Below are 103231 nucleotides of genomic sequence, written 5' to 3' on the forward strand. Positions count from 1 at the left end.
GACCCCGGAGGACTTCGACATGAAGTTCCTGCCGGTGCCCGTGCTCGCCGACAGCAAGCTGCCCTTCACCGCCATCCGGGCCGGCGCCAACGAGGCCTTCATCGTCCCGGAGAAGGCCGCCAACAAGGCCGGCGGACTGGAGTTCCTGCGCTCCATGCTCTCCCGCGAGTGGTCGACGATCTTCGCCCAGCAGGCCAACTCCCTCACCGTCGTCAAGGACGGCGTCGACCCCGGCGTCAAGCTCCGCCCGGGCACCCAGTCGGCCGTCGCCGCGGTCAAGGCCGCCGGGGAGAACACCTTCAACTACCTCTACCCCGAGTGGTACAGCGAGATGGACTCCGAGATCCAGAACGCGTCCAATGAGCTGATGGCCCAGCGGATCCAGCCAAAGGAGTGGATCAAGCGGGCCCAGGCTGCGGTAGACAAGGCTGCCAAGGACCCCAACGCGAAGAACAACCACCGCAGCTGACCCCACGTCTCACCGGCAGCGTCATCAGGGACGGACACCATGAGCCAAGTAGCCCGGCGCAGGGGAAGGACCACCGGCTTCGTCGCCGGCTTCCTCGTCCTGCCGCTCGCGCTGTACCTGACCTTCGTCATCTGGCCGTACGTTCAGACGTTCGGCTACTCGTTCACCAACTGGTCGGGGCAGTCGCCGACGTTCGACTTCGTCGGCCTGGAGAACTACTCCGCCCTGATGGGGGACGAGGTCTTCCGCGGCGCCCTCTGGCACAACCTGCTGCTCCTGGTGTTCGTCCCCGTGATCACCATCCTGCTGGCCCTCTTCTTCGCCTTCATGGTGAACGCCGGAGGGCGCAGCGGGGCCGGCGGGGTGCGGGGGGTGCGCGGATCGGCCTTCTACAAGGTCGTCTACTTCTTCCCGCAGGTCCTCTCCCTCGCCATCCTCGCGGTGCTCTTCGGAGCGGTCTACCGCAGCGACGAGGGCGGCCTGCTGAACGGGTTCCTCGCCTGGGCCGGCCTCGTCGACCCGGCCCGCCCCGTCGAATGGCTCAACGACCCGGACCTCGTCCTGTGGTGCCTGCTGCTGGTGGTGGTCTGGCACGGGGTCGGCTTCTACCTGGTCCTCTTCTCGGCGGCCATGCAGTCCGTGCCGAAGGACATCTACGAGGCCGCGCTGCTCGACGGCGCGGGGCGCGCCCAGACCTTCTTCCGGGTCACGCTGCCGCTGCTGTGGGACTCTGTGCAGACCTCCGCGGTCTACCTGGGCATCGCCGCGATGGACATGTTCGTCCTGGTGTCGACCATGACCTCGGGCCAGTTCGGCGGCGGACCCGACCACCACAGCGAGGTCATGGCCACGGTGCTGATGCGCAACTTCCTGTACTTCGGCAAGAGCGGATACGCCTGCGCCATGGGTGTGGTCATGCTCGTCCTGACCATGATCCTCTCCATCGTCACGCTGCGCGCCACCCGCCGCGAGCGCATCGAGTTCTGAGAGGAGCCCACGATGACCGCAGAGTCCACAGTGATCAAGGCGCCCGGCGAGCCCCCGGCCGAGCGGCCCGGCGCCGGCGGCGGCTCCCGGGGCGGCGCCGACCGCCGCTCCGACGGGATGGCGCTCAACGTCTTCTCCCACGGCTTCCTCGCCGTCTGGGCGCTACTGATCGTCCTGCCGCTGGTCTGGCTGGCGCTCGGTTCGTTCAAGACCGACACCCAGATCGGCGCCTCGGCCCTCAGCTGGCCCTCGAACTGGCACCTCGACGCCTTCGGCCGCGCCTGGGACAAGGGCATCGGCGGCTACTTCGGCCACACCCTGATCGTGATGGCCTTCTCGGTCCCGCTGACCATGCTGCTCGGCTCCATGGCCGCGTACGTCCTGGCCCGCTACCCCTTCCGGGGCAACCGGATCATCTACTACTTCTTCGTCAGCGGGGCGATGTTCCCCGTCTTCCTGGCGCTCGTACCGCTGTTCTTCATGGTCAAGCGCCTGGACATGCTCAACACGTACCAGGGGCTGATCCTGGTCTACGTCGCCTACTCGATGCCGTTCACCGTCTTCTTCATGCACTCCTTCTTCCGCACCCTCCCGACGGCGGTGCACGAGGCGGCGGTGATCGACGGGGCCTCCGACACCCGGATCTTCTTCCAGGTGATGCTGCCGATGGCCAAGCCGGGCCTGATCAGCGTGGGGATATTCAATGTCCTGGGCCAGTGGAATCAGTACATCCTGCCCTCGGTGCTGATGCAGCCCCAGAGCGGTTCGGACCCCGAGCGCTACATGCTCACCCAGGGCCTGATCCAGCTCCAGTACCAGATGGGCTACGAGACGGACCTTCCGGTGCTGTTCGCCGGCGTGACCATCGCGATGATCCCGATGCTGGTGGTCTACCTGTCCTTCCAGCGCCAGATCCAGGCGGGCCTCACCTCGGCGACGCTGAAGTAGCCTTCCGCAGCTGGTACAGCCTGCCGGAGCCCGGGCTGCCGATCTCCTGGTGGATCCGGGGCTGCCGCTCGGTGCCGCTGACGCCCCATTCCGCCCGGGAACACCCCGGGACGTCCACGCGGACCCGCTGGGACCGGGCGTCCCGGCCGGGTTCGTACGACCAGGTGCCGGTGCCCGAGCACCGCTGCGACGGACCGCTGGGGTGGTCGCCGGGGCGGTGCACGCCGATGCCGGAGGCCGTGACCCGGCCGTCCGGGGTGAAGGTCAGGGTGCCGACCGTATGGTCGGCCCAGGTGCCGGGCAGGGTCCGCGGGCCGATCGCCGGCGGCTCGTACGCGGGCAGCAGGCCGGTGGCGAGGCCGAGGGCGCCGAAGAGGCCCGTCCCCGCCACCAGCGCCCCGCCCCACAGCGCCACCCGCCGTGCCGGCCCCGCATCCCGGGGCCGCGCGGCCAGCGCGCCCGCCGACAGCGAGGCCGTGGCCGCGGCCCAGAAGAGCAGCGTGGGCCGGGTCTGCGCGTCGTTGTACGAGGCGAAGACCCAGACGGGCGGCGCCAGCAGGGCGGCCACCAGCGGCGGCACGCCGCACCACGCCGCCCGCTCGCCGAGCCGGCGGCCGAGGAGGTCGGACAGCGCGACCGCCGGCAGCACGAAGAGCAGGGTCAGCAGGAACCCGATGACGCCGGTGAGGCCCGCGAGGGAGAAGAGGCCCGCCGCGATCCAGCCGTAGTCGGGCGGCACGTCCGGCGGCGGCTGCGTTTGGACGTACAGCAGTACGACCACGGCGGCGAGCGCGACCTCCAGGTAGCCCACCAGGACCGAGACGGCCACGACCCGCCCGTACGACCGCTTCTGACGCATGCCCGCCCCCCGGTGACCGTCCTGGATCCATAGTGCCAGCCGGGCTGAACGTGTTCAATTCATTGGGCGGGTGCCGCCGCCCAGTTGACCGCCGAGACCGAGGGGTCGAGCGAGAGGTTGCCGACGGCCTCCTTCCGGGTTTGCTAGGGCCTGTCGTCAAACTGCCGTCGTCGCCCGGAGGGCGGCCCCGCGGCGTCTGGTGCGTGCTCTCGGCGTGCCGGGCGGCAGCCCTCGTACTGGACGTACTCGGGCTTCCGCCCGGTGCGGCGAGAGCGCGTGCAAGGCGTCGCGGGGCAGACGGAAGTTTGACGACAGGCCCTAGAGCCAGGTGCCGAAGCGGCGGACGTACCAGGTCTTCACGAGTTGGGTCAGCGTGCAGTACGCGAGCAGGACGCCGATCAGCCACGGGAAGTAGGCCGCCGGGAGGGCCGTGAAGCCCAGTGAGGGGGCCAGCGGCGAGAAGGGCAGCCAGAGTCCGGTCAGCACCGCGAGGACGGTCATCACCATCACCGGCCATGAGGCGCGGGACTGGACGAAGGGGATCTTGCGGGTGCGGATCATGTGGACGACCAGGGTCTGCGAGAGCAGGCCCTCGACGAACCAGCCGGACTGGAAGAGCGACTGCTCGGCCGCGGTGTTCGCGGCGAAGACGTGCCACATGATCACGAACATCGCGATGTCGAAGACCGAGCTGATGGGACCGATGGAGATCATGAAGCGGAAGATGCCCTTGGCGTCCCAGTTGCGGGGCTTGCGCAGGTACTCCTCGTCCATCCGGTCCCAGGGCGTGGCCAGCTGGGCGATGTCGTAGACCAGGTTCTGCACCAGCAGCATGATCGCGAGCATCGGCTGGAAGGGGATGAACGCGCTCGCCACCAGTACCGAGAAGACGTTGCCGAAGTTCGACGACGCGGTCATCTTGATGTACTTGATCGTGTTGCCGAAGGTGGTCCGGCCCTGGACGACGCCCTGCTCCAGGACGGTCAGGTCCTTCTCCAGCAGGATGATGTCCGCCGACTCCTTGGCGATGTCGACGGCGGTGTCGACCGAGATGCCGACGTCGGCGTCGCGCAGGGCGGCCGCGTCGTTGATCCCGTCGCCGAGGAAGCCGACGGTGTGCCCCTCGGCCTGCAGGGCCCTTACGATCCGGGCCTTCTGGACCGGGTTGGCCTTGGCGAAGACCGTCGTACGGGCGGCCATCTCGCGCAGCGCGGCGTCGTCGAGGGCGTCCACCTCGGAGCCCGCGACCACGTGGCCCACCTCGATGCCGACGTCGGCGCAGACGCGGGCCGCGACGAGCTCGTTGTCGCCGGTGACCACCTTCACGGCGATGCCCTTGTCCGCGAGGCCGCGCAGGGCGGCGGCCGCGGAGGCCTTCGGCGGGTCGAGGAAGGCGAGGAAGCCGACGAGGGTCAGTCCGTCCTCGTCCGCGACGGTGTAGGTGTCGCGCGGCTCGGCCACGGTGCGGGTGGCCACCGCGAGGACCCGCAGGCCCTGCTCGTTGTTCTCCTCGGCGACACGGGTGGCGCGCCGGCGCAGCTCTTCGGTCAGCTCGACCTTCTCGCCGCGGTCGGTCATGTGCGTGCAGAGGTCCAGGACCTCCTCGACGGCGCCCTTGGTGATGACGATGTGTTCGGGCCGCCCCGCGGCGCCGCCCGTCATGCCGTTGCGGTTGAGGACCACGGACATCCGGCGCCGGGCGAAGTCGAAGGGGATCTCGTCGACCATCGAGAACCGTGCGTCGACGACAACCTCCTCGGCCTCGTTGACGCGGTCGATGACCGCCTGGTCCATCAGGTTCTTCAGGCCGGTCTGGAAGTGGGCGTTGAGGTAGCCGTACTCCAGGACCTCGTCGTCTTCGGCGCCGTGGACGTCCAGGTAGCGGTCCAGGACGATGCGGTCCTCGGTGAGGGTGCCGGTCTTGTCCGTGCAGAGCACGTCCATCGCGCCCAGGTTCTGGATCGCGTTCAGTCGCTTGACGACGACCTTGCGCTTCGACATGGCGACCGCGCCGCGCGCCAGGTTGGCCGAGACGACCATGGGCAGCATCTCGGGCGTCAGGCCCACCGCGACGGCTACACCGAAGAGGAAGGCTTCGTTCCAGTCGCCCTTGGTGAAGCCGTTGATCATGAAGACGACCGGGACCATCACCAGCATGAAGCGGATCAGCAGCAGGCTGACCTTGCGCACGCCGGTGTCGAAGTTGGTCTGCGGGCGCTCGCCGACGAGGGAGCCGGCCATGGAGCCGAAGTAGGTGTCGGCGCCGGTGGCGACGACCACGCCGGTGGCGGTGCCCGAGGTCACCGAGGTGCCCATCAGGCAGAGGTTGCCGGCCTCGACGGGGTCGGTGGTCTCCCGCTGGCCGAGGTCCTCGGCGGCGGAGCCTCCCGCGGAGCGCGGGGGAGCGTCGGCCTTGGCGACCGGCAACGACTCGCCCGACAGGGCCGCCTGGCTGACCATCAGGTCCTTGGAGGCGATCAGCCGCAGGTCGGCCGGGATCAGGTCGCCGGCGGCGAGCTTGACGAGGTCGCCCGGGACCACCCGGTCCATGGGCACCTCGGACGTGGTGGGCCCGGAGCCCGTGCCGGCCCGGCGCTGCACCGCGCACGTGGTGGTGACGAGCCTCTTGAGGGCGTCGGCGGCACGGCCCGAGCGGTACTCCTGCCAGAACCGCAGCAGCCCGCTGACCGCCACCATCGCGGAGAGGATGAGGACGCCGGGATCCGCCGGGTCCTGCCAGAACATGACGGCGGCGAGGAAGACCAGGACGCCGATGAAGGGATTCCAGAAGGCCTTCGCGAGCTGCGTGAACCACAGCGGGGCGCGCTCCTGGGCGACGGTGTTGGGCCCGTGCCGCTCCAGCCGCAGCGCCGCCTCGGCGTGGGTGAGGCCGTTGCGCGAGGTGTCGACGTCCTGGAGGACCCGGACGGCCGGGCGGGCGCTGACCGCGGCGAGGCGCTCGCCCGCGCGGCGGGTCGCGACCTCCAGCTCGGCGGCCTTGCGCTCGCGGCGTCCGCGGCCCGGCGGTGCGAGCTTCGTGGGGGTGCGAGGGGTGAGCATGGTCATGACGAATACCTCCCTCCACGGTGTCCGGGCAGCGCGGAGCCGACTGGTCACGTGGAGTGATCGATGTGCGGCGCGGGGTGGCGTGGGCCGCCACCGGGTGCGCCGTGGACATGGATGACGTATGCCTGACAGGGGGAGTCAGGGCATGCCGAAGGAAGGGGAAAGGAGGGTTCCGCAGCGGAGCCGGCCCGTGCGCGGCACGTGGCGGCGCGGGACCGCCGCCGTGGGCGTGCGCGGAACGTCAGCCGGACGGCGGGGCGAATGGCCCGGTCGGCCGGCCGGTCAGCCGGTGAAGGCGCGGCGAGGACTTCGATCGGGACTCATCCCGAACACCTCCTCGCGTAGCGCTGTCATGGCACGGCGCGCGGTCCGGCCGGGAAGGCCGCAGAGGACCGGCGCCTCAGCGACCGTAGCACGATCTCGATGGCCCTTGTTCATACTTTCGGGCTATGTGTCCGGTTCGCTCCGTCTCAGGCTCTTGACGGCGGAGGGGGCAAAGGCTCGACTTAAGGTTCACAAGTTGGAGAGACGCCGGGGTCTCGGGCACGCAGCCGCGACCACCGGCCGGGGGGCGACGGATGGCCGTCGCTAATGGGCAGGAGTGGATGAGTCGTGCAGACTCCCGGATCGCAGTCCTCACTGCATCGCGCGAACCTGGAGAGGGTCGTGCGGGCCGTGCGCCTCGCCGGTTCGCTGACCCAGGCGGAGATCGCCCGCACCACCGGACTGTCGGCGGCCACGGTCTCCAACATCGTCCGTGAACTGAAGGAGAGCGGGACCGTCGAGGTCACCGACACCTCGGCCGGCGGCCGCCGGGCCCGCAGCGTCTCGCTCAGCGGGGACGCGGGCATCGTGATCGGCGTGGACTTCGGCCACACCCACCTGAGGGTGGCCGTGGGCAACCTGGCGCACCAGGTGCTGGCCGAGGAGGCCGAGCCGCTGGACGTGGACGCCTCCTGGGTGGACGGCTTCGACCGGGCGGAGTCCCTGGTCGGACGGCTGGTCCAGGGCATCGGCGTGGCGCGGGACAAGGTCATCGGCGTCGGCCTGGGCGTCCCGGGCCCCATCGACGTCGAGTCCGGAACCCTCGGTTCGACCGCGATCCTGCCGGGCTGGGCCGGGATCAACCCGCGCCAGGAGCTCTCGCAGCGCCTGGGCGTACCGGTGTACGTGGACAACGACGCCAATCTCGGCGCGCTCGGCGAACTGGTCTGGGGCAGCGGCCGCGGGGTCCGCGACCTGGCGTACATCAAGGTCGCGAGCGGTGTGGGCGCGGGCCTGGTGATCAACGGTCAGATCTACCGCGGGCCAGGCGGAACCGCCGGGGAGATCGGGCACATCACCCTGGACGAATCGGGCCCCGTCTGCCGCTGCGGCAACCGCGGCTGCCTGGAGACCTTCGCCGCCGCGCGCTACGTGCTGCCGCTGCTCCAGGGCACGCACGGCCCGGAACTGACGATGGAGAAGGTGGTCGAGCTGGCCCGGGGCGGGGACCCGGGCTGCCGCCGGGTCATCACCGACGTGGGGCGGCACGTCGGCAGCGGCGTGGCCAGCCTCTGCAACCTCCTGAACCCGAGCCGGATCGTGCTGGGCGGCTCGCTGGCGGAGGCCGGCGAGCTGGTGCTGGCGCCGATCCGCGAGTCCGTGGGCCGGTACGCGATCCCCAGCGCGGCCCGGCAGTTGTCGGTTCTCACGGGATCGCTGGGCGGCCGGGCGGAAGTGCTGGGCGCACTGGCCCTCGTACTGAGCGAGATGGGCGATTCGACGCTTTTGGCGGAAAATGGCATTGGGGTGCGAGCCCCCGCCGTCATGTCTTCATCTAGATAACGGATGGCACCGTTGTCATCTCGTTAAGGATTCACTCCTTGACGACAAACTTGCGGCCGGGGTTGACTCACATCCACCTCGGCCGCAGCGTTGCGGCCTCGTCAGGGAGGTTCAACGAATGAACACGCGTATGCGTAGAGCCGCCGTTGCCGTCGCCGCCGGCGCCATGGCCGTTTCGCTGGCCGCTTGTGGCAGTGCCAAGGAAGCGGACGGCGAGAAGAAGCCTTCCGGTGCCGCCGCCGGTGACGCCATCAAGGTCGGTCTGCTCCTGCCCGAGAACCAGACCGCGCGCTACGAGAAGTTCGACAAGCCGCTGATCGAGAAGAAGATCGCCGATCTCACCGGCGGCAAGGCCGAGGTGGTCTACGCCAACGCCAAGCAGGACGCGACCACGCAGAACTCCCAGGTCGACACGATGATCACCAACAAGGTGAACGTCCTGATCATCGACGCGGTCGACGCCAAGGCCATCGCCGGCTCGGTCAAGAAGGCCAAGGACGCCGGCATCCCGGTCGTCGCCTACGACCGCCTGGCCGAGGGCCCGATCGACGCCTACACCTCCTTCGACAACGAAGAGGTCGGCAAGGTCCAGGGCAAGGCCCTGCTGGAGGCCCTGGGCGACAAGGCCAAGGACGGCCAGATCGTCATGATGAACGGCTCCGTCACCGACCCGAACGCCGCGCTGTTCAAGAAGGGCGCCCATTCCGTCCTCGACGGCAAGGTGACCATCGGCAAGGAGTACGACACCAAGGAGTGGAAGCCGGAGAACGCCAACACCAACATGGCGGGCGCGCTGACCGCGCTCGGCAAGGACAAGGTGATCGGCGTCTACTCCGCCAACGACGGCATGGCCGGCGGCATCATCACCGCCCTCAAGGCCGCCGGCCTGTCCCCCCTGCCCCCGGTGACCGGTCAGGACGCCGAACTGGCGGGCGTGCAGCGGATCGTGGCGGGCGAGCAGTTCATGAGCGTCTACAAGCCGTACGCCCCCGAGGCCGCGGCCGCCGCCGAGATGGCCGTCGCCCTCGCCAAGGGCGAGAAGATCGACGGGATCATCAACAACAAGGTCGACAGCCCGACCTCCAAGGGCGTTCCGTCCGTGCTGATCCCGGTCGTGTCGCTCACCAAGAGCAACATCAAGGACACCGTCGTCAAGGACGGCGTCTACACGGTCGAAGAGATCTGCACCGACAAGTTCGCGGCCGCCTGCGCCGCCATCGGCCTCAAGTAAGGCCCCCGGGCCCCTGAGGCCCCTGCCGCCGCCCCCGCGCGCGGCGGCCCACGAGCCCTGCCCGGCGCCCCGCCCCTCATACCCCGCCAACCGCGGGGCGCCGGGCAGAAACGATTCGGCAACGCGCCGGCCTCCCGCCGGCCCCCCTTTCGCCCGTCGAATGCCCCCCATCCGCCCCGCTCCTGCTCTTTTGCACGACATCCCCGCCGGTCAGGCGGCGAAGGAGATGGTTCATGTGTCCGCTGCGCCCGTGCTGGCGTTGCGAGGGGTCTCGAAGCGGTTCGGCGCCGTCCAGGCCCTGACCGACGTAGAACTCGAGATCCACTCCGGTGAGGTGGTCGCCCTGGTCGGCGACAACGGCGCCGGCAAGTCCACGCTGGTCAAGACGATCGCGGGCGTGCACCCCATCGATGACGGAGTCATCGAGTGGGAGGGCCGTCCGGTCTCCATCGGCAAGCCCCACGACGCCCAGAACCTCGGTATCGCGACCGTCTACCAGGACCTCGCGCTCTGCGACAACATCGACGTCGTCGGCAACCTCTTCCTCGGACGCGAACTCAAGCGCTTCGGCGTCCTCGACGAGGTGGAGATGGAGCGCCGCGCCCGCGAACTCCTCACCACCCTGTCCATCCGCATCCCCAGCGTCCGGATCCCCATCGCCTCGCTCTCGGGCGGCCAGCGCCAGACCGTGGCGATCGCCCGTTCGATGCTGGGCGAGCCGAAGCTCGTCATCCTCGACGAGCCCACCGCCGCCCTCGGCGTCGAGCAGACCGCACAGGTGCTCGACCTCGTGGAGCGGCTGCGGGAGCGCGGCCACGCCGTCATCCTCATCAGCCACAACATGGCCGACGTGAAGGCCGTCGCCGACAAGGTGGCGGTGCTGAGGCTGGGCCGCAACAACGGTGTCTTCAAGGTCGCCGACACCTCGCAGGAAGAGATCATCTCCGCCATCACCGGGGCCACGGACAACGCCGTGACCCGCCGGGCGGCCCGCACCGGGGAGGCCCGCAAGTGAGCACCGAACACCACACCCATGCGGAAGAGGTGGCCCGGCTCGCCAACCCCGCCGCCCCGGCGGACGCCATTCCGGTGGTGGACCCGCGCCTGCTCGTGCGCGAGCAGGGCCTGTCCGGCTACCTGAGCGAGTTCGGCCGCAAGATGAAGGCCGGCGACCTGGGCTCGATCCCGGTCGTCCTCGGCCTGATCATCATCTGGAGCATCTTCCAGGGGCTGAACTCGAACTTCCTCTCCCCGGAGAACCTCTCCAACATCGCGATCACCATGGTCGCCACCGGCATGATGGCCGTCGGCATCATCTTCGTCCTGCTGCTCGGCGAGATCGACCTCTCGGTCGGCTCGGTCAGCGGCGTCTCGGGCGCGATCGTCGCGGTCCTCGCCGTCACCCACGGCGTCAACGAATGGGTCGCGATCCTCGCCGCCGTCGGCGGCGGCGCCCTGATCGGCGCGATCCACGGCTTCTTCTTCGCCAAGATCGGCGCCCCGGCCTTCGCCGTCACCCTGTCCGGGCTGCTGTTCTGGTCCGGTGCGATGCTCCAGATCCTGGGCAGCAACGGCACCATCAACCTCGACTCCGAGGGCGTGGTCGGCCGGCTCACCACGTATTACTTCTCCGACGTGGCCGCCGGCTACGGGCTCGCGGCGGTCGCCACGGCGGCGTACTTCCTCGCCACCTTCTTCGACAACCGCCGCCGGGAGGCCGCCGGGGTCCCCTCGCGGCCGCTGAGCGAGATCCTGCTGCGCACCGGGCTGCTGGCGGTCTTCACCTTCGGCCCCGCCGCCGTGTTCAACCAGTACAAGGGCCTGCCGCTCGCGGTGGTGCTCTTCGTGGTGGTCCTCGTCGGCACGGACTTCCTGCTGCGCCGCACCACTTTCGGCCGCAACGTCTTCGCCCTCGGCGGCAGCGTCGAGGCCTCCCGCCGCGCGGGCATCAACGTCGCCGGGATCCGCATCGCGGTCTTCGCGATCGCGGGCACCTTCGCGGCCGTCGGCGGCCTCTTCTGGGCCTCCAAGATCGCGGCGGCCAACCAGAGCGCCGGTGCCGGCGACCTCCTGATGAACGTGATCGCGGCGGCCGTCATCGGCGGCACCAGCCTCTTCGGCGGCCGCGGCCGGACCTGGAACGCCCTCCTCGGTGTGATGGTCATCACCAGCATCCAGTACGGTCTGGCCCTGGAGGGGATCGCGACTCCGATCCAGTACATGATCACCGGTGCCGTACTGCTGGCCACCGTGGTCATCGACTCGGTGACCCGCAAGACCCAGAAGTCGGCCGGCCGCGCCTGACCGCGCGACCTGGGCCGATCCCGGGCGGTAGGACCCGTCGCGGTGCCCGGTGCCACCATGGGTGGCACCGGGCACCTGTGCGTGCGCGCACGCGTGCGAACGTACGTGTATACGCCCGTTTGGGATGTGTGACGCAGTGACGAGGTGTACAGGTATGACAAAGGTGTGACCCGCCAGGTACCGCCCGATGACCGCCCTCGCGAGCGGAACATTAGACTCGACAGACCAGCAAGCAACTGCAAGGAGGCACGGGTGCTGCTGACCCGCATCAAGGGACCGCGCGATCTGGACCGGCTCAGCCAGGAGGAGCTCAACCAGCTCGCCGCAGAGATCAGGTCCTTCCTCGTCGACGCCGTCTCCAAGACCGGCGGGCACCTCGGCCCCAACCTCGGCGTGGTCGAACTGACGATCGCCCTGCACCGGGTCTTCGAATCGCCCAAGGACAAGGTCCTTTTCGACACCGGCCACCAGGCCTACGTCCACAAGCTGCTCACGGGCCGCCAGGACTTCGCGAACCTGCGTGCCAAGGGAGGCCTGTCCGGCTACCCCTCGCGCGCCGAGTCCGACCACGACGTGATCGAGAACTCCCACGCCTCCACGGTGCTGGGCTGGGCCGACGGCCTCGCCAAGGCCAACGAGGTGCTCGGCCGCGAGGACCACCACGTCGCCGCCGTCATCGGCGACGGAGCCCTCACCGGCGGCATGGCCTGGGAGGCGCTGAACAACATCGCCGCCGCCAAGGACCGCCCGCTCGTCATCGTCGTCAACGACAACGAGCGCTCGTACGGCCCCACCATCGGCGGCCTCGCGAACCACCTGGCCACCCTGCGCACCACGGACGGCTACGAGCGCTTCCTGGCCCGCGGCAAGGAGATCCTGGAGCGCACCCCCGTCGTGGGGAAGCCGCTCTTCGAGACCCTGCACGGCGCCAAGAAGGGCCTCAAGGACTTCATCGCCCCGCAGGGCATGTTCGAGGACCTGGGCCTGAAGTACATCGGCCCCATCGACGGCCACGACATCGAGGCCCTGGAGTCCGCCCTCCAGCGCGCCAAGCGCTTCAGCGGACCGGTCATCGTCCACTGCCTCACCCAGAAGGGCCGCGGCTACACCCCGGCCCTGGAGCACGAGGCGGACCGCTTCCACGCGGTCGGCGTGATCCACCCGGACACCGGCCTGCCGGTCAAGACCGCCGCGGCCAGCTGGACCTCCGTCTTCGCCGACGAGATGGTCAAGCTCGGCCACGAGCGCGAGGACATCGTCGGCATCACCGCCGCCATGCTCCACCCGGTCGGCCTCCACAAGTTCGCCGAGGCCTTCCCGGACCGGATCTACGACGTCGGCATCGCCGAACAGCACGGCGCCACCTCGGCGGCGGGCCTCGCGACCGGCGGCGTCCACCCCGTCTTCGCGGTCTACGCCACCTTCCTCAACCGCGCCTTCGACCAGGTCCTCATGGACGTGGCCCTGCACAAGTGCGGTGTCACCTTCGTCCTGGACCGCGCGGGCGTCACCGGTGACGACGGCGCCTCCCACAACGGCATGTGGGACATGTCCATCCTCCAGGTCGTCCCCGGCCTGCGACTGGCCGCCCCGCGCGACGCCGAGCAGCTGCGCGCGCAGCTCCGCGAGGCCGTCGAGGTCAAGGACGCCCCGACCGTCGTGCGCTACTCCAAGGGCGTCGTCGGCCCGGCCGTCCCGGCCGTCGGCCGGATCGGCGGCATGGACGTCCTGCGCGAGCCGGCCCCCGAGGTCACCCGTCCGGACGTACTCCTCGTCTCCGTCGGCGCGCTCGCCCCGATGTGCCTGGAGATCGCCGGCCTCCTCGACAAGCAGGGCATCTCCTCGACCGTGGTCGACCCCCGCTGGGTCAAGCCCGTGGACGAGGCCCTGGCCCCGCTCGCCGACCGGCACCGGGTCGTCGTCACCGTCGAGGACAACGGCCGCACCGGCGGCGTGGGCGCCGCCGTGTCCCAGGCCCTGCGCGACGCGGGCGTCGACGTGCCGCTGCGCGACTTCGGCATCCCGCAGCGCTTCCTCGACCACGCGCTGCGCAAGGAGATCCTGGCCGAGATCGGCCTGACCGCCCCGGACATCGCCCGCCAGGTCACCGGCCTGGTCGCCAAGCTGGACGGGCGCTTCGAGAGCGAGACCGCCGCCGCCGTCGACTAGGACTTGTCCTAGCCGGAACGGACCGGATCGCGCGGTTGCACGTCACGGGCCGGGAGATCACCCTTGAAGGGTGGGCCTCCCGGCCCGTTCGCGTACTTCTTGGGAGGTGCGTCGGTGAGCACGGATCTGAACAGCCCCTTCCGCACCAAGACGGTGGAACAGTCCATCCGCGACACGGAGGAGCCGGAGCACGCGCTCCGCAAATCGCTCTCCGCCTGGGACCTGACCGTCTTCGGTGTCGGCGTCATCATCGGTACCGGTATCTTCGTCCTCACGGGCATCGCCGCCCGCAACACCGCCGGCCCGGCCACCGCCCTCTCCTTCGTGGTGTCGGGCGTCGTCTGTGCCCTCGCGGCCCTCTGCTACGCCGAGTTCGCGTCCACCGTCCCGGTGGCGGGGTCGGCGTACACCTTCGCCTACGCCTCGATCGGCGAACTCCCGGCCTGGATCATCGGCTGGGACCTGGTGCTCGAATTCGCGCTCGGCACCGCCGTCGTGGCGGTCGGCTGGTCCGGGTACGTCCGCCACCTCATGCAGACCAACCTCGGCTGGGACATGCCCGTCGCGCTGTCCGGGCCGGACGCGGGCGGAACCTTCGACCTGATGGCCTTCCTGCTGGTCCTCGCCCTGACCGCGGTCCTCGTCGTCGGCACGAAGCTGTCGGCGCGGATCACCGCGATCGTCGTCGCCATCAAGGTCACCGTGGTGCTGCTGGTCATCATCGCGGGCCTGTTCTTCATCAAGGCCGACAACTACTCGCCGTTCATCCCGCCGGCCGAACCGCAGGAGGGCGGAAGCGGCTGGACGGCACCACTGGTACAGCTGCTGTTCGGGTACGAGCCCACCAACTTCGGCGTCATGGGCATCTTCACCGCGGCCTCCCTCGTCTTCTTCGCCTTCATCGGCTTCGACGTCGTGGCCACCGCCGCCGAGGAGACCAAGAACCCCCAGCGGGACATGCCACGCGGCATCCTCGGCTCGCTGCTCATCTGCACGCTCCTGTACGTCGCCGTGACCGTCGTGGTCACCGGCATGCAGTACTACGCGGAGATGTCGCCGACAGCACCGCTCGCCGAAGCCTTCAAGTCCGTGAACCAGCCGTTCTTCTCCGGCGCCATCAGCCTCGGTGCGGCCGTCGGCCTGATCACGGTGAGCATGATCCTGCTGCTGGGCCAGACCCGCGTGTTCTTCGCGATGAGCCGTGACGGACTGCTGCCGCGCGTCTTCTCCGTCACCCACCCCAAGTACCGCACCCCCTACCGGGCCACCCTGCTCCTCGGCGCGGTCATCGCGGTCATCGCGGGGTTCACCAGCCTGGCGAAGCTCGCGGAACTGGTCAACATCGGCACCCTGTTCGCCTTCGTCATCGTCGCACTCGGCGTCATCATCCTGCGCAAGACCCGACCCGACCTGCACCGGGCCTTCCGCACCCCGATGGTGCCGCTGGTCCCGATCCTGTCGATGGCGGCCTCGCTCTGGCTGATGCTCAACCTGCCGGCCGAGACCTGGCTGCGGTTCGGGATCTGGATGGCGGTCGGCGTCGTCGTCTACTTCCTGTACGGCAAGCGCAAGAGCCGCCTCGCCCAGGTCGGGCAGGACGCGGAGTACTAGGGGGCGTTGTAGGAGTCAGCCGGGGCGACCGGCGATCACGCGGACGGGGAAGGGGACGGGGACGGCCCGGGCGCCGGGGACTTGGCGCCCGGGCCGCCCTTCGCGGGGGAGTCCTTCGCCGAGGCGGGCACCTTCCGGTCGGTGCGCAGGGCCTCCCACAGCAGGGAGGCCCGCTCCTGCGCGACGACGACCCGGTTCGGGTCGGCCTTGTCGTAGGCGACCGGCAGCATGATGGTCTCCATCGTGGACGGATCCACGTCCTTCAGGCTCTGCGCGAAGTCGGACAGCGCCGTCAGCGAGGCCAGCTCGGAGTCGGTGGTCAGTGACTTGGTCGCGGCGTCGGCGAGCTTGTAGAGCCGCGCCGGGTTGCCCAGCGCGTCCTGCTTCTTGATCTCCGCCAGCATCGCCAGCATGAACTGCTGCTGGAGGCCTATGCGTCCGAGGTCGCTGCCGTCGCCGTAGCCGTAGCGGGTGCGTACGAACTTCAGCGAGTCGGTGCCGTTCAGCCGGTGCGTCCCGGCGTCCAGCTTGAGGCCGCCCTTGGTGCCTGCCATCGGCTGGTCGAGGGTGACGGTGACCCCGCCGAGGGCGTCCACCAGCCCCTTGAAGCCGGCGAAGTCCACCTCGACGAAGTGGTCGACGCGGATCCCGGACAGCTGCTCCACCGTCTTGACCACGCAGGCCGGACCGGCCAGGGAGTAGACCGAGTTGAACATGACCCGGTCGGCCCCGGGGACCGTTCCGCCGTCCTCGTCCTTGCACTCGGGCCGGGTGATCAGGGTGTCGCGGGGGATGCTCACCGCCGTCGCCCTGGCCCGGCCCTCGGGTATGTGCACCAGCATCGCCGTGTCGGAGCGGGCCCCGCCGACGTCGCCGTGGTCGAGCTCGCCGTTGGCCCCGGCACGGGAGTCGGAGCCGAGTACCAGGACGTTCCGCGCGTTCGCCACGACCTTCGGCGGCCGGTTGTCCGTCCCGATCGCCCGGTCCAGGTCGACGCTGTCGATGTTCCCGTTGAGGTGGCTGAACACCCACCAGCCCGACCCCGCCGCGCCCAGCACCACCACGGCCGCCGTCCAGGCGAGCGCCCGCCGGATCCGGCTCGCGCGGGAACGGGGCGGCTTCGCGGTGGCGGTGGACTCCGAAGTCATGCCCGGGGACCGGTCCTTCCGTACGGGGAGGGAGATCCGGTGGGGATCTCGCGGGGATCTCGCGGGCTACAACATAGACGCAGGACCCCGCCCGGGGACCCCGGGGTATCCTCATTTTGTTCGAATGGTGAAACGGAAGGGTTGCTGCGGTTCATGGCGACGCGAGCCGGACGCGGTCCGAACAGATCCCGACGCCACGCCCCCGGACCGGAACCCGCCCCCGCCCGCGACTGGAACACCGTGGCCCTGGGCCCCCTGACGGGCCGTTGGCTCCTCACCGGCAAGGACGGACGCCTCACGGCCTACGCGCGGGCCGAGGGCGGCCTGCTCCGCTGGACCGAACGCGCCCCCGGCGGCCCGGAGTGGAGCGGCCCCGACCTCTTCCCCGCCGAAGGGCTCGCCGACCTCACGGTGGGCCAGGGCCCTGACGGGTACGCCCACTTCGCGGGCCGGCGCCGCACCCGGACCGGGGACACCGAGACCGTCACCTACCACCACGCGGTGCAGTACCAGAGCGGCCGCCCGATCGGCGCCTGGGAGTCCCTCGGCACCCTCTACCAGCGGCCCGAGATGTCACACCGCGGCGGCCCGCCGACCCTGGCGGTGGACGCCCAGGGCTCGCCCCACGTCTTCGTCCGCAACGCCGGGCGCGGCATCCACGTCAGGCGCCAGGACGGCAAGGGCGGCTGGCAGGCCTGGGAGGACCTCCGGGGCAGCAAGGCCTACGAGGGCACCGGCGCCGACTCTGCGGCCGACGGCCGGATCTGGCTGGCCGCACCCGGTGAGAAGGGGCTCTCCCGCTGGGCGCAGACGTCCCCCGGCGGCCCCATGGCGCGGGCGGAGGACGTCCCGTACCTCGCCCAGGACGGCTCGGTGCGCACGCTGGAGACGGCTCCGGGCCGCGTCACCCACTTCTGGCACGCGGCCGACGGCAGCGGGGTGTTCGCCTGCCGCGAGGGGGCCGGGGTGCTGGCGCTCGGCGGCGGTCCCGCGGTCGGCGCGGTGGCCGCCGCCCGCGCGCTGGTCGACGGCCACGACTGCACGGTCCTGGCCTACCGGGCCGTGAACGGGCGTACCGCGCTCGCGGCCTACCCGACGGAGAACGAGGCCGCCGGGCTGTGGTGGACGGAGATCGGGGAGGAGTGCCTGGACTCCCCGGCGCTCGCCGTCGACGCCCGGGGCCTGGTCGTCATCGCCTGCGTCAGCGCCCGGGGCGAGCTGCTGGTGAGCCGGCAGAAGGGCAACTCCGGCCTGTCACTGAGCCGCTGGCAGCGCTGCTGACCGGTCGGGGCCGCGGCGCCCCTGCGGCGGGATCCTGGGCAGGTTGTGCCGGTCCACCGCCAGCGCCGAGATCCGGTGCAGGAAGTCCACCGACCGGCCGGCGGTGTCCGGGGTGATCCAGGCGTCGTCGATCTCGCACAGCTCCACCCGCACCCCGGAGCCGCCGAGCACGATGGGCAGGGTGTAGGCGATGGTGGACGCGAAGGTCAGCACGGACTGGCCGATGGGCTCGGTCAGCGCGGTCAGTTCGAGCGGCAGCTCGGGGTGGACGATCTCCATGCCGGTGAGCCCGGCGATCCGCTCCAGTTTGGGCCCGCTCTCCCTGCGGTGCGCCAGGTAGCGGCCGGCCGCGCGGTGGCGGGCGATCCAGCCGACCGCGTCGACGTACCGGTCCTCGTCGACCACCCCGGTCTCCACCAGGGAACTGCCCGCCAGATCGGCCCCGGACCGCACCCGGACCGGGCCGAAGGTGGCCCGGCTCCAGGCGTAGTCGTTGGGCCGCACCTCGGTGCCGGGCGGCGCGGCCACCGGCATGCAGGTGAAGAAGGTGGCGCGCTCCAGGTCCTCGCGGGCCAGCCAGCGGTTGACCGGTCCGCCCTTGGCGGCGGGCTTGAGCTCGCCCTGGTGCCAGCGGGTCAGCTGCTGCCCGTACGTCAGCAGGCTGACCAGCTCGGTCGTGGCGGTGCCGTCGTCGACGACGACCACCTCGCGGGCCTTGGAACGGGGCAGCAGCAGCTGGATCGTACGGGAGAACAGGTCGCCGATCACCAGGCGCCGGGCGGCGGCGACCGCGCGGCCGAGCCGGACCAGCTCCCCGGCCCGCCCGAGGTAGCCCGCGCGGACCTCGTAGCGCCGCCACACCACCTTGGACTGGGAGGCGAACCGGCACAGCCGCCGGACCTGGGCCCGCGAGCGCGGGTCCACCGGCTGGAGGACGGCGACGGTGAGGGACGCTGCCTCGCCCGGGTGGACGTACGCCCACTCCAGGACGTTCAGTAGTTGAGCCGGGCTCTCCACCAGGGCGAGGGTGTCGCTCATGCCGGGGCCGTCACGCCCTCGGCGGGGACGGTTCCCTGGACGCGGCGGAGCTTCTTCATGGGGCCGAGTTCGGAGGGGTAGACGCGCTTGACGCCGTCGCCGAGGGCGGTCTCGATGGTGCGGATGTCGCGGACGAGACGGGCGAGGCCCCCCGGCTCGACGGAGGCGGCCTGGTCGGAGCCCCACATGGCGCGGTCGAGGGTGATGTGCCGCTCCACGGCGCACGCCCCGAGGGCGACGGCCGCCACGGTGGTCTGCAGGCCCGTCTCGTGACCGGAGTAGCCGATCGGGACGTTGGGGTACTCCTCCTGGAGGGTGTTGACGACCCGCAGGTTGAGCTCCTCGGCCTTCGCCGGGTAGGTCGAAGTGGCGTGCAGCAGCACGACGTTCGCGCTGCCCAGCACCTCCACGGCGTGCCGGATCTGCTGCGGGGTGGACATGCCGGTGGACAGGATGACCGTCTTGCCCGTGGCGCGCAGCGCGAGGAGGAGCTCGTCGTCCGTCAGGGAGGCGGAGGCCACCTTGTGGGCCGGCACGTCGAACTTCTCCAGGAAGGTGACGGCCTCGGTGTCCCACGGGGACGCGAACCAGTCGATGCCGCGCAGCGCGCAGTGCTCGCCGATGGCCCGGTACTCGTCCTCGCCGAACTCGACGCGGTGGCGGTAGTCGATGTACGTCATCCGGCCCCAGGGGGTGTCCCGCTCGATGTCCCACTGGTCGCGCGGGGTGCATATCTCGGGCGTGCGCTTCTGGAACTTCACCGCGTCACAGCCCGCGTCGGCGGCCGCGTCGATCAGCGCGAGGGCGTTGGCGAGCTCACCGTTGTGGTTGATCCCGATCTCGCCGATCACATAGGTGGGCCGGCCCGGGCCGACCTCCTTGTTCCCGATCCGGCGGATCCGGTTGCTGTGCACCACTGTTCAGAGTTCCTTTCCGAGGTACTGCGAGGGGTCCGGCGACGAAGGGGCCGCCGGGGTCTGGGGGAGGTCGAGGAGGGGGGCCAGGGCCCGGGCCCGGGCGAGGTCGCCGGGCTCGTCGATCTCGATGGCCCGCTCGGGAGCGGTGGGGACGAGCTGGGTCCGGCCGAAGAAGCGGTGGCCGTGCCGGCGGAAGCCGTCGGCGCGCATGGCGTAGACGGCCCCCGACTCCAGGTACTCGGGGGTGCGGTCCTGGCGGCGCGGGCGTACGGAGCTGTCGTGGTTGACCCCGTGCGCCCGGTGGCCCGGTCCGGTGGCGCCGGCGGGCCCGGTGCCCCACAGGAAGCCGTGGAAGGGCACGGCGGTGAAGGCGGAGTCGGCGCCGTCGCGGACCACGGCCAGCACGGTCTCCTCGACCTCCTCCGGGGTCGTGAAGGGGCTGGTGCACTGGACGAAGACGAGGACGTCCACGGCCTCCCCGTGCCGCTCCTCCAGCACGTCCAGCGCGTGCAGCAGCGCCGACTCGCTGGAGGCCGTGTCGGAACCCAGCTCCGCGGGACGGTCGACGATCCCGGCACCGGCCGCGCGGGCGGCCCGGGCGATCCCCGGGTCGTCGGTGGAGACCACGACCCGGGTCACGTGGGCCGCGTTCCGGCAGGCGAGCACCGCGCGGGCGACGAGCGGGACCCCGCCGACCTCGGCGGTGTTCTTCCCGGGGATGCCCTTGGAGCCGCCCCGGGCGGGTATGACGGCGGTGACGTTCACGAGGCTTCCCCCTGGGGTGTCATGACGGAGGGGGCGTTCACACGCCGCCCCACTGCTGGATCTTCGGGGCCACGCGCTGGACCCCGAACTGGTAGGCGACCTTCAGCACGCGGCGGGAGGTGCGCCGCATGGGGCCGCTCGGCCGGCGTGCGGCGGCGGCCGCGCCGGGGGAGCCGTCCGGGTTCAGTCCCCGGCGGCGCAGCAGCGCACCCACGTATTCGGGTGCGCTGTCGGCCGTGTAATAGGGCGATATCGGTGGCAGCGGAACGCCGCGCAGTTCCTCGATGCGGCGGCGCAGTTCCCCGTACGGATCCACCGCGCGGATTCCCTGGTCGGCCGTCCAGGATTCGTCCGCGAGCGGGGCGGCGCCCTCGTCTATTGCGGTCCAGTCGGTGACGCAGCCGGAACCGGTGAAGTAGTGGTTTCCGTGGATCTCCCGGACACCGAGATCGCTGAGTATCGCCGTCGGCATTCCCCGGTGCATCGATTCGAGTGCCGCCGTGGAACTGACCGTCACCAGAAGGTCGGTACGGTCGAGGGTGTCCGACATGTTGCCGTAGACGAAATGCAGATTGGGCGGCAGCGGCTCTTCCAGCTGTTCCGCCAGGACCTGGTAGTGGAACGCCTCCACATGGGTGGTCGCCTCACCGGGCTTGCTGCGGAGTTTGACGAGTACGTCGCGTCCCGGGCGCAGTCGCGCGTGGGATATCGCGCGGCGCAGCATGTAAAGCCGGCCATTGCGGTCGGCGGGCACCGAGGGCTGCACGGCGAAGCACACGGTATAGGGGTGGGTGGCGTACGTCCGGTTCGGGTCGTAAGGTCTTTGGTCGAGAAAGGGGAGCGCCGTCTGGACGATGCAGGAGACGGGAATTCCGAGGGGCTCGTACACCTCGGTGAACCGGCGCCGGTCGAAAGGACTGTTGGCGAGGACGATGTCGGCGCCGGCCCGCAGCAGGAGCCCGTCGGCCATCTTCTCGTAGACGACACCCACGTAACCGGTCATCAGGACCGGCCGTCTGGGGGCACCGGCGAAGCGGCGGGCGAGGGCGTGCAGGGCCGCGTGGGTGGCGCCGCCGACCGTGCCCAGGATGATCAGGTCCGCTCCGTCGAGTTCCGGTGCCGCCGCGAAACCGGCGAGCGTGGCCTCGGTGATCGAGGCCGGGGTGATGCCGACCTCCGCCAGCTGGCGCGCCGTCGGGGTGCTGCGTCCGCGCAGCATGTGGGCGTGCACCTCGCTGCCCGGTGCCAGGCCCACCGCCAGCCCCGCACCCCATTTCCAGCGGGTGTCGGAGTCTGCGAGCACGTGGATGCGCACGAGTGTGATTCCCGGGTCGGTCGGCGTGCCCAACTGCCGTCGGCGTACCCGCGGCCGGGCGCGGGCAGGGGCGGGATTGCCGCCGGGCCCGATAGACCCTACATGCTCACCTGAGCCTTACGTGTCACGAAAAGGCTTCGACGGCCCAGGGAGTTGTACGTCACACCCGGGGGTTCGGGGAGCCTCTCCGTGCGCTCCTATCATGATGTCCGGTCCGTCCGCACGGCTTCGGCGGATGTGTGTGGACAATGGGGAGAAGGTGAGTGCTTCCGGTGGTGACCCTTTCGGTAATCGTCGCGATGTGTGACGTCCGGGAGTTCTGTCGGACGGCGCTCAAGTCCTTGGCGCTCAACGCCCGGGAGGATTTCGAGTTCATCGTCGTGGACGACTGTTCCGTTGACGGGACGTCAGAGATCCTGCGCGAGATGGTCCCCGGCATCCCCGGCGCCGTACTGATCCGGAACGAGCGCAATCTGGGGATATCGGCCACCCGCAATACGGGCCTCGCCGCCGCCCGTGGACGCTTCTTCACCTTTCTCGACGGCGACGACTGGTACGCCCCCGGATATCTCGCGCAACTGGTCGGCTGGATGAGTCAGTCCGGCGTCGATTTCCTGCGCACCGGCCACGTCCGCGTCTACGGCAGGAAACGCAAGATCGTCATGGCGCCGCTCGCACCGAGGGCCCTGCCGCTGAACCCCGCCGACTACATCGGCCCCGTCGACGCCTCCACCTTCATGGACTACCCGCAGTCCTGGGCCGGCATCTACGACCGCGAGCGCCTCCGGGAAGCCGACGCCCTGTTCTTCGACGAGAGCCTGCGCACCGCCGAGGACCGGCCCTGGTTCTACAAGCTGCACCTGAGGATGCGTTCCTTCGGAGTGGTCGACCTCCACGGCGTCTTCTACCGCCGTGACGTCTCCACTTCGCTCACCAAGGTTCCGGACGAACGCCAGCTCGACTTCCTTCCCGCCTTCCGGATGATTTTCGACGAGCTCGCCCACCACCCGCGCGGATATGAACTGTCGTTCAAGGCGATGCGGACCCTGTGCGCGCTCATCGTCATTCACCTGGGCCGCGACGAGCAGTACGAGGAACTCACCCGGGACCTGCTGCGCGAACGCGCCGCGCGGCTCCTCTTCGACCTTCCCCAGGACATCCTGGAGGGAACCCTGGCAGGAATGGACTCCGCACGCGTGACCAAGCTCCGGGAACTCATGTCCCCGTACCAGGACGCCGCGGCCCGATGACCCGGATATTCGCCGCCTCCACCCTCTACGGCGCCATGACGGTGGCCGCCGCCATCGACGCCGGCCAGCTCGGCCAGGACGACCGCGAGCGCGTCCTGCTCGTCTGCAACAACGTCGACATCCCGGAAGTCGCCACCCCGCTGCACCGCATGCCCGGCGCCGCCGCCGTCCTCGCGCGCTTCCACCGGGTCGTCTACTGGAACGACCTCATCTACCCCTTCCACCCGGCGCTGTGGGCCCCCCGCGACGAGGACGCCCCCCTGTGGCGGACCGTCATGGGGGAGAAGATGGGCATCCGGCCCGGCCCCCTGGAACTCGTCGTCGAGTCGATCCAGGTCAAGCCCGCCCAGACGCTCTGCAAGATCTTCTCGGACGCCACCCTCGCCGTGTACGCCGACGGGGTCATGAGCTACGGCCCCACCCGCAACGACCTGCCCCGCCCCCTCCACGGCCGGATCGACCAGGTCCTCTACCTCGACCTCATCCCCACCCTGCTGCCCATGCTCCTCACCGAGTACGGGATCCCCTCACAGCCCGTGGACACCGGAGCGGTCCTGAAGCTCATGGCGGAGCTCACCGAGGAGTGCCGCCCCGTCCTCGACCGGGCGATCCCGGCCGGCGCGGCCGGGCACGGCCCGCAGACGGCCCTCCTCCTCGGCCAGTACCTCTCCCCGCTCGGCATCCTCACCGAAGAGGAGGAAGAGGACCTGCACCGGCGCATGTTCGAGCACGCGGTGCGGCTCGGCCACACCTCGGTCGTCTTCAAACCGCACCCCAGTGCCCCCTCCGCCCTCTCCGACGCCCTCGCCGAGGCGGCCGGCGAGGCGGGCGTCCCCTTCCTCGTGCTGGACGTCTCGGTCCTCGCCGAGACCGTCTTCGAGTACCTGCGCCCCGGCCGGGTGATCGGCTGCTTCTCCACCGGCCTGTTCACCGCCCGGGCCCTGTACGGGATCCCCGTCGCCCAGGTCGGCGCGCTGGAGGTGGTCCGCCGCATGCGGCCGTACGCCAACAGCAACCGGATCCCCGCCACCCTCACCCACGCCCTGGTCCCCGACCTGGAGGAGCCGACGGCCGCCCCCGCCGACCGGATCCTGGACGCCGAGCACATCCGGACCGAGGTCACCCCCTACGTCCAGGCCGTCGGCTACTGCATGCAGCCCAAGCGGTTCGGCTTCCTGCGCCCGGTGGCCGAGGCGTACATCGCCGCGGCCGTCGACCAGTGGGAGGGCCGGCCCGAGCTGGCCATGCACTTCAACGAGCGCACCCGCACCCGGCTGGAACTGCCCGGCCCGCGCACCTGGAAGTGGCGGCGGGGCCTCGGCTGGACCCTGCGCAGCACCGGGGAGCGCGTCGACCCGGACGAGGTGCCCTTCACCGACATCTCGATGAGCGGCTTCGCCTCCCTCGTCGAGGCCAAGGACGACCGGGGCGTCCTGGAGGTCGGAGCGCGGCTGCTCGCCGAACAGGAGAACCTCGACCTGCTCCTCGGCATGGCCCAGGCCCACATCCGCCGCAAGGAGACCGACCAGGCCAGGCGGCGGATCGAGCGGGCGGCCGAGATCTCCGCCGACAGCGGGCGCGCCATGGTGTGGCTGCGCATCGCGGAGACCGCCGCCAAGCTGGGCAAGCGCGGTGACGACCTGCGCATCCGGGCGGGCCGGCGGGCACTCGGCATCAACCCGGCTTCGCCGGCCGCCCAGCGGCTGGTCAAGGCCGGCCGGCTCGGCCGCAGGTAGGCGTACGCGGCCGCATGCGGGCGTACGCGAAACGGCCCGTCCGCACCAGGTGCGGACGGGCCGTTTCGCGTACTGCGCCGGGGGTTACGCCGGGACGCTCGCCACGCCCGGGGCGAGGAACTTCTTGCCGTTCACCCGCTCCGAGACGCCCTCACGGTCCAGGTACGGGGTGATGCCGCCCAGGTGGAAGGGCCAGCCCGCACCGGTGATGAGGCAGAGGTCGATGTCCTGGGCCTCGGCCACGACACCCTCCTCCAGCATCAGGCCGATCTCCTGCGCCACCGCGTCCAGGACGCGGTCGCGGACCTGCTCCTCCGTCAGGACGGAGTCGCCCTGCACCAGGAGGGCGGCGACCTCCGGGTCCAGCTCCGGCTTGAAGCCGTTCTCGGCGGAGTAGACGTAGAAGCCGCGCTTGCCCGCCTCGACCACGCGCTTGAGGTTCGGGGAGACGGTGAAGCGCTCCGGGAAGGAACGGTTCAGGGTCTCGGAGACGTGCAGACCGATCGCCGGGCCCACGAGCTCCAGCAGGACCAGCGGGGACATCGGCAGGCCGAGCGGCTCGATGGCCTTCTCCGCCGTGGCCACCGGGGTGCCCTCGTCGATGACGTTCTGGATCTCGCCCATGAAGCGGGTCAGGATGCGGTTCACGACGAACGCCGGGGCGTCCTTCGTCAGGACCGCGGTCTTCTTCAGCTTCTTGGCGACACCGAAGGCCGTGGCCAGCGAGGCGTCGTCGGTCTTCTCGCCGCGGACGATCTCCAGCAGCGGGAGGATCGCGACCGGGTTGAAGAAGTGGAAGCCGACCACGCGCTCCGGGTGCCGGAGCTTGGAGGCCATCTCCGAGACCGACAGCGAGGAGGTGTTGGTGGCGAGGATCGCGTGCGCCGGGGCGACCGCCTCGACCTCCGCGAACACCTTCTGCTTGACGGACATCTCCTCGAACACGGCCTCGATGATGAAGTCCGCGTCCGCGAAGCCCTCGGCCTTGTCCAGGACACCGGTCACCAGGGCGCTCAGGCGGTTGGCCTTGTCCTGGTTGATGCGGCCCTTGCCGAGCAGCTTCTGGATCTCGGCGTGGACGTAGCCCACGCCCTTGTCCACGCGCTCCTGGTCGATGTCGGTGAGGACCACCGGCACCTCCAGGCGGCGCAGGAACAGCAGCGCCAGCTGCGAGGCCATCAGGCCCGCGCCGACGACGCCGACCTTGGTGACCGGACGAGCCAGGGACTTGTCCGGGGCGCCGGCCGGGCGCTTGCCGCGCTTCTGGACCAGGTTGAAGGCGTAGATGCCCGAGCGCAGCTCGCCGCCCATGATCAGGTCCGCGAGGGCCTGGTCCTCGGCGTCGAAGCCGGCCTGGAGGTCGCCGTCCTTGGCCGCGGCGATGATGTCCAGCGCGCGGTAGGCGGCCGGAGCGGCGCCGTGCACCTTGGAGTCCGCGATGGAGCGGCCCTTGGCGACGGCCGCGTCCCAGGCCTCGCCGCGGTCGACCTCGGCGCGTACGACCTCGGTCTCGCCCTTCAGGACCTTCGCGGTCCAGATCAGGGACTGCTCCAGGAAGTCGGCGCCCTCGAAGATCGCGTCGGCGATGCCGAGCTCGAAGACCTGCTTGCCCTTGAGCTGGCGGTTCTGGTTCAGCGAGTTCTCGATGATGACCGAGACCGCGCGCTCCGCGCCGATCAGGTTCGGGAGGATGGCGCAGCCGCCCCAGCCCGGAACCAGGCCGAGGAAGACCTCGGGCAGCGAGAAGGCCGGGATGGCCTTCGAGACGGTGCGGTACGAGCAGTGCAGGCCGACCTCGACACCGCCGCCCATCGCCGCGCCGTTGTAGTACGCGAAGGTGGGGACGGCCAGGCCCGAGAGCCGCTTGAAGACGTCGTGGCCGCCCTTGCCGATGGCGAGCGCCTCGTCGTGCTGCTTCAGCAGCTCGACGCCCTTGAGGTCGGCGCCGACCGCGAAGATGAACGGCTTGCCGGTGATGCCCGCGCCGACGATGGTGCCGGCGGCGGCCTCCTGCTCGACCTGGTCGATCGCCGCGTTCAGGTTGGCGAGGGACTGCGGGCCGAAGGTGGTCGGCTTGGTGTGGTCGAAGCCGTTGTCCAGCGTGACGAGCGCGAAGCGCCCGGCGCCGAACGGCAGGTCCAGGTGGCGGACGTGCGCGGACGTGACGACCTCGTCCGGGAACAGCTCGGCCGCGCCCTTCAGGAGCTCAGCGGTGGTGCTCACTTGGAGTCTCCCTCGGCGTTGAAGTGCGGGTTCTCCCAGATGACCGTGGCGCCCATGCCGAAGCCGACGCACATGGTGGTCAGGCCGTAGCGGACGTGCGGCTGCTCCTCGAACTGGCGGGCCAGCTGCGTCATCAGGCGGACGCCGGAGGAGGCCAGCGGGTGGCCGAAGGCGATGGCGCCGCCGTACTGGTTCACGCGGGCGTCGTCGTCGGCGATGCCGTAGTGCTCCAGGAAGGCGAGGACCTGGACCGCGAAGGCCTCGTTGATCTCGAACAGGCCTATGTCCTCGATGGACAGGCCGGCCTGGGCGAGGGCCTTCTCGGTGGCCGGGATCGGGCCGTAGCCCATGACCTCCGGCTCGACGCCCGCGAAGGAGTACGAGACGAGGCGCATCTTGACCGGGAGGTTGTTCTCCCGGGCGAAGTCCTCGGACGCGATGATCGCGGCGGTGGCGCCGTCGTTGAGACCGGCGGCGTTGCCCGCGGTGACCCGGCCGTGCGTACGGAACGGGGTCTTCAGGCCGGCCAGGTTCTCCAGCGTGGTGCCCGGGCGCATCGGCTCGTCGGTGGTGACCAGGCCCCAGCCCGTCTCGCCCGCGGCCTCGTTGGTGTTGCGCACCGAGATCGGGACCAGGTCCTGCTGGATCTTGCCGTCGGCGTACGCCTTGGCGGCCTTCTCCTGCGAGCGCACCGCGTACTGGTCGGCGCGGAGCTTGGTGATCGTCGGGTACCGGTCGTGCAGGTTCTCGGCGGTCATGCCCATGAACAGGGCGGACTCGTCGACCAGCTTCTCGGAGACGAAGCGCGGGTTCGGGTCGACGCCCTCGCCCATGGGGTGGCGGCCCATGTGCTCGACACCGCCGGCGAGGGCGACGTCGTACGCACCGAAGGCCACACCGCCCGCGACGGCGGTCACGGCGGTCAGCGCGCCGGCGCACATGCGGTCGATGGAGTAGCCCGGGACGGACTGCGGCAGGCCCGCGAGGATGCCCGCCGTGCGGCCCAGCGTCAGGCCCTGGTCGCCGATCTGCGTGGTCGCGGCGATGGCGACCTCGTCGATCTTCTTGGGGTCCAGGTCCGGGTTGCGGCGCAGCAGCTCCCGGATCGCCTTCACGACGAGGTCGTCGGCGCGGGTCTCGTGGTAGATGCCCTTCGGGCCCGCCTTGCCGAACGGGGTGCGGACGCCGTCGACGAAGACGACGTCCCTGACGGTACGAGGCACGTTGGCTCTCCTCCAGGTACGGGATGGCGCTGCTGCGCGGGGGCGGCCCGGCCGTATGGCTGAGCGCCCGCTCACCCGGCCCATGCTACTTGCGGGTAACCAATGTGCACACCCCCTCCCCGAGGAGCGGCGAAGGTCACACTCCGGCAGGGCCCGATCGGAGGGACGGGACGCCCCGAAGGGGTCGGCTCGCCGCTCGTGCGGCGGGGCGCCGAAGCCGCCCGCCCGTCGCGTACCGATCCTGGCCGGGGCCCGGCGTCCCGGCCGGGCCGCGCCGACCGGAAGGGCCCCGCCATGGCCGTCATCACCACCGACCACGCCGTACCCCACGTCTCCGAGCTCCCCGTCACCAAGGGCGAGACCATCACCCTGTTCGTGCGCGAGCGCGACGGAACGAAACACGAGGCCGACCGCAAGGCGGTGCTGATCCTGCACGGCCGGGCAGGGCCGGGAGCCGATTTCGGCACCGGCAAGTACAACTGGATGCAGTTCCTCGCCGACGCGGACTACGACGTCTTCGCGATGGACCTCCAGGGCCACGGACGCTCGTACCGGCCCCCGGTGATGGACGACCCCTGCAACGCCAACCCCAAGCACCAGGACATCACTCCCGCGCCGTGAACGCGCGCAGGCCCCCGGCACGGGAGCCGGGGGCCTGTACGCGGTGCGCGCGGCGGCTCAGGCGGTCGCGGCCAGTGCCGTGGCCAGGGCCGGGGTCACCTGCTCGATCTGCCAGGGGCGGGCGCCGTAGCCGGCCAGGGCCTGCGCCACCGTGTCCCCGTCGAGCCGCTTGGGGGGCTCCCAGCACAGCCGGCGCACGGTGTCCGGGGTGATCAGGTTCTCCTGCGGCAGGTTCAGCCGCTCGGCCAGCGCCGAGACGGCCGTACGGGCCGCCGACAGGCGGGCCGCTGCGGCCGGGTCCTTGTCCGCCCAGGAACGCGGCGGGGGCGGGCCGGACGGGGACGCCCCAGGCTGCGGCAGTTCGTTCTCGGGCAGGGCCCTGGCCCGCTCCACGGCGGCCATCCACTGGTCCAGCTGACGGCGGCCCATCCGCTGCCCGTACCCGGGCAGGGCCGACAGGGCGTGCACGTTCGCCGGGAGGGCGAGGGCCGCCTCCACGATCGCCGCGTCCCCCAGCACCTTGCCGGGAGAGACGTCCCTGCGCTGCGCGATGCGGTCGCGGGACTCCCACAGCTCCCGGACGACCGCCATCTGGCGGCGGCGGCGCACCTTGTGCATGCCGGAGGTGCGGCGCCACGGGTCCTTGCGGGGCGGGGCGGGCGGGGCCGAGGCGATGGCGTCGAACTCCTGGCGGGCCCACTCCAGCTTGCCCTGCCGGTCCAGTTCCTTCTCCAGCGCGTCCCGCAGGTCCACCAGCAGCTCCACGTCGAGCGCGGCGTAGCGCAGCCAGGGCTCGGGCAGCGGGCGGGTGGACCAGTCGACGGCGGAGTGCCCCTTCTCCAGGGCGTAGCCGAGCACGCTCTCGACCATGGCGCCGAGTCCGACCCGGGGGAAGCCCGCCAGGCGGCCGGCCAGTTCGGTGTCGAAGAGCGAGGTGGGCACCATGCCTATTTCACGCAGGCAGGGCAGGTCCTGGGTGGCGGCGTGCAGGATCCACTCGGTCCCGGAGAGGGCCTCGCCCAGCGAGGACAGGTCCGGGCAGCCCACCGGGTCGATCAGCGCGGAGCCCGCGCCCTGGCGGCGCAGCTGCACCAGGTAGGCGCGCTGGCCGTAGCGGTAGCCGGAGGCGCGTTCGGCGTCGACGGCGACGGGCCCGGTGCCGGCGGCGAAGGCCGCGACGACCCGGGCGAGGGCCTCGGCGTCGGCGACGACCGGGGGAATGCCCTCACGGGGTTCGAGCAAGGGAATCGGCGTCGGCTGCCCATCGGACGGAACCTCGGCGTCCGGGGGGCCGCCCCCGGTGGTGGTGCGCAGGTGTGCTGCGGTCTCTTGGGCGTCGGTCACCGGTCAAGGGTATCCGTGTATGTGACGCGCCCGTCGCCGGAACGTTCCGTCGACGGGCGCGAGGGGGAGAGCGGCGGCCGGTCCCCGGGGTCTCCCGGCGGTTCGCCCGGGAGCCTCGGGGCGGGATCAGTGGATGATCCCCGTCCGCAGCGCGACGGCGACCATCCCGGCCCGGTCGCCGGTGCCCAGCTTGCGGGCGATCCGGGCGAGGTGGGACTTGACGGTCAGGGCGGACAGGCCCATCGAGACGCCGATGGCCTTGTTGGACTGGCCCTCCGCGACGAGGCGCAGGACCTCGACCTCGCGGCCGGAGAGCTCTCGGTAGCCGCCCGGGTGGCTCGGGGCACCCGGGGGGCGGCGGTGCATACGGGCGGCGGCAGCGCCGATGGGGGCGGCGCCGGGCCGGGTGGGGAGCCCGATGTTGGTCCGCGTACCCGTGACGACGTAGCCCTTCACCCCGCCCGCGAGGGCGTTGCGCACGGCACCGATGTCATCGGCGGCGGACAGGGCCAGGCCGTTCGGCCAGCCCGCGGCGCGGGTCTCGGAGAGCAGGGTGAGGCCGGAGCCGTCGGGCAGGTGTACGTCGGCCACGCAGATGTCGCGCGGGCTGCCGACGCGGGGGCGGGCCTCCGCGATGGACGACGCCTCGATCACGTCACGGACTCCGAGGGCCCACAGATGGCGGGTCACCGTGGAACGGACGCGCGGGTCGGCCACGACGACCATGGCCGTCGGCTTGTTCGGGCGGTAGGCGACCAGGCTTGCGGGCTGCTCGAGAAGAACGGACACCTAGGCCTCCTGGGGGAGTGGCGGGACGGCCGGCTCGGGGAAGGAAGCCGGTTCGCACCGTGCGGATGGTCACTGACTCCTTCGGCACGTCACCCACCCGGCTTTAGGGAATGATCACGATTTGGTGAGTAACAATTCGGGCAATTCGGACGCACGATCGATCAAGGGATGATCAGAAGGCCGCCCGGCGCGCGCCGTTCTGACGCACCGTTACGACATCGGCCGGTCGTTTCCGGTGCGCGGGCGGGGCCGGACGGCCCCCTCGCGGCACGCGGCTACGGGTGGTGCGGACCGCGCCGCTGTGGCAGGGACACCACGCCCGTGGCACTGTCCGTCGGCCCCACCGGCGGCAGCCCCGCGATCTGGCACAGGAGCTCGCACCAGGCGGCCAGGTGCGCCGTGGTGTCGGGCACCCCGCCCACGCCCTCGCGGGGCGTCCACGAGGCCCTGATCTCGATCTGCGTGGCCGGACGCCGCTCCGCGAGCCCCCCGAAGTAGTGCGAGCCCGCCATGGTCACGGTGCCGCTCGCCTCCCCGTACGCCAGCCCGCGCGCCTCCAGCGCCCCGGTCAGCCACGACCAGCACACCTCCGGCAGCAGCGGGTCCGCCGCCATCTCCGGCTCCAGCTCCGCCCGCACGAGCGTCACCAGCCGGAAGGTGCCCTGCCAGGCGTCGTGCCCGGCCGGGTCGTGGAGCAGGATCAGCCGGCCGTCGGCCAGGTCGTCCTCCCCCTCCACGACCGCCGCCTCCAGCGCGTAGGCGTAGGGTGCCAGGCGCTGGGGCGGCTTCGTCGGCTCGATCTCGATCCCGGGCCGCAGCCGCGCCTTGCGCAGTCCGTCGACCGCCCGCCGGAACGGGAGCGGGACGGAACTCTCCTTCGCGCTGTCCGTACCCTCGGCGCCATCTGAAAATCGTCCCTGAGCCGCAGCCATGCCGGGAAGACTAGGCGGAACGAGCGCCCGTACGGCGCAGGGACACCCGTGCCGGGGCGGGCACTTCTTCATACGTGCGAAGATTTGGGTCGTGAGCGCCAACGACCGCCCCAAGGGCCTGCCGAGCCAGACGTACGATTCCGCCTTCCTGAAGGCGTGCCGGCGGGAGCCGGTACCGCACACCCCCGTGTGGTTCATGAGGCAGGCCGGCCGCTCACTCCCCGAGTACCGCAAGGTGCGCGAGGGCACCGCCATGCTGGAGTCCTGCATGCGCCCCGACCTGGTCACCGAGATCACCATGCAGCCCGTGCGGCGCCACAATGTCGACGCGGCGATCTTCTTCTCCGACATCGTGGTCCCGCTGAAGGCCATCGGCGTCGACCTCGACATCAAGCCGGGCGTCGGCCCCGTCGTCGCCCAGCCGATCCGCCGCCGCGAGGACCTCGCACAGCTGCGCGACCTCACCCCCGAGGACGTCCCGTACGTCACCGAGGCGATCGGCATGCTCACGGGTGAACTCGGCGGCACGCCGTTGATCGGCTTCGCCGGCGCGCCTTTCACCCTCGCGAGCTACCTCGTCGAGGGCGGCCCCTCCAAGAACCACGAGCACACCAAGGCCCTGATGTACGGGGACCCGGAGCTGTGGGCCGAGCTGCTCGACCGGCTCGCCGAGATCACCTCCGCCTTCCTGAAGGTCCAGATCGAGGCCGGCGCCTCCGCCGTCCAGCTCTTCGACTCCTGGGTCGGCGCCCTGGCCCCGGCGGACTACCGCCGCTCGGTCATGCCGGCCTCCGCGAAGGTCCTGGAGTCCGTCGCCTCGTACGGCGTCCCGCGCATCCACTTCGGCGTGGGCACGGGCGAGCTGCTCGGCCTGATGGGCGAGGCCGGCGCGGACGTCATGGGCGTCGACTACCGGGTCTCGCTGGACGAGGCCGTCCGCCGCGTCGGCCCCGGCAAGGCGCTCCAGGGCAACCTGGACCCGGCGGTCCTCTTCTCCACCCCGGAGGCCGTGGAGGCCAAGACGGACGAGGTCCTGGCCGCCGCGGCCGGCCTGGAGGGCCACGTCTTCAACCTCGGCCACGGAGTCCTGCCGACCACCGACCCGGACGCGCTGACCCGCCTGGTGGACTACGTCCACACCAAGACGCAGCGCTAGCCGTACGGGGTGGGGCGGGGGGGGCGGTGCCTGGGGCGCCGCTCCGCCCCGCCCTTTCTCCGTTCCCGGGGCTGCGCCCCGGACCCCCTGGGGGCTCCGCCCCCAGACCCCCGCGCCTCAAACGCTGGCGGGGCTGGAATTCGCTGCGCGGATCCAGCCCGCGCGGCGTTTGAGCGCAGGGCTACACCCCGGCCGAGCGGACAGCGGTGACGGCCTTGCGCGCAGCGACCAGCACCGGGTCCCACACGGGGGAGAACGGCGGGGCGTAGCCCAGGTCCAGGGAGACCACCTGCTCCACCGTCATCCCCGCCGTCAGGGCGACCGCCGCGATGTCCACCCGCTTCGCCGAGCCCGCCCCTCCGACGATCTGCACGCCGAGGAGGCGGCCCGTGCGGCGCTCGGCCAGCATCTTGACCGTCATCTCCTGGGCGTCCGGGTAGTAGCCCGCCGTGTTCGTCGAGCGGATGGTGGCCGTCACGAAGCGCAGGCCCGCCTCCCGGGCGTCCTTCTCGCGCAGCCCCGTACGGGCGATCTCCAGGTCGCAGACCTTGCTGACCGCCGTCCCGACGACACCCGGGAAGGTGGCGTAGCCGCCGCCGGCGTTCGAGCCGATCACCTGGCCGTGCTTGTTGGCGTGCGTGCCCAGGGGGATGTGCCGCGGCCGGCCCGCCACCAGGTCCAGGACCTCCACGCAGTCGCCGCCCGCCCAGATGTCCTCGTGGCCCCGGACCCGCATCGACAGGTCCGTCAGCAGGCCCCCCGACCCGCCCAGCGGCAGCCCCGCCGCGCGGGCCAGGGCCGTGCGGGGCTCCACGCCGATGCCGAGGACGACCACGTCCGCCGGGTACTCCCGGCCGTCCGCCGTCACCACCCCGCGCGCCTGGCCCTCCTCGTCCGTGAGGACCTCCACCACCTCGGCGCCGGCGACCGTCACGATGCCCATCGCGTTCATCGCGCCGTGCACCAGGCCGCCCATGTCCGGGTCCAGGGTGGCCATGGGCTGCGGGCCCCGGTGCAGCACGGTGACCTCGTACCCCCGGTTCACCAGGGCCTCGGCCATCTCCACGCCGATGTAGCCCGCGCCGACCACGACCGCCCGGCGGCCCTCCGTACGCTCCAGCGTGCCCATCAGACGCTGCCCGTCGTCCAGGGACTGGATCCCGTGCACCCCGTGCGCGCCGATCCCCGGCAGCTTCGGCCGGACCGGGCGGGCGCCGGTCGCCAGGACCAGCTTGTCGTAGCCCGTCCAGGACTCGGCGCCGGTCTCCAGGTCCCGGGAGCGGACCCGGCGGCCGGACACGTCCAGCTCCACCACCTCGGTCCGGGTGCGCAGGTCGATGCCCCGGGCGCGGTGCTCCTGCGGGGTGCGGGCGATCAGCTCGTCCCGCTCGCCGACCAGCCCGCCGATCCAGTACGGGATCCCGCACGCGGAGTACGAGGTGAAGTGGCCGCGCTCGAAGGCGACGATCTCCAGCTCGGCCGGGCCCTTCAGCCGCCGCGCCTGTGACGCGGCGGACATCCCCGCCGCGTCACCGCCGACCACCACCAGTCGCTCCACCGCCATCGTGCCCCGCCTCCGTGCCGCGCCTCCGCCTACGGGGACACGCTACGGGCGGACCCGCCCTCAGTCCTGGAGATCCGCTCCAGCCCCCGCCGCCGGAGCGCCGGCCGGGGCGGCCTGGCGCGGGACCGGGGTCCGGCCCGGGACCGTCTTCGGCTTCGCCGGCCGCAGCCGTCGGTACGCCTTGAAGCCGAGGAACAGCAGGAGGGCGGCGATCGCGAACGGCGCCACCGCCGCGGCCGCCAGGGCCAGGTAGCGCACCAGCGTGACGAACACGTCCCAGCCGCCGGCCAGCGCGTCGCCCAGGCCCGGCTCCGGGTCCTTCTTCCGTTCCTCCGCGGCGGGGGCGGGCTCCGAGACGGACACCGTGATCGTGCCCATCGCCGTCCGGTCCTTCAGCGCGTTCTGCTGCGCCAGCAGCGACTCCAGGTCGGACTGGCGCCGGCTCAGCTCGCCCTCCAGCATCACCACGTCGCTCAGCGCCGACGCCTTCTCCATCATCTCCCGCACCCGCGCCACGCTCGCCCGCTGCGACGTGACCCGGCTGTCGACGTCGGCGACCTTCTCGGTCACGTCCTGAGCCTCGACCTTCCGGTTCAGCAGTTTCCCGCTGCCCTCCAGCGCCCCGATCACCGCGTCGAAGCGCTCGCCGGGCACCCTCAGGGTCAGCGTCGAGGCCATCCGGCCGTCCCGGCCGCGCTCGGTGGACTCGTTGCCGACGTACCCGCCCGCCCCCTCGGCCGCCGTACGCGCCGCGGCCAGCGCCTTCTGCGGCTCGGCCGTCTCGATGCCCAGCGTCCCCGTACGGATGACGTGGGGACGCACCGGCACCGGCACCGGCGCCTGCGTCCCGGCCTTGGAGTCCTGCGCCGCCGCCGGGGGCGCGGCCGCACCGGCCCCGGGCTTGCCCTGGGCGGCCGCCCCCTCCCGGGGGCCCGCGACCGCCGCGCGGTCCGAGGAGGCCTTCCCGTCGCCGTCGGCCCCGCAGCCGGTGAGCACGAGGGCCCCCGCGAGCGAGAGGCCGGCCAGCGCAGCGGCGGCGCGGTGTCTGTGGAGCGTGTGCATCGTCAGTACCCCCCGGGGGATCGGCTGGTGTCCCCGTTTCGACGCCCGGCGGTCCCCGGCGGGTTTCGCACCCCAGGTCCCGAGGTGGTCCCGATGCGGTCACGTTCAGGCTGCGGCCGTGCCTCACCGACCGGTCTGAGACCATGTGTTCATGCACGAAGCGGACACACGTACGGACCGGCCGGGCCCCCCGCGGCACGCCGTCGTCATCGGCGGCGGCATCTCCGGCCTCGCGGCCGCCCACCGGCTGCTCGCCGACGGTCTCCGCGTCACCCTCCTGGAGGCCGGCCCGCGCCTCGGCGGCAAGCTGTACGCCGGAGAGCTCGCGGGCAACCCCGTCGACCTCGGTGCCGAATCCGTGCTCGCCCGCCGCCCCGAGGCCCTGGAACTCGCCCGGGCCGTCGGCCTCGGCGACGCCCTCCAGCCGCCGGCGACCGCCACCGCCCGCCTGTGGACCCGCGGCGCCCTGCGCGACATGCCCAAGGGGCACGTGATGGGCGTCCCCGGCGACACCGCCCCGCTCGCCGCCTCCGGCGTCCTGTCCGCGGAGGGCCTCGCCCGCATCGCCGCCGACACCGGGCTCCCGCCCACCGAGGTCGGCGAGGACGTCGCCGTCGGCGCGTACGTCGCCGCCCGCATGGGCCGCGAGGTCGTCGACCGGCTCGTCGAACCGCTGCTCGGCGGGGTCTACGCCGGCGACGCCTACCGCATCTCGATGCGCGCCGCGGTCCCCGCCCTCTACCAGGCCGTCCGCACCCATCCCACGCTCACCGAGAGCGTCCGCTCCCTCCAGAGCGGCGCCGCCGCCCGCGCGGCCGCCGAGCGGACCACCGTCACCGGCGCGGCCGCCACCGGCGCCTTCTTCGCCGGGATCGCCGGCGGCATCGGCCGGCTCCCGCTCGCCGTCGCCGACGCCTGCCGGGCCGCCGGGGCGCGGATCCTGACCGGCACCCCGGTGCGCGCGGTCGGCCGTACGCCGCAGGGCTGGCGGGTCACCACCGACGGCGAGGCCATCGACGCCGACGCCGTGGTCCTCGCCACCCCGGCCGGACCCGCCGCCGACCTGCTCTCCGGCCTCGCACCGGCGGCCGCCGCGGGGCTCCGCGAGGTCGAGTACGCCTCCATGGCCCTGGTCACCATGGCCTTCCGGCGCTCCGACCTGCCCGCCGCCGTCGCCGACGGGAGCGCCAGCGGGTTCCTCGTACCGCCCGTGGACGGCCGCACGATCAAGGCGTCCACCTTCTCCAGCAACAAGTGGGCCTGGGCCGGCGCCGACCCCGAGCTCTTCCTGCTGCGCACCTCCATCGGCCGCCACGGCGACGAGGGCGACCTCAAGCGGGAGGACTCCGAGCTGGTCGACGTCTCCCTCGGGGACCTCGGCGAAGCCGTCGGGCTGGCCGCCCGCCCGGTGGCCGCCACCGTCACCCGCTGGGACGGCGGACTGCCCCAGTACCCGGTCGGACACCTCGCCCGGGTCGAGCGGATCCGGGCCGCCGTGGCCTCCCTGCCGGGCCTCGCGGTCTGCGGGGCCCTCTACGACGGGGTCGGCATCCCGGCCTGCGTGGCGAGCGCCGGGAAGGCGGCCGACGCGGTGACCGCCGCTTTGGCCACCCCTGGGACAGACCACTGATCAGCACACGGGACAATGGACACATGACTGCACCAGAGAAGATTCCCAACGCGGGGAAGAAGGCGAAGGACCTCAACGAGGTCATCCGCTACACCCTGTGGTCCGTCTTCAAGCTGAAGGACGTCCTGCCCGAGGACCGGACCGGCTTCGCCGACGAGGTCCAGGAGCTGTTCGACCAGCTGGCCGCCAAGGACATCACGGTCCGCGGCACCTACGACGTCTCCGGGCTGCGCGCCGACGCGGACATCATGATCTGGTGGCACGCCGAGACCTCGGACGAGCTGCAGACCGCCTACAACCTGTTCCGCCGCACCAAGCTGGGCCGCGCCCTGGAGCCGGTGTGGTCGAACATGGCCCTGCACCGCCCGGCCGAGTTCAACAAGTCGCACATCCCGGCCTTCCTGGCCGACGAGGTCGCCCGCGACTACGTCAGCGTCTACCCCTTCGTGCGCAGCTACGACTGGTACCTGCTGCCCGACGAGGACCGCCGCCGCATGCTCGCCGACCACGGCAAGATGGCCCGCGGCTACCCCGACGTGCGCGCCAACACCGTCGCCTCCTTCTCGCTGGGCGACTACGAGTGGCTGCTGGCCTTCGAGGCCGACGAGCTCTACCGCATCGTCGACCTCATGCGCCACCTGCGTGCCTCCGAGGCCCGGATGCACGTCCGCGAGGAGGTGCCCTTCTACACCGGGCGCCGCAAGTCCGTCGCCGATCTGGTGGCCGGGCTCGCCTGAGACCTCCCCTGGGGGGAAGGACCGGAGGAACACCCGTGACACAAGGGTGACCTCCGGGGATCGGGAGGCCCTGCCCCCGAAACGACGCAGCCGGAGATCCCGCCCGGAAGTTCAGACGGCCGGAGGCAGCAGCGCCCTGGGGGCGCCCGCTGCCCGGTCGTCCAGCGACACCGGTGCGGGCTCCGGATGCGGCGCGCACGTGACGCGCCACCCCGGGGTGGCGCCCGTCAGCAGATACCGCTCCACGTGCCGGTCCACGCACGCGTTGCGTCCGCCGGCCACCCCGTGGGCGCCCGCCCGCCGTTCCGTGACCAGCGCGGCCCCGGGGCCGAGCCGCCCCTGGAGTTCCAGCGCGCCCCGGTGGGGCGTCGCCCCGTCCCGCTCCGCCGCGACGATCAGCGTCCCGGGCAGCCGGCCGGACCCCGCCCCCACGTCGACGGGACGCTGCCGCTCCGCCGCCGGCCAGGAGGCGCAGGGCAGGTTCAGGAAGGCGTTGGCCCAGGTCTCGAAGGGGGCCCGGCGGGCCAGTTCGGTGTTGTCGCGGTCCCAGGTCTCCCAGTCGCCGGGCCAGGGGGCGTCGTTGCACAGCACCGCCGTGTAGACGGCCGTCGCGTTGGCCGCCTCATGAGCCGTCCGGGGATCGCGGGCCGCCTGCCGGACGAGCGGGCCCGGGTCTCCGCGCAGGAACGCGGCGAGGGCCGCTGCCCGGTCCGGCCACACGTCGTCGTAGTACGCGGTCTGGAGGTACGCCGCGTGCAGCTCGCCCGTCCCGACCACCCCGCCCGCCGGGGTGCGGGCCACGGCCGCCCGGACCTTCTCGTAGCTCTCCCGCACCGCCCGCGCGGTGGTGCCGAGTCCGTACGCGGAGTGGTGGCGGGCCGCCCAGGCGCGGAAGTCGGCCCAGCGGCGCTCGAAGCCCGGAGCCTGGGCGAGGTTGTTCCGGTACCAGATGCCGGCCGGGTCCGGATCGACCGCGGAGTCGAACACCATGCGGCGCACGCGCTCCGGGTGGCGGGTGGCGTAGACGGCACCGAGGTAGGTGCCGTACGAGGCCCCCATGAAGGTCAGCCGCCGCTCGCCGAGGGCGGCCCGGAGCACGTCCAGGTCACGGGCGTTGTTCAGGGTCGTGAAGTAGCCGAGCGCCGGGCCCGCGTGCCGGGCGCAGCCCCGCGCGTACGCCCGGGCGGCGTCCAGCCGCTCCCGCTTGTACGCGGCGGAGGGCTCGGCCGGGACCTGGGTCGGCCCGTGCGGCCGCTCGGCCGGGTCCTGGCAGGTCAGCGGGGAGGAGCGGCCGACTCCGCGCGGGGCGTAGCCGACGAGGTCGTAGGCGGCGGCGACACGGGCCCACGCCGGGCGGTCGGCGAGCAGCGGGAAGAACATCCCGGAGGCGCCCGGTCCGCCCGGGTTGTGCACCAGTGCGCCCTGCCGGGCGGCGCCGCCGCGCCCGGTGGCGGGGACCCGGCTGACGGTGAGGGAGAGCTGCGGGCCGTCGGGGCGGGCGTAGTCGAGCGGGACCCGCAGGGTGGCGCACCGCACCGGGTCCGGGAGTTCCTCGACGGCGGGACAGGGCCGGAACTCCAGCCGCCCGGCCCCGGCGGGCGGCCGGGCGACGGGCCGGGTCCCCTGCGCCGGTGCCCCGCCCGCCCCGGGGGGCCCGGCCGCCGGCCGCAGCGCGGCGGCAGCGGCGGCCCGCCGGGCGACGAGCTCGGCCCCGGCGTCCTCGGCGGCGACCCGCCCGCCGCCGTCACCCGGGGCGGCCGTGCCCGCCCGGGCCGGTGCGGGGGCGCACAGGACGAGGGAGAGCGCCGCGGCGGCGATCCCCTGCCGTGCGAGCGTCGTCGTCTGGCTCCTCCGCATGGCGGCCCCTTCATCTCATCGCCTGGTCTGATGAGATGTCAGGAGGGGGTGGCGGTACGCGCGAACCGCCGCGACACCCCGCTCCGTACGCCCTCTTGCCGTAGGGATCACGGCGTGTCGCGCCCCAGCGCCGCCCGCAAGTCCGGGTCGTGCACCGCGCGCAGGCCCCGGACGGCCACCGCCGCCAGGGGGTCGGAGGCCGCGCGGTCCCGGTCCAGGGCCAGGAGCAGCCGCCGGCCGTCGGGGGAGGCCCAGGGGGAGTGGCCGGGGCCGCCCGCCGCGGCGAACGCCAGACAGCACACGGCCAGCAGCATCGGCAGCGCGAACCAGTACAGCACCCTCGACACGCCCGCCCCGTCCTCCGCGACGGCCAGCGAAGCCCCCGCCATGGCCACGACCAGCACGGCCGCCCACCGCACCGACCGGACCCCGTCCGCCACCGCGTCCCGCACCCCGTCCGGCAGCGAGAGGCCCGCCTCGTCCAGCCGGTCCGCGAGGGCCCGTACGGCCGCGTGCGCGGCGGCGGCCCGCCGTACGGCCGACACCGGTGACTGCCCGTCGGGGCCGAACGCGCCCAGCACGGCCCGCTCGTGGGCGTCGCGGGCGACCGGGTCGAGCACGGTGGCCCAGCCGGTGCGGGCCAGCAGCAGCCGGTGGCGGCGCTCCATCGAGAGCAGGGTCAGTACGGCGACCCGCTCCGGGCCGCCGGCCAGGTACGCGGCCTCGTACAGGCTCAGCACCGGCTGCCGCCCGGCGGCGTCGGGGCGGGGCGCCGGTTCGGCGGCCTCGGAGGCGGCCCGCAGCAGACGTGCGGCCGAGGTCAGCACCCCGGCCCAGGCCAGCAGCAGGAACAAGATCCAGAACATGGGCGATTTCTACAGCCGCCGGAGCGGCTTTCAGGCGCCCGGTGCCCAAGCGTGAGCAGCTCGTGATGCGGTGGTGATGGTCGGTCAGGAACTGCTGGAGCAGCTGGAACCGGAGGAACTGCTGCTGCAACTCGAACCACCGGACCAGCTCCAACCGGAGCTGCCGGAGCAGCTCGAACCGGAACCACCCGAGCAACCCGAACCGGAACCGCCGGAACAGCTGCTTCCGGAGGATCCGCAGCCACCGGACCCCGAGGACCCGCCCCCACCGTCGCCGGCCGCGCACCACAGCACCGGGAGCAGCTCCGCCGACGTCACCCCGAGCGTGTCCGACGAGCCGCCCCCGCGCTGCCGGGACTGCGCCGCCGCCAGCCGCGTGTCGCGCGCCGCCGGCACCAGCTGCTCGCGCAGGCGGGGGTCCCGCAGCCCGCGCAGCCCGAACAGCGCCACCTGCGCCCGCGGCGCCGGATCGCCCGCGTACCGCTGCCGGAAGACGGCCAGCGCCCGCTTGCCCGCCGGGGTGATCCGGAGCCTGGCCCCCCGCGCGCACAGCACGCCCGCCACGAAGCCGCCCAGCAGCGCCGGAAGCACCTTGAGGACGAACGGCACCTGGGGCTCCGGGTACAGCGACCAGAACACGGAGGTGACGACCAGCGACACGGGCACCAGCGCCACGCACACCACCGCCTGCGCCAGCGCGCAGCGCCGCACCGCGAGCCCCGTCCCCGGGTCCCGCAGCAGCCCGCGCGCCGCCAGCGCGTCCCCGGTCTCCTGCACCGCCGGATCGCGCATCGCGGCGTACCGCAGCTGGTAGAGCCACCCGGAGGGCGCCTGCGCGAGCGCCGCCAGCACGGCCCGCTCGACGGGGTCCGCGCCCCGCGCCCCCGGCCGGGCCTGCACGACGCCCGGGCCGCCCGCCAGCAGCCGGCCGTCCCCGAGCAGCGCGACGAGCGCGCTGTCGACCAGCGTGCCCGGACCGCCCGCCAGGAAGGCGGCCTCGGACAGGCCGTGCACGGCGGGCGGGCCCGCGGGCACCGGCGGGCGGGAGCGGCGCAGGGCGCGCAGCAGCAGGACGGTGGAGAGGGCGACGGCCGCCCAGACGGCCACGGCCGCCGCGTTCACCGGACCCTCCCCATCAGCGCGCGGGCCCAGCGCACGACGCGGCCCGGCGGCCGCACCCCCGCCCGCTCCCGCCACCAGGCGGTGAGCCGGCGCCGCGCGGCCGGGTCGGCGGGCAGGTCCCGGACGAGCAGGTGCTCGGCGAAGTCCAGCGCGTCCCGCCGGTATCCGGCCGTCATCGGGCGGTTGCGGGCGTAGTCGAGGAAGGCCGTGCGGTACGCGGCCGGCCCGCCCAGGATCCCGGGCAGCTCCGGCGCGACCTTCGCGACCACCGACGCCCGCTTGGCGGTCAGCGCCCGCGCCTGCACGCGCACGCGCCGCCGGTCGAAGCCCTCCGGTACGGGGGTCCCCGCGACCAGCGCCGACAGCAGGGCCGCCTGCCCGAGCCCCAGCCGGGTCCGGGTGGCCTCGCCGGCCGGGCCCGCGGCGTCCTCCCGGAGGGCGACGGCCTCCCGTACGGCCCCGGGGGGCCCGCCGGCGTCCACGACCGCGCGGATCCGGCCCAGTTCGGCCGCCAGCTCCGCCTCGGGCGGGAAGTCGTCGTCCCGCTCCAGCAGGACGCCGGGCGGTGCGACCCGCTCGCGCAGCCGGGCCAGTACGTCGAGCACCGCCGGCGGCACCGGGTGGGCGTGGGTGTCGTGCCAGACGCCGTCGCGCTCCACGCCCCCGGCGACGTGCACGTAGGCGAGGGCCTCCAGCGGGATCCCGTCGAGCACGGCGGCGGGGTCCTCGCCGCGGTTGACGCGGTTGGTGTGCAGGTTGGCCACGTCGACGAGCAGCCGTACGCCGGTCCGCTCGACGAGCTCGGTCAGGAACTGCCCCTCCGTGAACTCCTCGCCGGGCCACGACACCAGCGCGGCGATGTTCTCCAGGGCCAGCGGCACGGGCAGCGCGTCCTGCGCGATCCGGACGTTCTCGCACAGCACGTCCAGCGCGTCCCGGGTCCGGGGCACGGGCAGCAGGTGCCCGGCCTCCAGGAGCGGCGAGGAGGTCCGTACGAAGGCGATGTGCTCGGTGACCAGCGGCGCCCCCAGCGCCACCGCCCGCTCCCCGAGCGCGGCCAGCTTCGCCGGGTCGGGCCGGTCGGCCCCGCCCAGCCCCAGCGAGACCCCGTGCGGCACGACGCGGACCCCCCGCTCGCGCAGCCGCACGAGGGACTCGGGCAGGTGGCCGGGGCAGACGTTCTCCGCGACCACCTCCACCCAGTCCAGCCGGTCGAGCCGTTCGACCGCGTCCGCGATCTCCGGCCGCCAGCCGATGCCCACCCCCAGGTGTTCCATGGGCTTCATGTCCCCCTCGCCCCCTTCACGGACCGTGTGCCGGATTGATGGCCCCGGCACGGCCGGGCCAACCACCAGGAGGGGACGTTCAGAGCAACATTTGAGGTTCCGGCCCACCGCGCAGGCGCTTCGGCGGCCCGCAGGCGCCCCGCCGCGCAGGCCCGTCGGCCCGAGCCGGCCGGATCACCGCCGGGACCGCCGGTTCAGAGCCGGGCGCGCAGCGCCGGGTGGTCCGCGACCACCGTGCAGGAGCCCGGGGCGATCTCCGTGAAGCCGGCGTCCCGCACCACCGGCAGCCCGCTCCCGCTCAGTTCCGCCCACCGCTCGCGCGGGGCGGTGCGTACCGCCAGCCGGAAGCCGGAGGCCTGCCACAGGGCCCGCTCGGCCGCGGTCAGTTCCCACCAGGCCAGCTGCGCCGCGTGCCCGGCCTGGGCCATCGCCTTGCCCGCCGACATGTCCAGGTCCGGGTTGAGCCACAGCAGCGGGATCCCCGGCTCGACCGGACCCACCGGCTCCGGGTCGTCGAGGTCGGTGCCCGACACCTGGAGCTTGGCCAGCTCCTTGGGCCATCCGTCCAGCGGCACCGGCGGGAAGACCCGCACCTCGGACGCGGCGCCGTGCACCGTCACGCCCGGCAGGGAGGCGGCCTTGCGCCACTCCGCCCCGCGCGCCCGCCGGACCACCTTGCGGATCCGGGCGTCCTGCCAGTCACGCACCGCCCGCGCCCACTCGCCCTCGCCGTGGGCGCGTTCGTCCGTGAGCAGCACCAGTACCGCGCGGGCCGCCGTCTCCAGCGCGTCGGTCCGCGCCGGCGGGTCGGCCTTCTCGATCCGCACCACCAGCGGGAGGACGAACTGCGGGGCCTCGTCGCGCAGGGCGTGCTCCCGCCGGAAGGGGCTGTCCGCGCCGACCGCGGGTACGTCTGAGGTCTCGTTCACGTGCTGGCTGCTCATCCTGCCAAGCATGCCAGCCTCCGTCTTGAGGAGGATGTCCCGGGTGGGCGGCGCGGGTGAGGATCGGGTCCATGAAGAGCGGCCTTGTTCCTGCAGCCGTCGTGTCCCCGCAGATCGTGTCGCAATCGCACGGCATCCGGAACGTGGATCTGTCCCGCTGCCCGGCCTCAAGGTCGTGCACCCCGTCTCGACCCAGCACTTCACGTCTATGCCACTCATGATGCCCCGCCGCCTCCTGGAAATCCCGGAAGCTGCGGGGCCCTGTACGCCGCGATCAGGCCGCGACGCCGAGTTCGGTGCGGGTGCGGTGGAGGAACTCGCGGACGGCCGGCTCGCGCCGCCAGGGGGCGAGGGCGGTGTTGAACTCGCGGACGTAGTCCTTGGCCCGGGAGGACTCGACGCGGGCGAGGATGTCAACCGACCGATTGCCCAGGTCAAGCCCCTCGTCGAGGTCTCGGGCCTGGAGGTGAGCCGTCCCGACAATCGCGAGTCGCATGCCGACCGATCGGGTGAAGACCCCGGAGGGCATGGCGGCGGCCTGCTGGTTCCAGGCGAGGGCTGCCTTGGGGTTCTTCAGGTCGCGGAAGACCTCGGCGGCGTCGGCTGAGAGGCGCGCATGGTGGTAGAAGTCGATCCAGGTGGGCTCTGAGCCGCTGGAGGCGTCGGCCTGGCTGAGGAGGTCCTCGGAGGCCTTTAGGGCTCGTGAGGCGGCCTTGGCGTCCCTCTCGCGGGCGTGGGCTCGGGCCTCGATCAGCTTCGTGAACGCGAGGACGCGGGGTGCGGCCTGGTGCTTGGCCCGCTCGAAGGCGCCCTGTGTCATGTCGACGGCCTCGGAGCCGAAGCCCCGTAGCAGGGACTGCATGGCCATCGTGGTCAGGACGTAGCAGCCGAGCTCGACGTCGCCGCCCGCGCGGGCCAGGCGGAGGGCCTGGATGAAGTGCCGCTGGGCGACGTCGTGCTGTCCGACGTCGAACGCCGTCCACCCGGCGAGCCGCGACAGCCCGGAGGTGGCGGAGAACAGCTCGCGGCCCACCTCGTCAGTGAACGAGCCGCGTAGCAGCGGTGCGGCCCGCTCCTGTAGGCAGACGGTGACCGAGCTCGCCTTCCAGTTCCCGCCGCCGTACTTGGAGTCCCAGCGGCGGGCCTCGTCGGCCGCGTCGCGGAGTTCTTCAAGGTCGGCGCGCCCGACCTTCTTGCCGCCGGCCATGTCGGCGGCCTCGTCGGCGGGGGTGACGAGCCAGCGGGTCACGGGCATGGTGAACGCGGAGACGGCGAAGCCGGATCCGGTTAAGAAGTCGCGGCGGTTCACGAAGCTCCAGAACGAGGTGGCCACTCGGACCGCGTCTACGCGGTCGCGGGGGAAATCCAACCCCACATCGGCGTCCGGTGTCTCCGCCTCGCCCATACCGATCTCGCCAAGGCCCACGGGCCTGCCGAGCCGTTCGCCGATGGCCTGCGCGAGGAGGGGCGGGATGGGCCACTTCGGGATCATGCCTCGCAGGCACCAGTTCGCGATGGAGGTGTGCGAGTAATCCGTCTCCAGCCCCATGTGCTGTGCGAGTTGGTTGACCCGCAGGGCCAGCGACTTGTGGCTCGCGCCGCAGGTCTCGATGAGCCGGGCCAGGTCCGCATTCGGCGGACGCTTCCGACGGCTGGTCGACGCCACCCGAGTCTCCTCTTCCACCAGGCCGGCATTCCGGTCGTGCGCGTTCTGCTGGGCGCGGGAAGCGGGAGGGCTCCCCACGTGAGGCACTGAGGGTATTGCCCTGCGGACCCTGGGTGAACCTGTTTCGCGAGTTGTGAGCCCCCCTGCGAGCCCTCCCAGCCACATGGCCCCGGCGGGTGTGATGAGGGCACTGGCCGCCGCCGGGACGCGAGGAAGGAGCTCCCGGCGGCGACCGCGCCAGGCACCACGACTTCACGCTCGGGGGTGAACCAGGATGTGCGGAATCGCAGGACTGGCCGGAGGAGACGCTCTCCGGCACGAGAAGACCATCGCCGCGATGGGCGGCCTGCAGCAGTACCGGGGTCCGGACGGCACCATGCACGCCGCCGCCCGCGACGGGCGGGCGGTGCTGGCCATGAATACCCTGCTGATCGTCGACCCGCAGGCCGTGCCCGGTCCCTACGTGGACCGGGAGACCGGGCTGCTGCTGGCGTTCAACGGGGAGATCTACAACTGGCGGCAGCAGGCGGCCGCCTGGGGCATCGCCATCGGCGAGCGGGAGTCGGACGCCCACTTCCTGCTGCGGGCCTGGGCCAAGATCGGCCCCTCCTGCCTGGACGGCCTGGACGGCATGTTCGCGATCTCGGTCTACGACCCCCGCACGGCGAAGCTGTTCCTGGCCCGCGACCGGCTCGGGGAGAAGCCGCTGTACTGGCGGCTGGACGGCGGCCGGGTCGCGTTCGCCTCTGAGGTCACCACCCTGACCGCGTACGGGCCGGCGCCCCTGGTCCTGCGGCCGGAGGTGACCGCGATCGAGACCCCGGTCGGGGTGGACACCCCGTTCCAGGGGATCCAGCTGCTGGCACCGGCCACGCTGCTGACGTTCGACGTCACCACGGCCTCGATCGACCAGATGATCTGGTGGCACCTGGAGGACCGGGCCCCCTTCACCGGCACCTACACGGAGGCCCTGACCAGGTACTCCACGACCCTCGCTGAGCAGATCCCGCTCAGGTCCCCGGCATGCGACTTCGCCCTCCTGCTGTCCGGCGGCTTGGACTCGGCGGTGCTGGCCTACCTGATGCGGCCCCCGGTCTGCGTCACCGTCCGCTACCCCGGACAGGACCGCCTCGACGAGTCGTCGACGGCCGCGGTGATCGCCCGGGACATCGGGGCCGAGCTGGTCGTCGTCGAACCCGACCAGCTCGACTTCACGGACGCCCTGCCGCACATGATGCGGGCCCTGGACTACCCGATGGGCAACGCGTCCACGTTCTCCGAGCACATGGCCTACGGGAGGATCGCCGAACTCGGCCTCAGGGTGGTGATCGGCGGCCTCGGCCCGGACGAGTTCCTGATGGGCTACGTCCGCCAGGCCTTCGTGCTGTTCGGGGCCGAAGCCGTCCTCGATGCCGGGATGGACGCCTACAAGCCGCTGGCCGCCAAGCTCATGCACACCGCCAGCGAGCCCCTCGACCCGGCGGAGGCGGTCACCCGGCTGATCCTGCGCGGCCCGGACCCCGACGGCCGGATCCGTGAGCTCGTGGCCGACGCGATGGCCCGCGCGGGCGGCGACCTGGCCCGCAGCCTGACCCTGGCCGACCTGGCGACGGCCTGGCGGCCGCTGGTGATGACCAGCGACAAGCTCGCCTCCGCACACGCGCTGGAACGGCGCTCGCCCTACCTGGCCAGGGACCTGGTCGAGTTCTCCTACCGGCTGCCCGCCGACTACAAGGTCGCCGACCCTGCCCAGGGGAAGCGGATCCTGCGGGACGCCGCGAAGGGCCTCGGCCTGCCGAAGGAGGTCTGGGCCGCCCGCGACAAGCTCGGCTTCGCCTCCCCGGTGCCGTCCTGGCTCAACGGGAACCTCGCGGCCTGGGCCGACGCCCAGATCGGCATGGCCCTGACCGAGGCCCCGACCGCGTTCCGCCCCCTCCTCGAGGGGGGTCTGAAGCCCGGCGGCCGCTTCGACCGCACCCGCATGCAGGCCCTCATGGCAGCCGCCTGGTTTTCGGACCAGACGGTGAGGGCTGCCGCATGATCGTCAACTCGCTTACTACGGTGGCGGGATGGACACCGAGAACCCTGCCGCAGACGCGCCGGCCGCCGCCCGAGGTGCCGTCGCGATCATCACGAACCGCCGGAGCGAACTCCTCCTGCACCTCCGCGACGACCTGCCCGCCATCACCTGGCCCGCCCACTGGAGCCTCCTCGGGGGCGGCTGCGACCTCGGCGAGCATCCGGCGGCCGCGATCGTCCGCGAACTCGACGAGGAGGCAGGCCTCACCACCTCCGGCCTGACCGAACTGTTCGAGATCACCGACCACCGCGGCTCTGGGCAGATCATCACCTTCTTCGCCGGGGTCTGGGACGGCGACGAAACCCGCCTCCCCCTCGGCGAGGGAGTCAAGCTCCAGTTCTTCGCACCCGAGCACCTCGACATCCTCACGATCCCGCCGTTCATCCGGGACGGGATCAACCGCTACCTGGCCGCCAGGCCCTCCTGACCGCCCTCGTCCTCCCCGGCGTCGGCTCGGGTGGGGCCGCCCACGGCGGCCCCACCCGAAGGGACGACCCCGACCATGAAGATGACCGTCATCGGATGCGGCTACCTCGGCGCCACCCACGCCGCCTGCATGGCTGAGCTCGGCCACGAGGTGCTGGGCATGGACTCCGACATCGACAAGGTCAACACCCTCAACTCCGGGAAGGCCCCGTTCTTCGAACGCGACCTCGACGACCTCCTCGCCAAGCACACCGCGTCCGGCCGGCTCCGCTTCACCGCCTCCTACCAGGAGGCCGCCGACTTCGCCGACCTGCACTTCATCGGCGTCGGGACCCCGAACCAGCCCGGCACCGACGCCTACGACCTGACCCACCTCTTTGACGCCGTCACCCGGCTCGGCGCGTGCATCACCGTCCCGGCCGTGGTCGCCGTCAAGTGCACCGTCCCCGTCGGCACCGCACCCCGCGTCGCCGAACTCCTCCACGGCGTCTCGGAGGCCGGGGACCTCGTCGAGGTCGCCTGGAACCCCGAGTTCCTCCGCGAGTCGTCCGCGATCGAGGACACCCTGCGGCCCGATCGGCTTGTCCTGGGTTTCAGCACCGGGCACTCCTGGGCGGAGGCCGTCCTCCGGGAAGCGTTCGCGAAGATCATCGACTCGGGTACCCCGACGATCGTCACCGACTGGGCCACCGCCGAGCTCGCCAAGGGCGCCGCGAACTCCTACCTCGCCACGAAGATCTCCTTCATCAACGCGATGGCCGAGGTCTGCGAGAAGTCCGGCGCCAACGTCGCCGAGCTCGCCGACATCCTCGGCCACGACCACCGCATCGGCCGGCACAGCATGCGGCCCGGCCTCGGCTTCGGCGGCGGCTGCCTGCCCAAGGACCTCGGCGGGTTCATCACCCGCGCCGACGAACTCGAAGCCGGCGACGCGGTCGGCATGCTCCGCGAGGCCGCCGCCGTCAACGGCCGCCGCCGCCAGCGCGTCATCGACCTGGTCCACGAGGAACTCGGCACCGACCTACGGGGCACGCGGATCACCGTCTGGGGTGCCGCGTTCAAGCCGGAGACCGACGACATCCGCGACTCGCCCGCCCTCGCCGTCGCCCAGGCCCTCCACGACCGCGGCGCCACCGTGACCATCACCGACCCCAAGGCCCTCGACAACGCCCGCAAGGTCCACCCCGAGCTCGACTATGCCGAGGACCCGATCACCGCCATCGACGACACGGACCTGCTGCTGCACCTCACCGAGTGGCACCAGTTCACCGTCATCGACCCGAAGCGGCTCGCCGGCCGCGCCAAGACGCCGAAGGTCATCGACGCACGCGGAACCCTCAACCGCGACCAGTGGCGCGAAGCCGGCTGGATCACCCGCACCCTCGGCCGCCCGTGATCAGTCCAGGCCCGGAGTACCAGGCTGACCGTCGGCCACCCACAAGAACGCCGCCGGCGGCACCGTCTCGAACGGTGCCGCCGGCGGCGTTTCCCATGTCCGAGCAGCGGGAGCGTGAGCTGCACGGGCTGGCCGTTCATGTGCGGACAAGCGTGATCTTGCAGGTGGCGAAAATCGTGAGTCGAAGAAACCCCTCGCCGCAAGTCACATAGACATGAGCCACTCAGCCGACGAGCGCCGTCGCACCGATCAGGCCGCCGGGCCGACCACGGGGAGGACGGATTGAAGCCCAATCTGCCCCTGCCCAGCCACACGGACAGCGGCTTCAACACCGCGTTCGGACTGTTCTACCAGGACACCCGGGCACTGGTCCGCAGCATCGCACTCCCCATCGCCGGCACTGGCGCCGACGTCGACAACCTGACCCACGAGGCGTACGGCACCCTTCTGGCCGCCCTCCGGACGGGCAAGCCGATCGACAACCCGAAGGCGTACGTCTGCCGCATCGTGGCGAACCTCGCCTTGGACCACTACAAGGCCGCGAAAAACGGCGCCACCTCGGTGGAGACCCTGCCGGAGATCGCCTTCTGGGCATCCACCGCCAAGATCGTCGGCCCGGAGGTGGCCTTCGAACACGAGGAACTCCGCAAGGCGATCGACTCTGAACTCGACGAGCGGCTCCGCAACACCCTGCTCCTCCGAGAGGTCGCTGGGCTCAGTGTCGGGGAGGTCGCGCAGATCCTCGGTATCAAGCGCGCGAGCGTCGCCACGAACGTGCTCCGCGCCAAGCGTCAGCTCCGCAAGGTCTTCGAAGACAAGACGGAGATCCACACGGCCATCAGCCGGAACCTGGAGGGAGGGAACGCATGAACTCGAACCACAACCACCACAACCCCAAGCCGGCCGCGGGCGTTTCAGCCCGCCTGAAGTCGCTCCGTTCCGTCACCACCGAGCACTTCGACAACGAGCCCTACGACCTGGCCCACGATCTGGCAATGATCGAAGCGGTGGCCGAGAAGAAGATCCTCGAAATGGAGGGCAGTCCAGACCGCACCGAAGACTCTGCCGCTGAGGTCCGCCAGCCGACCGGCATCCGCATCCACATGCCGTCGATCGCCCTCCTTGGCGTTCTCACCGCGCTCCTCGTAGGTGTCTTCGCCTTGATCGTCAGCACAGCGAGCGACGCCTCGGCGGACGGAGTCTCCGTCTGGCTCGCCATGCTGCCGGTCGTTGGGATGTTCGTCGGTCGGTTTGTCGCGTACATCGCAAGGCTCCTGGCCTCCCTCGCAGATGCCGGGGGCACGCGGACCCTGCGGACTCTCATCCACATCGTCATGGAACAGCGGACAGGCTCCAGGAGGAACGACCATGTGTGACGCGAGCCAGGCATGCACCGCTTCGCAGCCCCAGGAACCGAGGCGTCTGTCCCTTCCCATACCGAACCTCCCGCCGGCGCTCCACGACAAGATCGGGACCATCGGTGCAGGAGGAATCGCGGGATACATCGCGAGTGGCGCCACGACCGGGCAGACGACCTGGGCGCTGGTCACCCTTGGGGTCGCCATGCTGGCAACCGAGTCCATCCAGCAGTTCCGGCGGCGAACCTAACCGCCTGACACTGATACGTGTCGGCCGCGCCTTCGAGCCCTCGCTCCGCGTAGAGCGGTCCGGCCGGCCGGTACTCAGCGAATGCGCCGAGCGCCGCCCGCAGGCCTTCCCGTCCTCGAACGGCAAATCATCGTCGATGAGGACCGGCATGCTGTCACAGATCAGCGGTTCCCGGGAGGCGTCCCAGCTCTCGCACCCGTCACGAGCGAAGCAGGTCAGCAACATGCCGTCACACAGGAACAGCAACACGAGTAAGTAGACTGTTTAGAACGACAGTTGCATTCATCCCTGACCGCCTGAAGAGACAAGGCTGGAGTGCAGTGAAAAGTGACCTCTTCGCGTCGGAGAACCTGGCGCAGCCGTCCACCGCACCCGGTATGACCCTGCAGAACGCCAAGTCCGTCAAGTACGCCGTCAACGGGGAGATGTTCGCCCGCCAGGGGTCCATGGTCGCCTTCCGCGGCAACCTCCAGTTCGAGCACAAGGGCCAGGGGGGCATCGGCGGCCTGCTCAAGCGGGCGGTCACCGGCGAGGGGCTCGCGCTGATGTCCGTACGCGGCCAGGGCGAGGCGTGGTTCGCGCACCAGGCCGGCAACTGCTTCGTCATCGACTTCGAGCCCGGCGACGCGCTCACGATCAACGGGCGCAACGTGTTGTGCTTCGACCCCACGCTGTCCTACGAGATCAGGGCGGTGAAGGGCGCCGGCATGACCGGCGGCGGCCTCTTCAACAGCCTCTTCACCGGCACCGGCAAGCTCGCCGTGGTCTGCGACGGCACTCCGATCATCATCCCGGTGACCGCGCAGGCGCCGGTGTACGTGGACACGGACGCGGTCGTCGGCTGGAGCGCGGCGCTGGAGACCGGGCTGCACCGCTCCCAGTCCTTCGGCTCCATGATCCGCGGCGGCTCCGGTGAAGTCGTCCAGCTGAAGCTGAGCGGCGAGGGCTTCGTCATCGTCCGGCCCAGCGAGCTCACCGAGACGGCGGCCACGCACTGAGGCTCACCGGCGTGGGCCGCCGCTACGGCCGGCGGCGGCCCTGGGTGCTGCGCGGCGTCACGGCGGAACTGCCGGCCGGGGCCCTGGTCCGCGTCGAAGGCGGCAACGGCGGCGGCAAGTCCACCCTGCTGCGCCTCGTCGCCGGCATCGACACGCCGACCGAGGGCCGGATCGAGGGCCGCCCGCCCCGTACCGCCTACGTACCCGAACGCTTCCCCGCGGCCCTGCCCCTGACGGCGGGCGCCTACCTGACCCACCTGGGCCGGGTGCACGGTCTGACGGGGGCGGAGGCGGCCCGCCGGGCGGCGGAGGGGCTGGAGAGGTTCGGCGCCGCCGCCCACGCCCGCACCCCGATGGCCGAACTGTCCAAGGGCACCAGCCAGAAGGTCGCCGTCGCCCAGGCCCTGCTCGCCGGGCCGGGGCTGCTCGTCCTCGACGAGGCCTGGACGGGCCTGGACGCGCCCGCCCGGGCGGAACTGGACCGCGCCGTCGCCGAACGGACCGCCGCCGGGGGCACGGTGGTCTTCGTCGACCACGACCCGGCCCGGCTGGCCGGCCGGCCCGACGCCCACTACCGGGTGCGCGGCGGCACCCTGGAATCCGCGGCCCCGGGCGGCGGGCTGCGCACGGCCGCCGTACGGATCCACGCCGTCGGCCCGCCCGGCGCCGCCCCGCCGCCGGGCCTGGCCGCCGCCGCGCCCGTACCCGCCCCGGGCGGCGGGGTCCTGCTGACCGTGGACGCCGCCCGCTCGGACGCGGTGCTGCGCGAGCTGCTGACCGCGCTCCCGCCCTGGCACATCCGCGCCGTGGAGGCCCTCCCGTGACCGTGACCGCCCTGCTGCGCTACCAGGGCGCCCTGCTGCTGCGCTCCCAGCGCTGGATCGCCCCGCTCGTCGTGTACGCGGCGTTCGTCGCGGTCGGCATCCGCGCCGGCGACCCGGCGCTCGACGCCCTCGGCTACGCGGCGGCGGGCCTGGTGCCGCTGGCCGCCTGGCTGGTCCGGATCTGCGTGACGGCCGAGCCCCCGGCCGCCCGGGCGGTCTCCGCCGCCGCGGCCGGCCCGGTACGGGTCCATGCGGCGGCCCTGCTGACCGCCCTGGCCGGGACCCTGCTCGGCGGGGCGGCGGGCGGGGCCTACGCCCTGCTGGCCGGCGAACTCGGGCACCGGGCCCCGGCCGGGACCGCGCTCGCCGGAGCGGTGGCGGTGGCGGTCTGCGCCCTCACGGGGGCCGCCGTGGGCGCGGTGTGCAGCCGGCCGGTGGTGCGGGGGCGCGGGCTCGCCGTCCTCGCGGGGGGCGTGGGCTCGCTGCTGGCCTGGGTCGTGGCGTACTCGCCGGCCCGCGGTGCGGTGTCCGCCCTGGTCGGGGCCGCCCGCTCGGGCACCGTTCCGCTCCCGCTCGGGGCGCTGGCGGGGGCGCTGCTGCTGGCCGGCGCGGCGGGGGCGGCGGCCTGCCTGGTCAGCGCGCGGCGGGGCTGACCGGGGCGGCCGCCGGCTGAAGGGGGAACGTTACTTCCCCATCAGCTCCGACACCTTCACGAAGCGGAACCCCCGCTTTCGCAGTTCCGGGACGATCTTCTGGATCGCCTGCTCCGTCACCGGGGCCGCGCTGCGCGTGCAGTGCATGACCACCACCGAGCCGGGCTTCACCCCGGCCAGCACCTGTTCCGCCACCGCGTCGGGGTCCTTCGCGAAGGCGTCCCCGCTGACCACGTCCCACTGCACCGCGGTGACCTTGGCGGGGGACAGGGCCCGCAGCGCCTGGTCGTCGTAGCAGCCGCCGGGGAAGCGGAAGTACGGGACGGTGTTGACCGCTCCGGCTGCCCTGAACGCCGCGAAGGCGCGATCCACGTCGGCCCGCGCGGCCTCGCCGTCCAGCGCGGGGAGCCCGTAGCAGGGGGATGTGAAGGCGTGGTGGCTGTAGGAGTGGTTGGCGATCTCGAAGGCGGGGTCCGTGCCGATGGACTTGGCCTGGTCGGGGTACTCCTCGGCCCAGCGGCCCGTCATGAAGACCGTCGAGGGCACCTTCAGCCGGCGCAGGGTGTCGATCAGCCCCGGATTGTCGAAGCGTTCGCCCGAGGCGGCGCGCGGCCCCTGATCGGAGGTCATGTCGGCGTCGAAGGTCAGCGCCACGGTCTTCTCGGTGCGCTGCCGGGCCCGTTCGAAGACGGGCGTCAGGCCGTTCGGGCCCGGGGCCAGGGTCGGGACCTTGGCGGGCGCGCCGGCCAGCGGGGAGGCGGGGGTGGACGAGGAGGGGGAGGCCTGGGCGGACGCGGTGGCCGGGGCGGAGGCGGCGGGGGCGGCCAGCCGGCCCTGTCCGGAGCCCTGCGCCGGACCGGAGGGGCCGCCCCCGCATCCCGTGAGGGCGGCGCAGAGGGCACCGAGTACGGCCGTGGCCGCTACGTTGCGTGCGGAAATGGTCACGTAAGCAAACTATATGACTATGTGGCAAGCAGACGATTGCGGCACTCCTGCACGTCGAAGTCACCCGGCGGGTACACCGGACCGATCTCCTCCAGGTGCTCCAGCAGCAGTGACCCGACCGCCCAGTTCCGGTACCACTTCCGGTCCGCGGGGACCACGTACCAGGGCGCCGCCTCCGTCGAGCAGCGCTCCAGGACCAGCTCGTACGCCTCCCGGTACGCCGGCCACATCAGCCGGTCGTCGATGTCCCCGGGGCTGAACTTCCAGTGCTTGTCGGGGTTGTCGAGCCGCGCCAGGAGCCGCCTGCGCTGCTCCTCGTAGCCGAGGTGCAGGAAGACCTTGACCACGGTCACGCCGTCGTCGGCGAGGGACTTCTCGAAGGCGTTGATCTGCGCGTAGCGCCGGGACAGCCGGTCGGCCGGCACCAGCTCCCGCACCCGGGCGACGAGGACGTCCTCGTAGTGCGAACGGTCGAAGATCCCGATCTCGCCCGGCTGGGGGAGGGCCCTCTCGATCCGCCAGAGGAAGGAGTGGCCGCGCTCCTCGCGCGTGGGGGCCTTGAAGGCCCTGACGCGGCAGCCGGCGGGGTTGAGCTGGCCGATGACGTGCTTGACCGTGCCGCCCTTGCCGCTGGTGTCCATGCCCTGGAGGACCAGCAGCAGCCGGCGCCGGTCCCCGGCGGTGCTCGCCGCGTAGAGCCGTTCCTGGAGGGAGGCCAGGGGTGCGGCCATCCGGGTGATGGCCTCGGTCCCCGCGGCCTTGCCGGCGGGGCCGCCCGGGGTGGCGGAGGTGTCCAGGGCGGCGAGGTCGACCCGCTCCCCGGGCGCCACCCGCAGCAGCGGGGCGAGGGGCCGCCGGGCGCCCGTGCCCGCGGACACGCCCGGGCCCCCGCGGATCCCGCCGCCGTCGCTCCCCGTGCCGTACGTCCGCTTCTTCGCCACCGTACGATCCTGCGGCACACCGAACGGCCGCGCGAGACGGCGGCGCGAGACGGCCGCGTGAGACGGCCGCGCGCGACGGCCGGGTGAGACGGCCGGGTCCCGGCCGGCGGGCCGGCGGCGGGTCACCGCCAGGGGCCGGTCACCGCGAACGTGGTACCCGGCGCGTAGGCGTTGACGTACATCGTCCGCCCGTCGGGGGAGAAGGTGACCCCCGCGAACTCCCCCCGCTCCGGCGCCCCCGGCACGCCGGTGTCCTCCGCGTTGCGGGCCACCGGGTAGACCTCCCCGTCGCGGGTCACCCCGAAGACGTACTGGTCGCCGCCGCCGTCCTCGCACACCATCAGCCCCCCGTCGGGAGCCAGGCAGATGTTGTCGGGGGAGTCCCCGGGCAGGGCTGTGTCCGCCGAGGGCCCGAAGAGCACCTCCAGCCGGAGCCGGCCGCGCAGCGGGTCGTGGAACCAGACCTGGCCGTGGTGGTCGGCGGCGGCCCCCTCGCGGCCGCGGGCGAAGCTGGAGACGAAGTACACCCCGGCGCCGCCCCAGTAGCAGCCCTCCAGCTTCTGCGCGTGGGTGATCCCGCGCGGGCCGAAGTCCTGGAACCGGACCGGCGTCCCCGCCGCCGACGGGTCCGGTACGGGCACCCACTCCACCGGGAACTCCGCCCCCGGCTCGTCCACCGCCGCCAGGTCCGCCACCCCGGGCACCCGCATCGCCTCCAGCACCCCGCCCGCCCGCAGGGAGCCGCGGCCGCCGAGCGGCAGCGCCGGCAGGAAGCGGTAGAACAGCCCGAAGGGCCGTACGAACGCGTCCTCCGTCTCGTAGACCACCCCCCGGTACGGGTCCACGGCGACGGCCTCGTGCGCGAAGCGGCCCAGCGCGGTCAGCGGGACGGCGCCCAGCCCGCGCGGATCGGCGGGGTCCACCTCGAAGACGTACCCGTGGTCCCGGGCGTACCCGGACTCCCCGGCACGCTCCTCGGTCTCCTCGCAGCTCAGCCAGGTGTTCCAAGGGGTGCGCCCGCCCGCGCAGTTGACGGCGGTCCCGGCCAGCCCGACCCGCTCACCCCGCACCGCGCCCGCCCGGTCCAGCTCCAGCACCGTGCAGCCGCCCAGCGCCCCGGGGTCGTACGTGAGCCCGTCCACGGCGGGGACCCGCAGCGCGGCAGTGGCGCGGTTCTCGTGGTTGCGGACCAGGCGCAGCCGGCCCCCGCCCGCGCCGAAGGCGGCCATGCCGTCGCAGTTCCCCGGGACCGTGCCCTCGCCCGAGCGCAGCGGGTCCCCGGCGCGCGAGAGCACCCGGTACGAGAAGCCGCCGGGCAGGTCCAGCAGCCCGGCCGGGTCGGGCAGCAGCGGCCCGTACCCCCGGGCGGAGGCCCGGGCGCGGTCCGGGGCGAAGAGCGCCCCGAGGGCCCCGCTGAAGGCGATCGTGCCCGCCGCGAGCAGGCTGCGTCGGGTGACGGACATCGGCAACTCCCCGGTGCGCGGCTGGAGATGTGACCGGCCCGTGGTACCACGGCGCGCCGCACCGGGGGCCGCGACGCGTGCGCCGGGCGCGGCCCGTCACTCGCCGGGCCCCGTCAACCCAGCCCGGCCCCGTCACTCCGCCGGGCCCTGTCACCCTGCCCGGCCCTGTCACCCCGCCGGGCCCCGTCACCCCGCCCGGCCCCGGCGGTGTGCGCGGGCCCCGGAGGGGTGACGGGCGGCGCCCGGCGGTGGTGCGGGGATCAGGCGAGCTTGGCGCTCAGGGTGATCGTCGTACCCGTCAGGGCCTGGCTGACGGGGCAGTTCTTCTTGGCGTCCTCGGCGGCGGCGACGAAGGCGTCGTTGTCGAGGCCCGGGACCTCGCCCTCCACGGTCAGGTGGATGCCGGTGATGCCCTCACCCGGCTGGAAGGTGACGTCGGCCTTGGTCTCCAGACGGGTGGGCGGGGTGCCCGCGCCCGCGAGGCCGTGCGAAAGGGCCATCGAGAAGCAGCTGGAGTGGGCGGCGGCGATCAGCTCCTCGGGGCTGGTCTTGCCGTTCGCGGCCTCGGCACGGGAGGGCCAGGAGACGTCGAAGGTGCCCTTGCCGGAGGAGTCGAGGGTCACCTGACCCTTGCCCTCCAGCAGGTTGCCTTCCCAGACGGTGTGCGCGTGACGCGTGGTGGCCATGGTGGTATCCCTTCGCGGAAGTGGAAACGGCCGGGCCGCGAGGAGCGCCCGGCCGTGCCAAACCTACTGGGAGACCAGGGGTTTCGCGTCGCGCGCGAGGGCGGTGAGCCGCGATATGGCTCGGAAGTACTTCTTCCGATAACCGCCGTTGAGCATCTCTTCACTGAAGAGCCGGTCGAAGGGCACCCCGGAGGCCAGCACCGGGACCTCGCGGTCGTACAGCCGGTCGGCCAGCACCACCAGGCGCAGCGCCGTCGACTGGTCCGGCACCGGGACGACGTCGGTCAGGCAGACCGCCGCTATCCCGTCGGTCAGCGCTCCGTAGCGGCTCGGGTGGACCTTCGCCAGGTGCTCCAGCAGGCCGGGGAAGTCGTCGAGGCTCGCGCCGGGGGTCGCGTACGCGGCCTTCGCGACCTGCTCGTCGGAGAAGGGCGCCGGGGCCTCGGGCAGGCCGCGGTGGCGGTAGTCCTGGCCGTCGATGCGCAGCGGCCGGAAATGGGCGGACAGCCCCTGGATCTCGCGCAGGAAGTCGGCGGCGGCGAAGCGGCCCTCGCCGAGCTTGCCGGGCAGCGTGTTGGAGGTGGCGGCCAGCGCCACGCCCTGCTCCACGAGCCGGCTGAGCAGCGAGGACACCAGCACGGTGTCGCCCGGGTCGTCCAGCTCGAACTCGTCGATGCACAGCAGCCGGTGTCCGCCCAGGGTCTGCACGGTCTGCTGGAAGCCGAGCGCGCCGACCAGGTTGGTGAGCTCGACGAACGTGCCGAACGCCTTGAGCGCGGGCTCGGCCGGGGTGGCGTGCCAGAGGGAGGCCAGCAGGTGCGTCTTGCCGACGCCGTAGCCGCCGTCGAGGTACACGCCGCGCGGGCCGGGAGCCGGCGCGGGGGCCTTCTTCCGGAACCACTTGCGCTTGCCGGCTCCGCTGGCGTGGGCGCCGCCGAGGCCGGCGGCGAAGCCGCTCAGCACGGTGACGGCCTCGGCCTGGCTCGGCTGGGCCGGGTCCGGGTCGTAGGTGTCGAAGCGCACCGAATCGAAGCGGGGCGGCGGCACCATCTCGGCCACCAGCCGTTCGGCGGGCACGCGCGGCTCGCGGGCGCACAGGGCGAGTGGGCCCGCGCCGGCTATAGGTGGCTGCCCGGAGGCAGGACCGGAGATGGAGAGTGATGTTGACACAGCTCTTAACTCTACGGGGCGTGTCACACTGCACCGATGCGACGCCTGTTCCCTGTGACCGATCAGACACCCGCCCCGTCCGGGGCCACGGCCGACCGCGAGTGGTCGCTGGACGAGCTGGCGGAGGCGTACGCCTACCCCGAGCCGGCCCCCGGGGCGCACTGGCTGCGGGCGAACATGGTCTCCACCCTGGACGGGGCCGCGCAGCACGACGGGCGCTCGCAGCCCATCTCGGGCGAGACCGACATGCGGATCTTCGGCACCCTGCGGGCCCTGGCGGACGTGGTGGTCGTGGGGGCGGAAACGGTTCGCCAGGAGGGTTACCGCCCGGCCCGGGCCCGGGAGGCCTTCGCGGCCCGCCGAAAGGCCGCCGGACAGGGCCCCGCGGCCGTCATCGCGGTGGTCACCGCGAGCCTGGACCTGGACTTCTCCCTGCCCCTGTTCACCGCCCCCCTGGTGCCCACCCTGGTGGTCACCGGCGCCGGCGCCCCCTCGGACCGGGTGGCCGCGGCCGTCGCGGCCGGGGCCGAGGTCGTGGTGGCGGGGGAGGGGGCCGCCGTGGACCCGGAGCGGGTGGTGCGCGAGCTGGCCGCGCGCGGGCTGCGCCGTCAGCTGACCGAGGGCGGGCCCCGGCTGCTGGGCCAGTTCGTGGCCGCCGACGTGCTCGACGAGCTGTGCCTGACGATCTCCCCGACGCTCACGGCGGGCGGCGCCCAGCGGATCTCCGGAGGGCCCTCCGTCACGGTTCCGCACCGGCTCGCCCCCGCCTGCGTACTGGAAGAGGCCGGGTTCCTGTTCACCCGTTACCGTCGGATCTGACAAGGAGCGGAATTTCTCGTTCCGCTTAGCTTCCGACGGGCACATACCTGGGCACACATACTCGCGAGGCCCCGCGCGACGGCGGGGCAGGATGGTTTCCGCAGGGGCCGGCCGACCGGCCTCGGCCCATGAAGGAGAGGGCGTCCGTGTTCACGAGCGTATTGATGATCGAGCAGCCGCTGACCACGGTGGACGTGGACTTCGTCACCAGCCTGCACGGAGACGACACGGTCTCCTTCTTCGTCCTCATGCAACCCAGGGGCGACCAGGACCGACTGCTCCGCGCCATCGACGACGTGGCGCTCGGTGAGCTCCCCGAGGCCCTCCGCGAGGCCGACGTACCCGAGGGCAAGGCCGCCCTGGGCCCCGCCGCACAAGCACTCGAACACTCACTCGCGGCCCTGCGGGCCAAGGGCGCCAAGGCCGTCGGCCAGATCGTCGAGGACCACCCGCTCGACAAACTCAAGGCCGTCGTCGACGAGACCCGCGCCGACGAGGTGATCGTCCTGACCGCCCCCCACCTGGTCGAGGAGTTCTTCCACCGGGACTGGGCCTCCCGCGCCCGGCACAAAGTGGAGGTTCCGGTGCTCAAGCTCTTCGCCCACAACGAATAGGCTGGGGCGGACACACCCCGGCGGGCACCCCCCGCACTCGATCCTGGAGCGACCTGAATGAAGCCCGGCCTGCCGACCGCGATGGAACGGCCCCACTTCATCGGCATCGGCGGCGCCGGCATGTCCGGCATCGCGAAGATCCTCGCCCAGCGCGGTGCGCAGGTGGCCGGCAGCGACTCCCGTGACTCCGAGACCGCCGAGGCGCTGCGCGCCCACGGCGCCACGGTCCACATCGGGCACGCCGCCGGACACCTCGCCACCGACGCCACCTGCGTCGTCGTCTCCAGCGCGATCCGCGCCGACAACCCCGAGCTGGCCCGCGCCGCCGAGCTCGGCATCCCGGTCGTGCACCGCTCGGACGCCCTCGCCTCCGTCATGGACGGCCTGCGCCCGATCGCGGTCGCCGGCACCCACGGCAAGACCACCACCACCTCGATGCTGGCCGTCGCGCTCGGCGCCCTGGGACTGGACCCCTCGTACGCCATCGGCGGCGACCTGGACGCCCCCGGCTCCAACGCCCACCACGGCGAGGGCGACGTCTTCGTGGCCGAGGCGGACGAGAGCGACCGCAGCTTCCACAAGTACACCCCTCAGGTCGCGATCATCCTCAACGCGGAGCTCGACCACCACGCGAACTACGCGTCGATGGAGGAGATCTACGAGTCCTTCGAGACCTTCGTCGGCAAGGTCGTCCCCGGTGGCATCCTCGTCGTCGCCCACGGCCAGGAAGGCGCCGCCGAGATCGCCCGCCGCGTCAGCGGCAACCCCGACCTGATCGTCAAGACGTACGGCGAGGACGAGACCGCCGACGTCTGGATCCGCAAGGTCACCCCCCGCGGCCTGACCAGCGAGGTCTCGGTCGTGATCGACGGCCGCGAGATCGTCTTCACCGTCTCCGTGCCCGGCCGCCACTACGCCCACAACGCCGTCGCCGCCCTCACCGCCGGCGTCGCCCTCGGCATCCCGGCCGACGACCTCGCCGCCGCGCTCGGCAAGTACACCGGCGTCAAGCGCCGCCTCCAGCTCAAGGGCGAGGCCGCCGGAGTCCAGGTCATCGACTCCTACGCGCACCACCCCACCGAGATGACCGCCGACCTGGAGGCCATCCGCGGCGCCGCCGGGGACTCCCGCATCCTGGTCGTCTTCCAGCCCCACCTCTTCTCCCGCACCCAGGAACTGGGCAAGGAGATGGGCCAGGCCCTCGCCCTGGCCGACGCCTCCGTCGTCCTCGACATCTACCCGGCCCGCGAGGACCCGATCCCCGGCGTCACCAGCGAGCTGATCATCTCCGCCGCCCGCACCGCCGGCGCCGACGTCGCCGCCGAGCACGACAAGGACGCCGTCGCCGAGGTCATCGCGGGAATGGCCAAGCCCGGTGATCTCGTTCTCACCATGGGCGCGGGCGACGTCACGGATCTGGGACCCAAGATCCTCGCCCGCCTGTCGAACTGACTGAGGGAGCGGGAGCGTCATGGCGTACGAGGTCCAGAAGACGGACGAGCAGTGGCAGGCGGAGCTGACGCCGTCGGAGTACCAGGTGCTCCGCCTCGCCGGCACCGAGCCCGCCTTCCGCGGCGAGTACACCGACACCAAGACGGAGGGCGTCTACTCCTGCCGCGGCTGCGGCGCCGAGCTCTTCCGCTCCTCGGAGAAGTTCGACTCGCACTGCGGCTGGCCGTCCTTCTACGACCCGAAGGACACCGACGCGGTGGAGCTGCGCGCCGACACCTCGCACGGCATGGTCCGCACCGAGGTCCTCTGCGCGACGTGCGGCTCCCACCTCGGACACGTCTTCGAGGGCGAGGGCTACCCGACCCCTACCGACCAGCGCTACTGCATCAATTCGATTGCTTTGCGGCTGACCCCGGACAAGGGCTGACGCAGAACGCGTCGAGCAGGGCGATTGGCCGGGCCCGGACTCCAGCGGGGTCCGGGCCCAGCGGCTCTACTAGCGCAGATGTTCTGATATTCGGCAATGGGTCAACCGCAGTACGGTGCTCGCTGTGCACCTTCGGTACAGCTTCCGCTTGTACCCGAACGGCCCGCAGCGCACTGAGCTGGCAAGGGCGTTCGGGTGTGCGCGCGTGGTCTACAACGATGCTCTCAGGGCCCGTGAGGCCGCACGCGCCGCCGCTGAGGTATTCTCGACGACCGGAGACCTGCCGAAGCTTCTGATCACCGAGGCGAAGAGGACGCCGGAGCGGGCCTGGCTCGGCCAGGTGTCGGCCGCAGTGCTGCAACAGTCCCTGCGGGACCTGGATGCCGCGTACCGCGGTTTCTTCGACGGCCTCAGGGGCAAGCGCCCGCGCATGGGGGCACCCCGGTTCAAGTCCCGCAAGGACAGTCGGCAGGCCGTCCGCTTCACAGCCAATGCCCGCTGGTCCATCACGCCGGGCGGTGACCTGCGGCTGCCGAAGATCGGCAATGTGCGTGTGAAGTGGTCTCGCACCCTGCCGTGCACTCCGTCCACGGTGACCGTGGTCAAGGATGCGGCCGGGCGGTACTTTGCCTCGTTCGTCGTTGAGACCGAGCCGTCCGAGGCGCTACCGCGGGTCACGCCGGAGGTCGGCATCGACCTTGGACTCGGGCACTTCGCCGTTCTCTCCGACGGCACGAAGATCGACGCCCCGCGCTTCCTGCGCCGCGCCGAGAAGAAGCTCAAGCGCGCGCAGCGCTCGCTGTCCCGCAAGGTCAAGGGCAGCGCGAACAGGGAGAAGGCCCGATTGACGGTGGCCCGTGCGCATGCGCGGGTGGCCGACGCACGGCGGGGTTTCCACCACCAGCTTTCGACGAAGATCATCCGTGAGAATCAAGCGGTTGCCGTCGAGGGCCTGGCGGTCAAAGCTCTTGCCCGCACATGTCTGGCCAAGTCCGTCCACGACGCCGGATGGGCGCAGTTCGTAGCCATGCTGGAGTACAAAGCCGCCCGGTACGGGCGCACCTTTGTGCGGATCGGGCGGTTCGAGCCGACCTCCCAGGTCTGCTCCGTTCTGCGGGATCAAGGACGGCCCCAAGCCCTTGCACGTCCGCGTGTGGGATTGCGGGACCTGCGGGGCCGTCCTCGACCGGGACATCAACGCGGCGGTCAACGTCGCCAAGGCCGCCGGACTGGCGGTGACAGCCTGTCGAGCGCAGGTAAGACCGGGACGTGATCCGGCGCAGCGCGTTGAAGCAGGAACCCGCCGACACGGTCAGCCGACCGTGGTAGGAATCCCCTCCTTCCAGGAGGTGGGGAGCGGAAGTCAATGCATCAACAGCATCTCCCTACGGCTCACCCCCGCACAGGAAGGCTGAGGTAGTCCTCCAGGGTCCGCCTCGGGGTCCAGCCCTGCGCGCGGGCCCTGCACAGGTCCAGTACCACCGGGTGTGCCAGCTGGTCCACCGCGTAGCGGCTCAGGGCCGGCTCCGATCCGGTGAGGCGGGCCAGGGATTCCGCCGCGCGGGCCGCCGCCCCCGCCGCCGGGAGGGGGAGGTGGCGGATCCGCGCCCGGACACCGTGGGCGCGCAGGACCGCGGTGACCGCCGCGTCCCGGCCGTACGGGGCCGCGTCCGCGATGTTGTACGCCCCCGGGGTCCAGCCGGCGGCCGCCAGGCAGGCGTCGGCCAGGTTCTCCACCGCCGTCAGGCTCAGCTCCACGTCCGGACCCGGCAGGAGCAGCGTGCCCGCGCGGACCCGGGACAGCAGGCGCGGCAGGAGCTGGGTGTCGCCCGGCCCGTACACCGCCCTCGGGCGGAGCACCACCGCACCCGCCGCCAGCGCCAGGGCCTCGCCCGCCGCCTTCGTACGGCCGTACGCGTTGAGGTGGTGGGCGCGCGGGTGGTCCTCCGTGACGCGGGCCCGGCCGACGCGCGGGTCGTACACGCTCGCGCTGCTCACCCACACCACCGGCCGGCCGGCGGCGGCCCGCATCAGCCGCGCGGTGCCGTCCACGTTGACGGCGCCCATCGCCGCCTCCGCCCGCGAACCCGGCGCCGGATCACCCACCGCCGCCGCGCAGTGCACCACCGCGTCCACGCCCGACAGGTCCGGCCCGGCGGCCGCCGCGTCCCAGTACCGGTGCTCGCCCAGCGGGCCCGGCCGACGGCCCAGGCAGACCACCGAGAAGCCCGACGCGGCCGCCGCGCGGGCCACGTGCCCGCCGCAGAACCCGCTCGCGCCCGTGATCCCGATCCTCACGAGCCCGCCCTCACCGTCAGCACGCGCCACCCCGGCAGGGCCGCACGCCGGTCCACCCGCGAGCGCGTCACCACCGGCCGGTGCGGAGCCAGCGCCTCCAGTACGTCGGCCAGCAGGACCGTCGCCAGCCGTGCCCCCGGGCACACGTGCGGCCCCGCCCCGAACACCAGCCGCGCCGCACGCCCCTGTGCCGGGTCCCGCCCGTCCGGGTCACGCCGGTGCGCCCCGGCCGCGTGCCGGGCCACCAGCAGCAGCCGGTCCCCGCCCCGCACCGGGCAGCCCCCGACCGTCCCCGCCCCCGCCGCGACCCGGGGCAGCACCGGCGAGGCCGCCGTGACCCGCAGCAGCTCCTCCGCCAGCCGGGGCCGCAGCCCCCCGTCCGCGGCCTGCTCCCACAGTCCCGCGTCCGCGCACCAGGCGACCGCCCGGGGCACCGCCGCCACGGTGGTGTTCACCGCGGCCACCGCCACCATCGCGTCCAGGGCGTCACCGTCACCCAGCAGCCCCCGCAGGCGCTCCGCCGCCCGGGTCGCCGCCGCCCCCGCCCCCGGCCTCGGCGGGCCCGGCAGATGGCTGCGCACCGACGCCGACGCGGCCTCCGCGGCCGCCTCCGCCAGAGCCAGCGGCTCGGCCGCGCAGCCGAGGAGGGCCCCCGCCACCGACCCGGCCAGCTCCCGCGCCAGGGCCACCACGTCCACCTCCGCATCCCGGCCCAGCGGCGCGAGCCCCCGCACCAGCAGCGGCCGCCACAGCGCGCGCAGCTCCTCCACCCCGGCCGCGCCCAGCCCCTCCGCCAGCGAACGCCGGCCGTCCCGGTGCCCGCCGCCCTCCTGGTCGAACAGCACCCCGCCGGCCCCGCGCAGCGCCTCCCGCGCGGCCCCGCCCGTGGTGCCCGCCGCCGTCCGGTCCAGCGGGATCCGGGTCAGCGCCTCCCGGTAGGCCCCGGCGTCGTGCACCAGCACCGTGCCCCCGATCCGGCGCGCGGCCCGCCCCCGCGTGGCGGCGAGCAGCCCGAACAGCAGCGGGTGGCTGCGCAGGTAGACCCGGCGGTCGCGCCGGCGTGCCCGTGCCTGGGCGGTGGTGGTCATCGGACGTGGACCTCTTTCGTGTCGGTGGGCCGGTAGCGCCGGTCCCAGTACCAGAGCAGGGTGCGCCGCGCACCCCAGGAGCGCAGCCGCCGCAGGCTGCTCTCCACCACCAGGTGCTCGGCGCGGACGATCCGCGCGCTGTGCTCCCGGGCCCGGTTGAGGAGCGTCACGTCCTCCGAGCCCTCCTCCAGCCGCTCGCGCGGCGCCCCGCCGCAGCGCAGGTACAGCTCGGCGGTGATGCCGAGGTTGTGGCCGTGGCACAGCACGTACGGGGCGAGGTAGCGGGGATCCCGGTGCGCGGCCCGCCACCGCCCGTACAGCGCGGACAGCCGGACCAGCGCGGGCAGCAGCCGGGCCTCGGCGAACGTCGGGCGTTCGTCCCGGCGCGGCACGCTCCGCCCGCACAGCACCTCGGCGCCCCGGCCGAACTCCGCCCGGGCGACGGCCGTCCAGTTCCGGGCGGGCAGGCAGTCCGCGTCCGTACGCAGCAGCAGGCGCGCCCCGGCGCCCGCGGCGTGCCGGAAGCCGGTGTCGGCGGCGGTGCCCGCCCCGGGCTCGGGCTCGTGGACCAGCTCGACGGGGAAGGGCGCCGAGCGGGCGAACTCCCGTACGACCCGGGCCGTCCCGTCGGTGGAGGCGTTGTCGACCACCACCAGCCGGAACCGGGTGTCCTGCTGAGCGGCCAGCGCCGCCAGGGTGCCGCCGATCGACCCCGCCTCGTTGTACGCGGGGACGACCACCCACAGGCTCACCCCCGGCCCCCCGTCGTCCCCGGCCCCGTCGTCCCCGACCTCGGAGCACCCGCCCCCGCAGCCGTCACCAGCCGGGCCGCCGCCAGCGCCGACACCGCCGCCCGGTCCGGCTTCCGCGAGCGCCCCGACAACGGGATCCGGGCGAACACCAGCGCGTCCGGCCGGGCCGTGCCCATCCGCCGCAGCGGCGCCGAGAGCGCGGCCCGCAGCACCGGCTCGGGGACACCCGGCTGCGGCTGGACCACCGCCACCAGGCGCTCGTCCCCGTCGCCCGCCGGAACCCCGACCAGCACCCCCAGCTCCACCCCCGGCACGTGCAGGCCCGGCTCGTACAGGCCGGGGTAGATGTTCTCCGCCCTGCGCAGCACCATGTCCTTGCAGCGGCCCTCCAGCACGATCCGGCCGGCCCCGTCCAGGCTCGCCCGGTCCCCGGTCGCCACCCAGGGATCGGGCGCCTCGCCCAGGTAGCGGTCCCGGGCCGCGGGCCCGGTCAGCAGCAGCTGGCCGGCCGCGTCCACGGCGGTCCGCACCCCGGGCAGCGGGCTCCCCACCAGGTCTCCCGGCCCCTCGAAGGCGGCCTTCTCCCGGGACTCCACGGCGGCGGCCGGGAACAGCTCGGTCAGCGCGTACACCCCCCACGCCTGGTCTGCGCCCGCCTCCCGGACCCGGCCCAGCAGCCCGGCGCTCGCCGGAGCCGAACCCGTCCAGACCCGGCCCCCGAACCGGGCCCCCGCGCCGAGCGCGTCCCGCAGCTGCGGCGGCGTCAGGTACGTGTCCCGGGGCCGCAGCCGGTCCAGTTGCCGGGCCAGCGTCGCCGGGGACCGGGCCGGCAGCGCGACCGGCGCCCCGTGCGTCAGCGAGGGCACCAGCACGAAGAAGGTCCCGCCCAGCACGGGTTCCCCGCCGCCGGGCCCACCGCCGGCTCCGGCCCCTGCCCCGCCGCCACCGCGCCCTGCCCCGCCGCCACCGCGCCCGGCCCCGCCGCCGAACAGCTCCGACACCGTCTCCATCCCCGCGGCCAGCCCCGCCCGGGTGTGCACCACGGCCCGGGGCCGCGAGGTGGTCCCGGAGGTGAACACGATCACCGCGTCACCGTCACCGTCGTACCCGGCGGGCACCCCCGCCCGGGACGCCCCCCGCTCCAGCGCGGGCGCGCACCCCGGCAGCCGGGGCCCCACCGTGGCCACCGGTCCCAGCGAGGCCAGCTCCGGCAGCTCCAGCGCCGCCCGCCGGGCCAGTGGCCGCGCCCAGCCCGCCACCGCCTGCGCGGCGCCGTCCGCCAGCACCAGTGCGGGCCGCGCCAGCGCGAGCCGGGCCCGCAGCACCTCCGCGCCGGCCCCCGGGTCCAGCACGGCGCCGCGCAGCCCGAGCCGCCACAGCGCGAGCAGCACCGCCAGCGCCCGCGGCCCGGGCCGCACGGCCACTCCGACGGTGTCCCCGGCGCGCAGTCCGCGCGCGTGCAGCGCGGCGGCGTACGCGTCGGCCAGCCCGGCGAGCTCACCCCGGGTGGCGCGCACCCGCGTCCCGCCCGAGCGGGTCGCGGAGAGCACGGCGGGCCGCTCGGGCCGGGCCCGCAGCGCGTGTTCGAGTCGGTCCAGCATCAGCGGGGGTCGTCCGTTCCGTGCGTGCCGCTGCCCTGGTCGAGGTACCAGCGGGCGGTTCCGGCGAGGCCGTACGCGCGCAGCCGGCGCGTGGAGTTCTCCACGACCATGCCCCGGCAGCGGGAGATCCGGTCGGTGTGGCGGCGTACCGCGTTCAGGAACAGCCGGTCCGTCGGCGAGGGGCGCCGCGGCATCCCGCCCACGGCCAGGTACAGCTCGGCGGTGATCGCCATGTTGTTCCCCGCGTGCATCCGGTACGGCGCCCGGAAGCCGTGCCGGCGGGCGTGCTCGGGGCGCAGCCGCCCGAACAGCGCGGCCAGCGCGACCAGTCCCGAGAAACCGGCCCGGCCCAGCGGCCCGTGCTCGTCGCGCCGGGCCGTGACCCGGCCGCACACCAGCCCGGGCCGGTCCAGCAGCGCGGCCCGGGCCGCACCCGCCCAGCCGGGCCGGGGCAGGCAGTCCGCGTCCGTCCGGGCCAGCAGGGTCGCGCCGCGCGCGATCGCGTACCGGAACCCGGTGTCCACCGCCGAGCCGACGCCCTTCTCCGGTTCCTCGATCACCTCCACCGGGAACGGCGCGCCCGCCGCGAACTCCCGCGCGATCGCCCCCGTCCCGTCCGCCGAGGCGTTGTCCACCACCAGCAGCGTGAAGTCCCGGTCCCGCTGGGCGGCCAGCGCACGCAGCGTCCCCGCGAGCCGCGCCTCCTCCTCGTGCGCGGGCACCACCACCCACATCCGCGCGCCGCTCACGACTTCTCCCAGACCATCGTCATGATGCTGATCCCGCCGCCCAGCCCGACGAACAGCACCCGCTCCCCGGACCGGAGTTCCGGGAACACCCGCTCCAGCTGCACCCCGATGCTCGCGCTCGCGATGTTCCCCAGCTCGGGCACCGTCACCACCAGCTTCCCGGCCGGCACCCCCGTCAGCTCCGCGAACCGCTCCAGGTACGGCACCGTCACCTGGTGCACCAGCACCTTCGCGAAACCGCCCCAGTCCATGCCCGTCCGGTGCAGGGTCCGGTCGATGACCGCCGTCCCCACCTTCTCGAACACCCCGCGCAGCTCGTGCCCGTCCCCCTGGAAATACGTGTACGAATCCCCGCGCGGGTACCGCGAACCGCCGCCCGGGATCCCCCCGACCTCCCAGTGCTCCGAATGCGTCTCACTGTCCACGTCCAGGATCCCGCCGTGCCCCACCTCCTCCAGCAGGACGGCCGCGCCCGCGTCGCCGAACGTGTAGCCGGCGAAACCGCTGCGGAACTCCGCGAAATCGGCGGGGTCCTTGCGCACCGCCCGGCTCGGGGTCTCCCCGGTGACCACGAGCGCCCGCCGGGCCCGCCCGGCGAGCAGCATGCTCCGGGCCAGGTCGATGCCGTTGACGAAGCTGTTGCAGGCGTTCGTCACGTCCACGGCGTGCGCCCTGGAGCCCAGTTCGGCCTGCACGATGTGCGCGGTCGCCGGCTCGACCACGTCCCGCGAGGCGGAGGCGAAGACCAGCAGGTCCACGTCCAGCGGGCTCAGCCCGGCGGAGTCCAGTGCCCGGCGGGCCGCGCCCGCCGCGAGCGTCGACGCGTACACCCTAGGCCCCGCGACCCGCCGCGAGACGATCCCGGTGGCCGAGGTCAGGAGCCGCGCGGGCAGCGCCAGACCACTGCGCCGGGACACCTCCCGCTGGAGGTCGTCGGAGGACAGCACGTCCTCGGGCAGGAGGCTGCCGACGGCGGTGATGCCGACGCGCGGCCGCGGAACACAAGACTGTATGGGCATGCCCCCACGATGACGGCCCGGAGCCGCCCGGGCCTGAGTACGGATGCTCAGTTCCCTTGTGGGGGTGCTGAGTAGGCCACCGTCCGGCCACCCGGAGACGGCGGCGTCCCGGGCGCCGGTGCGGGCCGCCGGGCACCGGGCGCGGACCCCGGCCCCGCGGGCGTTCGGGGACGAGTCGCCGCCCGGCGCGCCGGTCCCGACGCCGGCCCCGGCGTTCGAGGCCGTGTTGTGCGGCATCGGGCGGGAGGAGGACGACGCGGCCGCCCGGCCCGGCCGCGGGCAGCGGCGGCCTCGCGCTCGCCCAGCAGATCAGCGCCCTGCTCGCGGGCTGAGCCCCTGGACGGCGGTGCGCAGCCGGGCGAGGGGGGACGGGCGCCCCCAGGCACGGAACTCCCGCGCCAGGTCCCCGTCCCGCCGGGCCAGCTCCCGGCCCGCGGCGGCCAGGTGGGCGGCCGGCAGCTCCCGCAGCAGCGGGCGCAGCATCCCTTCGAGGAGCTCGGTACGGGTCTCCCGCCACAGGGGGCCCGCCTGCGGCTGCGCCGACCAGGCGGCGTAGCAGCCGGCGAGGTAGCGCGCGTCGTGGCGCAGCAGTTCCGTCACGGGGGCGGAGCGGGCCGCCTGCCGGTACGCGGCCAGCAGGGCGGGGTCCTCGCTGCCGGCCAGGGCGCGCAGCCCCGCCTCCCCGGGCCCGTCCGGCGCGAGCAGCCGCCCGGCCACCGCCGCGTACGCGGCCTCCCGCGCGCCCGGTTCCGGTTCCGGGGCCGCGGCCGCCAGATCCAGGGCCCGCCGGACGGCGTCGGCCGGGTCGCCGCCCGCGCGCAGGTCGCGGACCAGCTCCCACAGCAGCAGCGCCGGACGCGTCCGTTCCGGCAGCTCCGGCCCGAAGTGCCGCAGCAGCTCCGGCGCGAGGTCCGCCGCCGCCCCGTCCCCGGCGGGGGCCCGTACGGCGGCCTGCGTGAGCGGCTCCCAGGTGCCGGCGTCCCGGTGCACGGCGGCCCCGGTCGTCGCCAGCAGCAGCCCGGCCTCGTCCGCCTCCGGCGGCAGCCCGTCCCAGACCAGCAGCATCCCGGTGCGCAGCACCAGCGGTTCGGCGTACAGGGAGACCCCGGACTCGCGCAGCAGGGCGTCCAGCGCGACGACCCGGTCCGGGTGGCTGCGGACGGCCTCCGCGGCGCGGGCGCACATCCGCAGGTGCGGCAGCGCCTCCGCCGCCCCCAGCCGCAGCCCGGACCGTTCGAACAGCCGGGCCCCGGCGGCGGGGTCGCCCGCCGCGAGCGCGTCCAGCCGGTCGAGTACGAGGGCCCGCAGCACCGGCAGCCGCTCCAGCGACTCCCGCTCCTGCGGCCCGTACGCCCGGTCCGGGTCGGCGAACAGCGCGAACGCCAGCCGCCGGGCCACCTCAGGCAGCGGCTCCCCGCCGGACGGCTCGGCCGCGGGCACGGGGTGGCGCACGGCTTCCGGCGTGTGGCGTACGGGCTCCGGCGTGGGCCGTACGGGCTCCGGCGCGGTGGCCCTTCCGGCGGGGGCTTCCCATGCGGCAGCCGCCTCCCGGGCCGCCTCCTCCAGCGGTATCCCGGCGGCCAGCGCCAGCGAGGCCAGCGGGCCCGCCGCGTAGGGCGGCGCGGACAGCCGGCGCACCCGCGCGAACAGCTCGGGCCGCTCCGCCAGCCACACCGCCGAGGCCGTCCGCGCCCACAGGTCCCCGCACTCGCCCGGCACGGCGGCGCCCGGGGCCCCGTACGCCCGCCAGTGCCCCGGCTCCGCCGGCTCCTCCCCGGGCAGCACCCCCACCAGCCGGTGCGGGGCCAGCAGCGGCCGCCGGGCGTACGTGGTGAAGGTCAGCCCCTGTCCCCGCTCGCGCGGCAGTACCCCGCACGCCAGCATCACCCAGCGGGCGACGGCCGCGCTGTCCTCCTCCACCAGCAGGACGCGCGGGGCGTCCGGCTCCTCCACGGCCCGCCGCACATCGGCGAAGAACCCGGCGAGCCACGGCCCCCGGGCGGCGACGAAGGCGGCCAGCGCCGCCCGGTCGTGCCGCCCGGGCACGGGTATCCGCTCCAGGGGCGGGGGCGGCCCGCCCGCCGGGGTCCGCTCCTCCCACTGCGCGGAGCCCCAGGCGGTGACGGGCAGCGCCCCGGCTGCCTGTCCGTCCCCGCCGGGCCCGGGCAGGTGCACGGCGTGCGCGTGGAAGCCGGCCCCCGCGGCGGCCCCGGAGCCGTAGCCCGTGTCGAAGTCGAAGCCGGCGCCGGTGTGCACGGCACGGGCCAGCAGGCGGCTCCCGTCGGCGAGCAGGCTCAGCGACAGCGCCTCGGGGAACCCGGCCGACGGGGCCCGAAGCGGCGGCTCGTACCGCAGGAGCGGCTCCGCCTCGCGCAGCAGCTCCCCGCTCACCCCCGGGGTGACGGAGGTGAAGCCGGAGCCCTCGGGGCCGCCCGCGTAGTGCAGCTGGGGGAGGTTCACGCCCGGCCCCCCGCCCGGCCGGCCCCCGGCCTCGACGACGCACCGACCCGTACTGACGTGCCGTCAGGGTCTGTCGTGCGGGGCGTGGTTGCCCGTACCGTACCGGCAGCGGAGCGCACGGTGCGCCCCCTCACGTCCCCCGCCATCCGTTCTGCGCCCCCCGTTGCAGTGTGTGGAGGCCATTCCAGCAGATAACGGGGCCGTCCGGGAGTTCCGTCCGCAAGGCACCCCCGCGGGCTTCCGTTCGCCCGCTGTACGGCCCGACGTCAGACGGGGATCTCCGGCCGGTACCCCGGGACCGCTGTTCTTGGGGCGCCCCTCGATCCCCCCTCACCCCCCTAGAGGTCGTCACCCATGGCTGAACTCAACCGCCGCAGGTTCCTGCAGATCGCCGGCGGCACGGCCGCCGTCGCGATGCTCAACGAGAGCATCGCGCGGGCCGCCGCCATCTCGGCGCAGGGCACCACCGGCACGATCCAGGACGTCGAGCACATCGTCGTCCTGATGCAGGAGAATCGTTCCTTCGACCACTACTTCGGTGCGATGAAGGGTGTCCGGGGCTTCGGTGACCCGCGGCCGGTCATCCAGGACAACGGCAAGTCGGTCTTCCACCAGTCGAACGGCACGAAGGACATCCTGCCCTTCCACCCGCAGGTGGAGGACCTCGGGATGCAGTTCCTGACGGGCCTGAACCACGACTGGGCCGGCGGCCAGCAGGCCTACAACAAGGGCAAGTACGACAAGTGGGTCCCGGCCAAGACGGCCACGACCATGTCGTACATGACGCGGAACGACATCCCGTTCCACTACGCGCTCGCCGACGCCTTCACGGTGTGCGACGCGTACCACTGCTCCTTCATCGGCGCCACCGACCCCAACCGCTACTACATGTGGACGGGGTACACCGGCAACGACGGCACGGGCGGCGGCCCGGTCCTCGGCAACCAGGAGCTCGGCTACGGCTGGAAGACCTACCCGGAGCGCCTGGAGGCGGCCGGGATCTCCTGGAAGGTCTACCAGGACATCGGCGACGGCCTGGACGCGGCCGGTCACTGGGGCTGGATCAACGACGCCTTCCGCGGCAACTACGGCGACAACTCGCTGCTGTACTTCAACGCCTACCGCAACGCCCAGCCCGGCAGCCCCCTGTACGAGAAGGCCCGTACGGGCACGAACGTCAAGGCGGGCGAGGGCTACTTCGACCGGCTGCGCGCGGACGTGGTGAACGGCACCCTGCCGCAGGTCTCCTGGATCGCCGCCCCCGAGGCCTTCAGCGAGCACTCCAACTGGCCGACCAACTTCGGCGCCTGGTACATCTCCCAGGTCCTGGACGCGCTGACCGCGAACCCGGCCGTGTGGGCGAAGACCGCCCTGTTCATCACGTACGACGAGAACGACGGCTTCTTCGACCACGTCGTCCCGCCGTACCCGCCGGCCTCCTCCGCCTGGGGGCTGTCGACGGCGAGCGTCACCGGCGACCTGTACACCGGGGGCGTCTCCGGGTACGCGGCCGGACCGTACGGGCTGGGCCCGCGCGTCCCGATGATCGTGGTCTCCCCGTGGAGCAAGGGCGGCTACGTCTGCTCCGAGACCTTCGACCACACCTCGGTGATCCGCTTCATGGAGAAGCGCTTCGGGGTGCAGGAGCCCAACATCTCGCCGTGGCGCCGTGCCGTGTGCGGCGACCTGACCTCGGCCTTCGACTTCACCCAGGCCGACGCCGCGCCCGCCGCGCTGCCCTCCACGGCCGGATACGTCCCGCCGGACAAGAACCGCCACCCCTCCTACACCCCGGCCGTGCCGGCGACGGGCACCCTGCCCCGCCAGGAGGCCGGCTCCAAGCCCGCCCGCGCGCTGGGCTACAGCCCGTACGTCGACGGCGCCCGCACCGTCTCCACGGGCAAGTTCACGCTGACCTTCTCCTCCGGTCCGAAGCTCGGCGCCCACTTCCACAGCACCTCGGGCAACCGGACGGACGGCCCCTGGCCCTACACGGTCGAGGCGGGCAAGACCCTCTCGGACACCTGGAGCACCAGCGGCTCCACCGGCAACAGGATCGACCTCACGGTATGGGGCCCCAACGGCTTCCTGCGCACCTGGAAGGGCCCGGCGAAGAAGGCCGGCCCCGAGGTCACGGCCCGTCACGCGGACGCCACCGGCAACCTGGCCCTGACCATGGTCAACGGCGGCACCGCCGCGGTGAACCTCACGGTGACCAACGCCTACGGCGGCGCCGCCCAGACCTTCAGGGTCAACCCGGGCGCCACGGTCTCCCACACCGTCGACCTGCGCGCCTCGGGCCGCTGGTACGACGTCTCCGTGGTCTCGGACGCCGACACCACCTTCCTGCGCCGCTTCGCGGGGCACGTGGAGACGGGCGCGCCGAGCGTCTCCGACCCGGCGATCAAGACCGTCTGAGTGGCGTTCCCGTACGGGTGAAACAGCTCGTTCCCGCGCCCGCGAAGTCAATGCCTGCGTTGACTTCGCGGGCGCGGGAGTACGAATGAGCGGTGTCGGTGGGGAGGAGGCCAAGCGGCAGGTGCGCGAGCGCCGGGCGGCCGCGGGCCTGCCCGTGCGGTCCCCGGCCGAGAAGCGGGCCGCCATGGACCGGCTCATGGCCGGGGTGCGCGCCTGCCGGCCGGCGGAGATCCGTCAGGAGCAGGCCCTGACCCAGAGGGACGTCGCGGAGACCATGGGTGTCCCGGCTCCCCGGGTGTCCGCCATCGAGAACGGCGAGACCGGCCGGACGGAGGGGGCGACCCTGCGCTCCTGCGTGGAGGCGCTCGGCGGCCGTCTGCGGGTGGTGGCCGACTTCGGGGACACGGAGTACACCGTGGCCTGACGTGGCCGGTGATGGCGGTGTGATCGTACGCGGGCTGGGCAGAACGTACGGCGTCGCTTTCCGCCACCCCCGTCACCGAGGGAGAACGCATGGCCATCGCCCATCGCCGGACCGGCACCGGACCCGTCCGCGTCATCGTGCTGCACGACTGGTTCGGGACCTCCGCCAACTGGGGCTCCGTGCTCGACTACCTGGACCCGCAGGGGTTCTCGTACGCCTTCCTCGACTACCGCGGCTACGGCGACCGCCGGGACGTCCCCGGCCGCTACAGCCTCCCCGAGATCGCCGACGACGTCCTCGCGCTCGCCGACGAGCTCGGCTGGGACACCTTCTCCCTGCTCGGCCACTCCATGGGCGGCAAGGCCGCCCAGCAGGTGCTGGCCCGCGCACCCGAGCGCGTCGAGAAGCTGATCGGGCTCACCCCCGTCCCCGCCGGGCCGTACGCGATGGACGAGGCGACCCACGCCCTCTTCCACGGCGCCGCCGAGGACCCCGGCAAGCGGCGGACCATCCTCGACCTGGTCACCGGCCACCGGGCGAGTCGCCACTGGCTGGAGCGCATGGTCGGCCACTCCCTCGACGTGTCCCGCCCCGAGGCCTTCGCCGGCTACCTCGCCGACTGGCAGCCCCGCGACCTGTTCCCCGCGATCAAGGGCAGCACCGTGCCGGTGCTCGTCCTGGTGGGCGAGTACGACCTGGCCCTGACGGCCGAGGTGATGCGGGCCACCTGGCAGGCCGCGTACCCGAACTGCAGAATCGTCACGATCCCCGGCGCCGGCCACTACCCGCCCCACGAGACCCCGGTGGCCTTCGCCACGGAGGTGGAGGCCTTCCTGCGCGGCTGACCCGGACCGGCCCGGACCCGGAAAAGCCCGTAGGGGGTACGAGGCGAACCTCGTACCCCCTACGGGACCGACAGGGTGAGTGACGGGACTTGAACCCGCGGCCACCTGGACCACAACCAGGTGCTCTACCAGCTGAGCTACACCCACCGCGAAGGGCGGCGGACCGCCCGTTCGTTGTGCATGCACAGCATAGCCGATCCGCGGGGTGCTCCCGCGACGGGTTATCCGGCGGCCCGGGCCCCGGCCGGACGCGCCCCCTCCGCGCGCCGCGCCGCGCGGGCGACCGCCGCCGCGGCGAGCGCCCGGATCACCGGATGCGGCCGCGAGCCGTCCCCCGCCAGCTCCGGCTGGAAGAGCGTGGCCAGGAAGAACGGGTGCCCCGGCAGCTCCGCCATCCGCACCGCGCCGTCCTCGTCGTGCCCCGACAGCCGCAGCCCGTGCGCGGCGAGCACCGGGAGGTGCCGGGGCACGGGACCGTAGTGGCAGTGGTAGCGCTCGGTCGACCGCTCCGCCCCGAGCGCCGCCTCGGCCAGCGATCCCGGTTCGGCCCGTACGACCGCCTCGTGCCCGGCCAGCGAACAGGCCAGCGGGGCGATCAGGGGATCCGGCGCCCCGGGATCGTTCTCGGCGTGCGCGGCCCCCGCCAGCCCGCAGACCCCGCGCGCGTACTCCAGCAGGGCGTGCTGGAAGCCGCCGCAGGTCCCGAGGAAGGGGATGCCCTCCTCCCGGGCCACCCGGACCGCGGCCAGCGCCCCCGCCTCACTGGCGTACGGGCTGCCCGGCACCACCCACACGGCGTCGAACCCGGCCAGGGTCCCCGCCGCGGCCTCCGCCTCCGCCCCGGCGGTCGGGATCCAGCAGGCGTCCAGCACCAGCCCCTCGCGCGCGGCCAGCGCGTCGAGCAGGAGCGGGATCCGGGTGTGGGACTCCACGTGCGGGGAGCGGTCGCCGACGAGGGCGATCCGGGCGACGGTCATCGGTGCGGCGGACGCGGCGTGAGGCGCCTGTGCGGTGGTCATGCGGATCATCCTGCGACCCGGTCCCGCTTCAGCGCCAACGATTGTTCCCGGACGGTCGATAAGCAGCGCTGATGGGCGGCGATGGCATGCTGCGGCCATGGACCCCCATCTGCTGCGCACCTTCACCGCCGTCGCCCGCTTCGGCTCCTTCTCCGCCGCCGCACGCGAACTCGGCTACACCCAGTCCGCCGTCTCCCAGCACGTCGCCGCCCTGGAGGCCGACCTGCGCACCGAGCTGCTCACCCGGCGGCCCGTCGCCCCCACCCCGGCCGGGGCCCTGCTGCTGGAGCACGCCCGGCCGCTGCTGCTGCGGCTCGACGCGGCCCGCGCCGACGTGCTGCGGCTCGCCGCCGCCCCGCCCGGCCGGATCACCCTCGCCGCCTCCCCGCTCGCCGCCGCCCGCCCGGCGCTGCTCGCCGCCCTGCCCGCCACCGGCGTCACCCTGCGCGTCCTGCCCCCGGCACGGGTGCCGGCCGCCGTCGCCGCCGGGGGCTGCGACCTCGGGCTCGTGGACGGGCTCGCCGCCCCGAGCGACCCGCTGCGGCTGCCCGACGTGGCCCCGCTGCGGGTCACCGGCATCGGCGAGGAGGAGCTCGCCGTCCTCTTCCCCGCCGGGCACCCCTTCGCCACCCGGGACTCCGTCCGGCTCGACGACCTCGCCGACGCGCGGTGGCTCGACGCCCCGGACGCGGGGCTGCCGCTCACCACCGGACGCCGCGCCCTGCGCTACGACGGCACCGACCTGCACGCCCTGTGCGCCCTCGCCGCAGCCGGACACGGCCTCGTGCTGCTGCCCCGCCCGGTCGCCGAGGCCGCCCGCGCGGGGGTCGCCGTACCGCTCGCCGCACCGCGCCTGGCCCACCGTACGGAACTCCTCGCGCCCGCGAGCCTGTCCGGCTCGGCCGCCGCCCTCGCCGCACGCCTCACGGCAGGATCCCCGTATGACCACCACACCGACGGCTCCTGACCCGGCCCACCCCGAACCCGAGGCCTTCACCACCGCCGACTACGCCGCCCGGATGGCCGCCGCCGCGCAGAGCGCCGCCGACGCCGGACTCGCCGGGCTGCTCATCGCACCCGGCCCCGACCTCGTGCACCTCACCGGCTACCGCCCGACCGCCGAGACCGAGCGGCTCACCCTGCTCGTCCTCGCCGCCGGCCAGGACCCGGTGCTGGTCGTCCCCGCCCTGGAGGCCCCCGACGCGGCGAAGGCGCCCGGAGCGGACGCGCTGACCCTGCGCGACTGGACCGACGGCAAGGACCCGTACCGGATCACCGCGCCGCTCCTCGACGTCAGCGGCCGCTTCGGCGTCAGCGACAACACCTGGGCGCTCCACCTGCTGGGCCTGCAGAGGGAGTTGCCGGGCACCTCCTACGCTGCCCTCACCGACGCCCTGCCCATGCTCCGCGCCGTCAAGGACGAACGGGAACTCGCCCGCCTCGCGGCCGCCGGAGCCGCAGCCGACGCCGCCTACGCGCAGATCCTGCACGTCCCCTTCGCCGGCCGCACCGAGAGCGAGGTCGCCGCCGACCTGGCCGGGCTGCTGCGCGTGCACGGCCATTCCCAGGTCGACTTCACCGTCGTCGGCTCCGGCCCCAACGGCGCCGACCCGCACCACGAGGCCGGCGAACGCGTCATCCGCCACGGCGACATGGTCGTCCTCGACTTCGGCGGCCTCAAACACGGCTACGGCTCCGACCTCTCCCGCACCGTCCACGTCGGCGAGCCCACGCCCGGGGAGCAGCGCGTCCACGACATCGTCCGCGAGGCCCAGCAGGCGGGATTCGAGGCCGTCCGCCCCGGCGCCGCCTGCCAGGACGTCGACCGGGCGGCCCGCGCCGTCATCACCGGGGCCGGCTACGGGGAACGCTTCGTCCACCGCACCGGCCACGGCATCGGCGTCACCACCCACGAGCCGCCGTACATGGTCGAGGGCGAGGAGCAGCCCCTCGTCCCCGGCATGTGCTTCTCCGTGGAGCCGGGCGTCTACCTGCCCGGCCGGTTCGGCGTCCGCATCGAGGACATCGTGACCGTCACCGGGGACGGCGGCCGCCGGCTGAACAACGCACCCCGCGAGATGGCCGTCGTCGGGTAGGCCGCCGGGCCGGACGGCCGCCGGGCCGTCGGGCCGTCGGGCAGTCCGGCCGTCGGGCAGTCCGGCAGTCCGGCAGTCCGGCCGTCACGGCCCGAGGACCACCGCCGACTCGCCCGGCACGTGGAGCCGCCCGTCCGGACCCGGATGCTCCACCGGCTCCCAGGACGCCAGCACCCGCACCCCGTTGCGGCCCAGGGCGACCGTCACCGACTCCGTCGAGAGGTTCGCCACGACCCGTACCTCGCCCCGCCGGAACGTCAGCCAGCGGCGCTCCTCGTCGTAGGCGACCCGGACCGCCGCCAGGTCCGGGTCGCGCAGGTCCGGGTGGGTGCGGCGCAGCCGGATCAGGGTCCGGTACCACTCCAGCAGCCAGGCGTGCGACTCCCGCTCCGGTTCGGCCCAGTCGAGGCAGGACCGGTCGCGGGTCGCCGGGTCCTGCGGGTCCGGCACCTCTTCGGCCTTCCATCCGTGCGCCGCGAACTCCCGGCGCCGGCCGCTGCGCACCGCCTCGGCGAGCTCCGGGTCGGGGTGGTCGGTGAAGTACCGCCAGGGCGTGCCGGCGCCCCACTCCTCGCCCATGAACAGCATCGGCACGAACGGCCCGGTCAGCGCCAGCGTCGCCGCGCAGGCCAGCAGCCCGGGGGAGCAGGTGGCGGAGAGCCGGTCGCCCAGGGCCCGGTTGCCGACCTGGTCGTGGGTCTGGGTGTAGCCGAGGAAGCGGTGCGCGGGCGTGCGGCGGCGGTCCACGGGCCGGCCGTGGGTGCGGCCCCGGAAGGAGGACCAGGTGCCGTCGTGGAAGAACGCCCGGGTCAGGGTCTTGGCGAGGGCGCCGAGCGGGGCCTCCGCGAAGTCGGCGTAGTACCCCTGCGATTCGCCGGTCAGCGCACAGTGCAGCGCGTGGTGGAAGTCGTCGTTCCACTGCGCGTGCAGACCCAGGCCCCCGGCGGCGCGCGGGGTCGTCAGCCGGGGGTCGCACTGGTCGGACTCGGCGATCAGGAACAGCGGGCGGGTGGTCTCCGCCGCCAGCCCGTCCACGGCCGCCGACAGTTCCTCCAGGAAGGACAGGGCCCGCCCGTCGGCCAGCGCGTGCACCGCGTCCAGCCGCAGCCCGTCGATCCGGTAGTCCCGCAGCCAGGCCAGCGCACTGCCGATCAGGTACGAGCGGACCTCGTCGGAGCCGGGAGCGTCCAGGTTCACCGCCGCGCCCCAGGGCGTGTGGCGGGTGTCGGTGAAGTACGGGCCGAAGGCCGGGAGGTGGTTGCCGGAGGGGCCGAGGTGGTTGAGGACCACGTCCAGCACCACCCCCAGCCCGGCCGCGTGCGCGGCCTCCACGAAGGCCGCCAGGCCCGCCGGGCCCCCGTACGGCTCGTGCACCGCCCACGGCGCCACCCCGTCGTAGCCCCAGCCGTGCCGGCCCGGGAAGGGGCACACCGGCATCAGCTCCACGTGCGTGACGCCCAGCCCGGCCAGGTACCCGAGGCGGGCGGCGGCGGCCTCGAAGGTCCCCTCGGGGGTGAAGGTGCCCACGTGCAGCTCGTACAGGACGGCGTCCTGGAGGGGGACGTGCGGCGGCGGCACGTGCGGGGCGAGGACGGTGAAGTCGACCACCGCCGACAGCCCCTCCGTACCGTCCGGCAGCCGCCGCCCGCGCGGGTCGGGCCGCACCAGCGGATCGTCGCCGAGGCGGAACCCGTACCGGTCGCCGTCGGCGGCCGGGGCCTCGGCCACCCACCAGCCGGAGCGGCCCGGGGCCGGATCGGGGGTCATGTCGTAGGTGGTGTCGTTCAGTCGCATGGCGACCCGACCTGTCAGCGGTGCCCACACCTCGAACTGCACGGACGGTCCCCTCGTCTCCGGCGGTGTCCAGCATGCGTATCGTGCCCATCATTCCGGGCGTCGCGGGGGAGTTCTGGACACTCCGCACCCGACGGGCCGACAATCACCCTGTGACGTCGAGTTTCGAGTTCCCCGCCTACCCCGCCCCGCGGCTGTCCGACGCGGAGCGCGACCGGGCCCTGGGCCAGCTGAGGGAGGGCGCGGCCCTCGGGAAGCTGTCCCACGACACCTTCATGCGCCGCATGGAACTCGCGCTGGTCGCCCGCCGTTCCGAGGACCTCGCCGTCCTCCTCGCCGACCTCCAGTCCCGGCAGGGCCCGCTCGGCGCCGAAACCCCCTGGACCAGCCGCCTGTTCGGCTGGGTGGGACGGGCCTCGGCCGTGTCCGCCGGGGTGCGCCGGGCCTGGCAGGTGGAGCGCCTGCCCAAGCTGTTGTTCCCGCACCCGGCCGCCGGCCCGCTGAGGATCGGCCGCGACCCGGGCAACGGGCTGCGGCTCAGCCACGAGACCGTCTCGCGGGCGCACGCCGAGCTGAGCATGCGGGACGGGGTGTGGCTGCTGCGGGACCTCGGCTCGACCAACGGCACCACCGTCAACGGGCGCCGGGTGACGGGCGCGGCGGTCGTACGGCCCGGCGACCAGGTGGGGTTCGGGCGGATGAGCTTCCGGCTCTCGGACAGCTGAGCGGGCGGCGCGCCCCGAGGGGGGAGAATGGGGCCGTGACCGACCGACCCGATCCCGCCGAGCTGTTTCCCGACGTCGCGGCGCACGGCAGCCTCGCCGCCGCCCTGCGAGCCGTGGCGGAGGAGGGCGGCTTCCCCTTCCCCGTGACCGACCCCTCGCGCTCCGAACCGCTCGGCCACGCCTCCGTGGCCAGCGGGTCCCCCATCCGCCGCCCCCTGCACATCAGCGCGTGGGCGGCCGAGCGGAGGTGGCGGATCCGCGGGGAGGAATCGACGGCCGGCATGGCGCTCGTCGGCGGGGACACGGACGACCTGGCACAGATCGCCCGGGCCGCGCGGGCCTGGTACGACGGGGCGCCGCTGGAGGAGGTCCGTGACGCCGCGCCGTTCGTGCGCCTGACCGGCCGCTTCGAGGTGCCGGACCAGGACCCGGCCCGGCTGACCGAGTCCGAGTGGCAGTCGATGCGGGTGGAGGCGGCCGAGGAGGGCGGACCCGGCTACCGGGAACTCGTCGAGGCGGCGTACGCGGAGCCGGTCCTGCGGGCCCTCTTCCCGTTCACCAGCCACTGGGTGCTGCGCTTCTCGACCACCACCCAGCCGTTCATGACCATCGTCGGGCCCTGCGTGCTCACGCACGCCGCCGACCGGTACACCGTCAGCCGCGGCTTCCTGGGCGGCGACGCGTACGCCGAGACCACGACGGCCGAGGAGGCCGTGGCCGCCGTGGTGCGCCACATGCCGTCCGGGCCGGGCCCGGTGACCCTGGGCACGGTCCGGCCGCGGACCGGTGAGGCGGACGGCTGACCGGCGGCACCCGCCGGGCCCGGCTTCCTCCCCGGTGAGCGGCCCGGCAGGATGCTGCCCATGGATCACACCGGCATCGTGCGCCCCGCGCGCCCCGAAGACCTCCCGCGCCTCACCGAGCTCATCCACGAGCACGTCGCGTACGAGAAGTCGGCCCCCCGTCCCGCGGACCTCGGCGACCGGCTCGGCCCCGCGCTGTTCGCCGAGGACGCCCGGCTGTGGGTGCTGCTCGCCGAGACCCCCGGCGGAGTGGTGGCCGGATACGCCGCCTGCTCGGAGGAGTTCGCGTTCTGGGACGCCCGCCGCCACCTCCACATGGACTGCCTCTACCTCGCCGAGGACGCCCGGGGCCACGGCCTCGGCGCCGCCCTGATGGCCGCGGTGGCCGGTCTCGCCCGTGACCTCGGCCTCGCGCACGTGGAGTGGCAGACCCCGGACTGGAACGAGGGCGCCATCCGCTTCTACGACCGCCTCGGCGCGACGGGCCGTCCCAAGAGGCGTTACGCCTGGCCGGTCTGAAGGCAGCCGTGGGCGGCCAGGACCGTCCGCGCCTGGTGCTCCACCTGCGTGGCCACCGGCACCCACCGGGCCCGGAAGCGGGCCGAGAACGCCTCGCACCACCCCGTCACCAGGCGGTCCAGGCCCGGCGCGGCCGGATGCCCCTGGGACCGCAGTACGCGCAGCAGCATCGCGGCGGCACGCAGCGACAGGCGCCGCCCGAAGGCGTCGACGCTGCCCAGGGCGGCCGTGCTGGCCTCGGCGGGGGCCCCGGGGGCCGTCCAGCCGGCGGTGACGTCCGGGATCAGCCCGAGCGTCCAGTCCACCGCGCGCAGCAGTGCGGCGGCGCCCGGCTCCGTCCCCCGGACCCCCTCCCGCAGCCCGGCCACGAGAGCCGCCTCGGCGGTCAGCCGCTCCGCCAGGACGCGCAGGGCGCGGCGGGGGTCCGGGTGCGGGGCGGGATCGTCCACCAGGTCGGAGGCCCACATGGGCACTTCGACGATCGCGGTGGTCCCGCCGTGGCGGTGGCACCAGGTGCTGAGCCGGATGTCCTCGCTCCCGGCCCGGGGCATCACGAAGATCCCGGGCCCGGGGGAGTCCCAGCCGGCCGCGTCGGAGGCCCCGGTCTCCACCGGGATCCGCAGCTCGGCGGCCGACTTCCCGAAGGGCTCGGCGAGGCCGGGCACGTCCCGGGTCAGCTGGACCCAGGACCCGCCGAGGTCCGTGCCGTGCAGGGAGACCTGGAGCGCGGGCCGCAGCTCGTCGAGGAGCGCGGTGAGGGCGAGGGTCTCCGGCGGGAGGCGGTCCGGGGGGAGTAAGGACGGCGCCCACTCGGGCTGTTCGGGCCCGGGCGGGCGGTAGAAGGTGCGGTGGTAGTCCAGCAGCGAGTACGGGCGGGGCGTGCGGTGCAGGTCCGCGCCGTCCGGGTCGGCGCAGAGCAGGAAGTGCCAGCCCGGCCCGCCGCCCCCGGCCCGGACCAGCCGCCGGGCCAGGTCCAGCGCCGTCGCCCCGCCGACGGGCTCGTTGGCATGGGCCCCGGCGACGACGAGCACCTCCCCGGGCCCGCCGCGCTGCCCGTCGACCGAGAGCAGCCACAGCGGCCTTCCGCCCCGGGAGACCCCGGCCTGCCGCATCCGCACCCGGCCGGGGTGCTCGTCCGCCAGCGCCCGGCCGGCCAGGGCGAGTTCGTGCGGGGTGGGGTAACGCATGTCACGGAGGAGGGTCACATGTGATGCCATGCCCGCCACACCGGCCGGCTACTGCTCCGCGGGCCCCGAATGTGTGTACCCGATGAGAAGTGTGGAAGGCGCGCGGCGAACCCCAACGGATCCCGCCCCGAGCATGATCATTTCCGGACGGAGGGTTCCGGGTCCTGCTCAGCCCCACTTCTGGCGGTCCGAGCGGTCGCACGGCAGGGCGCGCAGGCCGGCGGGGCCGTCGTCCAGACAGCGGTCCGTGGCCTGGTGCCTGACCTCGACCGAGGCGTCCTGCCCTCGCGTGACGGTCCACCTCTGGGCCGGGGACGTGCCGCAGGAGCGGGCGGTCAGCCCCGCTTCGCCGCCCTCCAGGCAGGAGCCCGTGGCGTGGTTCCTGAGCGTGCTGGTGCCGTCGGGGAGCGGGTGGACGGTCCAGCGCTGGTAGCTCATGCCGTTGGGCGGGAACGCCCGCAGCCCCTGGTCGAGGCTGTGGTCCAGGCAGTTGCCCGTGGAGCGGTTGACGAAGTTGCGGATCTCGTCGTTCCGGGCCGGCGCGGGTGCTCCGTCCGCCGCCGGCCGTGAGTCCGCCGGGGGCGGCTCGGGCACCAGGACCAGCCGGCCGAGCAGCACCCCGAGGACCAGGCCGCCCAGGACGAGCACCACCGCCCCCGTCCAGCGGCCGCGCCACCGGGGGGAGGCCGGGGGAGGCGCCGGGGGGCCCGGCTGGCTGCGGTCCGCCGCCTCCCACAGGGCCCGGTAGTCGTCCGGGTCCGCCTCCAGGGCCCGGCACAGGTCGCGGACGGTGTTCCACGGGGGAACGGTGCGGCCGCGCAGGTACCGGGAGAGCGAGGAGTCGCTGATCATCACCTCGGACTCCAGGGAGCGCAGCGTGCGCCCGGACCGCTGCTGAAGGGCCTTCAGCGCCCCGCCCAGTTGTTGCGCGGGAGTGCGCCCGTCGACGTCCGCCATGCTCGCCCCTGTCCCGGGATGGTCATGTCCCAGCAGGTCAAAAGCGTAGGGATCCCGACTCGCGTGAAGCAAACGGGACAGCGTTGCGGGGCCCCGCCGAGCCCCCGCAGACTCGGCACCAGCCGCTCCCGGTCGAGTGAGCGGCGATCCCACCACCTGCGCCGGAACGGCGTATTTCCCCTGCCCGGAAACGGAGAACGGACATGTCCGTGAACACCACCCGTCGCGTGGTCATGGCCACGTTGACCACCATCCTCTGCCTGGGTTCGCTGGCGCTGACCGCGCCGCCGGCCCCCGCGTCCCCCGCGTCGTCCCCCACGCTCACCGCGGTCTCCGCGGAGGCGGCCCCCCGGGTCAGCCGGGCGGAGGTCATCGCCCGGGCCAAGTCCTGGCTGACCGCCAACAACGGACGGCCCGTGCCCTACGCCCAGAACAAGTACTGGAAGGGCGGCTACCGGCAGGACTGCTCCGGTTACGTCTCCATGACCCTGGGCCTGCCCAAGCCCGGCCCCAACACCGTCTCGCTCAAGAAGGACGGCTTCACGCGCCGGATCGCCATGAAGGACCTCGCCCCCGGCGACCTGGTCCTCAAGGCCGACAGCAACAGCGCCGACTACCGCCACGTCGTCATCTTCGACGGCTGGGCCAACGCCGCGCACACCGCCTACAAGTCCTACGAGCAGGCGGGCGGCGTCGGAACGCGCTGGAAGCAGCACTCCTACGGCGTGAGCGGCCGCGACGGCTACCACGCCTACCGCCCCGTCAACATCACCGGCTGACCGAGGAGAACCACCATGCGCACGCGTACCACCCTCCTGGCGGGCGTCCTGCTCGCCACCGCCCTGGCGGTCACCGCCACCACCACCGCCGGAGCCGGCCCCCTCGACAGCGTCCAGACCTTCCGCAACGCCGCCACCTCGGCCTGCCTGGACGACAGCGACGCCGGTGTCCGCACGTACACCTGCCTGGGCAACGACCACCAGAAGTGGAACGTCCACCAGTGGGCCGACGGCACCCGGGAGCTGAGGAACCGCAAGACGGGCCTCTGCCTCACCGACCACCCGCGCGGGACGGCCTCGGCGCAGCCCTGTGACAAGGCCAAGGACGAGAGCTGGTTCGTCCACCGCTACCCGGACGGGTCCGTGGAGTTCAAGAACCAGGCGACCGGACTGTGCCTGGACGACAGTCCCCAGTTCCACCTCCGCACCTTCCCGTGCGGGACCCACGCCCAGAAGAGCCCCTACCAGACCTGGCGCTGACCCACCCCGCCGCGAACGGACGCGGCACCGGCCCGAGGGGCGTCCGCTCACGCGCGACGCCCCTCGCGCACCGGGCGGCCCGCCGGCTCCCTACTCCCGGACCAGCACCGCCACGGGGACCCCGGCGAGCAGGTCCGCCACCGCCACCCGCCCTCCGTACCCGGCGCACTCCTGCCCCGGCCCCCGCGTGCCCAGGCGGTGCCACCGCCCTTCGGGCAGGGCCAGGGTGGTGCCCCGCCAGCCGCCGGCCGCCGCCAGCCGGTGGGACAGGCGCGTCGCCACGGCGACGAGCCCGGCCGGGCGGGCGAAGGCCAGGCAGTGGCCGGCCGCCGGGCCCCGGGCCGCCAGGGGGGCGTACCCGGTGAACAGCCCGGGCCGGTCGCGGCGCAGCCGCAGCAGCGCCGCCGTCAGCGCGAGCTTCTCCCGCCCGAGGTCCGCCGGGTCGGCGCCCGCGTCCAGGGCGGCCAGCTCCTCCCCGGGGAACGCGGCGGGGCGGCGGTTGTCCGGGTCGACCAGCGCCCGGTACTCGTACTCGGAGCCCTGGTAGACCTCCGGCACCCCCGGCATCGCCAGGTGCAGCAGGGTCATCCCCAGCACGTTGGCCCGGGCCGCCTCCGCCAGCTCCGGCGGCAGCTCCACCGGCTCCCGGGGCACCAGATCCGCGATGCCCGCCTCGTACGCCTCGTCGGGGTCGGTCCAGGAGGTGTGCACCCCGGCCTCCCGCGCGGCCTTCAGCAGGGCCGCCGCCAGCCGGGGGCCCCGCTCGGGGGCACCGCCCAGCCCGAGCGCGCTCTGCCGCGCCACCCACGCCAGCTGCGGATCCCGCCCGTCCGGCACGGCCCCGGGCACGGCCCCGGCCGTCACCGCCTCCGGCGCCTGCGACAGCACCGCGATCCGTGCCCGTACGTCCGCGCTGCGCTTCGTGTCGTGCGTGGACAGCACCGTCCCCGAGGCGGGCCAGTCCCGCTCCAGCTCCGCGCAGTACGCGTGGAACTCGGCGGGCGACACCCCCGGTGCCCCCGGCTCCCTGCCGACCTCCGTGGCCGACAGCAGCGGCGCCCACCGGTAGAAGGCGCGGTCCTCCAGGGACTTGGCGCGCAGGGCCGCCGACGTCTGGGCGAAGCGCGCCGCGAAGGCGGGATCCCGCAGCAGGAGGTCCCGTACGCCGTCCACCGCCGCCGCCCCCGCCCGTGCGGCGGCCCGTTCCACGGTCCGCGCGGACGGGCCCGGCCCGCCCGGGTACGTCCGGTACACCGGGAAGGCGATCAGCAACTCCCGCACAGCCGCCGCAAGTTCCGGCCCGGCGCGGCGCTCCAGCGCCGCCAGCTCGGCGGCCAGGTCGACGGTCAGCACCTCCCGCGCGGCCGTGGCCGCCGTCTCCTCCCAGGACGCGAGCCCGGTCGACTCCTCGTAGGCGCGCGCCAGTTGCTCCGCCCCCGCCGGGTCGGTGAAGACCCCGTCCACCCGGTGCAGCGCGTCGTACCCGGTGGTGCCCGCCACCGGCCAGGACGGGGGCAGCCGTTCCCCGCGCCCCAGGATCTTCTCCACGACCACCCAGCAGTCGCCGCCCACCGCGGCCCGCAGCCGCCTCAGGTACTGCTCCGGATCGGCGAGCCCGTCCACGTGGTCGATCCGCAGACCCTCCACCACCCCGTCCCGCACCAGCTCCAGCACCTTCGCGTGGCCGGCGGCGAACACGGCGGGATCCTCCACCCGCACCCCGATCAGGCCGGAGATCGTGAAGAAGCGCCGGTAGTTGAGGGAGGTCCGCGCCTCGCGCCACCAGGCGGCCCGGTACCACTGCGCGGCCAGCAGCTCCGGCATCGGCAGCCCGGCGGTCCCGGCCCGCAGCGGCAGCTCCAGCGCCCCGTAGCGCAGCAGCCCCGCCCCGGGGTCGGCCTCGGCCGGCTCGTCCGGCCCGCCCAGCAGGGGCAGCAGGACCTGCCCCGCGCCCGCCTCCCAGTCGATGTCGAACCAGCGCGCGTAGGGCGAGTGCGGCCCCTCCCGCAGCACCTCCCACAGGGGCCGGTTGAGCCGCAACGGCACGGGCACCGCCATGTGGTTCGGCACGATGTCCAGCACCAGTCCGAGCCCGTGCGCCCGTCCGGCCGCCGCCAGCGCGCGCAGACCCCGCTCGCCGCCCAGCTCGGCCCGCACCCTCGTGTGATCGGTGACGTCGTACCCGTGTGCCGAGCCGGGCACCGCCTCCAGGACGGGGGACAGGTGCAGGTGTGACACGCCGAGCGAGGCGAGGTACGGTACGGCTGCTCCGGCCGCCTCGAAGGGGAAGTCGGGGGTCAGCTGGAGACGGTAGGTCGACGCCGGAGCGGCCGGCGTCTGAACGTCGGATTCCGATTGGCTGATTGAATACCGCAGGGTCATGAGAACGTACGTACCCAGCCCGCACGATTCCGTGCCATGACCCAATGCATCCGGGTGACTGCACCGCGTTAATGTCGATCAAGTGGTTGGAACCGTCAGTACCTATCGACACGTCATCGCCCTGACCGGGCCCCTACTCCCGCTCGTCTCGTTCTTCGCCCGACTGCCCGTCGCGATGTCCCAATTCGGGAGCGTCCTGCTGGTCGCGGAAACCAGCGGCTCCCTCGCCACCGCCGGCATCGTCGGCGGCACCCTCTCCGCCGGCCAGGTGGTCTTCGGCCCCGTCCTCGGCCGGCTCGCCGACCGTCGCGGACAGCGGCCCGTCGTCCTCGCCGCGGCGGCCGTCAACGCCCTCGCCACCGCCGCGCTCGTCGCCGGGGCCCTCGGCGGCCTCGCGACCGCCCCCCTCGCCGCCATCGGCGCCGTCACCGGGGCCTCCGTGCCGCTGATCGGGCCGCTCGCCCGCACCCGCTCCGTCGCGCTCGCGCACCGCGCGAAGGCCGACGAGAAGACCGTGGGCGCCGTGCACTCCCTCGAAGGCACCCTCGACGAGGTGTCCTTCGTCTTCGGCCCGGCCCTCGTAGGCCTCGCCGCTCTCGTCGCGCACCCGGCCGTCGCCCTCGGCGGCGCGGCCGCCCTCGTCGCCGTATTCGGCACCGCGTACGCCCTCCACCCGACGGCCGCCGCCACCGCCGGGACCCCCGCACGGCCCCGAGGCGGGAAGACCCGGACCCGCCGGCCCCGCGTCGTGCACGCCGTACGGGGCTCCCTCGCCCTCCAGGGCGCCATGTTCGGCGCCTGCCAGGCCGGAATCGCCTCCCTCACCGACCGGTTGGGCGTCCCCGGGCAGGCCGGCATCGTGTACGCCGCCATGGGCGTCGTCAGCGCCGCCGTCGGCCTCGCCCTCGGCGCGCTGCCCGCCCGCTTCGGACTGCGGCTGCGCTGGCGCGTGGCCACCGGCGCCGCGCTGGTCCTGTCCGTACCGCTGCTCTTCACCGAGACCCTGTGGCCGCTGTACGCCGTCGTCACCGTCCTCGGCGCCGCCTACGCCCCGCACCTGATCACCGCGTTCGCGCTCACCGAGCGCGTGGTCGAGCCCTCCCGGCTCGCCGAGTCGATGGCCTTCGCCGCCAGCTCCCTGGTCGCCGGGCAGGCCGCCGCGCTGGCCCTCTCCGGGCGGCTCGCCGAGGCGTACGGACCCGCCGGGGCCTTCGCCGTGGCGGTGGCCGCGGCCGCGCTGTGCCTGGTCATCGCCCTCGTCACCCGGGTCCCGGCCGCCCGGCCCCCGGTCAAGGCCTTCATCCCGGCGCAGCGGACCGCGTCCCCCGAGGGCTCGGGAGCCGGCCGCGCCCCCGGCTACGCCGGCCGCTGAAGCACCACCAGACACCTGCCCGTCAGCGCCACCCGGTCCCCGGCCGCGTACTGCGGCCCGGTGCCGGGTGGCAGCACCTCCGCCCGCGCCGTGTCCACGACCAGCCGCCACCGCGCGCCGTGCCCGGCCGGGACGGTGAAGTCCTGCGGATCGGCACCCGCGTTGAACATCAGCAGGAACGAGTCGTCGGTGATCCGCTCCCCGCGCGAACCGGGCTCGGAGATCGCCTCCCCGTTGAGGAACACCGTCAGCGCCCGCGCGTGCTGCGCCTGCCAGTCCCGGGCCCGCATCTCCTCGCCGTGCGGGGTGAACCAGGCGATGTCCGAGAGCTCGTCGTGCGTGCCCTCCACCGGCCGGCCGTGGAAGAACCGGCGCCGCCGGAACACCGGGTGGTCGCGGCGCAGCCACACCATCCGCCGGGTGAACTCCAGGAGTGCGGGCGGCGGTTTGCCCGGCTCGGGCCAGGTCACCCAGGACAGCTCGTTGTCCTGGCAGTAGGCGTTGTTGTTGCCCTCCTGCGTGCGGCCGAACTCGTCGCCGTGGCTGAGCATCGGCACGCCCTGGGAGAGCATCAGGGTGGCGGTGAAGTTGCGCATCTGCCGTTCCCGCAGCTCCAGGACCTCGGGGTCCTCGGTCGGCCCCTCGACCCCGCAGTTCCAGGACCGGTTGTGCGTCTCGCCGTCCCGGTTGCCCTCCCGGTTCGCCTCGTTGTGCTTCTCGTTGTACGAGACCAGGTCGTTCAGGGTGAAGCCGTCGTGGCAGGTGGTGAAGTTGATGGAGGCCAGCGGCCGCCGCCCGTCGTCCTGGTAGAGGTCCGAGGAACCCGTCAGCCGTCCCGCGAACTCGGCGAGCGTCCGCGGCTGCCCGCGCCACAGGTCCCGTACGGTGTCACGGTACTTGCCGTTCCACTCGGTCCACAGCGGCGGGAAGTTGCCCACCTGGTAGCCGCCCTCGCCGAGGTCCCAGGGCTCCGCGATCAGCTTCACCTGGCTGACCACGGGGTCCTGCTGCACCAGGTCGAAGAACGAGGACAGCCGGTCCACCTCGTGGAACTGCCGGGCCAGGGTGGCCGCGAGGTCGAAGCGGAAGCCGTCCACGTGCATCTCGGTGACCCAGTAGCGCAGCGAGTCCATGATCAGCTGGAGCACGTGCGGGGACCGCATGAGCAGCGAGTTCCCCGTCCCGGTGGTGTCCGTGTAGTGCCGGGGGTCGTCCGCGAGCCGGTAGTACGAGGCGTTGTCGAGACCGCGGAAGGAGAGGGTCGGACCCAGGTGGTTCCCCTCGGCGGTGTGGTTGTAGACCACGTCCAGGATCACCTCGATCCCGGCCTCGTGCAGCGCCCGCACCGCCGACTTGAACTCCAGCACCTGCTGGCCCCGGTCCCCGGAGGCGTAGCCGTTGTGCGGGGCGAAGAAGCCGATGGTGTTGTAGCCCCAGTAGTTGCTCAGCCCGTCGTTCACCAGACGGTGGTCGTTGACGTACTGGTGCACGGGCATCAGCTCCAGCGCCGTCACCCCCAGCTTCGCCAGGTGCCCGATCACCGCCGGGTGCGCCAGCGCCCCGTAGGTGCCCCGCAGCTCCTCGGGGAGGTCGGGATGGCGCATCGTCAGGCCCTTCACATGGGCCTCGTACAGCACGGTGTGGTGGTACTCGTGGCGCGGCGGACGGTCGTTCGCCCAGTCGAAGTACGGGTTCACCACGACCGAACTCATCGTGTGCGGAGCCGAGTCCAGGTCGTTGCGCGAGTCGGGCCGGCCGAAGTGGTAGCCGTAGACCTCCTCGCCCCAGGACACCCGCCCGCTGATCGCCCGCGCGTACGGGTCCAGCAGGAGCTTCGCCGCGTTGCACCGCTGCCCCCGCTCGGGCTCGTACGGGCCGTGCACGCGGAAGCCGTACCGCTGGCCGGGCATGATCCCGGGCAGGTAGGCGTGGCGCACGAAGGCGTCCGTCTCGCGGAGCTCGACGGCGGTCTCCGAGCCGTCGTCGTGCAGCAGGCACAGCTCGATGCGCCGGGCGGCCTCGGAGTAGACGGCGAAGTTGGTGCCCGCCCCGTCGTAGGTGGCGCCCAGCGGATACGCCTGACCCGGCCAGACTTGCATGGCCAACGACTCTTCCCATCCTGGTCCGGCTCGGTCCGGCCCGCGATCCGGCTGGATCCGGGCGCGGGCCACGTCTCTGCCAGATCTTCCCCGAAAGAAGGTCCGCACGCGTGGACTTGGAATGCTGCCGACGGGTGAACCGGAGAGCTGATATGCGGGTCAACGGACTGTCCGGGCATCACATAATGGGTCAACGGACTGCCGGACCAGGGGACCTGAGGTCACCGGGGCCGGCTTCGGGCTGCGTCGGGCCGCGTGCGCGGAGTACCCTTCCGTGATCACTGGAGACGGGCGTCCAGACGCAGAAGGCGGTGCACGGGTGAGCTCGGGAGGTCTGGAGCTGCCCCCTGGTGACAGCGGTCACGAGGGTGGCCCGGCGGACGCCCCTGGCGGCGCGTCCGGCGGTGTGCCGGGCACGGCGGCGGCCGGGGCGGCGGTGTCGCTGGCCCCGCAGGCGGCCGGGGAGGCACGGGCCGGGGCGGAACTGGACTGGGGCGCGGACGCGTGGAGCGAGGTCCGTACGCGGGCCCAGCGCGCGGGCCGTGCGTACATCTGGCTGAACCTCATCGAGCAGCGGCTCAGGTCGGTGGTGGGAGCGGTGCTGCGGCCGGTCTACGAGCCGGTGCACGGCGGGGACGACTGGGTGGTCGCGGCCGCGGGTCCGGCGGGCCAGGAGTGGGTCCAGCGGGCGGTGGCCGTGCGCGAGGTCAGCCGGCGCAAGGGCTACCTCCTCGACCCGGCCGACGACAACGTGCTCAGCTTCCTGACGCTGCCGCAGCTGCGGGAGCTGATGGTCCAGCACTGGCCCTGCTTCGAGCCGTACTTCGACGACCGGCGCGAGATCGAGCTGGCGCTCGACGAGCTGGAGGTCACCCGCAACGTGGTCTCCCGCAACCGGGCGCTGTCGCGGGCGGTACTGGAGCAGGCGGAGCGCGCGTCGGCACGGCTGCTGGAGGTGCTGGGCGCCGGCTCGGGCAGCCCGTCGGCGGACCGGCTGCCGATCGACGCCGTCGAGGACCTGGTCGGGGACCGGTACGCGGACGTCATCTCCGTCCACCCGGACCGGGTACGGCTCCAGCGGCAGCTGCCGGCGGAGGACCTGTTCGGCGGCGCCAGGCGGCTCGACGCCATCGGCATAGGCCTCAACCTGCTGGTGCAGAACTTCTCGGGGCGGCGGCTGGTCCGGCTGTCGGAGGCGGGCTGCCGGGTGCGGCTGCTGTTCCTGAACCCGGCGAGCAGCGCGGTCAAGCGGCGTGAGCGCGAGCTGGGGCTGCGCAAGGGGGAGCTGAGCCGCTCGGTGGAGATGAACATCCTGCACGTGCGCCGGGTGCGGGCGGGGCTCAAGGACCCGTCGCGCTTCGACATCCACGTCTTCGACGAGACCCCGCGCTTCACCGCCTACCTGGTGGAAGGGCAGTCGTCGGGGATCGCGGTGGTCCAGTCGTACCTGCGGCGGGCCCGGGGCATGGAAGCGCCGGTGCTGGTGCTGCGCGGGGGCGGTCGGGGCGTGCCCAAGGACGCGGACCACGGGCTGTTCCAGACGTACCGCGAGGAGTTCGAGTCGGTGTGGGAGGACTCCCGGCCGGTGTCCTGACGGGGCGGCCGCGCGGCGGGCGCGGGCCGGGGAGTGCGGACGTGCGCCGGAGGTGCGCCGGATGTGTGCCGCGGGTTGTGCCGTGGTCGTGGTCGTGGTCGTGGTCGTGGCGTGGCGTGGCGTGGTCGTGCCGGGGCGTGTAGCAGGCCGGGTCCGGGCCGGGCGCCGGGGGGTGCCCCGGCCGGGTGTCAGTGCCTCGTGGCAGGCTGAAACGCGTTGACCGGAAAGACGGGGGAGGGGCGCGTCATGGAGGCGTGGCACGGGGGAGCGCTGGTCGGGTTCGACCTGGAGACGACGGGTACGGAGCCGGGGGAGTCCCGGATCGTGACGGCCGCGGTGGTCGAGGTGCGGGACGGTGAGGTGCGCGCGAGGCGCGGCTGGCTCGCCGACCCGGGGATACCGATCCCGGGCGAGGCCGCGGCGATCCACGGGATCACCACGGAGCGGGCCGTCGCCGAGGGCCGCCCGGTGCGGGAGGTCGCCGACGAGGTCGCGGCGGCGCTGGTCGAGCACTGGCGCGGGGGAGCGGTGGTGGTCGCGTACAACGCGGCCTTCGACCTGACCCTGCTGTCGGCGGAGCTGGCCCGGCACGGGCTGCCCTCGCTCGCCGACCGGCTGGGCGGGGCCGCGACGGGGCCGGTGGCCGACCCGCTGACGATAGACCGGGCCGTGGACCGCTACCGGCGCGGCAAGCGGACGCTGGAGGCGGTGTGCGGGGTGTACGGGGTCACCCTCGACGCCGCGCACGACGCGGGGGCCGACGCGCTGGCGGCGGTCCAGGTGGCCCGGGCGATAGCCGTCCGGCACCCGGAGGTGGCGGGGCTCAGCCCGGCGGAGCTGCACCACCGGCAGGGCGGCTGGCACGCCCGCTGGGCCCGTGACTTCCAGTCCTACCTGCGCCGCCAGGGCAGCCCGGACGCGGTGATCGACACGGCGTGGCCGCTGCGGGGGCTGGTCGCGGCCTGAGCCCTACGCGGGCCGGGCTTCGCGGTACTCGACGTGCAGGTCCCGGGCGCGGGGGTGGCCGTACACGGTGCGGCAGTAGTGGTCGTGGCGGTGGCCGGGGAAGGCGGGGGCGTGCCCGGGGCCGTGGCGGGCCACCGCGTGGAAGACCTCGGCGCCCCGGCGGAAGACGGCGGCGCTGCCCGTCATGAAGAGGGTCTCGGCGTGGACGGCCTGGTGGATGCGGTCGAGGTTCTCCGCGTGGTGCAGGCGGGCGTACTCCGCCTCGGGCGTTCCGTCCGGTCCGGGGAGCAGCACGTCCACGGTCCGCGGCCGGCCGGGGCCGAGCCGGGCGCGCAGCTCCTTCCAGCGCGAGGGCGCCAGCTGGAGCGAGTGGTGCAGCAGGACGAGGTCCAGCCGCCGCGCGCCCGCCGGGGCGCTGCCGCCGCGCAGGGGGACGTGGATCAGCGAGCGCGGCGAGGTGGCGGCGAGGGTCCACAGCCCCGCCATGAGCGTGGCGGCCTCCTGGCCGACGTACGCGTTCAGGTACCAGGGGTCGTCGAGGAGTTCGGCGTGCTCCGGCGGCCGGGCGGGGCGGACGACCTTGACGGTGTCCGTCCCGTACCGGACGCGGTGGACGGTGAGGCGCAGCTTCGTCGGTTCGGTCACAGCGGACAGGGCCTAGAAGGGGTGCCAGCGGGTTTCGGTGTCGCCCGTGCGGAGGGAGGCCACGCGGCGGCGGAACTCGGCCAGGGCCTTCGGGTTGGCGGGGGCGTGCTGGGCGACCCACGCGCAGCTCGCCGTCTCGCGGGCGCCGCGCAGGACCGCGCAGCCCTCCCACTCCCGTACGTCCCATCCGTACGCGGCGGTGAAGGCCTCGTAGGCGGTGGCCGGCAGCCCGTACCGGTCGCGGGACAGGGCCATCACCACGAGGTCGTGTTCGCGGAGGTCGGCCGAGACGGTCTCCAGGTCCACCAGGACCGGCCCGTCCGGGCCCACGTGCACGTTGCGCGGCAGGGCGTCGCCGTGGATGGGGCCGGGGGTCAGGTGCGGGGTGAGCGCGGCGACCTCGCCGGCGTAGGCGTCGCGCCGGGCGCGCAGGTACGCCGCGTCCTCGGGGCCGACCGCCTCGCCCGCCAGCCGCAGCCACCGCTCGACCCCGCCCAGCAGGTCCCGCGCGGGCAGCGCGAAGGAGGGCGCGGGCAGTGCGTGCAGCGGCCGCAGCAGCGCCGCGAGGTCCTCGGGGCCGGCCGGGCGCAGGGGTGCGGGGAGCCGGTGCCACAGGGTCAGCGGGTGGCCGTCCACCAGCCGGGGCTTCGGCTCGGCGGCCCGGACCGCCGGGATGCCGGCGCCGGCGAGCCAGTCGGCCACCGCCAGTTCCCGTTCGGCCCGCTCCAGCAGTGCGGCCTCGCGGCCCACCTTGACGACCAGGCCGCCGAGCGCGAAGACGGCGTTCTCGCCGAAGGCCAGCAGCTCGGGGCGGTCCGCCCCCGTGCCCGTCAGTCCCGCCTCCGCCAGTACGTCCCTGGCCCGCGCCTCGTCCATGCGTCCGTCTCGCCCTTCGCCCGGGTCGCCGTGATCACCGCCAGTCTCGCATCCCGTGCCCCGGGGGCCCGGAGGCGGGCGGAACCGTCGACTTTCAGTCATCAGGGTCCTCAATGGTCCGAATTTCGATGTTGCACGAGACGTATCGTCTCGTTACTGTTCGGTGCATGACCTCAGCCAAGCCCGCACACATCGCCATGTTCTCCATCGCCGCCCCCGGACACGTCAATCCGAGCATCGAAGTGATCCGGGAACTCGTCGCCCGCGGCCACCGCGTCAGCTACGCGATCCCCGCCTCCTTCGCCGACCGGATCGCGGAGACCGGCGCCACCCCGGTGATCTGGAAGTCCACCCTCCCCACCGAGGACGAGCCCGAGGCCTGGGGCACCGAACTCATCGACAACATCGAACCCTTCCTCGACGACGCCATCCAGGCCCTCCCGCAGCTCGCGGCCGCCTTCGAGGGCGACGAACCCGACCTCGTCATCCACGACATCACCGCCTACCCGGCGCGGGTGCTCGCCCGCCGCTGGGGCGTCCCCGAGATCTCCCTCTCCCCGAACCTGGTCGCCTGGACCGGCTACGAGGAGGAGGTCGCCGCCCCGATGACGGCCGAACTGCGCGCCTCGGAACGCGGGAAGGCGTACTACGCCCGCTTCCGCGCCTGGCTCGACGAGAACGGCATCGACGAGGACCCCGACCCCTTCGTCGGCCGCCCGCGGCGCAGCATCGTCCTGATCCCGCGCGCCCTCCAGCCCCACGCCGACCGGGTCGACGCATCCGTCCACACCTTCGTCGGGGCCTGCCAGGGCGACCGCAGCGCCACCCAGGGCACCTGGGAACGGCCCGCGTCCGCCGAGGGGAAGAAGGTGCTCCTCGTCTCCCTCGGCTCAACCTTCACCCGGCAGCCCGCCTTCTACCGCGCCTGCGTCGAGGCCTTCGGCGACCTGCCCGACTGGCACGTCGTCCTCCAGATCGGCAAGTTCACCGACGAGGCCGAACTGGGCGAGGTCCCCGCCAACGTCGAGGTCCACCGCTGGGTCCCCCAGCTCGACATCCTGCGCCAGGCCGACGCCTTCATCACCCACGCGGGCGCCGGCGGCAGCCAGGAGGGCCTCGCCACCGCGACCCCGATGGTCGCCGTACCCCAGGCCGTCGACCAGTTCGGCAACGCCGACGTGCTGGCCGGCCTCGGCGTCGCCCGGCACGTCCCGATGGAGCAGGCCGACGCCGCCACCCTGCGCGAGGCCGTCCTCGGACTGCTCGCCGACCCCGAGGTCGCCGTCCGCGCCGAGGCCATCCGCACCGGCATGGCCGCCGAAGGCGGCACACGGCAGGCCGCCGACCTCATCGAGGCCGCGCTGCCCCCGGCCCTGACCGCCTAGGGTGCGGCCATGACCAAGAAGTACGCCGCCCTCCTGCGCGGCATCAACGTCGGCGGGAGCAAGAAGGTCCCGATGGCCGAGCTGCGCTCCGTGATGGAGGGCCTCGGCCACGGCGACGTCCGGACGTACCTGCAGAGCGGCAACGCCGTCTTCAGCAGCACGGAAACGGACACCGACGCCCTCGCCCGGGGCCTGGAGGCCGCCATCGAGGCCCACTTCGGGTTCCGGGTGCCCTGCCTGGTCGTCGACGGGGACCACCTGGCGGCCGTCGCCGCGGCCTGCCCCTTCCCGGCGGCCGAACTGGAGGGCAAGCAGCTCCACGCCACCTTCTTCTCCGAGCAGCCCGGCCCCGAGCGCTTCGCCGCGCTCGACGGCCCCGCGTTCCTCCCCGAGGAGTACCGCCTGGGGGACCGCGTCCTCTACCTCTACGCCCCGGACGGCCTCGGCCGCTCCAGACTGGCCGAGGCCCTCGCCCGGCCCGCCGTCGTCAAAGGCCTGGACGTCACCACCCGCAACTGGAACACCGTCGCCAAACTGGTCGAACTGACCCGGCCCTAAGGCATGCCCGCCACGGCGTCCAGGCGGGCCAGGTCCCCGTCCGTCAGCGAGAGCGACGCCGCAGCCAGGTTCTCCGCCAGGTGTACGGGGGAACGGGTGCCCGGCGTCGGGCACAGCACCGGCGAGCGGTGCAGCAGCCAGGCCAGGGCCACCTGTCCCCGGGTCGCCCCGTGCGCGGCGGCCACCCCGGCGACGGCGTCGGCTTCCGCACGGGTCAAGGCCCCGCTGCCCAGCGGGTAGTACGGCAGGAAGGCGATCCCCCGCGCCTCGCACAGCGCCAGTACCTCGGCGGAGGAGCGGTCCAGCAGGTTGAACGGGTTCTGCACCGCCGCGACGGGCACCGACTCCACCGCCGACCGCAGCTGTTCGGCCGTCACCGTGTCCAGGCCGATGTGCCGGATCTTCCCCTCGTCCCGCAACCGCGCCAGCGCGCCCAGCTGTTCGGCCATCGGGACGGCCGGATCGAAGCGGTGCAGCTGGTACAGGTCGATCCGCTCCACCCGCAGCCGCCGCAGGCTCGCCTCGCACATCCGGCGCAGCTCCTCCGGCCGGCCCGCCACGTGCCACTCGTCCGGGCCGGTCCGCACCACCCCGCCCTTCGTGGCCACCACCAGCCCCTCCCCGTACGGGTGGAGGGCCTCCGCGACCAGCTCCTCGGCCAGGTACGGCCCGTAGTTGTCGGCGGTGTCGATCAGCGTCACACCCTGCTCGACCGCGGCCCGCAGCAGCGCCCGGGCCTCGGCGCGGCCGCCGCGCGGACCCCAGTAGCCGGCGCCGACCAGGCCGCCCGTACCGAGTCCGAGACGACGTACGGGCAGGTCCCCGCCCAGCGGGAAGAAGGAGTCGGTCATGGCCCGACCGTATCCGGGCGCGCCGGGTGTGCCAGGCTCTGGGTATGCGTTACATCATCATCGGCGCCGGTGCGATCGGCGCGGCCATCGGCGGACGCCTCGCGGAATCGGGCAAGGAGGTCGTCCTCGCCGCGCGCGGCGCGCACGCCGAGGCGCTGAAGAAGGACGGCCTGCGGCTCACCACCGCCGACGCCACCCGCGTCCACCGGCTGCCCGTCGTCACCGGCCCCGCCGACCTCGGCGAACTGCGCCCGGACGACGTACTGCTGCTGACGGTGAAGACCCAGGACGCCATCGCCGCCCTCGACACCTGGGGCGACGCCGAGGTCGCCGGCGGCGGCACGGCCGCCCAGCGGCTGCCGCTGCTGTGCGCGCAGAACGGCGTCGAGAGCGAACGCCTGGCCCTGCGCCGCTTCTCGCGCGTCTACGGGGTCTGCGTCTGGCTCCCCGCCACCTTCCTCGAACCGGGCGTGGTCTCGGCGCTCTGCGCCCCGCTGACCGGGATCCTGCACCTCGGGCGGGCGGCCGGCGGCACGGACGCGCGGATCCGGGCGGTCGCCGCCGACCTCGGCGCGGCCGGCTTCGAGGCGCCGGTCGTCGAGGACGTCATGCGGTGGAAGTACGCGAAGCTGCTCGGCAACCTGGGCAACGCCATCCAGGCGACCACCGGCCCCGAACCGGACCCGGCCAAGGCGGCCCTGCTGCTGCGCGCCGTCCGCGAGGGCAAGGCGGCCTTCGAGGCGGCGGGCATCGCCTACGCCACCGACGCCGAACAGTCGGCCGCCCGCGACGGCAAGGTGGACCAGCCGGCGGGTGTGCGAGGCGGCTCCTCCTGGCAGTCCCTGGCCCGGGGCACCGGCTCCGTGGAGGCCGACTACCTCAACGGCGAGATCTCCCTGCTGGGCCGCCTCCACGGAGTCCCCACCCCGGTCAACGACGTCCTGCGCCACGCGGCGAACATCTTCGCCCGTGAGGGCCTCCCCCCGGGCGCGATGTCCGTCACGGACCTCACCGCCCTGGCCGACGAGGCCGCGTCCCGCGCCTGACCGGGGCCTAGACCCTGCCTAGGCCGTCAGGGCCGTGAGCGGGGCCGGGGCCGTCGTCGCCGTGTCGTAGCGGTGGAGGAGGAGGCGGGCCAGTTCCGGGGTGGCGCCCAGGACGGCGGAGACCGCGTCCGCGCCCGCCGCCTCCGCGCCCGCCGTGATGCGGTCCGGGAGGAAGCCCGGGGCGATGACGTACGGGGCCACCGCGACGCGGCGGACGCCCTCCGCGCGGAGGGCGCGGACGGCGTCCTCCGTACGGGGAAGGGCAGCGGAGGCGAACGCAGGCCGCACGGCGCACCAACCGGTGTGCCGCCACTCCCGCGCGATTTCAGCGATCACTGCGATCGCCTCCGGGTCTGAGGAACCGGCGGACGCGAGGACGACGCCGGTCGTCGCGCGGTCCGCCGGGGTGAGGCCGACGCCGGCCTCGGCGAGGCGGCGTTCCAGGGACGCCACCAGGAGGGGGTGCGGGCCCAGGACGTCCGCCACCCGGACCGTGAGGTCCGGCAGGCGGGTGGCGGACTCCGCCAGGACCGCCGGGATGTCGGCCTTCGCGTGGAAGGCGCGGGTGAGGAGGAGCGGCAGGGCCACGACCTCCCGCACGCCCGAGAGGTAGAGGGAGGCCAGGGCCTGGGAGACGGTCGGGCCGTTGAAGTCGAGGAAGGCCGTCCCCACCCGCAGGCCCGGCCGCAGCGACCGGGCCCGCCCGACGAGGGCGTGCACGGTCGCCGCGTGCCGCGGATCGCGGCTGCCGTGGGCCATGACCAGAAGTGCGCGGGACACCGGAGGCTCAGCTCTTGACCAGGAGGCCGCGGCTGCGCAGCACCCAGCGCTCGACCGGGCTGAAGATCAGCAGGTCGATGGCGATGCCGACCACCAGGATCAGGATGATCGCGAGGAACACGCCCGGCAGGTCGATGTTGTTGCGGCCGTTCTCCAGCAGCTGGCCGAGGCCCAGGCCCAGGTCGGGGGAGCTGGCGATGATCTCGGCGGCCATCAGGGAGCGCCAGGAGAAGGCCCAGCCCTGCTTGAGGCCGGCGACGTAGCCGGGCAGCGCGGCCGGCATGACGACGTGCCAGGCACCGCGCAGGCCGGTGGCGCCCAGGGTGCGGCCGGCCCGCAGGAACAGCGGCGGGACCTGGTCGATGCCGGAGACGAGGCCGTTGGCGATGGACGGCACGGCGCCCAGCAGGATCACCGTGTACATCATGGCGTCGTTGAGGCCGAACCAGAGCACCGCCGGCGGCACCCACGCCACCGAGGGCAGCGACTGCAGACCCTGGAGGATCGGGCCGATCGCGGCGCGGACGAACTTCACCCGGGCGACGAGCAGTCCGAGCGGGGTGCCGATGGCCAGGGCCAGCAGGAAGCCGAGCAGGCCGCGGGAGACGGAGGTCCAGATGACCTCCAGCAGGGTGCCCTTGAGCCACATGTCGGACAGGCTGTCCCAGACCGCGGACAGGGCGGGGAGCTTGGTCTCCTCGGTGACCTTCGCCGAGACGAGGACCTGCCACACCACGAGCACCAGCGCGACGGCGAGAACCGGCGGCAGGACCTTCTTGGTGAGGACCTCGCGTACCGGAGTGCGATGGGTCTGGACCGCGTCGAGGGCGTCCAGGCCGGCCTCCAGGCCGGCCAGGTCGTCGGTCTTCGCCGTGGCCTTCGAAGTGGTGTCAGTGCTGGCCATGGCGGCGGATCTCCCCACGCAGGTGTTCAGTGATCTCGAGGGACAGCTCCGCGACGTCCGCGTCCTCGATGCGGCGCGGCTGCGGGATGTCCACGGTCCATTCCTTCGCGACCCGCCCGGGGCGGGAGGAGAGGAGGACGACGCGCTGGGCGAGGCGGACGGCCTCGCGGACGTTGTGGGTGACGAAGAGGACCGACAGGCCGGTCTCTTCCCAGATGCGGGTGAGTTCGCCGTGGAGGACGTCGCGGGTGATGGCGTCGAGGGCCGCGAACGGCTCGTCCATCAGCAGCAGGCGGCTGTCCTGGGCGAGGGCCCGGGCGAGGGCGACGCGCTGGCGCATGCCGCCGGAGAGTTCGTGGACGCGCTTGCCGTACGCGCCGCCGAGGCGGACCAGTTCCAGCAGCCGTTCGGCCTCGGGCCTGCGGTCGGCCTTGGGCACGCCTCGCAGCCGCAGGGCCAGTTCGATGTTCTTGCCCGCGGTCAGCCACGGGAAGAGGGCGTGCTCCTGGAACATCAGCGCCGGACGGCCGAGGGTCTCGATGGTCCCGGCGGACGGCTTGTCCAGACCCGCGACGAGGTTCAGCAGGGTGGACTTCCCACACCCCGAGGCCCCCAGGAGGGTGACGAACTCTCCGGGAGCGACATCGAGGGTGATGTCGTCCAGGACGAGCTGCGATCCGGCCGGGCCGGGGAAGGACTTCGAGACGTGCTCGATGCGTGCGGCGTGCGTCTGCTCCGCTACCGCGCCCTCGGCAGCCTTGGCGAATGTGGTGGCCATGGTCGTCACCTCCTGGGATTGCTGGACTACGGGATTACTTGGCGCCGAGACCGGCGTCGGAGACCTCGGGCTTGCCGGCGGCCTTGAGGACCTTGTTCAGGAGCGTCAGGTCGTAGATGCCGGCCAGGTCGGGCTGCTCCAGGAGCTCGGCCTTGACCGCCCACTCGGACTGCTTCTTCAGCGTCGCGGCCAGCGGGTCGTCGGTGACCGAGATGCTCGGCCACGCCGGGTCGATGACCTTCGGGTCCAGGCCCTTGCCGGTCTCGGCGACGAGCCGGGCGTTCGCGGAGGCCTTGGCCTTGTCCGGGTTGGCGTTGATCCACTCGTTGGTCTTCACCGTGCCCTTGAGCACGGCCTCGACGACGTCCGGGTGCTCCTTGAGGAACTTCTGCGACACGATGACGTTCGTGATCACGAACTTCTTGTCGGGCCACAGGGAGGTCTCGTCGAGGAGGACGCTGCCGCCGTCGGAGACGAGCTTGGAGGCGGTGGGCTCGGGCACCCAGGCGCCGTCGATCGAGCCCTGCTTGAAGGCGT

88 protein-coding genes, 1 tRNA gene and 2 pseudogenes (1 of these 91 running past the window's edge) are annotated in these 103231 nt (G+C 73.4%); 45 read left to right on the forward strand and 46 right to left on the reverse strand.

What is annotated here, in order from left to right:
• The 3 genes in view from ngcE to AC069X_RS07815 are tightly spaced (at most 39 nt apart) and all read left to right on the forward strand, a layout consistent with a single transcriptional unit that may run on beyond the window.
• Positions 1-469: the final stretch of an N-acetylglucosamine/diacetylchitobiose ABC transporter substrate-binding protein gene (gene ngcE / locus AC069X_RS07805; RefSeq protein WP_478726371.1), read on the forward strand. 956 nt of this gene lie to the left of the window's left edge; the window shows 469 of its 1425 coding nt (coding positions 957-1425); the start codon falls outside the window, past its left edge; the stop codon is at positions 467-469.
• Positions 470-508: 39 nt separating this feature from the next.
• On the forward strand, positions 509-1456 hold the full coding sequence (locus AC069X_RS07810) for a carbohydrate ABC transporter permease (protein WP_478726200.1): 948 nt from the start codon (positions 509-511) through the stop codon (positions 1454-1456).
• Between the two features lie 12 nt (positions 1457-1468).
• On the forward strand, positions 1469-2404 hold the full coding sequence (locus AC069X_RS07815; RefSeq protein WP_478726201.1) for a carbohydrate ABC transporter permease: 936 nt from the start codon (positions 1469-1471) through the stop codon (positions 2402-2404).
• Here AC069X_RS07815 and AC069X_RS07820 read toward each other — a convergent pair.
• Both AC069X_RS07820 and mgtA read right to left on the reverse strand, forming a co-directional pair.
• A complete protein-coding gene (locus AC069X_RS07820) occupies positions 2382-3263 on the reverse strand; it encodes a glycosyltransferase family protein (protein ID WP_478726203.1) in 882 nt (293 codons plus the stop codon). The two genes, AC069X_RS07815 and AC069X_RS07820, sit on opposite strands and share 23 nt — an antisense overlap.
• Before the next feature lie 318 nt (positions 3264-3581).
• Positions 3582-6329, reverse strand: coding sequence for a magnesium-translocating P-type ATPase (mgtA, locus tag AC069X_RS07825; protein WP_478726205.1), 2748 nt, complete (start codon positions 6327-6329; stop codon positions 3582-3584).
• A 612-nt stretch (positions 6330-6941) separates the two neighbouring features.
• Here mgtA and AC069X_RS07830 point away from each other — a divergent pair.
• From AC069X_RS07830 to AC069X_RS07855, 6 genes are all read left to right on the forward strand, one after another.
• Positions 6942-8156: an ROK family transcriptional regulator gene (locus AC069X_RS07830; RefSeq protein ID WP_478726207.1), complete on the forward strand. Its 1215-nt coding sequence runs from the start codon at positions 6942-6944 to the stop codon at positions 8154-8156.
• A gap of 118 nt (positions 8157-8274) precedes the next feature.
• A complete protein-coding gene (locus AC069X_RS07835) occupies positions 8275-9387 on the forward strand; it encodes a sugar ABC transporter substrate-binding protein (protein WP_478726209.1) in 1113 nt (370 codons plus the stop codon).
• A 226-nt stretch (positions 9388-9613) separates the two neighbouring features.
• Entirely contained in the window at positions 9614-10402 is a 789-nt protein-coding gene (locus AC069X_RS07840) for an ATP-binding cassette domain-containing protein (protein WP_478726211.1), read from the forward strand.
• Entirely contained in the window at positions 10399-11691 is a 1293-nt protein-coding gene (locus AC069X_RS07845; RefSeq protein ID WP_478726213.1) for a sugar ABC transporter permease, read from the forward strand. Before AC069X_RS07840 ends, AC069X_RS07845 begins: the two co-directional genes overlap by 4 nt.
• A 252-nt stretch (positions 11692-11943) precedes the next feature.
• The gene (gene dxs, locus AC069X_RS07850) at positions 11944-13860 is read left to right on the forward strand and encodes a 1-deoxy-D-xylulose-5-phosphate synthase (RefSeq protein WP_478726215.1); all 1917 of its coding nucleotides are present in this window, start codon (positions 11944-11946) and stop codon (positions 13858-13860) included.
• A gap of 114 nt (positions 13861-13974) precedes the next feature.
• On the forward strand, positions 13975-15471 hold the full coding sequence (locus tag AC069X_RS07855; RefSeq protein WP_478726216.1) for an amino acid permease: 1497 nt from the start codon (positions 13975-13977) through the stop codon (positions 15469-15471).
• Positions 15472-15506: 35 nt separating this feature from the next.
• Here AC069X_RS07855 and AC069X_RS07860 read toward each other — a convergent pair whose 3' ends face one another.
• A complete protein-coding gene (locus AC069X_RS07860) occupies positions 15507-16619 on the reverse strand; it encodes an LCP family protein (RefSeq protein ID WP_478726218.1) in 1113 nt (370 codons plus the stop codon).
• Between the two features lie 153 nt (positions 16620-16772).
• Here AC069X_RS07860 and AC069X_RS07865 point away from each other — a divergent pair, with 153 nt between their 5' ends.
• Positions 16773-17900, forward strand: coding sequence for a PLL family lectin (locus AC069X_RS07865; RefSeq protein ID WP_478726220.1), 1128 nt, complete (start codon positions 16773-16775; stop codon positions 17898-17900).
• On the opposite strand, the gene AC069X_RS07870 is transcribed toward AC069X_RS07865, so the two are convergent.
• From AC069X_RS07870 to AC069X_RS07885, 4 genes and pseudogenes are all read right to left on the reverse strand, one after another.
• Positions 17874-18938 carry a hypothetical protein gene (locus AC069X_RS07870; RefSeq protein ID WP_478726222.1) on the reverse strand — a complete coding sequence of 355 codons (1065 nt, stop codon included), beginning with the start codon at positions 18936-18938 and terminating at the stop codon, positions 17874-17876. The two genes, AC069X_RS07865 and AC069X_RS07870, sit on opposite strands and share 27 nt — an antisense overlap.
• Positions 18935-19855 (reverse strand): N-acetylneuraminate synthase family protein, encoded by a 921-nt coding sequence (locus AC069X_RS07875; RefSeq protein ID WP_478726223.1) that lies wholly within the window; start codon positions 19853-19855, stop codon positions 18935-18937. The genes AC069X_RS07870 and AC069X_RS07875 overlap by 4 nt, the downstream gene beginning before the upstream one ends.
• Before the next feature lie 48 nt (positions 19856-19903).
• A pseudogene (locus tag AC069X_RS07880) lies at positions 19904-20620 on the reverse strand (acylneuraminate cytidylyltransferase family protein); the annotation flags it as partial.
• 37 nt (positions 20621-20657) lie between these two features.
• A complete protein-coding gene (locus tag AC069X_RS07885; protein ID WP_478726225.1) occupies positions 20658-21923 on the reverse strand; it encodes a DUF6716 putative glycosyltransferase in 1266 nt (421 codons plus the stop codon).
• 287 nt (positions 21924-22210) lie between these two features.
• On the opposite strand from AC069X_RS07885, the gene AC069X_RS07890 reads away from it, so the two are divergent.
• Both AC069X_RS07890 and AC069X_RS07895 read left to right on the forward strand, forming a co-directional pair.
• The gene (locus tag AC069X_RS07890) at positions 22211-23185 is read left to right on the forward strand and encodes a glycosyltransferase family 2 protein (RefSeq protein ID WP_478726227.1); all 975 of its coding nucleotides are present in this window, start codon (positions 22211-22213) and stop codon (positions 23183-23185) included.
• Positions 23182-24921, forward strand: coding sequence for a polysialyltransferase family glycosyltransferase (locus AC069X_RS07895; protein ID WP_478726229.1), 1740 nt, complete (start codon positions 23182-23184; stop codon positions 24919-24921). Before AC069X_RS07890 ends, AC069X_RS07895 begins: the two co-directional genes overlap by 4 nt.
• A gap of 84 nt (positions 24922-25005) precedes the next feature.
• Here the strand turns inward: AC069X_RS07895 and AC069X_RS07900 are convergent, their stop codons facing one another.
• Together AC069X_RS07900 and AC069X_RS07905 are read right to left on the reverse strand one after the other, a co-directional pair.
• Positions 25006-27144: a 3-hydroxyacyl-CoA dehydrogenase NAD-binding domain-containing protein gene (locus AC069X_RS07900; RefSeq protein WP_478726230.1), complete on the reverse strand. Its 2139-nt coding sequence runs from the start codon at positions 27142-27144 to the stop codon at positions 25006-25008.
• Positions 27141-28367 carry a thiolase family protein gene (locus AC069X_RS07905; RefSeq protein WP_478726231.1) on the reverse strand — a complete coding sequence of 409 codons (1227 nt, stop codon included), beginning with the start codon at positions 28365-28367 and terminating at the stop codon, positions 27141-27143. Before AC069X_RS07905 ends, AC069X_RS07900 begins: the two co-directional genes overlap by 4 nt.
• 294 nt (positions 28368-28661) lie before the next feature.
• Between AC069X_RS07905 and AC069X_RS07910 the strand changes: the two genes are divergently transcribed.
• Complete coding sequence (locus AC069X_RS07910; protein ID WP_478726233.1) at positions 28662-28988, forward strand: alpha/beta fold hydrolase; 327 nt, start codon at positions 28662-28664, stop codon at positions 28986-28988.
• 57 nt (positions 28989-29045) lie between these two features.
• Here AC069X_RS07910 and AC069X_RS07915 read toward each other — a convergent pair whose 3' ends face one another.
• From AC069X_RS07915 to AC069X_RS07925, 3 genes are all read right to left on the reverse strand, one after another.
• Positions 29046-30332: an HRDC domain-containing protein gene (locus AC069X_RS07915; RefSeq protein ID WP_478726235.1), complete on the reverse strand. Its 1287-nt coding sequence runs from the start codon at positions 30330-30332 to the stop codon at positions 29046-29048.
• A 126-nt stretch (positions 30333-30458) separates the two neighbouring features.
• Positions 30459-31121, reverse strand: a complete 663-nt coding sequence (locus tag AC069X_RS07920) for a helix-turn-helix transcriptional regulator (protein WP_007267191.1) — start codon at positions 31119-31121, stop codon at positions 30459-30461.
• A 275-nt stretch (positions 31122-31396) separates the two neighbouring features.
• A complete protein-coding gene (locus AC069X_RS07925; RefSeq protein ID WP_478726237.1) occupies positions 31397-32053 on the reverse strand; it encodes a DUF3000 domain-containing protein in 657 nt (218 codons plus the stop codon).
• A 91-nt stretch (positions 32054-32144) separates the two neighbouring features.
• Here AC069X_RS07925 and hemE point away from each other — a divergent pair, with 91 nt between their 5' ends.
• A complete protein-coding gene (hemE, locus tag AC069X_RS07930) occupies positions 32145-33209 on the forward strand; it encodes a uroporphyrinogen decarboxylase (protein WP_478726239.1) in 1065 nt (354 codons plus the stop codon).
• A 181-nt stretch (positions 33210-33390) separates the two neighbouring features.
• Here the strand turns inward: hemE and AC069X_RS07935 are convergent, their stop codons facing one another.
• Positions 33391-34773 (reverse strand): FAD-dependent oxidoreductase, encoded by a 1383-nt coding sequence (locus AC069X_RS07935; protein ID WP_478726241.1) that lies wholly within the window; start codon positions 34771-34773, stop codon positions 33391-33393.
• A gap of 60 nt (positions 34774-34833) precedes the next feature.
• Entirely contained in the window at positions 34834-35835 is a 1002-nt protein-coding gene (locus AC069X_RS07940) for a DUF4349 domain-containing protein (RefSeq protein ID WP_478726242.1), read from the reverse strand.
• Between the two features lie 151 nt (positions 35836-35986).
• On the opposite strand from AC069X_RS07940, the gene hemG reads away from it, so the two are divergent.
• A complete protein-coding gene (gene hemG / locus AC069X_RS07945; RefSeq protein ID WP_478726244.1) occupies positions 35987-37465 on the forward strand; it encodes a protoporphyrinogen oxidase in 1479 nt (492 codons plus the stop codon).
• 23 nt (positions 37466-37488) lie between these two features.
• Positions 37489-38202, forward strand: coding sequence for a hydrogen peroxide-dependent heme synthase (gene hemQ / locus AC069X_RS07950; RefSeq protein ID WP_388938559.1), 714 nt, complete (start codon positions 37489-37491; stop codon positions 38200-38202).
• A gap of 111 nt (positions 38203-38313) precedes the next feature.
• Here hemQ and AC069X_RS07955 read toward each other — a convergent pair whose 3' ends face one another.
• The 6 genes from AC069X_RS07955 to AC069X_RS07980 all read right to left on the reverse strand — a co-directional run bounded on the left by AC069X_RS07955 (position 38314) and on the right by AC069X_RS07980 (position 45943).
• On the reverse strand, positions 38314-40059 hold the full coding sequence (locus AC069X_RS07955) for an alpha/beta hydrolase (protein WP_478726246.1): 1746 nt from the start codon (positions 40057-40059) through the stop codon (positions 38314-38316).
• Positions 40060-40166: 107 nt separating this feature from the next.
• Positions 40167-40925 (reverse strand): TIGR04222 domain-containing membrane protein, encoded by a 759-nt coding sequence (locus AC069X_RS07960; RefSeq protein ID WP_478726248.1) that lies wholly within the window; start codon positions 40923-40925, stop codon positions 40167-40169.
• Positions 40926-41009: 84 nt separating this feature from the next.
• Positions 41010-42047 (reverse strand): TIGR04222 domain-containing membrane protein, encoded by a 1038-nt coding sequence (locus tag AC069X_RS07965; protein WP_478726250.1) that lies wholly within the window; start codon positions 42045-42047, stop codon positions 41010-41012.
• Complete coding sequence (locus tag AC069X_RS07970) at positions 42044-43324, reverse strand: MbnB/TglH/ChrH family RiPP precursor modification enzyme (RefSeq protein WP_478726373.1); 1281 nt, start codon at positions 43322-43324, stop codon at positions 42044-42046. The genes AC069X_RS07965 and AC069X_RS07970 overlap by 4 nt, the downstream gene beginning before the upstream one ends.
• Before the next feature lie 203 nt (positions 43325-43527).
• Positions 43528-44277: a peptidyl-tRNA hydrolase gene (locus AC069X_RS07975; RefSeq protein WP_478726251.1), complete on the reverse strand. Its 750-nt coding sequence runs from the start codon at positions 44275-44277 to the stop codon at positions 43528-43530.
• A gap of 274 nt (positions 44278-44551) precedes the next feature.
• Complete coding sequence (locus AC069X_RS07980; protein ID WP_478726253.1) at positions 44552-45943, reverse strand: sporulation protein; 1392 nt, start codon at positions 45941-45943, stop codon at positions 44552-44554.
• Positions 45944-46217: 274 nt separating this feature from the next.
• Here AC069X_RS07980 and AC069X_RS07985 point away from each other — a divergent pair, with 274 nt between their 5' ends.
• The 8 genes from AC069X_RS07985 (at position 46218) to AC069X_RS08020 (ending at position 53928) form a co-directional block, all read left to right on the forward strand.
• Complete coding sequence (locus AC069X_RS07985; RefSeq protein ID WP_478726255.1) at positions 46218-47984, forward strand: asparagine synthetase B family protein; 1767 nt, start codon at positions 46218-46220, stop codon at positions 47982-47984.
• A gap of 28 nt (positions 47985-48012) precedes the next feature.
• Complete coding sequence (locus AC069X_RS07990; RefSeq protein ID WP_478726257.1) at positions 48013-48450, forward strand: NUDIX domain-containing protein; 438 nt, start codon at positions 48013-48015, stop codon at positions 48448-48450.
• Between the two features lie 75 nt (positions 48451-48525).
• Positions 48526-49845, forward strand: coding sequence for a UDP-glucose dehydrogenase family protein (locus AC069X_RS07995; protein ID WP_478726259.1), 1320 nt, complete (start codon positions 48526-48528; stop codon positions 49843-49845).
• Positions 49846-50127: 282 nt separating this feature from the next.
• Positions 50128-50715 carry an RNA polymerase sigma factor gene (locus AC069X_RS08000; RefSeq protein ID WP_478726260.1) on the forward strand — a complete coding sequence of 196 codons (588 nt, stop codon included), beginning with the start codon at positions 50128-50130 and terminating at the stop codon, positions 50713-50715.
• Positions 50712-51221, forward strand: a complete 510-nt coding sequence (locus tag AC069X_RS08005) for a hypothetical protein (RefSeq protein ID WP_478726261.1) — start codon at positions 50712-50714, stop codon at positions 51219-51221. The genes AC069X_RS08000 and AC069X_RS08005 overlap by 4 nt, the downstream gene beginning before the upstream one ends.
• A 552-nt stretch (positions 51222-51773) precedes the next feature.
• Positions 51774-52451, forward strand: coding sequence for an AIM24 family protein (locus tag AC069X_RS08010; RefSeq protein ID WP_478726263.1), 678 nt, complete (start codon positions 51774-51776; stop codon positions 52449-52451).
• Complete coding sequence (locus AC069X_RS08015) at positions 52448-53275, forward strand: ABC transporter ATP-binding protein (protein ID WP_478726375.1); 828 nt, start codon at positions 52448-52450, stop codon at positions 53273-53275. Before AC069X_RS08010 ends, AC069X_RS08015 begins: the two co-directional genes overlap by 4 nt.
• Before the next feature lie 2 nt (positions 53276-53277).
• Positions 53278-53928, forward strand: coding sequence for an ABC transporter (locus AC069X_RS08020; protein WP_478726377.1), 651 nt, complete (start codon positions 53278-53280; stop codon positions 53926-53928).
• A gap of 30 nt (positions 53929-53958) precedes the next feature.
• On the opposite strand, the gene AC069X_RS08025 is transcribed toward AC069X_RS08020, so the two are convergent.
• The 5 genes from AC069X_RS08025 to zapE all read right to left on the reverse strand — a co-directional run bounded on the left by AC069X_RS08025 (position 53959) and on the right by zapE (position 59133).
• A complete protein-coding gene (locus AC069X_RS08025; protein ID WP_478726265.1) occupies positions 53959-54873 on the reverse strand; it encodes a polysaccharide deacetylase family protein in 915 nt (304 codons plus the stop codon).
• Positions 54874-54890: 17 nt separating this feature from the next.
• On the reverse strand, positions 54891-55769 hold the full coding sequence (locus tag AC069X_RS08030) for a polyphosphate kinase 2 family protein (RefSeq protein WP_478726379.1): 879 nt from the start codon (positions 55767-55769) through the stop codon (positions 54891-54893).
• 167 nt (positions 55770-55936) lie between these two features.
• A complete protein-coding gene (locus AC069X_RS08035; protein WP_478726267.1) occupies positions 55937-57277 on the reverse strand; it encodes an alkaline phosphatase PhoX in 1341 nt (446 codons plus the stop codon).
• Positions 57278-57537: 260 nt separating this feature from the next.
• Positions 57538-57963, reverse strand: coding sequence for an OsmC family protein (locus AC069X_RS08040; RefSeq protein ID WP_007267209.1), 426 nt, complete (start codon positions 57961-57963; stop codon positions 57538-57540).
• Positions 57964-58026: 63 nt separating this feature from the next.
• Positions 58027-59133 (reverse strand): cell division protein ZapE, encoded by a 1107-nt coding sequence (gene zapE / locus AC069X_RS08045; RefSeq protein ID WP_478726269.1) that lies wholly within the window; start codon positions 59131-59133, stop codon positions 58027-58029.
• 36 nt (positions 59134-59169) lie between these two features.
• On the opposite strand from zapE, the gene AC069X_RS08050 reads away from it, so the two are divergent.
• The 5 genes and pseudogenes from AC069X_RS08050 to AC069X_RS08070 all read left to right on the forward strand — a co-directional run bounded on the left by AC069X_RS08050 (position 59170) and on the right by AC069X_RS08070 (position 63860).
• Positions 59170-59952 (forward strand): pyrimidine reductase family protein, encoded by a 783-nt coding sequence (locus AC069X_RS08050; RefSeq protein ID WP_478726271.1) that lies wholly within the window; start codon positions 59170-59172, stop codon positions 59950-59952.
• A gap of 146 nt (positions 59953-60098) precedes the next feature.
• Positions 60099-60566, forward strand: coding sequence for an indole-3-glycerol phosphate synthase (locus AC069X_RS08055; protein ID WP_478726273.1), 468 nt, complete (start codon positions 60099-60101; stop codon positions 60564-60566).
• Positions 60567-60623: 57 nt separating this feature from the next.
• Positions 60624-62018, forward strand: a complete 1395-nt coding sequence (gene murC, locus AC069X_RS08060; RefSeq protein WP_478726275.1) for a UDP-N-acetylmuramate--L-alanine ligase — start codon at positions 60624-60626, stop codon at positions 62016-62018.
• A 19-nt stretch (positions 62019-62037) separates the two neighbouring features.
• A complete protein-coding gene (msrB, locus tag AC069X_RS08065; RefSeq protein WP_478726276.1) occupies positions 62038-62445 on the forward strand; it encodes a peptide-methionine (R)-S-oxide reductase MsrB in 408 nt (135 codons plus the stop codon).
• Between the two features lie 124 nt (positions 62446-62569).
• Positions 62570-63860: pseudogene (locus tag AC069X_RS08070) on the forward strand (RNA-guided endonuclease InsQ/TnpB family protein).
• Here AC069X_RS08070 and AC069X_RS08075 read toward each other — a convergent pair.
• From AC069X_RS08075 to AC069X_RS08105, 7 genes are all read right to left on the reverse strand, one after another.
• A complete protein-coding gene (locus AC069X_RS08075; RefSeq protein WP_478726278.1) occupies positions 63838-64743 on the reverse strand; it encodes an NAD-dependent epimerase/dehydratase family protein in 906 nt (301 codons plus the stop codon). The pseudogene AC069X_RS08070 and the gene AC069X_RS08075 overlap by 23 nt on opposite strands.
• Complete coding sequence (locus AC069X_RS08080; protein ID WP_478726280.1) at positions 64740-65831, reverse strand: cytochrome P450; 1092 nt, start codon at positions 65829-65831, stop codon at positions 64740-64742. Before AC069X_RS08080 ends, AC069X_RS08075 begins: the two co-directional genes overlap by 4 nt.
• Positions 65828-66583, reverse strand: a complete 756-nt coding sequence (locus AC069X_RS08085) for a glycosyltransferase family 2 protein (RefSeq protein ID WP_478726282.1) — start codon at positions 66581-66583, stop codon at positions 65828-65830. Before AC069X_RS08085 ends, AC069X_RS08080 begins: the two co-directional genes overlap by 4 nt.
• Positions 66580-68184 carry an AMP-binding protein gene (locus tag AC069X_RS08090; protein WP_478726284.1) on the reverse strand — a complete coding sequence of 535 codons (1605 nt, stop codon included), beginning with the start codon at positions 68182-68184 and terminating at the stop codon, positions 66580-66582. Before AC069X_RS08090 ends, AC069X_RS08085 begins: the two co-directional genes overlap by 4 nt.
• Positions 68184-68933, reverse strand: a complete 750-nt coding sequence (locus AC069X_RS08095) for a glycosyltransferase family 2 protein (protein ID WP_478726286.1) — start codon at positions 68931-68933, stop codon at positions 68184-68186. The genes AC069X_RS08090 and AC069X_RS08095 overlap by 1 nt, the downstream gene beginning before the upstream one ends.
• Positions 68930-69952, reverse strand: coding sequence for a 3-oxoacyl-ACP synthase III family protein (locus tag AC069X_RS08100; RefSeq protein WP_478726288.1), 1023 nt, complete (start codon positions 69950-69952; stop codon positions 68930-68932). The genes AC069X_RS08095 and AC069X_RS08100 overlap by 4 nt, the downstream gene beginning before the upstream one ends.
• Positions 69953-70261: 309 nt before the next feature.
• Entirely contained in the window at positions 70262-72412 is a 2151-nt protein-coding gene (locus AC069X_RS08105) for a GTPase-associated protein 1-related protein (protein WP_478726290.1), read from the reverse strand.
• Positions 72413-72766: 354 nt separating this feature from the next.
• Here AC069X_RS08105 and AC069X_RS08110 point away from each other — a divergent pair, with 354 nt between their 5' ends.
• The 3 genes from AC069X_RS08110 (at position 72767) to AC069X_RS08120 (ending at position 76099) form a co-directional block, all read left to right on the forward strand.
• Positions 72767-74830 carry a phosphocholine-specific phospholipase C gene (locus AC069X_RS08110; RefSeq protein ID WP_478726292.1) on the forward strand — a complete coding sequence of 688 codons (2064 nt, stop codon included), beginning with the start codon at positions 72767-72769 and terminating at the stop codon, positions 74828-74830.
• Between the two features lie 85 nt (positions 74831-74915).
• A complete protein-coding gene (locus AC069X_RS08115) occupies positions 74916-75254 on the forward strand; it encodes an XRE family transcriptional regulator (protein WP_478726294.1) in 339 nt (112 codons plus the stop codon).
• An 89-nt stretch (positions 75255-75343) separates the two neighbouring features.
• Positions 75344-76099 (forward strand): alpha/beta fold hydrolase, encoded by a 756-nt coding sequence (locus AC069X_RS08120; RefSeq protein WP_478726296.1) that lies wholly within the window; start codon positions 75344-75346, stop codon positions 76097-76099.
• A gap of 74 nt (positions 76100-76173) precedes the next feature.
• Here AC069X_RS08120 and AC069X_RS08125 read toward each other — a convergent pair.
• Both AC069X_RS08125 and AC069X_RS08130 read right to left on the reverse strand, forming a co-directional pair.
• Positions 76174-76246, reverse strand: a tRNA-His gene (locus tag AC069X_RS08125).
• A gap of 74 nt (positions 76247-76320) precedes the next feature.
• Positions 76321-77076: a CTP synthase C-terminal region-related (seleno)protein gene (locus tag AC069X_RS08130; protein WP_478726381.1), complete on the reverse strand. Its 756-nt coding sequence runs from the start codon at positions 77074-77076 to the stop codon at positions 76321-76323.
• Positions 77077-77215: 139 nt separating this feature from the next.
• Between AC069X_RS08130 and AC069X_RS08135 the strand changes: the two genes are divergently transcribed.
• Together AC069X_RS08135 and AC069X_RS08140 are read left to right on the forward strand one after the other, a co-directional pair.
• Positions 77216-78085, forward strand: a complete 870-nt coding sequence (locus AC069X_RS08135; RefSeq protein ID WP_478726298.1) for a LysR family transcriptional regulator — start codon at positions 77216-77218, stop codon at positions 78083-78085.
• On the forward strand, positions 78060-79214 hold the full coding sequence (locus AC069X_RS08140; protein ID WP_478726300.1) for a M24 family metallopeptidase: 1155 nt from the start codon (positions 78060-78062) through the stop codon (positions 79212-79214). Before AC069X_RS08135 ends, AC069X_RS08140 begins: the two co-directional genes overlap by 26 nt.
• Positions 79215-79298: 84 nt before the next feature.
• Here the strand turns inward: AC069X_RS08140 and treZ are convergent, their stop codons facing one another.
• A complete protein-coding gene (gene treZ, locus AC069X_RS08145) occupies positions 79299-81008 on the reverse strand; it encodes a malto-oligosyltrehalose trehalohydrolase (RefSeq protein ID WP_478726301.1) in 1710 nt (569 codons plus the stop codon).
• 152 nt (positions 81009-81160) lie between these two features.
• Between treZ and AC069X_RS08150 the strand changes: the two genes are divergently transcribed.
• The 3 genes from AC069X_RS08150 to AC069X_RS08160 are packed head-to-tail and all read left to right on the forward strand — an operon-like array spanning position 81161 to position 83055.
• Positions 81161-81733 carry an FHA domain-containing protein gene (locus AC069X_RS08150; protein ID WP_478726303.1) on the forward strand — a complete coding sequence of 191 codons (573 nt, stop codon included), beginning with the start codon at positions 81161-81163 and terminating at the stop codon, positions 81731-81733.
• Between the two features lie 35 nt (positions 81734-81768).
• Complete coding sequence (locus AC069X_RS08155; protein WP_478726305.1) at positions 81769-82536, forward strand: DUF6193 family natural product biosynthesis protein; 768 nt, start codon at positions 81769-81771, stop codon at positions 82534-82536.
• Positions 82537-82596: 60 nt separating this feature from the next.
• Entirely contained in the window at positions 82597-83055 is a 459-nt protein-coding gene (locus tag AC069X_RS08160) for an N-acetyltransferase family protein (protein WP_478726307.1), read from the forward strand.
• Here the strand turns inward: AC069X_RS08160 and AC069X_RS08165 are convergent.
• Positions 83037-84242, reverse strand: a complete 1206-nt coding sequence (locus tag AC069X_RS08165; RefSeq protein WP_478726309.1) for a M14 family zinc carboxypeptidase — start codon at positions 84240-84242, stop codon at positions 83037-83039. The two genes, AC069X_RS08160 and AC069X_RS08165, sit on opposite strands and share 19 nt — an antisense overlap.
• A 168-nt stretch (positions 84243-84410) precedes the next feature.
• Positions 84411-85199 carry an RICIN domain-containing protein gene (locus AC069X_RS08170; protein WP_478726311.1) on the reverse strand — a complete coding sequence of 263 codons (789 nt, stop codon included), beginning with the start codon at positions 85197-85199 and terminating at the stop codon, positions 84411-84413.
• A 203-nt stretch (positions 85200-85402) separates the two neighbouring features.
• Between AC069X_RS08170 and AC069X_RS08175 the strand changes: the two genes are divergently transcribed.
• Positions 85403-85978 (forward strand): hypothetical protein, encoded by a 576-nt coding sequence (locus AC069X_RS08175; RefSeq protein ID WP_478726313.1) that lies wholly within the window; start codon positions 85403-85405, stop codon positions 85976-85978.
• 15 nt (positions 85979-85993) lie between these two features.
• Positions 85994-86458 carry an RICIN domain-containing protein gene (locus AC069X_RS08180; RefSeq protein ID WP_478726315.1) on the forward strand — a complete coding sequence of 155 codons (465 nt, stop codon included), beginning with the start codon at positions 85994-85996 and terminating at the stop codon, positions 86456-86458.
• A 90-nt stretch (positions 86459-86548) separates the two neighbouring features.
• On the opposite strand, the gene treY is transcribed toward AC069X_RS08180, so the two are convergent.
• A complete protein-coding gene (gene treY, locus AC069X_RS08185) occupies positions 86549-88840 on the reverse strand; it encodes a malto-oligosyltrehalose synthase (protein WP_478726317.1) in 2292 nt (763 codons plus the stop codon).
• Positions 88841-88922: 82 nt separating this feature from the next.
• On the opposite strand from treY, the gene AC069X_RS08190 reads away from it, so the two are divergent.
• Positions 88923-90212 carry an MFS transporter gene (locus AC069X_RS08190; protein WP_478726319.1) on the forward strand — a complete coding sequence of 430 codons (1290 nt, stop codon included), beginning with the start codon at positions 88923-88925 and terminating at the stop codon, positions 90210-90212.
• Here the strand turns inward: AC069X_RS08190 and glgX are convergent.
• Positions 90197-92311: a glycogen debranching protein GlgX gene (gene glgX / locus AC069X_RS08195; protein WP_478726321.1), complete on the reverse strand. Its 2115-nt coding sequence runs from the start codon at positions 92309-92311 to the stop codon at positions 90197-90199. The two genes, AC069X_RS08190 and glgX, sit on opposite strands and share 16 nt — an antisense overlap.
• A gap of 319 nt (positions 92312-92630) precedes the next feature.
• On the opposite strand from glgX, the gene AC069X_RS08200 reads away from it, so the two are divergent.
• Positions 92631-93905, forward strand: coding sequence for an SAV2148 family HEPN domain-containing protein (locus AC069X_RS08200; RefSeq protein ID WP_478726322.1), 1275 nt, complete (start codon positions 92631-92633; stop codon positions 93903-93905).
• 246 nt (positions 93906-94151) lie between these two features.
• A complete protein-coding gene (locus AC069X_RS08205; RefSeq protein WP_478726323.1) occupies positions 94152-94871 on the forward strand; it encodes an exonuclease domain-containing protein in 720 nt (239 codons plus the stop codon).
• A 3-nt stretch (positions 94872-94874) separates the two neighbouring features.
• Here the strand turns inward: AC069X_RS08205 and AC069X_RS08210 are convergent, their stop codons facing one another.
• Positions 94875-95516 (reverse strand): hypothetical protein, encoded by a 642-nt coding sequence (locus AC069X_RS08210; protein WP_478726325.1) that lies wholly within the window; start codon positions 95514-95516, stop codon positions 94875-94877.
• Between the two features lie 12 nt (positions 95517-95528).
• Entirely contained in the window at positions 95529-96392 is an 864-nt protein-coding gene (locus AC069X_RS08215) for a phosphotransferase enzyme family protein (RefSeq protein ID WP_478726327.1), read from the reverse strand.
• Between the two features lie 128 nt (positions 96393-96520).
• On the opposite strand from AC069X_RS08215, the gene mgt reads away from it, so the two are divergent.
• Positions 96521-97777 carry a macrolide-inactivating glycosyltransferase gene (gene mgt, locus AC069X_RS08220; protein ID WP_478726328.1) on the forward strand — a complete coding sequence of 419 codons (1257 nt, stop codon included), beginning with the start codon at positions 96521-96523 and terminating at the stop codon, positions 97775-97777.
• A 9-nt stretch (positions 97778-97786) separates the two neighbouring features.
• On the forward strand, positions 97787-98335 hold the full coding sequence (locus AC069X_RS08225; protein WP_478726330.1) for a DUF1697 domain-containing protein: 549 nt from the start codon (positions 97787-97789) through the stop codon (positions 98333-98335).
• On the opposite strand, the gene AC069X_RS08230 is transcribed toward AC069X_RS08225, so the two are convergent.
• Positions 98332-99186: an aldo/keto reductase gene (locus tag AC069X_RS08230; protein WP_478726332.1), complete on the reverse strand. Its 855-nt coding sequence runs from the start codon at positions 99184-99186 to the stop codon at positions 98332-98334. The genes AC069X_RS08225 and AC069X_RS08230 overlap by 4 nt on opposite strands.
• Before the next feature lie 44 nt (positions 99187-99230).
• On the opposite strand from AC069X_RS08230, the gene AC069X_RS08235 reads away from it, so the two are divergent.
• Positions 99231-100232: a ketopantoate reductase family protein gene (locus AC069X_RS08235; RefSeq protein WP_478726334.1), complete on the forward strand. Its 1002-nt coding sequence runs from the start codon at positions 99231-99233 to the stop codon at positions 100230-100232.
• 18 nt (positions 100233-100250) lie between these two features.
• On the opposite strand, the gene AC069X_RS08240 is transcribed toward AC069X_RS08235, so the two are convergent.
• From AC069X_RS08240 to AC069X_RS08255, 4 genes are all read right to left on the reverse strand, one after another.
• Complete coding sequence (locus AC069X_RS08240; protein WP_478726383.1) at positions 100251-100991, reverse strand: sirohydrochlorin chelatase; 741 nt, start codon at positions 100989-100991, stop codon at positions 100251-100253.
• 28 nt (positions 100992-101019) lie between these two features.
• Positions 101020-101916 carry an ABC transporter permease gene (locus AC069X_RS08245; protein ID WP_478726336.1) on the reverse strand — a complete coding sequence of 299 codons (897 nt, stop codon included), beginning with the start codon at positions 101914-101916 and terminating at the stop codon, positions 101020-101022.
• Positions 101903-102694, reverse strand: coding sequence for an ABC transporter ATP-binding protein (locus AC069X_RS08250; protein ID WP_478726338.1), 792 nt, complete (start codon positions 102692-102694; stop codon positions 101903-101905). The genes AC069X_RS08245 and AC069X_RS08250 overlap by 14 nt, the downstream gene beginning before the upstream one ends.
• Positions 102695-102728: 34 nt before the next feature.
• The coding region (locus AC069X_RS08255) for an ABC transporter substrate-binding protein (protein WP_478726340.1) at positions 102729-103231 on the reverse strand (503 nt) is incomplete at its 5' end.

Source organism: Streptomyces sp. NPDC043896 (genome assembly GCF_056435605.1).

What these genes read in the sequence shown, in the direction of transcription:
- AC069X_RS07810 (WP_478726200.1), top strand. Translation starts at nt 509, where the DNA reads ATGAGCCAAGTAGCCCGGCGCAGGGGAAGGACCACCGGCTTCGTCGCC.
- AC069X_RS07815 (WP_478726201.1), top strand. Translation starts at nt 1,469, where the DNA reads ATGACCGCAGAGTCCACAGTGATCAAGGCGCCCGGCGAGCCCCCGGCC.
- AC069X_RS07820 (WP_478726203.1), bottom strand. Translation starts at nt 3,263, where the DNA reads ATGCGTCAGAAGCGGTCGTACGGGCGGGTCGTGGCCGTCTCGGTCCTG.
- mgtA (WP_478726205.1), bottom strand. Translation starts at nt 6,329, where the DNA reads ATGACCATGCTCACCCCTCGCACCCCCACGAAGCTCGCACCGCCGGGC.
- AC069X_RS07835 (WP_478726209.1), top strand. Translation starts at nt 8,275, where the DNA reads ATGAACACGCGTATGCGTAGAGCCGCCGTTGCCGTCGCCGCCGGCGCC.
- AC069X_RS07840 (WP_478726211.1), top strand. Translation starts at nt 9,614, where the DNA reads ATGGTTCATGTGTCCGCTGCGCCCGTGCTGGCGTTGCGAGGGGTCTCG.
- AC069X_RS07860 (WP_478726218.1), bottom strand. Translation starts at nt 16,619, where the DNA reads ATGACTTCGGAGTCCACCGCCACCGCGAAGCCGCCCCGTTCCCGCGCG.
- AC069X_RS07865 (WP_478726220.1), top strand. Translation starts at nt 16,773, where the DNA reads ATGGCGACGCGAGCCGGACGCGGTCCGAACAGATCCCGACGCCACGCC.
- AC069X_RS07870 (WP_478726222.1), bottom strand. Translation starts at nt 18,938, where the DNA reads ATGAGCGACACCCTCGCCCTGGTGGAGAGCCCGGCTCAACTACTGAAC.
- AC069X_RS07895 (WP_478726229.1), top strand. Translation starts at nt 23,182, where the DNA reads ATGACCCGGATATTCGCCGCCTCCACCCTCTACGGCGCCATGACGGTG.
- AC069X_RS07910 (WP_478726233.1), top strand. Translation starts at nt 28,662, where the DNA reads ATGGCCGTCATCACCACCGACCACGCCGTACCCCACGTCTCCGAGCTC.
- AC069X_RS07925 (WP_478726237.1), bottom strand. Translation starts at nt 32,053, where the DNA reads ATGGCTGCGGCTCAGGGACGATTTTCAGATGGCGCCGAGGGTACGGAC.
- AC069X_RS07935 (WP_478726241.1), bottom strand. Translation starts at nt 34,773, where the DNA reads ATGGCGGTGGAGCGACTGGTGGTGGTCGGCGGTGACGCGGCGGGGATG.
- AC069X_RS07940 (WP_478726242.1), bottom strand. Translation starts at nt 35,835, where the DNA reads ATGCACACGCTCCACAGACACCGCGCCGCCGCTGCGCTGGCCGGCCTC.
- hemG (WP_478726244.1), top strand. Translation starts at nt 35,987, where the DNA reads ATGCACGAAGCGGACACACGTACGGACCGGCCGGGCCCCCCGCGGCAC.
- hemQ (WP_388938559.1), top strand. Translation starts at nt 37,489, where the DNA reads ATGACTGCACCAGAGAAGATTCCCAACGCGGGGAAGAAGGCGAAGGAC.
- AC069X_RS07955 (WP_478726246.1), bottom strand. Translation starts at nt 40,059, where the DNA reads ATGCGGAGGAGCCAGACGACGACGCTCGCACGGCAGGGGATCGCCGCC.
- AC069X_RS07960 (WP_478726248.1), bottom strand. Translation starts at nt 40,925, where the DNA reads ATGTTCTGGATCTTGTTCCTGCTGCTGGCCTGGGCCGGGGTGCTGACC.
- AC069X_RS07970 (WP_478726373.1), bottom strand. Translation starts at nt 43,324, where the DNA reads ATGGAACACCTGGGGGTGGGCATCGGCTGGCGGCCGGAGATCGCGGAC.
- AC069X_RS07975 (WP_478726251.1), bottom strand. Translation starts at nt 44,277, where the DNA reads ATGAGCAGCCAGCACGTGAACGAGACCTCAGACGTACCCGCGGTCGGC.
- AC069X_RS07985 (WP_478726255.1), top strand. Translation starts at nt 46,218, where the DNA reads ATGTGCGGAATCGCAGGACTGGCCGGAGGAGACGCTCTCCGGCACGAG.
- AC069X_RS07990 (WP_478726257.1), top strand. Translation starts at nt 48,013, where the DNA reads ATGGACACCGAGAACCCTGCCGCAGACGCGCCGGCCGCCGCCCGAGGT.
- AC069X_RS07995 (WP_478726259.1), top strand. Translation starts at nt 48,526, where the DNA reads ATGAAGATGACCGTCATCGGATGCGGCTACCTCGGCGCCACCCACGCC.
- AC069X_RS08005 (WP_478726261.1), top strand. Translation starts at nt 50,712, where the DNA reads ATGAACTCGAACCACAACCACCACAACCCCAAGCCGGCCGCGGGCGTT.
- AC069X_RS08035 (WP_478726267.1), bottom strand. Translation starts at nt 57,277, where the DNA reads ATGTCCGTCACCCGACGCAGCCTGCTCGCGGCGGGCACGATCGCCTTC.
- AC069X_RS08040 (WP_007267209.1), bottom strand. Translation starts at nt 57,963, where the DNA reads ATGGCCACCACGCGTCACGCGCACACCGTCTGGGAAGGCAACCTGCTG.
- AC069X_RS08050 (WP_478726271.1), top strand. Translation starts at nt 59,170, where the DNA reads ATGCGACGCCTGTTCCCTGTGACCGATCAGACACCCGCCCCGTCCGGG.
- murC (WP_478726275.1), top strand. Translation starts at nt 60,624, where the DNA reads ATGAAGCCCGGCCTGCCGACCGCGATGGAACGGCCCCACTTCATCGGC.
- msrB (WP_478726276.1), top strand. Translation starts at nt 62,038, where the DNA reads ATGGCGTACGAGGTCCAGAAGACGGACGAGCAGTGGCAGGCGGAGCTG.
- AC069X_RS08080 (WP_478726280.1), bottom strand. Translation starts at nt 65,831, where the DNA reads ATGACCACCACCGCCCAGGCACGGGCACGCCGGCGCGACCGCCGGGTC.
- AC069X_RS08090 (WP_478726284.1), bottom strand. Translation starts at nt 68,184, where the DNA reads ATGCTGGACCGACTCGAACACGCGCTGCGGGCCCGGCCCGAGCGGCCC.
- AC069X_RS08100 (WP_478726288.1), bottom strand. Translation starts at nt 69,952, where the DNA reads ATGCCCATACAGTCTTGTGTTCCGCGGCCGCGCGTCGGCATCACCGCC.
- AC069X_RS08110 (WP_478726292.1), top strand. Translation starts at nt 72,767, where the DNA reads ATGGCTGAACTCAACCGCCGCAGGTTCCTGCAGATCGCCGGCGGCACG.
- AC069X_RS08115 (WP_478726294.1), top strand. Translation starts at nt 74,916, where the DNA reads ATGAGCGGTGTCGGTGGGGAGGAGGCCAAGCGGCAGGTGCGCGAGCGC.
- AC069X_RS08120 (WP_478726296.1), top strand. Translation starts at nt 75,344, where the DNA reads ATGGCCATCGCCCATCGCCGGACCGGCACCGGACCCGTCCGCGTCATC.
- AC069X_RS08130 (WP_478726381.1), bottom strand. Translation starts at nt 77,076, where the DNA reads ATGACCGTCGCCCGGATCGCCCTCGTCGGCGACCGCTCCCCGCACGTG.
- AC069X_RS08135 (WP_478726298.1), top strand. Translation starts at nt 77,216, where the DNA reads ATGGACCCCCATCTGCTGCGCACCTTCACCGCCGTCGCCCGCTTCGGC.
- AC069X_RS08140 (WP_478726300.1), top strand. Translation starts at nt 78,060, where the DNA reads ATGACCACCACACCGACGGCTCCTGACCCGGCCCACCCCGAACCCGAG.
- treZ (WP_478726301.1), bottom strand. Translation starts at nt 81,008, where the DNA reads ATGCGACTGAACGACACCACCTACGACATGACCCCCGATCCGGCCCCG.
- AC069X_RS08160 (WP_478726307.1), top strand. Translation starts at nt 82,597, where the DNA reads ATGGATCACACCGGCATCGTGCGCCCCGCGCGCCCCGAAGACCTCCCG.
- AC069X_RS08165 (WP_478726309.1), bottom strand. Translation starts at nt 84,242, where the DNA reads ATGCGTTACCCCACCCCGCACGAACTCGCCCTGGCCGGCCGGGCGCTG.
- AC069X_RS08170 (WP_478726311.1), bottom strand. Translation starts at nt 85,199, where the DNA reads ATGGCGGACGTCGACGGGCGCACTCCCGCGCAACAACTGGGCGGGGCG.
- AC069X_RS08175 (WP_478726313.1), top strand. Translation starts at nt 85,403, where the DNA reads ATGTCCGTGAACACCACCCGTCGCGTGGTCATGGCCACGTTGACCACC.
- AC069X_RS08180 (WP_478726315.1), top strand. Translation starts at nt 85,994, where the DNA reads ATGCGCACGCGTACCACCCTCCTGGCGGGCGTCCTGCTCGCCACCGCC.
- treY (WP_478726317.1), bottom strand. Translation starts at nt 88,840, where the DNA reads ATGACCCTGCGGTATTCAATCAGCCAATCGGAATCCGACGTTCAGACG.
- glgX (WP_478726321.1), bottom strand. Translation starts at nt 92,311, where the DNA reads ATGCAAGTCTGGCCGGGTCAGGCGTATCCGCTGGGCGCCACCTACGAC.
- AC069X_RS08205 (WP_478726323.1), top strand. Translation starts at nt 94,152, where the DNA reads ATGGAGGCGTGGCACGGGGGAGCGCTGGTCGGGTTCGACCTGGAGACG.
- AC069X_RS08215 (WP_478726327.1), bottom strand. Translation starts at nt 96,392, where the DNA reads ATGGACGAGGCGCGGGCCAGGGACGTACTGGCGGAGGCGGGACTGACG.
- mgt (WP_478726328.1), top strand. Translation starts at nt 96,521, where the DNA reads ATGTTGCACGAGACGTATCGTCTCGTTACTGTTCGGTGCATGACCTCA.
- AC069X_RS08225 (WP_478726330.1), top strand. Translation starts at nt 97,787, where the DNA reads ATGACCAAGAAGTACGCCGCCCTCCTGCGCGGCATCAACGTCGGCGGG.
- AC069X_RS08230 (WP_478726332.1), bottom strand. Translation starts at nt 99,186, where the DNA reads ATGACCGACTCCTTCTTCCCGCTGGGCGGGGACCTGCCCGTACGTCGT.
- AC069X_RS08235 (WP_478726334.1), top strand. Translation starts at nt 99,231, where the DNA reads ATGCGTTACATCATCATCGGCGCCGGTGCGATCGGCGCGGCCATCGGC.
- AC069X_RS08240 (WP_478726383.1), bottom strand. Translation starts at nt 100,991, where the DNA reads ATGGCCCACGGCAGCCGCGATCCGCGGCACGCGGCGACCGTGCACGCC.
- AC069X_RS08245 (WP_478726336.1), bottom strand. Translation starts at nt 101,916, where the DNA reads ATGGCCAGCACTGACACCACTTCGAAGGCCACGGCGAAGACCGACGAC.
- AC069X_RS08250 (WP_478726338.1), bottom strand. Translation starts at nt 102,694, where the DNA reads ATGGCCACCACATTCGCCAAGGCTGCCGAGGGCGCGGTAGCGGAGCAG.